The sequence below is a fragment of the Pseudomonas sp. GLN_2 genome (assembly GCF_043106005.1).
GTDB classification, from domain to species: domain Bacteria; phylum Pseudomonadota; class Gammaproteobacteria; order Pseudomonadales; family Pseudomonadaceae; genus Aquipseudomonas; species Aquipseudomonas alloputida.
Map to the genome: position 1 here is coordinate 1 of NZ_JBICMC010000077.1, position 115343 is coordinate 115343.

Genomic DNA, 115343 nt, shown 5'->3' on the forward strand with positions numbered 1-115343 from the left:
GGGGTTTGTGGGCATGCCCGCGCCCACAGAGGTCGTCTACTGGTCCAGCTTGTGCTCGCCTACACCATCGCCAACCGCTGCTTGCGCGTCGGTGCAGGGAACGCCCGATCGATCGCCCGCAGGTCTTCACCGGTCAAGGTCAGCGCTCCCGCCGCCGCATTGAGCCGCACGTGCTCGGGCGCCACTGCCTTGGGGATGGCGATCACGCCGTCATCGCGGGTCACCCAGGCCAGGCAGACCTGGGCCGGTGTGGCGCCATGGCGCTCGGCAATTTCCGCCAGTACCGGGTGCTGCAACAAGCGCCCGGCCTGAGCCAGCGGGCAGTAGGCCATGGTTGGCAAACCACGTTTTTCGCACCACGGTAGCAAGTCGAATTCGATGCCGCGCTGGGCCGGGTTATACAACACCTGGTTGGTGGCACAATCAGGGTTGTGCAGTTCGCGCAGGTCGTCGACGTCAAAGTTGGACACGCCCCAACACTTGATCTTGCCCTGCTCGCGCAAGCGCTCGAAGCCTTCGACGGTTTCCTCCAGCGGGTGCTGACCCCGCCAGTGCAGCAGGTACAAGTCGATGCAATCAGTGCCCAGCCGGGTGAGGCTGCGTTCGCAGGCAGCCGCCATGCCGCGCAGGCCGGCATTGTGCGGGTAGACCTTGCTGACCAGAAATACCCGGTCGCGGCGCCCGGCAATGGCTTGGCCAACGACCTCTTCTGCCCCCCCTTCGGCATACATCTCGGCGGTGTCGATCAGGTTCAGGCCCAGCTCGATGCCCTGTTGCAGCGCCGCGACTTCGGCAGCCTTGCGACCTGGGTCTTCGCCCATGTACCAGGTGCCTTGGCCGATGGCTGGAACGCTCGTGCCTGCCAGATTTACGTAACGCATGTCACCTCCGGGATCCGGGTATTGGAAAGAAGCACCTCAAGCAGTGCCTGCGCTGCGGTGGAAAGCTTGTGCTCGCTGAGGGCAATCACGCCGATGCGCCGCTCGACAGTGGGCTCGACCAAGGTTACGCAGCGGGCACCCAGCTCCTGCATCTGGTTGATGCACAGTGCCGGCACGGCACTGACCCCCAGGCCGCTGGCCACCATGCGGCCGATGGTCGTCAGCTGGTGACTTTCGAACGCGACTGCCAGCTTGCCGTGGCGGGCCGCCACATTTTGCTCCATCAGCAGGCGCACCGCCGAAGGGCGCTGCAGGGCCACGAAATCTTCGGCCATCAGCTGTGCCCAGCTGACCTGGGGCAGCAGCGCCAAGGGCGAGTCGGCGGCCACTACCGCAACGAAGCGGTCCATGTACAACGGGTGGAAGTCCAGCCCATCGATGTTATCCGGCTCGAAGCCGATGCCCAGTTCGACGCGGCGATGGCGTACCAGTTCCTGTACCTGTTCGTTGATCACGTCGTGCACCGTGACGTTGACCTTGGGGTAGCGCTGGCGAAACACCTTGAGCGCGTGGGGCAACAGGTTGCCGGCAAAAGCCGGCATGGCCGCCACCGACACACGGCCCAATTGCAGGGTAAAGCGCTGGCGCAGCATCTCTTCGGTGTCGTCCCAGTCGGCCAGCAGGCGGCGTGCCAGTGGCAGCAGCACTTCGCCTTCGGCAGTCAGGCTGACGCTGCGCGTGGTGCGGCTGAGCAGGGCGCCGCCGAGGTTTTCTTCCAGCGCCTTGATGGTCAGGCTCAGTGCCGGTTGCGAAACGTGCAGGTGTTCACCGGCCTGGGCGAAGCTCTGGTACTTGGCCACGGCGACAAAGGCGCGCAGTTGTTTGACGTTCATGTCGGGCCTATCGTTTGTTTTGTAAAAATTATCAATCGATGACGAAAACAAAATTAACAAATCAGTCGCTTGCGGTGAAGATGTCTGCACACGCTCACCGACAGCCTCGTCGGTTAAACAACTACAAAAGGCGGATCAGCATGGCCGGACTGGACAAGCGCGTTGCAACCTATGAACAGGCCCTCGAAGGCCTGACCGACAACATGACGGTACTGGCCGGTGGTTTCGGCCTGTGCGGCATCCCGGAAAACCTTATCAGCGAAATCAAGCGGCGTGGCGTCAAGGGCCTGACCGTGGTTTCCAACAACTGCGGTGTCGACGGTTTTGGTCTGGGCGTGCTGCTGGAAGACCGGCAGATTCGCAAGATGATCGCCTCCTACGTGGGCGAAAACGCCGAGTTCGAACGCCAGTTGCTCAGTGGCGAGCTGGAAGTGGAACTGACCCCACAGGGCACCCTCGCCGAAAAAATGCGCGCAGGTGGTGCCGGCATTCCGGCGTTCTACACCGCCACCGGCTATGGCACCCCGGTTGCCGACGGCAAGGAAGTCCGCGAGTTCAAGGGCCGCAAGTACATCCTGGAAGAGTCCATCACCGGTGACTTCGCCATCGTCAAGGGCTGGAAGGCCGACCACTACGGCAACGTGGTGTACCGCAACACTGCGCAAAACTTCAACCCGCTGGCGGCCACCGCCGGCAAGATCACCGTGGTCGAAGTGGAAGAAATCGTCGAACCCGGTGTGTTGCTGCCAAGCGAAATCCACACCCCGGGCATCTACGTGGACCGTGTCATCGTCGGCACCTTCGAAAAACGTATCGAAAAGCGCACCGTCAAGGCCTGAGCGCCATCCACCCGAACAATAAAGAGATCCTGACCATGGCACTGACCCGCGAACAGATGGCGCAACGCGTTGCCCGTGAACTGAAGGACGGTTACTACGTCAATCTGGGCATCGGCATCCCCACCTTGGTGGCCAACTATGTACCCGCCGACATGGATGTGATGCTGCAATCGGAAAACGGCCTGCTCGGCATGGGGGAATTCCCCACCGAAAGCACCCTCGATGCCGACATGATCAACGCCGGCAAGCAAACGGTCACCGCCCGCCGCGGCGCCTCGATTTTCGATTCGGCACAATCGTTCGCCATGATCCGTGGCGGCCACGTCGACCTGACCGTACTGGGGGCTTTCGAGGTGGACGTGCAGGGCAACATCGCCTCGTGGATGATTCCGGGCAAGCTGGTCAAGGGCATGGGCGGGGCCATGGACCTGGTGGCCGGCGCCGACAACATCATCGTTACCATGACCCACGCCTCCAAGGACGGCGAGTCCAAGTTGCTGCCACAGTGCAGCCTGCCGTTGACCGGTGCAGGCTGCATCCGCAAGGTGCTGACCGACCTGGCCTACCTGGAAATCGAAGACGGCGCCTTCATCCTGCGCGAGACCGCGCCAGGGGTCAGCGTCGAGGAAATCATCGAGAAAACCGCCGGCAAACTGATCGTGCCGGATGATGTGAAGGAAATGACCTTCTAAGGCATGACGTGATCTCACCCTGTAGGCGCGGGTTGACCCGCGAATGCGTCGGTACATTGACCGCCGCATTCGCGGGTAAGCCCGTTCCCACAGGTTTTTTGCGTTGCCTGGCAGTACCGCTTCATCCCATAAAACCAATAAAAGGAATTCACCGTGGCCGCTGAAATTCAAGACAGCCGCTCCGCGCGCTTTGCCTTGCGCTGCTCCAACTGGGCTGAACGCTGGTTCCCCGACTCCTGGGTGTTCGCCGCGCTGGCGGTGCTGCTGGTGTGTATCGGCGCACTGGCCATGGGCGCCAAACCGACCGACACCGCCAAGGCGTTTGGCGACGGCTTCTGGAGCCTGATACCGTTCACCATGCAGATGGCCTTCGTGGTCATCGGCGGTTATGTGGTGGCCAGCTCGCCGCCCGCCGCGAGGCTGATCGATCGCCTGGCGCGCATCCCCGGCAATGGGCGCTCGGCAGTGTGCTGGGTAGCACTGATCTCGATGCTGGCCTCCTTGCTCAACTGGGGGCTGTCGCTGGTGTTTGGAGGTTTGCTGGTGCGCGCCCTGGCAAGGCGCACCGACCTGAAGATGGACTACCGCGCTGCGGGTGCGGCCGCTTACCTGGGCCTGGGTGCGGTGTGGGCGTTGGGCCTGTCATCCTCGGCGGCGCAGCTGCAGGCCAACCCGGCCAGCCTGCCACCTTCAATCCTGTCGATAACCGGGGTGATCCCGTTTACCGAAACCATCTTTCTCTGGCAGTCCGGCGTGATGTTGGCGGCACTGGTGGTGGTCTCGCTGGTGATCGCCTATGCCACCGCTCCGGGCCCGAACAGCGCACGTAGCGCAGAAGACTGCGGTGTCGACCCCAGCTTCACAGCGCCACCCGCGCCGCAACGCACGCGCCCGGGGGAGTGGCTGGAACACAGCCCGATCCTGATCCTGCTGTTGGTGGCCTTGGCTGCTGGCTGGCTGTATCAGGAGTTTGCGACAAAACCTGCGATTACCGCCATCTCAGGGCTCAACACCTACAACCTGTTGTTCATCATGCTCGGTGCTTTGCTGCACTGGCGCCCACGCAGCTTCCTTGACGCGGTGGCACGCGCGGTACCGACCACCACCGGTGTGCTCATCCAGTTCCCGCTGTATGGTTCGATCGCCGCTATCCTCACCCAGGTGAAGGGCGTCGATGAACAGACGCTGGCCCACCATATTTCACTGTTCTTCACCCAGATTGCCACCCATGACACGTATGCCGTGCTGATGGGCGTGTATTCGGCGGTGCTGGGCTTCTTCATCCCTTCAGGCGGCGGCAAGTGGATCATCGAGGCCCCTTACGTGATGCTGGTGGCCAACGACCTGCAGTACCACCTGGGGTGGGCCGTGCAGATCTACAACGCGGCCGAAGCCTTGCCGAACCTGATCAACCCGTTCTACATGCTGCCGCTGCTGGGCGTGCTGGGGCTCAAGGCGCGCGACCTGATCGGTTTCTCGTTCGTGCAATTGCTGGTGCATGTGCCATTGGTGCTGGTGTTGTTGTGGGCGCTGGGTACAACGCTGCAGTACGTGCCGCCCGTGATGCCTTGATTCAAGGCCCCTGGAGACTTGGCGTCAGCTTTCAGACGCGTATCATGGCTGCCTCAGCCTGGGAAACCCGCGTCACATGTCTATCCGATTGAAACTGCTGCGTAAGAAACTGGGGATGACCCTGGAAATGCTGGCCGAAAAGACTGGCATGACCAAAAGCTACCTGTCCAAGGTCGAGCGCGGCCTCAACACGCCCTCGATCGCTGCGGCGCTGAAACTGGCGAGGGCACTGAATGTCAATGTCGAAGAGCTGTTCGCCGAAGAACAGACCGGGCAGAGCCGCTACAGCCTGGTGCGCCGTACCGAGCGCCAGGCCTTGGTAGGCGATGGGCAAGGGCCGGGGTACGCGGCCCTCACCAGTCAGGTTGGCCAGCGCAGCCTGCTGCCGTTTCTGATTCAGCCGCCGTCCGAGTTCAGCGACCCCACGTTCAAGGAACACCAGGGCGAAGAGTTCCTGTTTGTTCACGCAGGCCAGGTGGAAGTGGATTTCATGAGTGAGCGGGTGTTGCTGGAGCAGGGCGACGCCCTGCATTTCAATGCCCAGACGCCGCACCGCCTGCGCTCGGTAGGTGCGACACCGGCGCAGTTACTGGTTGTGGTTCACCACGCAGACGAATGAAACCGCAGGGGGCAATCATGCCCCCCACGTGTTCTCAGCTGTGAAACGCCATGTTCATCGCATCATCCCTCCCTTGCATAATCTGTATGCCGTTTTTTTGACGAATGCGCCCATCGCTCATTGAATTTTATTATGGTGTCGGATCATTGACGTAGTGTCATTGTGCCCATAAGCTCAAGTCAACAACGAAACAACTCCCGCAGCACAGCGCCAATAACTAATTGATTTTCCTGTTTTTAGGAGGGGAGTATGCGCACGACTCTGATAATCAAATCGATGTTCTTGCTGGTGATGCTAAGTGGTGCTGCCCGCGCAGCGGATTCGTATATAAATCAGAACAGTATCATTCCTGTTTCAACTGCAGGCTGGTTCTTTGCCTTTGCTGTGGTCGGTTTTGTTGCCGTTGCCAACCGCAGAAAGATCTGAGCCGTATACCGGGTACCTAAAGTGACCCATTGCTGCGAGGCCACAAGCATGGCTTGTGAATTCTCCAACCGTTGCTATATTCCCAGTAGCCCGTAGGACCAACATTTACAAGGCGTTGCAGCCACGTCTGCAGCGTCAAGGCAAGGGCCTCCAGGAAGGTCGAGGCCATCGCGGCAGCCGTGCGCCGTGAAGCGGAGCGAGAGTTGGTGTGTTGTTCTCATTCAGTGCTCTTTGTCGGGCCATTTGGCCGGAGGGACCCTCATGGTGCGTTCAATGTTTGCCGCTTTCTTCATGCTGACGGTGTGGTCCGGCGCCGGTAACGCCGACCAGGGCAGTGCTGCCTACCTGCTCAGCCCCGGCGATGTGGTGATGGTTTCGGTATGGCAGGAAGACAGCTTGCGTCAAGAAGCCACCGTACTTCCCGATGGCAGTATCACCTTCCCCCTGGCCGGGCGCATCAATGTTGCCGGGCTGGATGTGACGGCAGTCGAAAAGCAGGTCGCTGCCAAACTCGAAAAATTCCTCCCCGACCCTAACGTCAGCGTTGTCGTCAAGAGCATTGCCGGCAACATGGTCTATGTCCAAGGCAAAGTAATCAAACCCGGGCCTGTGCAAATGGCAGGCCCCACGGCGGTATTGCAGGCGCTGAGCATGTCGGGTGGCCTGGACAAGTTTGCGGATGAAAGCGAAATCAAGGTGGTCCGCGGTACCGGTGCTTCCCAAAAGATCCTGCCCGTGCGATATAAGGACCTGGTGTCTGGGCGGGACATGTCCACCAACATCCAACTTCAGGCTGGCGATACGCTGGTCGTTCCTTGATCTTGCCTTTAATAAGAACATTTAATGCCTCTTCTTAGAACAACTCGCATTGCAACGGCAATCTTGGTCTTGCCGTTCACGGACGCGGTACTGGCGGCAAATTGGCAGTCTACGGTGGTGGTACCGACATCCGTCGAATACGACAGCAACCCATTGCTGTTGACCTCGGGGGAAAAGGGCATAACGCGCACGATCATCGCGCCGGCTTACACCCTGATCGGCACTTTTGACCGTGACGAATTGAGGTTGGGGCTTGGCATGAGTCTGCTGCGCTCGTCCGATACGGATATCGTCGATGACCGTGAAGACCCTGATATCAGCCTGGGTTGGCAGCGCACCACCGAGCGGGGGCGGTTCGGCCTGGTGGGGCGCTACAACGAAAGCTCGACGTTGTCGGGGACAGTACTGGATACCGGGGTGATTACCACCGACGGTACGCAGAAGCTTTACACCTTGACTGGCAACTGGAGCCAGGCGGTGACCGAGCGCAGTACCTTGAGCAACGAAACCACCTACAGCCGTGCCCGTTACGACATCAGCACGCTGACGGGCTACGACGAACTGGCGAACGTCTTTACCTGGACTTACGCCTGGAGTGAGCGGGCTGACCTGTATACCCGTTTTGGTGCCCGGCGCTATGAGCCCGAAGAGGACCTTACCGCGACCGCTTCCAACAGCTACAGCCCGGCAGTCGGCATCAAATACCAACTTGCCGAAGGCTTGAGCGCCGACGCCCATGTTGGCGTCAACCAAGTGTCAGGTGACGACGGCGGCCGGCGCGGGGAGGGTGGGGTTGCGTTGCTGTACACCGGCCCGCGTGCCGACGCCAGCCTCACCGCCGAGCGCAGCACGGTGGCAAGTGCCGAAGGCGGCTTCGCCGAACTGGACCAGGTGCGTGGTGTGTGGAGCTATGCGGTGACCGAGTTGTCCCGGGTCGGCGCAGACGCCGCGTGGCAAGACAGCAAAGGGCAGTCGCCCAACACGCTGCAGACGTACAGCGTATGGGCCAGCCGCCAGTTTTCGCCTTACTGGGACCTGCGCCTGTCGCTGATGTACAAGGAAAGGCAGCAGGACCATGTACCGGATGCGACCGCTACGATCGTTGGTTTGACGTTGACGTACAGGTACCCCGACATCTGAACTGCAGGCAGGTGGCCCTATGAAGTCTGACTACGAGCTCTCCCTCAGAGATTACATCGCCATTATCAAGGACAGGGCCCTGGTGTTAGGGGTGAGTGCCGTAGTCATCCTCGCCGCGACCGTGGCCGTCGCGTTGATGGTGCCGCCGATCTACCAGTCGACCGGCACCATTCTGGTGGAGTCGCAGCAGATTTCGCCTGAGCTGGTGTCGACCAACAACACCAGCTTTGCCGATGAGCGCATCGAGGTGATTCGCCAGCGGGTGATGACCCGCGACAACCTGCTGCGCATCATCGGCAAGTACGACCTCTTCGCCGACAAGCGCTTCAGCGAAAGCGACAAGATCGACCAGATGCGCAACGCGATCGTGGTCGAAACCCTGACCACCTTCGTGCGCGGTCGTGGTGAAGCGACCGTGGCGTTCAATGTGTCGTTCGAGCACAAACAGCCACAAGTAGCCAAGGAAGTCGCCGATGAACTGGTGACGCTGTTCCTCAACGAAAACCTCAAGCAGCGCACCGAACGGGCCAACGAAACCACCGAATTCCTCACCCAGGAAGCCAACAAGCTGGGTGCCGAGCTGGCCAGCCTGGAGAACCAGCTGGCCGATTTCAAGCAGGCCCATGCCAATGCCTTGCCCGAGCACCAGACCCTGCGCATGAACATGCTGTCGCGGGCGGAGCTGGAATTCCGTGAGGTCGACCGTGACTACAAGGCTGCCCAGGAAGAGCTGCGCTACCTGGAACTGGAGCTGTCTGCGGCCAATGCCGGCCTAGCCACCAAGGTTGTCGAGGGCGCCCGGCCAACCCGTGCCGACCTGCCCGAAGACCTGCCAAGCCTGAAAGCCGAATACGCGCAGCTGCTGACCCGCTACAAGGACGCCCACCCGGATGTCGTGGCGGTCAAGCGCAAGATCCAGGCGCTCGAAGCCAGTGGTGGTCGCACTGCGGCAGCGTCCACGGTCAGCCTCGACGCGGCCCGTGTCCGCGCCAAGATGAGTGCAGCGCAGGTGCGTATTGCCTCGCTGGCAGAGCAAAAGCGTGAGTTGACCCGGAAAATGGAAGGCTATGAAGCCGAGATCCTAGAGGCGCCGCAAGTCGAGCGTGGCCTGGTGACCTTGATGCGTGACCACGACAACGCGCGCAAGAAATACGAAGAGATTCGTGCCAAGGAAATGGGCGCAAAGATTACCGAAAGCCTCGAGCAGGAAAACAAGGCTGAACGCTTTGTGCTGCTGGAGCCTCCTCTGTTGCCTGAGAAGCCGATCAAGCCTAACCGCAAGAAAATCGCTGCGCTGGGCCTGGTACTGGCACCGGCCGGTGGCGGTGCGCTGGTGATGCTGCTGGAAATGCTCAATCAGCGCGTGCGTGGCGTTGGCGCCCTGGAAAACCTGCTGGGCAAACGGGTGCTGGTGGCACTGCCCTATATCGATACCCGGGCCGACGTGGCCCGCCGCAAGCGCTGGCGCAATCGCCTGATCCTGGCGGCACTGGCGCTGGCAGCTATCATGATAGGGCTGGTGCACGTGTTCTACATGCCACTGGATGTGCTGTTGTACAAAGTCATGTCTCGGTTTGTATAGGGAAAGCAGTGATGGACAGGATCAAGCCGGCTGTTGGCAACAATATTCATCAGGTTACCCCGGGTACTCCCCAGGCACTGTCTCCCGCCCCCGGTACGGCGCTGACCGAAGTGCCGGGTCAGTTCGATTACGTGAACACCAAGGTGGTGCCGCTGCGTGCAGACCACCTGGAGCGTAACCGCATCGTGGCGTACAACAAGAACTCCAACATGAACGGGCCGATCGACCTGTTGCGTACGCAGGTGCTCAGGGCCATGGAGGAGAACGGCTGGCGTACCTTGGCCATCACCTCGCCAACGCCGGAAGCGGGCAAGACAATGCTGGCGATCAACCTGGCCATGAGTATTGCCCACCACACCACCAAGACTGCGTTACTGGTGGACTTCGACCTGCGCCGGCCCAAGGTCGGCAGTTACCTGGGGCTGCCCATGGAGCAGGCACTGAACGAGTTTCTGACGGACAAGGCCGAGTTGCAGGACTGCCTGGTCAACCCCACCTTGCCGCGCTTCGTGGTGCTGCCAACGCGGGTACCCGTGCCCCTGTCGACCGAGATGCTGTCCTCGCCCAAGGTGAACAACCTGATTGGTGATTTGCGCAACCGCTACGAATCGCGCATCTGCATTTTCGATTTGCCACCGTTGCTCAGCTCGGACGATGCGATCACCGTGTTACCCAAGTTCGACTGCGTGTTGCTGGTGGTGGCCAACGGAATGAACAACAAGAAGGAAATCGAGGATTGCCTGCATCACCTGGGCACGGTGAACCTGATCGGGACAGTGTTGAACAAGGCCGACGAACAGCCACGCACCTATTACTGAGCCTTCTGGCAATACGCTTTTAGGCGCAGCCTTGTGTTGCGCCTGAAGGCTATGAGGCCAACTCAGCGCCTCCAGGGATACTGCAACTCCCACTGCCACGCATGCCGAACAATCTGCTCCAGCGAGGCGAATGCCGGGCGCCAGCCCAGCACCTGCATGGCTTTGCTCGCATCCGCCACCAGCCGTGGCGGGTCGCCGGCGCGACGCGGTGCGTCAAGGGCATTGATCTGTCGCCCGGTCACTGCCCGGGCCGTATCGATCACCTGCTGCACCGAAAAGCCCAGGCCATTGCCCAGGTTGAACGCGGCACGCTCGCCACCGTCCAGTAAATAATCCACTGCCAGTGCATGGGCCGCCGCCAGGTCTGCCACATGCACGTAGTCGCGTATGCAGGTGCCATCCGGTGTGTCGTAGTCGCGACCAAACACTGTCACCGCCTCGCGCCGGCCAGATGCAGCCTGCAGGATCAACGGGATCAGATGGGTTTCCGGTTCATGACGCTCGCCTAGCTGGCCTTCCGGGTCAGCACCCGCTGCATTGAAATAGCGCAGGCATACCGACTTCAAACCATAGGCCCGGTCGAAGTCCTCAAGAATCTGCTCGACCATCCATTTGCTCAACCCGTACGGGTTGATCGGCCCCTTGGTGTGTGCTTCATCGATCGGCACGTACTGCGGGTTGCCGTATACGGCGGCACTCGAAGAAAACACCAGGTGCCTGATGCCGGCATTGACCATGGCCTGCAGCAGGGAAAGGGTGGCTGCGACGTTGTTCTGGTAGTACTTGCCAGGCGCGCTGACCGACTCGCCCACTTGAATGAACGAGGCGAAGTGGAACACCGCATCGAAGCGGCACACGCCAAACAGCACATCCAGTGCGGCTTCGTCGGCGATGTCGAGCTTGGCCCACTGGATACCGGGGCCAGGTGAGACCAGGTCCGCCACCAGCACTTCATGGCCGGCGGCGAGCAGGTGCTTGACCATGTGCGAGCCAATGTAGCCTGCACCACCCACAACCAGATATTTCATCCCCACCTCCTGGAATCTGCTGTTTACAGACGCAGTGAACACTCCCTGACACGTGCAGGTGGGATGATCAGCTACAGGTGACCTGAGCGTAGATGGCCATATGCTCTATTTCAAGAATAGCCAATTGGACATGTAGGTTCCGTCGAAGGTAATGGTGTATTGCCCATCCTTGTAGGCCACTGGCAGCGGCTTCAGCTGTTCCCGTGCATCGCGGGCGAACAGTTTCAGGCCGGCGGGTGCCTTGATGTCCAGGCGGCCTTCAAGGGGCTCGACATTGAACGGCGTCTTGTCATCGGCCTTGGGCATGGCACGGGTGCCCAGAGACAGCAGAAGCTCGCGCGACTGGCCCAGTGGCTTGCCGTCCAGGCTCTGGACCACGACGCTGGCGTAAGGCGTTTTCGCTTGTACCTGAATGGCACCCAGGTTGACCGGGCGGCCGCCCAGCCAGCCGCTGGCGGCCTGGGTCAGTGGCGTGTCGATGGTGTAGATGCCTTGTTGCCAGTTGCGCCTGAGCTCGCCTGTATCGGTCACCGACTCGGTGGCATCGGCGGCCAGCAGCGATTGCCCCGGGTCATGCAGCACTTGCGCGCCTGCCGGGATGGGCGCGGGTTTTAGCCAGGGCAATTGCGGCGTGTGTGGCAGGGCGATCTGCAACTGGCCCTTTTCCATGGCCGTGCGCAGCAGCGGTGAGTTACGCGGGGTGATTTCCTGGTTGTACAGGGTGTCAGGTGTCGGTGCGAACACGTAGCGAGTGGTGGCGGGTTTTACGTCCGCACGGCGATAGAGCAGGGCAGCGGCGGGCAGGGTGGCGATCATCGCCGGGTCGTTGTACGCGTGCCAGTTGTCCGCCGTGCGCCAACCTGGGTTGAATGCTTGTTGGCTGTAGGCGTATTGCAGCATGGCGTCCCAGCCTTGGTGGCTGGCGGTGCCGGCGATGTAAATGGGGAGCGAGTGACGGTCCGGCAGCGGGAAGGGCTCGGCGTTCCACTCGGTGACGGTCAGCGGTTTGCCGACGACCTGGGCGGCAGCAATCCAGTCGATCATGCCGTCGCTGGTCAGCGGGTTCTTCTCCAGTTGGCCTGCGTCGCCGTAGCTGTGGGCGTCGATGACATCGCCAACACTCAGTGCCGGCAGTGCGCTAAGCCCATTACCGCCCCAGGTGCTGGTGGTCGCAATGGGGACTTTCACGCCCACGCTGCGCAAGTGGGCGATCATGTCGGCATTGAAGCGTTGTTCCAGCTCGTTGAGCAACAGCTTCGACGGCCCATGCTCCCAGGCACGCCAGGTCAGGTCGGCGGGCAGGTCAAACTGTTTGGCAAAGGCCTTGGCCGCCGTCATGTAGCGCGCGCTGTGGCGCGGTACATCCTTGTTCGGCATCAGGGCGTTGCCGTAATGCTGGGTCAGGTCATTCTCGTTGGTGATCAGCACGGCGGCGATGGCCGGGTCGTCCTTGTAGGCCAGGCCCGTGTATTCGTTCACATGGGTCAGGTACTGCTCGGCGAAGCGTTTCATCGCTTGCTGGATACTGTCGTTCACGTAGGCGTAACCCTTCAGGTCGACGCGACCGTCCTGCTCGGGCAGCTCCTTGAAGTCTTCGATATTGTCGTTGGCGGTAAACGCACGCTGCACATGCATGTCCAGCCAGATGTAGATGCCTTCGTCCTTGAGTGACTTGATCCACAGGTCGAGCTTGCGCAGCGATTCGGCACTGAGCTGCTGGGTATCGCGCACCAAGGTGCCGTCGCCAAAGACGTTGGGGCTGACCCAGGGCGAATCGTGGTGATGCAGGCGCACCAGGTTGAAGCCCAGTGCCGAGAGGCGTTTGGCCTGTTGGCGTATTTCGTCGTCGGGGCTTTTGAACAGCGAGTAGGCCGACAGGTTGGTGCCCCAGAAGCGTATCGGGGTGTTGTCGGCGAACATCAACTGGTCGCCGACCGCCTTGACGAAGCCACGCTTGCCGGCGGGTCTTTCCGCTGCGTTGAGGAACGACAGGTCCACCGGCGAGGTGCGCCAGTCCAGTTGGTCATCAGGCCACTTGGCGGGGTCTGCCAGGCCGAAGCGCTCGGTGGGCGTCGGGCCGAGTTCGATGTCGCCGGTCACGTTGAGCACAGCCTTGAGCTGCTGGCGGCCGGCGCTGATCGGGTCCTTGTAGAGGAATGCGCGCAGCTCGGACGGGTTGCCGCGCTCGAAATAGACCTTGGCCAGTGGCGGGTCGAAGCGCATTTCGATGCGGCGATCCTGGTCGGCCTTGCCCCACGTCCAGCCGCGGTTGTCGGGCAGCAACTGCGGGGCCCCCATGTCGCCGGCGATTTGTGCCGGGTCGAACTGGAACACCAGGCCGCCACCCATGACACCGCTCTGGCGGCTGTGGGCGTCGAGGTCGAAGGCCCAGCTCAGGGTTTGCGCCTGTTCCTTGCGGATGTCAGCCTGCAGGTCGAAGTCCAGTTCCTTGTTCTTCCCCCGCAGCGTGTAGTGATAAGGGCCATTGACCTTGAAGTCGGTATAGAAACCGGTCCAGCTCCAGTTGGCAGCCCAGAAATCGAATTTGGCCTTCATGACCGGGCCACCGCCGTGTGTCACGGTAGGCAAGCCATTTTGCTCATCGACACTGACCTGCCAGTCTGAAGCCCAGCCGGCCAGCGGCAGCAGGGACAGGCCGGCAATGGCCGAAAGGCGCACGTAATGACGCAGGGACAGCCTATTCATGAACATTACCTGGGTTGTAGGTCGGGTTCTGCCAGCTCCACGGCCGGGCTGTTGTGCAGGCGGCGAACCATCTGGATGTAGGCCACGCCCAGCCCTGCGATAGACCAGTACACCACCGGGATGAAGGTGATGCTGCTGACGGTGAAGATGATGACCAGAATGCCGGTCAGCGTTGCCAGCAACACCCGGCCGAGCTGTCGTCGTTCGTCATCCTTGTCGGCAAAACTGAGCATGGCTCTGCGGATACCCAGCAGTAGCACGGCAAAGAACGCCACGAACAGGCCTAGCCCGACCAGGCCGGCCCGCAGCGCCAGGTTGATGTAGGTGTTGACGATATCGATGATGCCTTCGCCCTGGATCATCGCCTGCATTTCGGGTGTGTTACGGAAATCGAAGGAGCCGAACAGCGGGTTGCGCTGAATGACGATCCAGGCGTTGTCCATCAGCCGCTCGCGGTAGGTGATGTTCTCCTTCTCGAGGTTGCCGATGAACGGCAGCAGGTCCAGCACCTTGTCGCTGCCAGGCACGACGGTCAGCAAGGGCAACGCCAGCATGCCGGCCGCCCCCAGCAGCGCCAGGCGCTTGACGGCGCCTTTGCCCAGGGCAATGAATACCACGACGATGACCACGGCGCCGATCCACGGGCCACGCGACAATGGCGCGAACAGCCCGGCGGCCAGCAGCAGGGCGCCCATGGCCCTGTGCAGCGGGCGTTGCACATAGCCTTGGACGAACAGGAACAGGCCGATGGCCACGCTCATCACGTAACCCAGTACGATCGCCTGGCCGGTGGTGACGCTCGCCCGCAGCGCACCGCCGCGGCTCAGGTAACCGGACATGCTCCATGGCACGCCCATGGCGTCGACCAGCGCGCTGTACAGTAACCAGTGGCGCACATACTCGGCCACAGCGATCAGCGCCATGACGAAAGAGACGAGTACGAAGGCCAGCAAGGTGTCCTTGAAGTCGCTGATCTGACGCAGGCCACGGCTGGCCACGTAATACGGCAGGAGTACGTCGACATACAGATACAGCGCCTGGCGCAGCGTGTCGGTAGGGGTGGTTTCGCGCAAATAGAGCACGCTCAGCAGCAGCAGGCCGGCCGCCAGCAACTTATCAGTCCAGGTGCGACCAAAGCGCAGGGTGTCACCTTGGCGGCGCAAGTGCAGCGCGGCCGGCAGCAGCACGCACAGGCTCAGCAGGCGAATATGGTTAAGGTCAACGAGGTAATTGACCACGCCAAACCCGGGCACCTGCACCGACGCTGGCGGGATCAGGAACAGCAGCATGTAGAACAGCGCCATGGGGTTGTGCTCGCGGCGCCCGGCCAGCAACAGGACGACCGCGCCCACGCCCAGGTACAGCCAGAAGCTGTGCGAGAAAAAAGCCAGCAGGGTCAGCAGGAACCACAGATTACGCCGGCGCTTGTAGTCACTGAGCGGAATCAGGTCGGTGGCAGGCCGCCGGGCCATCAGGAAGACCACGCTCGCCAAAAACAGGATGACGATCAACGCACGAAAATGTTCAGGCATCGGCTATGTACACCTTTCCCTTGGTGGGCAACGGCTAGCATCGTGGCTAATTGAAACTATAGTGACTTTTAGCCAATCAGTCAGAGATTGAAGTCATGCCGTCGATTGATGTGTCAGCCGCCGCGAGCCTGCGCAAGCGGGCCCTGAGGGCCGGGTCATGGAACCTGGTCTCGCAGGTGGCTTCACAGGTGATGCGCCTGGGCGGCAATCTGATCATGGCCCGCTTGCTGCTGCCGGAAATGTTCGGCGTGATGGTCATTGCCACCACTGTTTCGATACTGCTGCATTTGCTTTCCGATGTGGGCCTGCGCCAGAACATCATCCAGAGCCACCGTGGTGACGATCCAGATTTTCTCAATACCGCCTGGACCGTGCAGATCATCCGCGGTTTCCTGCTGTTTGCCCTTACCCTGCTGCTGGCCCTGGGGGCTTGGTTGGCGCAACTGGCTGAGCTGTGGCCGGCAGACTCTACCTATGCCGCGCCGGTACTGCCGGTGGTACTGGCGGTCACCGGCCTGTCGGCGGTCATCTGGGGGTTCCAGTCCACCAAGATAGATGTGGCGGTACGAACTTTCCAACAAAAGCGCGTGGTGTTGGTCGACCTTGCCTCGCAGGTGGCTGGCCTGGTGGTGATGCTGGTACTGGGCCTGCTGACCCATTCGATCTGGGCGCTGGTGTTATCAGGCCTGGTTTCGGCGGTCGTCTGGACCGTGCTGGGGCATACCGCCCTGGAGGGGCCCAACAACCACCTGCGCTGGGACCGTTCGGCGCTGACCGAGCTGATTGTGTTTGGCCGCTGGATCCTGTTGTCGTCGATGGTCGGCGTGCTGGCGATGTACGGCGACCGCATATGGTTTGGCGCCAGCATGTCGGCGGCGCAACTGGGTGTGTATTCGATCGCCGTGCTGATCCTGGGTGCGGTGCAGACCGCGCTCATGAAAATTGTCGGCGCGGTGGCGCTGCCTGCTTTCAGCGAGGCAGCCAGGGCCGACGACAGGCCGCGCCTGAAAGCGCTGTATTTCCGCTTTCGGCTGCTGGTCGACCTGCTGGTGCTGTTCATCTGTGGCGGTTTCCTGACCGCCAGCCCGCTGCTGATCGGCTGGATGTATGACGATCGCTACCGCGAAGCCGGGCCGATGCTGGCGATTCTCTCGCTATCGTTCATCGTATTGCGCTATACCTTGGCTCATCAGGTGTGGATTGCCTTGGGCCTGACCAAGTACCAGGCCATGGACAACATTATCCGCCTGGTCTCGTTATGGGGGCTGTTGCCGCTGTTACTGGCGATTGGCGGGGTGGAGTGGGCTATCTGGGGGGTTGCCCTGCATGCTGTGCCAACGCTGGTGCTGGTTGTGTATGTGAACTGCAAACTGGATATCTTCAGCCTCAAACGTGAGCTGGTGGTACTGCCGATGTTGCTGGTCGGGGCGCTGTGTGGGGCACTGTTGACGGCCTTTTTCAACTGGCTGTAGCGCAGTTTGCCGGGTGTAACTTTCATGGCTACAGGTCACGGGAACATGGGGAAGCTCACTTTTTGTACTGCGCAGCTGGGTCGTAGAGGTTTTCTCCAGAGTTGTGTCTTGCTTAGTGTGGGGGGCGCGGTATTCGGCGCCTCGGCGGCCGTTGCCTGCAAGACGGTCGAAAAGCCTGGGTTTGTGGTAATCAACGGTTGGGTATTGCCGTCCCGTTACTTCCGGAACGCGTCAGCATGATCAAGGACTTTGAGCAGCAGAAGGCGCTGCGCGACCACTATGATTTCTGCATCATCGGCGCCGGCCCGGCGGGTATAACCCTGGGCTTGCGCCTGGCAGCCGCCGGCTGGAGCGTCATGATCGCCGAAGGCGGGGGGCGCGAATTTGCGCCGTATTCGCAAGACTTGTACGCGTGCTCATCCACCGGCCTGGAACTGTATGCCGAGGAGACCCGCCTGCGTTACCTGGGTGGCACCTCCAATCACTGGGCTGGCCGTTGCCGTCCATTCACCTCCTCGGATTTTGCCGTCGCCCCGCCAGGCGACTTGCCGGGTTGGCCAATTCCCTACTCGGAGATCGAAGGCTTCCTGCCGGCAGCGATGGAGATCGTCGACCTGGCGCCTGGCTCGGATTTTCGCGCGATAAATGCCGGCCTCAATGGTGGGGACTTCGAGGCGGACTGTTTTCTGCTGAGCACGCCGACACGCTTTGCGCAAAAGTACGCTTCAGCACTGGAGCAGACGCCAGGCCTGGACGTATTCATCCACTGTAATTGCGTTGACCTGGAGTTCGACAAGGCTTCCGGCCACCTGGCTGCGGTGGTTTTGTCCGACTATCAACGCAATCGTCAGCGGCTGGTGGCAAGCAACTTCATTCTGGCCACAGGTGCCATCGAGAATGCCCGGCAGTTGCTCAACAGCGAGACCCTGGTGGCCGCAGGCGTGGTGGGCAAGGAAGGGCTGGTCGGCGGGTGTTTCATGGAACATCTGAACATCGAAATGGGCACTTTCATCCTCAAGTCCGGACAGGACCCAGAGCCGCGCCAGTACTACACCACCGATGCTTTCGTCGACGAGTACAAGGCCGGTAAAGGCAATGTCACTGCTGTTTTGCTGGCCGATGTGCAGACCTATGGCCGCACTGCCGAGGTGAAGTATTTTCTCGAGAGCCTGGCCTGCGACATGGGGTTTGCCAACAAGGTCGCCTTCGTCGCCAAGTTCAGTTGCCCTGGTGACGGCGTGATCAGCACCATGATCGAGCAGTTCCCCAACCTGCACAGCCGTATTTCGCTGCTGGACGAGAAGGATGCGCTGGGCGTGGCCAAGGTCAATGTCAATTGGGTGCTGAGCGCCGAAGATCGGCACACCATCAAGTGCATTGGCAGCGAACTGGCCAAGCAGTTCGCCGACATGGATCTGGGGTTCGTCAAACTCAACGATTTCGTCTACGACACCTCGATTCCACTGAAAATGGCGCCCCATGCCCATCACATGGGCACCACGCGTATGGCCGCCTCGCCACAGTTCGGTGTAGTCGATGCCAATTGCAAGGTGTTCGGTACCGAAAACCTGTATGTCGCCGGCAGCAGCATTTTTGCCAAGGGCGGCGCCTCCAACCCGACCATGCCGCTGTTGCAATTTGCCTTGCGGCTGGCCGACCACCTCGATAACAAGATGAAAGCGGCCAGCAGCGCCGCTGCGTGATGCAGGTTGTACACGGGTGAGTGCGATGCGGTCAGCACCTAGAAGAACGAGACCGGAACGCCTCAGGATACTCCAGATTGTTCAGATCGCGAGGCCAGGCAGTATGAAGGGATGGATACGCAAGGCAGTGGCGCACTACGCCCATGCAACCGGGCGAGGGGGCAAATTCTACAGGAGGTTCTGTAACCCTTCTGGTCTCGAATGGGGGGCCTATCTGGCCCGTTGGGGCAACTTTCATTCGGTCGGCAGCAATTTCTACGTCAATACAGGCTGCAAGTTTCTCGACCCGTCGCTGGTCCGTATCGGTAACAGCGTGGGCTTGTCCGACTGCACGTTGATCGGTCATGACGGGGTGGTATTGCTGATCGAGCATCGCTTTGGCAAGCACCTGGATTCGGTCGGTTTCATCGACATCAAGGACAATTGCTTCATCGGCCATGGTGCGATCGTGATGCCTCGCGTGACCATCGGGCCCGAATCCATCGTGGCCGCAGGGGCGGTCGTGACCAAGGACGTGCCGCCAGGCACCGTCTATGGTGGCAACCCTGCGGAATTCATTTGTACCACCGAGCAGTTGATCAAACGGGTCGAGGCACGTTGCGAAGCCTACCCATGGATCGATCTGGTGAAGCAGCGCAACGGTGCCTACGACCCGGAAGTGGAGCCGTTACTGATGGCGCAAAGACGCCAGTATTTCTTCGGGGACAGCTGAAATGACTAGCAAACCTGTGGATGTCATGGTGGTCAACTTCAACACCGCTGGACTGCTGCAGCCGATGTTCGATGCACTGCGCCGGGCCGACAGCGAGCGGCTGGCCAGTTACCTGGTGGTCGACAATGCCTCGCGCGATGACTCGGTGCAGCGCATGGCCCAGGTGTGCCCCGAGGCACTGCTGCTGAGCAACAAGCAGAACGTGGGGTTCGGCCGGGCCAACAACCAGTTGTTGGCGCACCTCAAGGGCAAGTACGCCTTGCTGCTCAATACCGATGCCTTCGTTGCCGCCGACTCGCTGCAAAAAACGCTGGACTACATGGACGCCCACCCGGAGTGCGGCGTACTGGGGGTGCGCCTGGAAGGTCGCGATGGCGACCTGCAGCCCAGTTGTCGCTACTTCCCCACGCCGCTCAATGTGTTCGTTGGGCGTACCGGGTTGGGGCGGTTCTTCCCAGGGGTAAAGATGGTCGACGACATGAACTGGGACCACGCCTCGGTGCGCGAGTGTGACTGGTTGCCCGGCTGCTTCTACCTGGTGCGCCGTGAAGTGCTCGACAGGGTGGGGCTGTTCGACCCGCGCTACTTTCTTTATTACGAAGAGGTGGATCACTGCAAGCGGGTGAAGGAGGCTGGCTGGAAAGTGGTGTTCTACCCCCATACCACGGTGGTGCATATCGGTGGTGAAAGCTCCAAGTCTGTGGCGGAGCTGGAGGCCGCCAGCCGGCAGATCTCGTCCTATCAGATCGAAAGCGAGTTGCTGTACTTTCGCAAGCATCACGGGGTGGCGGGGCTTGCCCTGCACATGCTGCTGGTGACGCTGGGCGACTTGTTGCTGGCACTCAAGGCGCTGTTGAAACGACGCGGCTGGGGCGCCATACAGGCCTGCTGGCGTCATTGCCGGGCAACCTGGTCTTTGCTGTTCAAGACCCGGTACGCCAGCCAACCGACAAGGTAGGTGGAGCCATGTTCGAGAATATTCGCGCCGACCTGCAGGCCCATGGCGGGGACTGGGGCGCCCAGGGCTTCTGGGCATTGCTGGTGTATCGCTTTGGCCGCTGGCGTTATACGCTGCGCCCGGCACTGCTGCGCAAACTGTGCTCGCTCATCTACAAGGTGCTGTTCAAATTCGTCCAGATCATCACCGGTATCGAACTGCCGTGCGAGGTGGTGATCGGGCGCAACTTCGTCATCGATCATTTTGGCGGCATCGTTGTCAGCGGCTATGCCCGCTTTGGTGATGACTGCCGTATCCGCAACGGCGTGGTGGTGGGCCTGAAGAATGTCGACGAGCCGATTGCCCCGGTGTTCGGCAACAACGTCGACATTGGCACCGGGGCCAAGGTGCTGGGCAGTATTCGCATCGGCAACAACGTGATCATCGGCGCCAATGCCGTCGTGCTGGTAGATGTGCCTGACAATTCTCTGGCAGTGGGGGTGCCGGCCATCATCAAGGCCCGGCAACCGGCCGCCACGGCGTCGGTCGAGTGAGGCCTATGGCAACGGTGATCGGGGTGGTGGTTATCGGCCGCAATGAAGGCCAGCGTCTCGAGCGCTGCCTTGTTTCGCTGGCGCACGGGGCGGACAAGGTCATGTACGTCGACTCGGGTTCCACCGATGGTTCGCTGCAGCTGGCCGCCAACCTTGGCGTGGCGGTGCTGGCGCTGGACATGAGTATCCCGTTCACCGCCGCACGCGCCCGCAATGAAGGCTTTGCCGCCTTGCAGCGCCTGTTGCCATCGATGCAACTGGTGCAGTTCGTCGATGGCGACTGCGAGGTGAATGCCACCTGGCTGGCCACGGCGCAGGCTTTTCTTGAGCAGCACCCCGCCGTGGCAGTGGTGTGTGGTCGCCGGCGCGAGCGCTTCCCGCAGCGTTCGGTGTACAACTTGCTGTGCGACCTGGAGTGGGATACCCCGGTCGGTGAGGCCAAAGCCTGTGGCGGCGATGCGCTGATGCGGGCAGACGCCTTTGCTGCGGTGGGTGGCTTCCGGCCTGACCTGATTGCCGGGGAAGAGCCTGAACTGTGCGTGCGTTTGCGGGCCAACGGCTGGAAAGTCTGGCGACTGGCTGCCGAGATGACCCTGCACGATGCCGGCATGACCCGTTTCAGCCAGTGGTGGCGGCGTAGCCTGCGTGCTGGGCACGCCTATGCCGAGGGCGCCTACCTGCATGGCCAGCCACCCGAGCGGCATTGGCTGCGTGAGTCACGTCGGGCCTGGTTGTGGGGCCTGGGCATACCCTTGGTGATCGCGCTGGCCTGCCTGCTGCTGGGCGGCTGGGGCCTGCTCTTGCTGTTGATCTACCCCCTGCAGGCCGTGCGCCTGGCCCGCCGCGGCGGCAAGTCGACGCGCGAGAACTGGCTGCAGGCTGTGTTTCTGGTGTTGGGCAAATTCCCGGAAATGCTCGGCCAGCTGAAGTTCCTGCGCCACCGCCTTACGGCTGGCAAATCGGCTTTGATCGAGTACAAGTGAGAGAAACCCATGATACTCGGCACCCTCGTGAAAAGCGTGTTTACCTTGCAACCGGGTTACTCGTTGCGGGCGATGCACAACAAGTACAAGTTGGCACGGCAGATCGCCAGGCAGTGGCCTGAGCTGAACGGGTTCATGCAGCGCATGACGGCGGCGCTGGGCCCACATGGTTTGCAGCGCCTGGGTGTGGATTGTATCGGTGTCGTGCAATGGCCTTACATCAGTCGATGCTGGGAGGCGCCACAGCGTCTGGAGGTGGTGGCTTCGCACTTTGAACAGGTAGCTGGGCAGTTCCCGGCGTTGCTGTTGCTGGGGCGCGACGAAAACCTGAAGTTGTGTGACCTGTCCAGCCACTCGCCGGGCTGTTGCCTGGTACTGGACCGGCCAATCTGGTTCAAGCGCGAAGGCGAGCTGGTGCTGAACCTGTTCCAGGCCGACCTGCGTGTGGCATCCCTGGCCTTCTCCCTGGGCCGCAGCCAAGGTGAGACCAGCCTGTTCATCGGTGCGGTGCAGGGTATTCACAAAGGTATCGACAGCGAAACCTCACTGGCTATCTACCGTGACCTGACCAAGGACTTCGAAGGGTTGCGGCCACGCAGCCTGCTGCTCGAAGCGTTGAAATGCCTGGGCAGGACCCTGGGTGTGACGCAGCTGTATGCCGTCAGTGACGCCTGCCGGCACCATCGCCATCCCTATTTTGGCAGCGACAAGGGCCAGGACCTGGCGGCCAACTACGACGTGATCTGGCAGGAACATGGCGCTACAGCGTCTGACCGTGAGGACTTTTTTACCCTGCCTCTAGCGCCGGCTCAACGGGCGGAAGCTGACATTCCGGCCAAGAAACGGGCGATGTACCGCCGCCGCCAGGCATTGCTTGACGATGTTTTCACCCGCTTGCAGGCAGCATTGCCAAGCAGCAACCACAACCTTGGACTACAAGGAAAACAGGGGGATGCATTTGCTGTGAGTGCATCGGCAGTAGACAGGCCGCCCGTAGTCGACAGCCTGAAGTGAAGGTTGCCAGGGAAGGTTGGTCATCAAGCGGGTTTGGATCTGGATTCGTATGCATATTGCTTACTTCATCAATCAGTACCCGAAAGTCAGCCACAGTTTCATCCGTCGCGAAATTCTGGCGCTGGAGCGCCAGGGGGTTGAGGTGCAACGTATAGCCCTGCGTGGATGGGACGCCGAGGTGCAGGATGCCGAGGACGCAGCCGAACGGGGCAAGACCCGCTACGTATTGCAAGGTGGGCTCAAGGGGTTGTTGGCACCGACGTGGCAGGTACTGCGTACGCAGCCGCGGCGTTTTTTCCAGGCGCTGGGGCTGGCCATGCGCCTTGGCCTGCGGGCCGACCGTGCCTGGCCCTACCACCTGGTCTACCTGGCCGAGGCCTGCCTGGTGCTGCAATGGTTGCAGGCCGGGGAGGCCACACATGTGCACGCGCATTTCGGCACCAACTCTACTGAAGTGGTCATGCTGGCCAACGTCCTAGGCGGGCCGGCATACAGCTTTACCGTGCACGGGCCGGAAGAATTCGACAAACCACAGTTCTTGCACATGGGTGAGAAGGTGCAGCGCGCCGCCTTTGTCGCGGCGGTGAGCTCGTACGGGCGCAGCCAGCTGTACCGTTGGGTGGCGCACGAGCACTGGGGCAAGGTGAAGGTGGTGCATTGCGGACTGGAGCGTGGTTTTCATGAGGTGGCGCCAGTCGATGTGCCATCGGCGCCACGGCTGGTGTGTGTTGGGCGCCTGTGCGAACAGAAGGGCCAGCTGCTGTTGCTCGAAGCGGCGCGCTGTCTCGCTGCCCGGTCGATCACCTTCGAGCTGGTGCTGGCGGGTGACGGTGAAATGCGCGAGCAGATCGAGGCCTTGATTGCCCGGCACGGCTTGCAGCAGCAAGTGCGTATCACTGGCTGGATCAGCAGTGCGCAGGTACGTGAGGAAATCCTGGCCGCCCGTGCGCTGGTGCTACCCAGTTTCGCCGAGGGTTTGCCCGTGGTCATCATGGAGGCCATGGCCTTGCGCCGGCCCGTGCTCACCACCTATGTAGCGGGTATCCCCGAGCTGGTGCGGCCTGGCGAGAACGGCTGGCTGTTCCCTGCCGGCGCCGTGGACGAGCTGGCAACAGCCATGGCCGACTGCCTGGCGCAACCGGCCGAGGTACTGCAGCGCATGGGCGAGGTGGCCTACCAGCGTGTGGTGCAACGGCATGACATCGACACCGAGGCGGCCAGGCTGGCCGGCTATTTCAAGGCATACGCATGATAAGTGTATTGGGTTGGTTACTGGGCCTGTTGGCGATCATCGTCCTGGTACCGGTGTTGGTGCTGGTGCTGCAAGTGTTGCTGGCTTGCCTGCCGGCGCGGTCGAGGCCCAAGGGCATTGGCGAGCGCCCGCGAGTGGCGGTGTTGGTGCCCGCCCACGATGAGGCGTTGGTCATTCGTGCGATGCTGGCCAGCGTTACGCCGCAACTGCTGGACGGCGACCGCTTGCTGGTCGTGGCGGACAACTGTTCGGATGACACGGCCCAATTGGCACGTGAGGCCGGCGCCGAAGTGGTAGAGCGCCACGATACGCGGTTGCGCGGCAAAGGTTACGCATTGGATTTCGGCGTGCGCCACCTGGCTCAGCGGCCACCCGAGGTGGTTATCGTGGTGGATGCCGACTGCCAGGTGGGCGAGGGGGCGATCGATTGCCTGGCGCGCCGCTGCCACGCACTTGCCCGCCCGGTACAGTCGCTGTACCTGATGCGTGCACCGGCAGGTGCCGGGTTGCGGGTGCAAGTTGCCGAGTTTGCCTGGCGGGTCAAGAACCTGGTGCGGCCACGCGGCTGGGCGCGCCTGGGCCTGCCATGTCAGCTGATGGGCGCGGGCATGGCGTTCGGCTGGCACGATCTGAGCCTGATCAACCTGGCCAATGGTCATCTGGTCGAGGATGTGAAGCTGGGCCTGGACCTTTGCCAGCAGGGTAAACCGCCTGCTTTCTGCCCCGAGGCACTGGTCACTAGCCAGTTCCCGCTTAGCCAGCAAGGCCTCAACAGCCAACGCACCCGCTGGGAGCATGGCCATCTGGGCTTGATGCTTGCCGACGCACCCAAACGGGCGATGGCTGCAATCACCCAGCGCAACGCTAGCCTGGCGGCCTTGACCCTGGACCTGCTGGTGCCGCCCCTGGCGTTGCTGGTACTGACCTTGCTCGGGCTTAACCTGGTGACCTGGCTGGCGTACCTGCTGTTCGGCCTGGCGGCGCCCGCGTGGCTCGCCTTTGCCGGTTTGGCCTTGCTGGCCTTCGCTGTGACGTTGGCCTGGGCGCGCTTCTGCCGTGAAGTGATACCGTTCTCGGTGTTGTTGTACGCGCCGTTTTACGCGGCCAGGAAAATGCCCTTGTACCTGAGTTTCCTGATCAAGCGCCAGGTTGAATGGGTGCGTTCAAAACGGGATGACGACTGATGGATCAGTGGCAGAGTCGCTGGAAGCGTGTGATCGACCAGCTGGAAGTGATCGCTGATGGCGCCGCTGTGCAGCGCCTTCTCGACCGCCTGGCTACGCCGGATACGGGCACCGTGCTGGGCTTCGTCAACGCCCATGCGATGAACCTGGTGGTGCGCGATGGTGGCTACAGCCAGGCACTGTCGGCCGCAGATGTGCTGCTGCGCGATGGCGCCGGCATGGCGATTCTGTATCGCCGCCTGGGCCTGGAACCCGGGCTGAACATGAACGGCACTGACTTCATTCCCAGGCTCATGGCTGCTTACCGAGGGCGCAAGGTCGCCTTCTGGGGCACCCGGCAACCCTACCTGGACCAGGCCGTGCGGCGCTGTGAAGCCGAGTTTGGCATCGTGCCGGTGTCGGTTCACGATGGCTTCGCCAGCCTTGAAACCTATTTGCAGCTGGCCCGCGAGCAGCAACCCGAGCTGATCGTGCTGGGCATGGGCATGCCCAAGCAAGAAGCGGTGGCAGCGGAGTTGGCAGTCACTGGCGGGCCATGCCTGATCGTGTGCGGTGGGGCGATCCTGGACTTCCTCGGCGGCAAGGTCAGCCGTGCCCCTGAATGGCTGCGGCGTTTGGGGGGCGAGTGGCTGTACCGCCTGCTGCGCGAACCCACGCGCCTGTTTATGCGATACGTGGTGGGCAATCCGCTATTCCTGTTGCGCACCCTGCTGTACCGGCGGGCGGCGGTTTCGGCCAGGCGGGCCCCATGAATCGGTCAACGATCGCACAAGCGGTGATTCCGGGTACGCCAGCAGCGGGTGGCTGCTACAGTGATATCAATCGCTTGAGGGCGCCACGCGCCTGCTGCACGGGCTTTGCGTAACCTGTTTTCAAGACTTGCTGTTTGATGGAAGGCACTTGCTACGCTCATTTTGATGAGGTCTGAAATGGTTTTCGAACCCAGAAGCAGTCGTTCCTTACTCCAGAGAAGAAGCAGTGTCAGTAACGCCATTCAGGCCGGTCTCGATGGTATTGCGGTCACCGGTATTGCCTGGTACCTGATCTACGACCAGTTCGGCTATATCACATCCGATTACGTGATCATGCTGCTGTTGCTGATTGGCGCACTGGCCGTCATTTATGATTATTACGCCATCTACCGCACCAACGTCGGGCTTTCGATCAAGGCGTTCCGCCTGTTCAAGGCCTGGTCGGCAACGTTTTGCTTCCTGGTCGTCATGGCGTTCCTGACCAAACAGAGCGAAACCTATTCACGGCTATTGGTGGTGCAACTGTTCGTCATAGGTTATGTCGCCCAGCTATTCTTGCATTTTGCCGTGCGCGAACTGCAAAAGCGCTTTAGCGCGCATGCGCGCCTGGACAATGCCCTGATCATCGGCAACGGTGACCTGGCCAACTTCCTGTATCAGAAAATCAGCAACAACCCGTGGTTTGGCGAGCGGGTGCTGGGCTGCGTGCTGCTCGACAAAGGCGATGGGCAGGGGTTGGAGAGTGCCGAGGGCAAGCAGCGCCTGCCAGTGCTGGGGCATATTGGCGACCTCGACGAGCTGGTGGCCCAACACGGCATTCGTACGGTGTACCTGGTGACGCCACTGGGTGGCTCCGAGGTCATCAACGACGTGTATTTCAAGTTGCTCGACAAGTGCATTGCGGTGAACTGGGTGCCGGATATCTTCTCGTTGCGCCTGATCAACCACAGCGTGCGGGAAATTGCCGGCATTCCGGTGCTGACCTTGTCGGAGACACCCTTGACGGGCATGAGCCTGTTCTTGAAAAACCTTGAGGACCGGGTGCTGGCCGCGTTGATTTTGCTGTTTGCATCACCCGTATTGCTGGCTGTTGCGCTGGCCATCAAGATCGACAGCCGCGGGCCGGTGTTCTTCCGCCAGGAACGTACCGGCTGGACAGGAGAATCGTTCCGTATCTGGAAGTTTCGCAGCATGCATGTTCATCAACCGGAAGCAGGTGTGGTCAAGCAGGCGCAGAAGAATGACCCACGGTTGACCCGGGTCGGCGCCTTTATCCGGCGTACAAGCCTTGATGAACTGCCACAATTGTTCAATGTGCTGACCGGGGAAATGTCCCTGGTAGGGCCGCGGCCGCATGCCTTGCAACATGACACCTTGTATTCGCAGGATATCGTTGACTACTTTGCCCGCCACAATATCAAGCCCGGCATGACAGGTTTGGCGCAGGTGCGCGGGTTCAGGGGGGAGACCAAGGATATCGAGCAAATGATCCAGCGAGTCGACTCGGACATCGAGTACATCAACAACTGGTCGTTGTGGCTGGACTTCGTGATCCTGGTGCGCACGCTCAATGCCTTCACCGGTAAGCAGGCCTATTGAGCGAAGCGCTCCTGCTCAGGCGCGCCCAGGTGGCTATTCCTTGTTCAACGGATGCAACGCCCTGAACCCCCGCGCTTCTTCCACCAGCCAGTCATGCACCGCCCGCGCACCTGGCTGGTTCAAGCCGCCTGGCGGGTAATGCACCACATAACGCTTGTGGTTGGCGATCGGTACACCAAAGGGCACGATCAGTGCGCCGCGCTCCAGTTCGTCATTGAGCAGCGTGCGGCGGGCAATCGCCACGCCGATACCGGCAATCGCCGCCTCGATGGTCAGGTGGTTGCGGTTGAAGGTGTGCCCGCGCCGCACATCCAGGCCGGCGGCGCCGATGCCTTCCAGGTAGAACTCCCACTCGGCATATTCCGAACTGCCACGCCAGGCGGTGATGTCATGCAGCAGTGGGTAGTGCGCCAGGTCAGAGGGGCCGTGCAGCGGTGGTCGCCCGCGCAGCAGGGCAGGTGAGCACACCGGGAAGATCTGCTCGTCCAGCAGCGGCGTCGAGAGCATGCCTGGGTAGCTACCATCGTTCAGGTCAATGGCCAAATCGAAATCACCCGGGGTCAGCGCCTGGGCACTGTCTTCGGCGACCAGGCGCAGTTCGATATCCGGGTAGCGTTGTTGAAAACGCGGCAAGCGCGGCGTGAGCCATTTGGCCAGAAACGAGGGGATCGAACGCACACGCAATGTGCCGCGGATTTCCCCCGCGTCCAGCCGCAGCAGCTCGGCTTCGATACTGCCGTAGGCCTCCGCCACCGTCTGGGCCAGGCGTTGCCCCTCGGCGCTCAGCTCCACGCCGCGCGCCCGTCGCAGGAACAGCCGGTAGCCCAGGCGCTCTTCCAGCTGGCGCATCTGCTGGCTGACCGCGCCCGGGGTGATGTGCAGCTCTTCGGCACAGCGGGTGAAGGACAAGTGCCGGGCTGCGCAGGCAAAAACATGCAGCCAGACGAACATCTGACCGTTGAGTTGTCGTCGCATCGTTTAGTACCACTAAAGGCTTGCTTAGGAAGTTTCGTTGGTCATCCGTGAGCCACCGCGGCAGTATCGCGCAAAATCGCAATAACGCTCAATTTCTTCAGACAACCGTACCCTGGATGCATGTCAGGGTAGGGTCAGGCATTAGCATGGCTATCAGTGTTTTCGACCTTTTCAAAATTGGCATCGGGCCGTCCAGTTCCCATACCGTGGGCCCGATGCGGGCGGCGGCCACCTTTGCCCAGGCCTTGCGTGCGCAGGGGCTGCTGGCCCAGGTAACGCGCGTGCAAGTGCGGCTGTATGGCTCGCTGTCGGCTACCGGGGTTGGCCATGCCACCGACCGCGCGTGCCTACTAGGCTTGATGGGGCAGTGGCCGGACCGCATCGACCCGGCCACGATCGAGTCGCGCATCGGCCAGGTCCTGCAAGAGCACTGCCTGATGCTCGACGGTAGCCATCCGCTGGCCTTCGACTATGGCCGTGACATGCTGCTGCTCGACGAGAGCCTGCCTTATCACCCCAATGCCATGAGCCTGGAAGCCATGGACGGGCAGCACAGCCTGTTGAGGCAGACCTATTTTTCGGTGGGTGGCGGCTTCATCGTCGAGCAAGCCGAAATCGATGCGCCGGCAAGCGACACGAATGCCGTGATGCTGCCTTATGAGTTCGACAGTGGTGCCCAACTGCTGGCTTTGTGCAAGGCCCACAACCTGAGTGTGGCGCAACTGATGATGGCCAACGAATGCGCCTGGCGCCCGGAGGCCGAGGTGCGCGAAGGCTTGCTGCGCATCTGGGCGGCCATGCGTGAGTGCGTGGCGAACGGCTTGCGCAACGAGGGCGTCCTGCCGGGCGGCTTGCACGTCAAGCGCCGCGCCGCGCGGTTGCATCGCAGCCTGCAGGAGTTGGGCAAGCCCAACGTGATCGGCTCGACCCTTGGCGCCATGGAGTGGGTCAACCTGTTCGCCTTGGCGGTCAATGAAGAGAATGCTGCCGGTGGGCGTATGGTTACCGCGCCCACCAACGGGGCAGCCGGCATTATCCCGGCGGTGCTGCACTATTACATGAAGTTCAACCCCGGTGCCTGCGATGCTGATGTGGTGGACTTCCTGCTTGGCGCAGCGGCGGTTGGCATCCTGTGCAAAAAGAACGCCTCGATTTCCGGTGCCGAGGTGGGTTGTCAGGGGGAGGTGGGCTCAGCCTGTTCGATGGCTGCTGCCGGCCTGGCGCAGGTACTGGGCGCTACGCCGCCCCAGCTTGAAAACGCCGCCGAAATTGCCCTGGAGCACAATCTTGGGCTGACCTGCGACCCGGTGGGTGGCCTGGTGCAGGTGCCGTGCATCGAGCGCAATGCGATTGCTGCGGTCAAGGCGATCAATGCTGTGCAGATGGCGCTGCGGGGGGATGGCGAGCACTTCATCTCGCTCGATCGGGTGATCCGCACCCTGCGTGATACCGGGGCGGACATGCATGCCAATTACAAGGAAACCTCGCGCGGCGGTTTGGCGGTCGCTTTTGTCGAGTGCTGAGTTTTAACGCGGTCAACTGGAGCGGCCTTGTGTCACGATGGGCCGCTCCTGAACCAGGTTGCGACGGACTCAGCGGCCTTTCTGCTTGGCTGCCACGAAGCTCGCACGCATGTCCTTGGCCCAGCCATCGAGCACCGGCTTGACGTCATTCAAGGTCAGCTTCTGGGTATCGTTCTCCAGTTCCTGGCCCGCGCCCTTGCGGACCACCTGGGCCAGTACCTTCTGGCTGGCGCCGTCCAGGAACGCTGCCTCCACACCGACATCCACGTCCTGGTCACGGCCACCCATGGCGGTATTCACACCTGCCGCGATAAGCGCGATAGGGATCACCTCGTAAGGCCTGAGGCCCTCGTTACTGGTGGACACTGCCGTGATCGCCGGGCGTACCACGATCACGCCCGGGCCAGGCCCCTTGGCCAAAGGCATCACGCTGCCCATTTCGCGGCGCAGGGCCTCGTTGAAGTAGCGGGTGATTTCCTGCAGCGTTTGCTGCGAGATAACCGTTGTGGGCTGCGGCTTGGGGTAGAACTGGCTTGGCTCGACGAACACCTGGCTGTACTGATTGATATTGACCTTGGGGTCGATCCAGCGCATGACCGGGTCACCCGACGGGCTCTTGGCCTCTTGCAGCCGGCTGTAGTCTTTGAGGAAGCCGGAGTAATCCTTGGGGTCCACGCGGTTGCTGGAGCAGGCGGCCACGGCAAGCAGCGCGGCGCACAACAGGGTAATGCGAGGCAATGATTTCATGATGAAAAGGCATCCATGAGAGGTCGGCCTCAACAACGCTAGCAGGTGCGAGGCAGTTGGCCAGTGGACGGGGCAATCCTCGTTGAAAAGAACACAGTGCATGGCTCGCCCTTGGGGGCGCTGCAAACGTTGCTGCCCACTCAACCCAAGGCCTCACGCAAGCGGTACCACAACATGCCCAATGCCAGCAGAGGTGAGCGCAGAGCCTTGCCGCCGGGGAAGGTCAGGTGCGGCACGGCGCTGAACACATCCAGGCCGTGGCTGTGGCCGAGCGCGATGCTTTCGGCCAGCAGTTTCGCCGTCCAGTGCGTCACGTTCAGCCCGTGGCCTGAATAGCCCTGGGCGTAATACACGTTGGGGTGCTGGTTCAGGCGCCCGACCTGGGGGAAACGGTTGGCGGTGATACCGATCATGCCACCCCACTGGTAGTCGATGCGCACGTTGGCCAGTTGCGGGAACACCTTCAATACCTTCGGCCGCATGTACGCGCCGATGTCTTTAGGGTCGCGCCCGGAATAGTGGCAGGCGCCACCGAACAGCAAGCGGCGGTCTGCGGTGAGGCGATAGTAGTCCAGGCCGACTTTCTGGTCGCACAGCGCCATGTTCTGCGGGATCAGGCTGCTGGCCAGCGCTTCGGGCAAGGGTTCGGTGGCCACCACATAGCTGCCGGCCGGCAGTACCTTGCCGCTCAGGCGCGGTTCCAGTTCATCGAGGTGGGCGTTGCAGCCCAGCACCAGGCTGCTTGCGCGCACCTTGCCGCGCGCCGTGTGCAGCGTCAACCTGGGCCCGTGCTCAATGCGCAGCACCGGGCTTTGCTCGAAAATGCGCACGCCCAGGCTGTGGGCCGCGCGGGCTTCGCCCTGGACCAGGTCAAGTGGGTGCAGGTGGCCCGAGCCCATGTCGACCAGCCCGCCAGCGTACTGGTCGCTGGCGACGATCTCGTTCAGTTGCCCGGCGCTGACCAGGCGTGTTTCATGGCGATAGCCCAGGGCGGCCAGGTCGTCCTGTTCCTCCTTGAAGGCGGCGAACTGCGCCGCGGTGTTGGCCAGTTCGCAGAAGCCCCAGCGCAGATCGCAGGCAATGCCGTAGCGGGCGATGCGCTCGGCCACCAGTTCCACTGAGTCGATGCCGGCCTGCTTCAGGTAGCGCACACCGTCCTGGCCGACATGCCGGGCAAAGCCGCTGACATCATGGCCGATACCGCGAATCAGCTGGCCGCCATTGCGCCCACTGGCGCCCCAGCCGATGCGTCGGGCTTCCAGCAGTACCACCGAGAGGCCGCGCTCGGCCAGCTCCAGGGCTGTATTGACCCCGGTCAGTCCGCCGCCGATCACGCATACGTCGGCCGTCAGTTCGCTGTCCAGGCTGGGGTAGGGTGCCGCGTCGCGCGCTGTGGCGGCGTAGTACGAGGCGGTGTGTTGGGTATTGAAAGACATGAGCGTTCTCGACTCAGCGGTTGGACTTGATCTTGCTCCAGGAGCGGGTCATGACGCGCATGATTTTCGGGCTCGGGGTGCTGGAGATGTACAGCTTGTCCAGCACCTCCTGGGATGGGTAGATCTCGGGGTTGTTCACCAGCGATGCATCCATGTAGGCCTTGGCGTCCGGGTTGGCGTTGGCATAGCCGACCGTGGCGCTGACCTTGGCAATCACTTTGGGGTCGAGTAGGTAGTTGATGAACGCCAGGGCCTGCTCGGGGTTGTTGGCGTCCTTGGGGATGGCCAGCAGGTCGAACCACAGGTTGCTGCCTTCCTTGGGAATGCTGTAGGCGACCTTCACGCCGTTTTTCGCCTCTACGGCGCGGTTGGCAGCCTGGAACACGTCGCCGGAGTAGCCGAACGCGATGCAGACATCACCGTTCGCCAGGTCAGAGACGTACTTGGAGGAGTGGAAGTAGGTGATATAGGGGCGCAGTTCGAGCAGGCGGGCCTCGGCCTTGGCGTAGTCGCCCGGTTTTTCGCTGCGCGGGTCCATGCCCAGGTAGTTGAGCACGGCCGGGAACAGCTCGTCGGGCGAGTCCATGAATGCCACGCCGCACTGCTTGAGCTTTTTCAGGTTTTCGGGCTCGAACAGCACCGCCCACGAGTCGATATGGTCCACACCCAGTGCCGCTTTGACCTTGTCGACGTTGTAGCCGATGCCATTGGTGCCCCACAGGTAAGGCACGGCGTACTGGTTGCCGGGGTCGTTCTGTTCAAGTTGCTTGAGCAGTTTGGGGTCCAGGTGCTGCCAGTTCGGCAGCTTGCTGCGGTCCAGCGGCAGGAAGGCGCCGGCCTGGGCCTGGCGTGCGAGGAAGTGGTTGGACGGTACCACCACGTCATAACCCGTGCGCCCGGCCAACAGCTTGCCTTCAAGGGTTTCGTTGGAGTCGAACACGTCATAGACCACCTTGATTCCGCTGCTGGCCTGGAAGTCGGCCAGGGTGGTGTCACCGATGTAGTCGGTCCAGTTGTACACACTGACCGTGGGCGCGGCCTGGGTGGTGGTGGCGAACAGCAGGGTGAATGCAGCGGGGATCAGGGCTTGCAGATGACGCATGGGAACACCTCGTTGGTCTTGTTCTTCGAGTTCGGAGCAGGCTTGCCTTTGCATGGGGTGCAGAGCACCCCCGCGGTGGATCAGACACTCAGCATCAGGAATTCACGCTCCCACGAGCTGATGACGCGCTTGTAGTTCTCGTGCTCGGCGCGCTTGACCGCCACGTAGCCCTGGACGAACTGCTTGCCCAGGTACTGCTGCACGGTTTCGCAGTCTTCCATGTGCTGCAGCGCATCCTCGATGGTGATCGGCAGGCGCAGGTTGCGGCGTTCATAGGCGCGGCCCTGCACCGGTGCGCTAGGGTCGATCTGCTCGACCATGCCCAGGTAGCCGCACAGCAGGCTGGCAGCGATGGCCAGGTACGGGTTGGCATCGGCGCCCGGCAGGCGGTTTTCCACCCGCATCGCCTCAGGGCTGGAGGTGGGCACGCGCAGGCCGGCCGTGCGGTTTTCTTCGCCCCACTCGACGTTGACCGGTGCCGAGGTATCCGGCAGGAAGCGGCGGAACGAGTTGACGTTGGGCGCGAACATCGGCAGCAGCTTGGGGATGTACTTCTGCAAGCCGCCGATGTGATGCAGGAACAGCGGGCTCATGCTGCCGTCTTCGTTGGCAAAGATCGGTTTGCCAGTGGCGATGTCGACCACGCTCTGGTGCAGGTGCATGGCACTGCCGGGTTCATCGGTGATCGGCTTGGCCATGAACGTGGCGGCCACGTTGTGCTTGAGCGCGGCCTCGCGCATGGTGCGCTTGAACACGGTGATCTGGTCGGCCAGGTCAAGCGCGTCGCCGTGACGGAAGTTGATTTCCATCTGCGCGGGGCCGTCTTCGTGAATCAGCGTGTCCAGGTCCAGGCCCTGGATCTCGCACCAGTCGTAGACGTCCTCGAACAGGGGGTCGAATTCGTTGGCGGCGTCGATCGAGAACGACTGACGGCCACTTTCAGCACGGCCGGAACGCCCCAGTGGTACCTGCAGTGGCAAATCCGGGTCTTCGCAGCGCTTGGTCAGGTAGAACTCCATCTCGGGCGCGACGATCGGCTGCCAGCCCTTGTCGGCGTACAGCTTGAGCACCTTCTTCAGCACGTTGCGTGGCGAAAGCTCGATAGGGTTGCCTTGCTTGTCGAAGGTGTCATGGATCACGATCGCGGTTGGCTCGATCGCCCACGGGATCTGGTAAACGGCGGTGGGATCGGGGCGGCAGACCATGTCGATGTCGGCAGCGTCGAGCAGGTTGTAATAGATGTCATCGTCGACGTAGTCGCCGGTGACCGTCTGCAGCAGCACGCTTTCTGGCAGGCGCATGCCTCGCTCATGGAGGAACTTGGCGGTGGGCGCAATCTTGCCGCGGGCGATGCCGGTCAAGTCGCTGATCACGCATTCGACTTCGGTGATCCGGTGTTCTTTCAGCCAGGTGGACAGCTGATCGAAGGGGGCGTTCATACAGACCTCTTGGTTGGGTTTTAGTGGGGGAGCGTGGGCGCTTGCGAAAACCGTTGAACAGTTGCGAAGGCGTTACGCTTCCCAGGTGACGCGCTGCAGACTATCTTGGTCGCAGTCCCCCGGGGCAATCTATCCACTTTCTTCAGTATCGAATGCACCAAAAGAGTGCATACAGGACGATGTGTGACAACCGCCAATGCGTTGAAGGTTCAGGCTTTCCACACCACTGATGTCACCGAGCAAGTGCGCGCCACCCCTGGCTGGCAGCAGCAGTACCGGCAGATGTCGCCCGGGTACTTCAGCGGTGAGCTGCGGTGTCTGGGGCTGGAGGGTGTGGAGGTGTACGAAGAGCGCCTGAACACCCGGGTGGAGCAGTTCTTTCGCGCGCCAAGCGGCTCACTGGCGTTTTGCTTCGACCGCAGCGAGAACAGCCTGTACCTGCTGAACGAACAAAGCCGCAATATCTGGATCACGCCGGAGAACTACCACGAAGTGGCGGTCGTGTTCGACCAGGCGTTCCTGGCCCGCCATGGGCTGGACCCGCAGCGTCTGGAAGGGTTGTTCATGGTGCCATTGGGGAGCGGCCAGAATGCGCTGTTCGGCAGCTGGCTCAGCGCCACCTTGACCCGGCTGGGCGAGGAGGGTTGCCCGTCGCAAGGGCAGGCCCTGGCTGAGCAGTTGCTGGAGGACTGCCTGTTCATTCTCGACAACGCCAGCCAGCGTTTACAGGGCGTGGCCTTGGGGCGGCGGGACGAGGAAAGGGCGATCATGCACCGGGTCAGCGAATGGGCGGCCGACTGCCCGGAAGAGACGCTGAACCTGCTTGAGCTGGCAGATGTGGCTGGCGTTTCCCTGCGCCAGTTGCAGCAGGCGTTCAAGGCGTTTACCGGCATGCCGCCGGCGCACTGGCTGCGCCTGCGCCGGCTCAACGGTGCGCGGCGTGATTTGTTGCGCGGTGGCGGCGTGACCGTGGCCGAGGTGGCGATGCGTTGGTCGTTCTGGCATTTAGGAAGGTTTTCAGAGAGTTACCGGCAGTTGTTCAAGGAGTTTCCCAGTGAAACATTGAAGCGCTGCAGGGGTTGAGGTGGAGGCGGGGCTGCCGGCCTCTTCGCGGGCTCGCCCGCTCCCACAGCGCCAGCATGGTTTCGTGAATCGCACGTTGCCTGGGGGGCGGGCAAGTCCGCGAAGAAGCCAGCCCAGGCAACACTGAGCCCAGCATTCCACGCCGAAAGTTGCTATCGTGCCGCCCTGATTTCACCCGAGGTGCCGATGTTCTACCTGCCTTTGCCCAGCGACCAGGCCGACCGCCTCGCCAGCGCAGCCGTTACCGAGTTCTTCACCACCGCCAGTGTGCTCGATGCCGCTGCCGTGCTGTTCGTGCAAAACCTGCCACGCCAGCCTGCCACCGCGTCGGCCGACGCGCAGGAGCGTCGGTTCGCCGAAATCGTGCGCATCGCAAACGAAGTCGAAGGTGTCGCTCCCGGGCGCTTCCAGGCCCAGGTAGCGCAGCACTTCGATCGCGAAGCGTTCGCCATGGGCCTGGGCATGCTGGGTGAAAACGGCATTGCACTGCTGTCGGCCGAAGTGGAGTACCAGACGGACGAGTTGCTGGATGACGAAGGCCAGTGGAACTTCCAGTTCGCCGACCGCTACCGCCAACGGGCCACGCCGCTGCACCCGGTGTACCTGCCGTCGCTGGCCAGTGACTTGATGCTCAGCGACCAGCAGAACCGCCTGCTGCGCGAATTCCTCAGTGGCGTCGACGAGTCGGTGGCTGTGCAAGGTTTCGCCGGCACCGGCAAGACCTTCCTGATTCACCAGTTCGCCCGGCTGCTGGAGCCACAGCGCACCTTGCTGCTGGCCCTGACCGAAGGGCAGTTGCGCGCGCTGCAGGCGCGGGTCAAGGACGCTGCCGCCTACACCGCGCTGACCTTCGGCCAACTGGCTGACGAGCTGCTCAATCGCGACCTCACCAGCAACGGCTGGCGATTGCGCGATCCATACCGCACCAAGCTGTCCTGGCGGCCCCAGGAAGCGCAAGTGGTGCGCTGGCTGGCCATCCCTGATATCGGCCCGCTCGCAGCGCGTGACGTGGTTGCCTTGTGCATCCGCGCCGTGCGCACGTTCTGCCACAGTGCCGATACCCAGCTTCAGCTGCACCACTTGCCCTGGGCCGGGCCGGGCACCTCGCCGCTGGATCAGGAGGTGCTGCTGGAAAAGGCGCGTCTGTACTGGCAAGAGCTGATTCGCCCGTCGGCGCGGGACATTCAGCTACCGGTGCGTGACTACCACCGGGTCAAGCTGCTGTCGCTGACCGAGCATGTGATCGACAGCCGTTACACCCATGTCATCGTCGACGAGGCCCACGAGCTGTCGGCACCGATGCTGGCGGTACTCGATCGCAGTCCGCAGTCGATCATTACCCTGGGTGACGAACTGCAAAACCTCAATGGCCTGAGCCCGCACCATGGCAGCTTCATCCGGCAACGCTGCATTGACCATTCACTGCGCGCCGGGCCGGCAATGGACAATGTGCTCAACCCGCTAATCCAGGCGCACCCGGCCACGATCCAGGCGGCCTTCAGTGGCAATGCCGAGCACTACACCCGGGTCAGTTTCTTCGATACGGTGGTGGTGCCGGAACAGCCCACGGCGCTTATCGTCGATGATGAATGGGGCCTGTTTGGCTGGTTCCAGCGCCTGACGCATCAGGGGGTGCCGTTCTTGTTGCTGAAAAGCGCTCGCAAGGACTTTGAACTGTTCGTCGAGGACTGCATCGAGCTGTACCGCTACGGCACCCGGCCGCGCCACCCGATGCTGTTCCGCTATGCCAGCTGGCAGGCGCTGGAACAGGACAAGGGCGATGACAAAGCGTTCGTCGCCGTGGCCAATATGCTGCGCAAGGGCTACACGACGGAGCACTTTGCCAAGGCCAAGAGCCGTTACCGCTGGGACAAGGCGCCGAAGCTGTTCCTGGGGCGAGTACGGGATGTGAAGAACATGGAGTTTGCCCGGGTGATGGTGTCGCCGGAGCTGATGGTGGCGCCACAGGTGGCGGGTAACCGCAATGAACGGGCGCGTATGCTGGCGGGGTTGTATACCGCCTGTTCGCGGGCGCGGCATGAACTGATCGTGCCGGGGGGGATGCTGGACTGGGTCAAGGACCAGGTTCGGGATTGACGCAGCTGGGGCTGCAAAGCAGCCCCAGGGTCATGAATCAGTTACGGTCCAGCCACACCGTCTGGGCATTGGTGAACTCGCGCACACCAAAGTGCGACAGCTCACGGCCGAAACCACTCTTCTTCACGCCACCAAACGCCACGCGGGGGTCGGAAGCGCAGTAGCCGTTGATGAACACGCCACCGGTGTCCAGCGCGGCGGTCATGCGTTCGGCCAGCGCATAGTCGGCTGTGTAGATGGTCGAGGCCAGGCCAAACTCGCTGTCGTTGGCCAGTTCTACGGCATGGTCGGCATCGCGTGCAGTGATGATCGCCGCTACCGGGCCGAACAGCTCCTGCTTGAACGCGGTCATGTCCGGGGTGACATTGGCGAACACGGTCGGCGCGTAGAAGTTGGCCACGCCTTCGACCTTGTTGCCGCCCAGCAGCAACGTGGCGCCTTCGGCCAACGTCGCCTGAACCTGGCCGTCCAACTCGTCGCGCAGGTCATAGCGGGCCATCGGGCCGATGTAGGTGTCGTCCTCCAGCGGGTTGCCGACTTTCAACTGACGAGTGGCTTCAACGAACTTGTGGGTGAACGCGTCGACGATGCTGGCTTCCACGATCAGGCGCTTGGCAGCGGCGCACACCTGGCCGGTGTTCTGGTAGCGCCCTATCACCGCGGCCTGGACGGCAGCATCCAGGTCGGCATCGGCCAGCACGATGAAGGGATCGGAGCCACCCAGCTCCAACACGCACTTCTTCAGCGCGGCGCCGGCCTGTGCACCAATCGCCATGCCGGCACGCACGCTGCCGGTCAGGGTCACGGCGGCGATGCGCGGATCGTTGATGGCGCGGGTGACACCATCCGGGGTCACGTTCAGCACCTCGAACACGCCTTCCGGCAGGCCGGCATCCTTGAACAGCTCACCCATCAGGTAGGCGCTGCCCATTACGTTCGGTGCGTGCTTGAGCACGTAGGTGTTACCCGCCAGAATCGCCGGCACGGCGCCGCGCAGCACCTGCCAGACCGGGAAGTTCCACGGCATCACGGCCAGGATCGGGCCCAGCGGGCGGTATTCGATACGGGCTTTTTCGACCTGGGTCGGCTCGGCGGCGAGCATGGCCGGGCCGTGCTCGGCGTACCAGCGGCACAGGCCAACGCATTTGGCGACTTCACCACGGGCCTGGGCGATCGGCTTGCCAATTTCGCGGCTGATCATGTGCGCGAAAGCTTCAGCCTTGGCTTCGAGGGTGTCGGCCAGGGCCAGCAGGTACTCGCTGCGCTGACCCAGCGACACCTGGCGCCACTGGCGGTAGCCAACCTTGGCGCGTTGCAGCGCCGCTTCCAGTGCGGCGTCGGTGTCGAACGGGTAGGCGCCGATCTGCTCGCCGCTGTACGGGTCGAGGGAGATGGCGTGGGTCAGGCTGCTGATCGCGCTCATGGCGGGACACTCTCGATGTTGTTAATCAGTGAGGCCAGACTAGTGGGCTATGGCTTTAATGAAAACTGAATAATAATGAGTGAAACATTCACGTTTGGAGAATGCCTGTGGACTTGGTGCAACTGGAGATCTTCAAGGCCGTGGCAGAGCAGGGCAGCATCAGCGCCGCCGCGCAGCACATCCATCGGGTGCCGTCGAACCTGACCACGCGCATCAAGCAACTGGAGGAGGACCTGGGTGTAGAACTGTTCATTCGGGAGAAGAGTCGCCTGCGCCTGTCGCCTGCGGGTTGGAACTTCCTCGAATACACCCGGCGCATCCTCGACCTGGTCCATGAGGCGCGGCTGACCGTGGCGGGTGAAGACCCGCAGGGCACCTTTGCCCTCGGATCGCTGGAAAGCACGGCGGCGGTGCGCATCCCGGCGTTGCTGGCCGTCTACAACCAACGCTACCCCAAGGTAGACCTTGACCTGTCCACCGGGCCCTCCGGGACCATGCTCGAAGGCGTGTTGTCTGGCCGCCTGGTGGCTGCGTTCGTCGACGGCCCGGTGCTGCACCCGACGCTGGAGGGCATTCCGGTGTTCGAGGAAGAGATGATGGTCATTGCGCCGCTCAACCATACACCGGTGACCCGCGCCCAGGACGTGAACGGTGAAAGCATCTACGCCTTCCGTGCCAACTGTTCATACCGCCATCACTTCGAAAACTGGTTCGTGCAGGACCAGGCGGTACCGGGCAAGATCCACGAAATGGAGTCGTACCACGGCATGTTGGCCTGCGTCAGTGCGGGTGCCGGCCTGGCCATGCTGCCGCGTAGCATGCTCGACAATATGCCCGGGTGCAGCACCGTCAGCGCCTGGCCAATGTCGGAGGACTTCCGCTATCTGAAAACCTGGCTGGTATGGCGACGGGGAACGGTCTCGCGCAGCTTGAGCATGTTCGTGAAGTTGCTTGAAGAAGGCCGCGCAAGCTGATGTTTTCGCAAGATAACCTGATTATCTGAAGTGAATTTCATCTCCATGACCAGGCATCAGCACGAACACCCCTTCGCTGGGAGGATCAGATAATAGGTAAGCCATCCTTGAAAGGAGGGTCGTACCATGCGTAACCATCACTATGCGCTCGGCGCTGCCTTGCTGATCACCCTGGCCCTGCCATGGACCCTGGCCGCCGCTGCCGACCTCAATGCCCCCATCGACATGCAGGCCGTGCAGTTGCAACCGCAGGAGCAGAATGGCGTGCGCTACCTGCAGGGCGGTATCGGCCAGGACGAGGCCAATGCCCTGCGCAAGACCACGGGTTATGACCTGCACGTAGAGCTTTCGACCGGCCCGGAAGGCAAGTTCCAGAGCGGGGCCACCGTCGATATCCAGAATGCCCAGGGCCAGCCCGTACTCAGTGTCAGCGATGCCGGGCCGCTGCTGTATGTGCAATTGCCTCCCGGTAAATACAAGGTCATTGGCAATGCCCAAGGTCAGTCGGTGCAGCAGTGGGCGGCCGTGACGGGCAAGGCCCCCACGACCGTTAACCTTAATTGGCGTTGATGAAAAGACGGGCAGGAGTACACCTGTACTCCTGCCTGGGTCAGGTCACGCCTCGCGAATGCCTGTGCCCGGCAGGCACATCTTTACCGAGTGTTTTAGCCAATAGTGGCAATACACTTCCAACTTTCTGATTATCTGGACAATAATCAGAAAAGTATTACTTCGTATGACCGGTCTGGATGCACCGGTCTGCGCAAAACATCGAGGGGCCCAAGCCCCCGCTTGCCGTGTAGACCATCAGGAGAGTCGTTGATGAAAAACCGTCTAGCCGCTTCGCTGGCCGTTGCAGTGCTGGCCTTTGCCGGGGCCGATCTGGTCCAGGCAGCGCAGATATCAGGCGCCGTGGGCGCCACTGGCCAAGGTGACATGACGTACCGTATTGGCCTGTCGTTCGACTGGGACAAGACATGGCTGGAAAGCAGCACCGGCCATGTGAGCGGTTACTGGGATGCGGCCTACACCTATTGGGAAGGTGGCGATGCCAGTGGTGCGCATTCGCTGTCGTTCAGCCCGGTGTTCACGTATGAGTTCAGCGGCTTTACCTATACGCCTTACATCGAGGCAGGCATTGGCCTGGCAGCGTTTTCAAAGACCGACGTGGGCGACCAGCGACTGGGGTCGGCGGTCAACTTTGAAGACCGTATCGGCTTTGGCCTGAAGTTGCCGGGAGAACAGAAGGTAGGCATCCGTGCCATGCACTACTCCAACGCCGGGATAAAGCAGCCAAACGACGGCATCGAGTCGTACTCGCTGTTCTATAGCACAGCGTTCTGACATTACGGGGCCGCGGCGCGGCCCCGGCAATTCAGAAGGTATAGGAAACGCCGGCCTGCACCGTGCGCGGTGCGCCGGGGTATACGTAGCTGTTGAACGCGCCCTCGTCATACCCCTTGTTGAACACGTTTTTCACGTCCAGATTCAATCGCACGTGTTCGTTGACCTTGTAGAAGCTCAACAGGTCGACCACGCTGTAGCGTTCCATCGTGTAGGTGGCTGCCGATGTCTGCCCGGCACGGTCGTCTACGTACTTCACGCCTACGCCCAGGCCAAGGCCTTTGACCAGGCCATCCTGGAACTCGTAAGTGTTCAGCAGGCTGAAGGTGTTGCGCGGGATATTGGCCAGGCGCGTTCCCTTGGGCAGGGTGGTGTCCTTGGTGACTTCGGCATCCACGTAGGCATAGCCGCCGATCATGCGCCATTCGGGTGTGAGGTTGCCGGCGACGTTGATGTCCAGGCCACGGCTGCGCACTTCGCCGGCCGCGATCTTGTAAGTACCAGTAAGGTCGCTTGGGTCGTTGGTCAATACGTTTTCCTTGACGATGTGGTAGATCGCCGCGTCGACACTCAACTGGCGGTCGAGTGACTCCCATTTCACACCCAGCTCATAGGACTTGCCCTTTTCCGGGTCGAAACCACCGCCACTGGCCGGCGTGCCCGTATTGGGTTTGAACGAGCGTGCGGTGTTGGCGTAGACCGCCAGGGTATCGGTCAGGTCGTAGATCAAGCCAAGGCGGGGTGTGACGCCGTTTTCGCCCTTGCTGAAATCGCCGGCATTGTTCAGCTTGTTGTCATAGTCATGCTCGAAACGCTCGAAGCGCACGCCTGCCAATGCCTTCAACCGCTCGGTCAGGGCTACTTGGTCCTGAATGAAGAACGCCCAGGTCTGCAGGTTTTCCTTGTCCCAGGTGGTGGTGCGGTTCAGGGCCGGACGCGGCTGGCCCAGTACCGGGTTGTAGATGTCGATCGGGTAGGCTGCCGAGGAACGCTGGATGATCGAGTTGTAGTCGTAGTTCTCGTATTCGACCCCGGTCAACAAGGTATGGCTGAAATTGCCGGTGTCAAAATGCCCGGTCAGGTTCAGCTGCCAGTCGCGGTCGGTCCACTCCAGCTTGCGGTAGTTGAAGTTGCGCTGCAGCGTGCGTCCATCTGCCGGTGCGCCGTCGGCTTCGACAGCGTTGCCCTTGAGCGAGCCATCGAGGAACTGGAACCCGCCAGCCAGCGACCAGTTGTCATTGAGCAGGTGCTCGAAACGCACCTGCGCCATGTTGTTGTCATTGTGCAGCAGGTTGTCGCTGCCTTTTTCCCAGATATAGGTATCGCGCGAGGCGCTGCCGGTCTGGGTGGGGTAGCGGGTCAGGCCGCGATCGAGGGGGTGGTTGTTGCGCATGAAATCGCCTTCGAAGGTGATCTTCGTGGCGTCATTGACCTGCCAGCTGATGACCGGGGCGACATCGTAGCGTTCGCTTTCGACATCGTCGCGGAAGCTGTCGCCGCCTTCACCCAGTACGTTCAGGCGGTAGGCGAGCGAGCCGTCCTGGCTCAGCGGCCCGGTGGCATCGAGGGTGGCACGGTGCATGCCCTGGTCATCGAACTGGCTGCCAAGGGTGACCTTGGACTCCGGCAACGGCTGCTTGCTGACCACGTTGAACGTACCGCCGGGGTCGCCACGGCCGTACAGGCTGCTGGCCGGGCCACGGATGACCTCCAGTCGTTCGACGGTGTTGGCATCCGGGGCGTTGGGGTAGCCGCGGTTGATCGGAAAGCCGTTGCGATAGAACTCCCCGGTCGTGAAGCCACGCACGGTGAAGGTTGTCAGGCCCTGGCCACCGAAGTTGTTGGCGCGGCCGACACCACCGGCGTAGTCCAGGCCGTCCTGCAGGCGCGTGGCGCCCGTGTCTACCAGCACATCCTTGGGCACCACGCTGACCGATTGCGGGGTTTCGTGCAGCGCCGTGTCGGTGCGGGTGGCACTGGCCGAGCGGGTGGCCTTGTAGCCTTCGACCGGGCCGTCGGCGCGTTCGCTGTCGGCAGTACTGGTGATGCTCAGGGCCTGGAGTTCGACCTGGTTAGGGTCGCTGAGCGTTTCAGGCTCGGCAAAGGCCAGCGGGGAGACAGCATGAAGCACACAAAGCGAAACGAACGTGCGGCGCATCGACGGTACGGTCCTTGAATAGGGCGCTAAGGGCTGGGTCGGGAAATGCCGCGAACATACTACGAATCATTATCAAATGCATTAATTTTGAGTGGCACTGGTGTACCAGAAACCAAGGAAGATCAAGCGTCAGTGACAACAGTGCCTGCAGGCACCTGCGAAGGGGCCGACAGGTTAGAAACTGCTCTGTGGCTGGAAGTGCCTCTTCGCAGTACAAGGTTATTCCTGCCTGGCCCCTGGGCAGGCTGCTGAAGCTCAGCGAACAGCCTTGATCGCCAGCACATTGCACAGCGGGTGTTCCAGCACATGCGCCGTTGTCCCGCCCAGGAATGTCTGCATGGCGTCATGCCGGTGGCTGCCCATGACGATCACGTCCACCCGGTTGTGGCCGACGAACTGGGCAATGGCCCTGATCGCGGCCCCTTCGAGGAAGTGCCGACGCTCCAGCGGGATCTGGTGATGGTCGCCCAGGCGGTTGAACGCCGCCCGCTGCGCGGTTCGCACACTGCTGTCGAAGCCGGGCATGGTGACCGTACCGGCGCCGAAGTCGGCGATGTGGGTCTTGGCCGCGTCGCACACATGCAGCAGGTGCAGCTCGGCGTTGCACTGCAGGGCCAGGTCATGGGCGCAGTGGATGACCTGCTCGTCCAGGTGCTCGCCAGCGCCATGGCTGTTCAGGTCCACCGCGGCAGCGATCTGCCGTGGCAGGGGCAGGCGAATGTCGCTGACCAGATGCACGGCGACCGGGCTGTCCTTGAGCAACTGCCAGTCCAGCGGCGTGACCAGCAGGCGTTTGAGTACGGGCTCGTGCTGCACGTCCTTGACCAACAGATCGCAGCCCAGCCGTTCGACCCGTTCCAGTACGCTGCCCAGCGGGTCGCGGGTCAACAACAGCTCGGTGGACACGTCCACACCGGCATCGCTCAGCTGTTCGGCCTCATCCGCCAGCCATTGGCGGTTGTCGCTGAGCAGCCGCTCACGCTCACGACCATCGCTCATCAAGCCAAAGGTGTCGACGTCGTCGACGAACACATTGATATCCAGCAGGGCACCGCTGGACTCTGCCAACGCCGCTGCGCGTTGCAGCGCAGGCGTATGACGCATTTGCGGGCCGAGCATGACGAACAGACGTTTGAACTGGCTCATCGCACACCTCCACGTGTGGCAGCCCCCCGGTAACCTGATCATGTTCAGTCTAGACTGCCGCAGCGTACACCGGGGCGATGTGTCGGGTATGATGCGTGCCCCATCATTGTCACGAGGCCCGTCCCATGTCCCTGAGTGCTGAACAGATCGTTGCGTATCGCGCCTTTGCCGAGCAATTGGCCGATGCTGCCGCTGCAGCGATCGCGCCGTACTTCCGCGCCAGCCTGGATGTCGAGGACAAGGGCGGGCGTCTGTATGACCCGGTGACCGTGGCCGACAAGGCCGCTGAAGACGCCATGCGTGAGTTGATCCAGGCACGTTACCCCGAACATGGCATTCTTGGCGAAGAGGCCGGTGTTGCAGTGGGCAGCAGCCCGTTGACGTGGGTGCTGGACCCGATCGATGGCACCCGCGCCTTCATTACCGGCTTGCCGCTGTGGGGCACCTTGATCGCCCTGAACGACGGCACACAGCCGGTGGTGGGGGTTATGAACCAGCCGTTCACCGGCGAACGTTTCGTGGGTACCCCGGCAGGTGCCTGGCGCAGTGGCACGCCCCTGAAGACACGTGCCTGCGCCGACCTGTCTGCCGCCACGCTGATGTGCACCACGCCGGACATGTTCGACACCGCCGAGCGCAAGGCGGCATTCGAAGCGGTCGCCGGCAAGGCGCGGTTGATGCGTTATGGCGGTGATTGCTATGCCTACTGCATGCTGGCCTCGGGATTTGTCGACGTGATTGTAGAAGCGAGCCTTCAGCCGTATGACGTTCAGGCGCTGATGCCGATCATCGAAGGTGCGGGTGGCGTGATCACGGCATGGGATGGCAGTTCGGCGCAGGATGGCGGGTGCGTGGTGGCCTGTGGTGACCCTGCGCTGCATGCGCAGGTGCTGGAGATGCTGCGCCACGCCATGTGATCCGGGCTCGTCGGCCCTGGCCTCTTCGCGGGCGAGTCCCTTTTTGGGGGAGCGGGTTCACCCGCGAAGAGGCCGCCACAGGTTTGCATTCTCTCCAGCCACCGCACTTTTTCCCATTTTCGGGCTCTATGCTTGGCCAGGCCGCGCTGACTCCCAGCGCAGCCGCCGAATATCGACCCGGTGCCGATGGTTGCAAGCTACCCGAATTTCCTCCCCCGCCTGCTACTGACAGGTGCCCTGGCATGCCTGTGCGCCTGTACGCAGCAGCAGGGCCGTGACATGGTCAACCAGCTCGGCAACGGCAAACCCAGCGAGCTGTTCCAGACCAGCGTCGACCGCCTGGCCACGCTGTCGATGCGCGACAACCTGCAAAGTCTGTACCTGCTGATGAACAAGCTGTACCTGCGCAACCCCAGCCAGTGGAAGATGTCTGGCTACGTGGACGCCGCCACCGCCGAGCGACAGATCCGCATTGCCATCGAACAGCGCCGGCCGCTGCCACAACTGGGCAACCGCCGTGACCTGGCGGCATTGAGCTACGCCCTGAGCCCGGAGTTTCGTGGGGACCGGGTCGGCGCCTTCATCTACGCCATCGGCAGCATGCTGATCACCGCGCATGGCGGGCGTACCGAGTTCTACATGACCGATACCATCGACCCCCTGTTCGTCAACAACGCCGCGCGCAATATCGAGAAGGCAACATGGATGCTCAGCCAGCGACAAGATGCCAATGGGGTGTTGCTGCTGTTCTCGAACGAGATCTCGGAGGAGGGCAGCAACCTGAGTTTTGCCGTTGAGTTCGGCAAGATCGTCGCGCGGCTGGACTTGCTGGCCGAGTTGCTGGATGAGCGTTATCGGCGCATAGGCTTGAACTACGCGCAGAGCCTGTTGCTGATGAACTTCCTGCCGGTGCAGTGAATGACGGTCGTTGCAGGAGCGCTTGGTCCGCTGTCATGTGCAGGCCATGCGAGCACCGGAAGATAGCGTTCGATAAACGAACACTCATGGCGCCGCACCTGTCCGCTATCCGCCCAGCCAATCCCATCGTTGCATTGCCCAACCCCCGCCTTTTTGCTGTAGTGTCCCCTATCCGCCGGCTGTCGCCTGCCCCTGCGACGCGCTGCCAGCCCGATAGAATGACCGTGATGACCGCAACCACAGCCCACAAGGCGGTAGGGCGCGGCGACCAGAACAATAACGATACCGAGTGCCTTGCCTATGGAAAGCCGCCTGCTGAGCGAGCGCAGTAGCGTGTTTCACCACGCCGACCCTTACGCTGTGTCCGATTATGTGAACCAGCATGTAGGCCAGCATTGCATCGGTCTGTCCCGCACCACCCACCCCCAGGCTAGCCTCAGCCATCGCAAGTTCGCCGAACTCGACCTGTGCCGTATCAGCTATGGCGGCAGTGTTCGCGTGACGTCGCCCGCGCTGGAAACCATCTACCACCTGCAAGTCTTGCTCAATGGCAACTGCCTGTGGCGCGGACACAAGCGCGAGCAGCACCTGGTGCCGGGCGAATTGCTGCTGATCAACCCGGACGACCCGGTTGACCTGACTTACTCGGAAGACTGCGAGAAGTTCATCCTCAAGGTGCCAACCCGGCTGCTGGACTCGATCTGCGATGAACAGCGCTGGCAGCGGCCTGATGGGGGCGTGCGGTTCTTGCGCAATCATTACCGGCTGGATGAACTGGATGGCTTCGTCAACCTGCTGGCCATGGTTTGCCACGAGGCGGAAGTGAGCGATTCGCTGCCAAGAGTGCAGGGCCATTACAGCCAGATTGTCGCCAGCAAGCTGCTGACCCTGATGAGCACCAATATCCGCCGGGAGAGCCTCAGCTCACCGGGTGCAAGCCTGGAGCGGATCATCGACTACATCGACCGCAACCTTAAGTTCGAGCTGACAGCGGAGGCGCTGGCGGAGCAGGCGTGCATGAGCCTGCGCTCGTTGTATGCGCTGTTCGACCGGCACCTGCAGACCACACCCAAGCAGTACGTGCGACAACGCAAGCTGGAACAGGTGCGTGCCTGCCTGGGTGATGCCAGTTGCTCGGTACGTAGCGTGACCGAACTGGCCATGGATTATGGTTTTCTGCACCTCGGGCGTTTTTCCGAGGTGTATCGACAGCAGTTTGGCGAGTTGCCGTCCGAAACCTTGCGCAACCGGCGTTAAACCGTACCGGTCTCTCGCGGGTACGCCCGCGAAGAGACGCTTGAACCTGTCACCTCAACCTGCACAAAACGGATAGCACCCCGCACAAACCGGATATTGCGACCCAATCCCAGCCTCTAACCTGACCAGGTCTAAACAATAACAAGGGAGACCCTGGCCATGTCCCTGGGATTCGACTACCTCAATGCCATGCTCGAGGACGACCGTGAAAAGGGTATCTACCGCTGCAAGCGGGAGATGTTCACCGACCCACGGCTGTTCGACCTGGAGATGAAACACATCTTCGAGGGCAACTGGATCTACCTGGCCCACGAAAGCCAGATCCCCGAGAAGAATGACTTCCTCACCCTGACCATGGGGCGCCAGCCGATTTTTATCGCGCGCAACAAGGACGGTGAGCTCAATGCCTTCCTCAACGCCTGCAGCCACCGCGGTGCCATGCTGTGCCGGCACAAGCGCGGCAACCGTTCCAGCTACACCTGCCCGTTCCACGGCTGGACGTTCAACAACAGCGGCAAACTGCTGAAGGTGAAAGACCCCAGCAACGCCGGCTACCCCGACAGCTTCAACTGCGACGGCTCCCACGACCTGACCAAGGTGGCACGCTTCGAGTCGTACCGGGGCTTTTTGTTCGGCAGCCTGAACGCCAACGTGAAACCGCTGGTCGAGCACCTGGGCGAGTCAGCGAAGATCATCGACATGATCGTCGATCAGTCGCCTGAAGGCCTGGAAGTGCTGCGCGGTGCCAGCTCGTACATCTACGAAGGCAACTGGAAGCTCACCGCCGAAAACGGCGCTGACGGCTACCACGTAAGCTCCGTGCACTGGAACTACGCCGCCACCCAGAACCAGCGCAAGCAGCGCGAGGCGGGTGACGAGATCAAGACCATGAGTGCTGGCGCCTGGGCCAAGCAGGGCGGCGGTTTCTATTCCTTCGACCACGGCCACCTGCTGCTGTGGACCCGCTGGGCCAACCCGGAAGACCGCCCGGCCTATGAGCGCCGCGACCAACTGGCCGCCGACTTCGGCCAGGCGCGCGCCGACTGGATGATCGAAAACTCGCGCAACCTGTGCCTGTACCCCAACGTGTACCTGATGGACCAGTTCAGCTCGCAGATCCGCGTTGCCCGGCCGATTTCGGTGAACAAGACCGAAATCACCATCTACTGCATCGCGCCGAAAGGCGAGAGCGCCGATGCCCGCGCCAAGCGTATCCGCCAGTACGAAGACTTCTTCAACGTCAGCGGCATGGCCACCCCGGACGACCTGGAAGAATTCCGCTCGTGCCAGACCGGCTATGGCGGCGGCACCGGCTGGAACGACATGTCCCGCGGCGCGAAACACTGGGTCGAAGGCGCCGATGAGGCAGCCAAGGAGATTGAACTCGAACCCCTGCTGTCGGGCGTGCGCACCGAGGACGAAGGCCTGTTCGTGCTGCAGCACAAGTACTGGCAGGACACCATGATCCAGGCCCTCAAGGACGAACAGCAGCTGATCCCCGTGGAGGCCGTGCAATGAGCCTGTATGACACCGTGCGCGACTTTCTCTACCGCGAAGCGCGCTACCTGGACGATGCCCAGTGGGACCAGTGGCTGGAACTGTACGCCAGCGATGCCAGCTTCTGGATGCCGAGCTGGGACGATGACGACACCCTCACCGAAGACCCACAAAGCGAGATCTCGCTGATCTGGTACGGCAACCGTGGCGGCCTGGAAGACCGCGTGTTCCGCATCAAGACCGAGCGCTCCAGTGCGACCGTGCCCGACACCCGCACCTCGCACAACATCAGCAACATCGAGATCGTCGAGCAGGGCGAGGGCAGCTGCCAGGTGCGCTTCAACTGGCACACCCTGAGCTTCCGCTACAAGACCACCGACAGTTACTTCGGCACCAGCTTCTACACCCTCGACCTGCGCGGCGAGCAGCCGCTGATCAAGGCCAAGAAGGTGGTGCTGAAGAACGACTACGTCCGCCAGGTCATCGACATCTACCACATCTGATACAGGGTTTTGCGAGCATTGCCCGGTGCGTCTTGTGACGCGCCGTGGCTCGGCTCGCCCGCGAGGTGCAACATGAGCTACCAGATCGCACTGAATTTCGAAGACGGAGTTACCCGTTTCATTGAAGCCACCGGCCAAGAAACCGTGGCCGACGCCGCTTACCGCCAAGGCATGAACATTCCGCTGGACTGCCGTGACGGCGCTTGCGGGACCTGCAAGTGCAAGGCTGAGTCCGGTCGTTATGACCTTGGCGACAACTTCATCGAAGACGCCTTGAGCGAAGACGAAATCGCCGAAGGCTACGTGCTGACGTGCCAGATGCGCGCCGAAAGCGACTGCGTCATCCGCATCCCGGCTTCGTCGCAGCTGTGCAAGACCGAGCAGGCCACTTTCGAGGCCGCCATCAGCGATGTGCGCCAACTGTCGGTCAGCACCATTGCCCTGTCGATCAAGGGTGAGGCCCTGAGCCGTCTGGCCTTCCTGCCGGGGCAGTACGTCAACCTGAAGGTGCCGGGCAGCGAGCAGAGCCGGGCCTACTCGTTCAGCTCGCTGCAGAAGGACGGCGAAGTCAGCTTCCTGATCCGCAACGTACCGGGTGGGCTGATGAGCAGCTTCCTGACCAACCTTGCCAAAGCCGGCGACAGCCTGAGCCTGGCCGGGCCGTTGGGCAGCTTCTACCTGCGGCCGATCCAGCGCCCGCTGTTGCTGCTGGCCGGTGGTACCGGGCTGGCTCCGTTCACCGCGATGCTGGAGAAGATCGCCGAGCAGGGCAGCGAGCACCCGTTGCACCTGATCTACGGCGTGACCAACGACTTTGATCTGGTCGAACTCGACCGCCTGCAAGCGCTGGCGGCACGTATCCCCAACTTCACCTACAGCGCCTGCGTCGCCAACCCGGACAGCCAGTACCCGCAGAAGGGCTATGTCACCCAGCACATCGAGCCACGCCACCTCAATGACGGCGATGTGGATGTGTACCTGTGCGGCCCGCCACCCATGGTGGAAGCGGTCAGCCAGTACGTGCGTGAGCAGGGCATTACCCCAGCCAACTTCTACTACGAGAAGTTTGCGGCTGCGGCCTGACGCCTCCTGATTCAAAGCAATACGCCGACCCTGTGGGAGCGGGCGAGCCCGCGAAGCAGGCAGCGCGGTGGATGGCACGGGTTTCGCCCGTGTTCGCGGGCATGCCCGCTCCCACAGTGATCGCGCAGCCTTTCCGGCTTTGAGCAAGACAATTGCTGCCACAGGGTCTCTCGCGAACTGGAGATTTGCATATGAACAACAGATTCCAAGGCAAGGTTGCCCTGGTCACCGGTGCCGCCCAAGGCATCGGCCGGGGCGTGTGCTGGCGGCTCAAGGCCGAAGGTGCGCAAGTGGTGGCCGTAGACCGTTCCGAACTGGTCCACGAGCTGGCCGGCGAAGGCATGCTCACCCTCACCGCCGACCTGGAGCAACACATCGATTGCGCCCGAGTCATGGCCAGTGCGGTGGAAACCTTCGGCCGCCTCGACATCTTGGTCAACAACGTCGGCGGCACCATCTGGGCCAAGCCTTTCGAGCACTACGATGTCGAGCAGATCGAGGCCGAAGTGCGCCGTTCGCTATTCCCGACACTGTGGTGCTGCCATGCCGCGCTGCCCTACATGCTTGAGCGTGGCAGCGGCGTCATCGTCAACGTTTCGTCCATCGCCACCCGTGGCGTCAACCGTGTGCCCTATGGCGCGGCCAAAGGCGGCGTCAATGCGCTCACCGCCTGCCTGGCCTTCGAAACGGCTGGCCGTGGGATCCGTGTCAACGCCACCTCGCCGGGTGGCACCGAAGCGCCGCCCCGGCGGGTACCGCGCAACAGTGCAGCGCAAACCGAGCAGGAAAAGCACTGGTACCAGCAGATCGTCGACCAGACCCTCGACAGCAGCCTGATGCACCGCTACGGCAGCATCGACGAGCAGGTGGGGGCCATTCTGTTCCTCGCGTCCGACGAAGCCTCGTACATCACCGGCGTGACCCTGCCGGTTGGGGGCGGCGACCTCGGCTGAATTGCAACCTCAAGGCAAAAGTTTTCTTCCAAAACAAAAACAAGAGCGACAGATGCCATGCGAACCCTTGACGTACACCCGATCATCGACAATGCGCGCTTTACCCCGTTTCACTGGATGGTCATGGCCTGGTGCGGCCTGCTGCTGATTTTCGACGGCTATGACCTGTTCATCTACGGTGTGGTACTGCCGGTCATCATGAAAGAGTGGGGCCTGACCCCGTTGCAGGCCGGTGCACTGGGCAGCTATGCGCTGTTCGGCATGATGTTCGGCGCCCTGGCCTTCGGCAGCCTGGCCGACCGCATCGGGCGCAAGAAGGGTATTGCCATCTGTTTCGCCTTGTTCTCGGGGGCGACTATCCTCAACGGCTTTGCCAGCAGCCCGAGCGAGTTTGGCATCTACCGCTTCGTTGCCGGCCTGGGCTGTGGCGGCCTGATGCCCAACGCCGTGGCACTGATGAACGAATACGCGCCCAAGCGCCTGCGCAGCACGCTGGTGGCGATCATGTTCAGTGGCTATTCGCTGGGCGGCATGCTGTCGGCAGGTGTCGGCATCTTCATGCTGCCGCGTTTTGGCTGGGAGTCGATGTTTTTCGCCGCAGCGGTGCCTCTGCTGCTGTTACCGGTGATTCTTTACTACCTGCCTGAATCCATCGGCTTCCTGGTGCGCCAAGGCCGTATCGAGGAAGCACGCTCACTGCTCAAACGGCTGGACCCGGACTGCGATGTCCAGGCCGATGATGTGCTTCAGGCGGCCGACCGTAAAGGCAGCGGCGCTTCGGTGCTGGAGCTGTTCCGCAATGGCCTGGCGATTCGCACCCTGGCACTGTGGGTTGCGTTCTTCTGCTGCCTGCTGATGGTCTACGCCCTGAGTTCCTGGCTGCCAAAGCTGATGGCCAACGCCGGCTACAGCCTGGGCTCAAGCCTGTCATTCCTGCTGGCACTGAACTTTGGCGGCATGGCGGGGGCAATCCTCGGCGGCTGGCTGGGCGACCGCTACAACCTGGTCAAGGTGAAGGTGGCGTTCTTCATTGCCGCCGCACTGTCGATCAGCCTGCTGGGGGTGAACAGCCCGATGCCGGTGCTGTACCTGCTGATCTTCATTGCCGGCGCCACCACCATTGGTACGCAGATTCTGCTGTATGCCGGCGCTGCGCAGATGTACGGCCTGTCAGTGCGCTCTACCGGCCTGGGCTGGGCCTCGGGCATCGGCCGTAATGGCGCCATCGTCGGCCCGCTGCTGGGCGGTGCGCTGATGGGCATCAACCTGCCACTTCAACTCAATTTCATCGCCTTCGCCATTCCTGGCGCCATCGCCGCGCTGGCCATGGCCGTGCACCTGGCCAGTGGTCGGCGCCACGCCCAGGCCCTGGCGGCGCAGGCCTGAACCGAACAGAACAAGACGAGGTAACCCCTATGACCGTGAACATTTCCCATACTGCCGAGGTACAGCAGTTCTTCGAGGAGGCCGCAGGCTTTGGTAATGCGGCCGGCAATCCACGCCTCAAACGCATCGTGCGGCGCCTGCTGCAGGATACCGCGCGGCTGATCGAAGACCTGGACATCAGCGAAGACGAGTTCTGGCACGCCGTCGACTACCTCAACCGCCTGGGCGGTCGCGGCGAGGCCGGGCTGCTGGTGGCAGGGCTGGGCATCGAACACTTCCTCGACCTGCTGCAGGATGCCAAGGACCAGGAGGCAGGGCGCGTTGGCGGTACCCCACGCACCATCGAAGGCCCGTTGTACGTGGCTGGCGCACCGATTGCCCAAGGTGAAGTGCGCATGGACGACGGCAGCGAGGAGGGCGTGGCCACGGTGATGTTCCTGGAAGGCCAGGTGCTGGACCCGCACGGACACCCGCTGCCGGGTGCCACGGTCGACCTGTGGCATGCCAATACCCGTGGTACCTATTCGTTCTTCGACCCAAGCCAGTCGGCGTACAACCTGCGTCGGCGCATCGTTACCGATGCTCAAGGGCGTTACCGCGCGCGCTCCATCGTGCCATCGGGCTATGGCTGCGACCCGCAGGGGCCAACCCAGGAATGCCTGGACCTGCTCGGCCGTCATGGTCAGCGCCCGGCCCATGTGCACTTCTTTATCTCGGCGCCAGGGTACCGGCACCTGACCACGCAGATAAACCTGTCGGGGGACAAGTACCTGTGGGATGACTTTGCCTATGCCACACGGGACGGGCTGGTCGGGGAGGTGATGTTCGTCGAAGGGCCGGAGGGTCGGCATGCCAAGTTGAAGTTCGACTTCCAGTTGCAGCAGGCCCAGGGCGGTGCCGATGAGCAACGCAGCGGGCGGCCGCGGGCTTTGCAGGAGGCCTGATCCACCGAGTGGGCTGTTTCGCGGGCATGCCCGCTCCCCCAGGTGAAGCCTGTGCAGTCGTTGTGGGAGCGGGCAAGCCCGCGAAGCAGCCAACACCCAAACAAGAGCCCGCCACAAAGGCCGGCCGCTGCCTTGCGAGAAGCTTCATGAAAACGCTGATCAAGGACTGCTCTGTGTCGGCCATCGTCGCCGGCAGCATTGCCACGACGATCTCCTACGCCGGCCCGTTGGTGATCATTTTCCACGCCGCCGAAGCGGCCGGCCTGTCGCACCAGCAGTTGTCGTCCTGGGTTTGGGCCGTGTCCATGGGCAGTGCCGTACTCGGTGCGCTGCTCAGCCTGCGCTACCGCGTGCCGGTAGTGATCGCCTGGTCGATCCCGGGGTCGGCCCTGTTGGTCACCGCCTTGCCGCAACTGGGCCTGGAGCAGGCCGTGGGTGCCTACCTGGTGGCCAACCTGGTCCTGCTGCTGATCGGCATCAGCGGGGCCTTCGACCGCATCATCGCGCGCCTTCCGGGCTCTATCGCTGCCGGTATGCAGGCCGGGATCCTGTTCAGCTTTGGCATCGAGGTGTTCCGCGCCTTGCCGGTGCAACCGCTGCTGGTACTGGCGATGTTCGTCACCTACGTGCTGATGCGTCGGGTGCAGCCGCGCTATGCCGTGGCTGCGGTGCTGGGCGTGGGCATGCTGGTGACCGTGGCCAGCGGTACGTTGCGCACCGAGGCACTGGTGCTGGAACTGGCCTCACCCCAGTGGGTCACCCCCCAGTTCAGCCTGTCGGCGGTATTCAGCCTGGCGCTGCCGATGGTGCTGGTGGCGCTGACCGGGCAATTCATGCCGGGTATGGCGGTACTGCGCAACGCTGGCTATGCCACGCCGGCCAGCCCGCTGATCAGCGCCAGTGCCCTGGCTGGGGCGCTACTGGCGCCGTTCGGTTGCCACGGGCTGAACCTGGCGGCGGTTACCGCCAGCCTGTGCACCGGCCATGAAGCCCATGAAAACCCGCAACGGCGCTATGTGGCCGCGGTGGCTGGCAGTGCGTTGTACCTGCTACTGGGCATTGCCGGGGCGACCTTGATGTCGCTGTTCGCCGCCTTTCCCGCCGTCCTGATCGCGGCCCTGGCCGGTTTGGCCCTGTATGGCGCCATCAGCGAAGCCCTGGTCCGCAGCCTGGCAGAACCGGCCGAGCGCGACGCCGGGCTGTTCACCTTTCTGGTCACCGCTTCGGGGGTGGCTTTCCTGGGCCTGTCGGCGGCGTTCTGGGGGCTGCTGTTCGGCCTGCTGGCGCACGCGCTGCTGAGGCTGCGCCAGCCGAGTGCCCGGGAGGTGCTGCGCCGTACCCCATGAACTGCCGTGTTTCCAACGCTTTACCCATAAAAACAAGATCAAGAGAGCTTCGGAATGAACCACACCCCTTGCGTTGCCCTGGGCCTGACATTGCTCAGCCAGCCACTGCTGGCTGCCGAAGGCGGCTTCTTCGAGGACTCGAAGGCCACCCTGAGTGCCCGTAACTACTACTTCAGCCGCGATTTTTCCGACATTGTCGGGGCCAACAAACAGTCCAAGGTCGAGGAGTGGGCCCAGGGTTTCATCCTCGACTTCAAAAGTGGCTACACCCCGGGCCCGGTCGGTTTTGGCGTGGACGCCCTGGGCTTGCTGGGCATCAAGCTGGACAGCAGTCCAGACCGCACCAACACCGGCCTGTTGCCGGTGCATGGCGACGGCCGTGCTGCCGATGAGTACAGCCGCCTGGCGCCGACCTTCAAGGCCCGGATATCAAAAACCGAACTGCGTGCAGGTGAACTGCAACCGAACCTGCCGGTGCTGACCTTTAGTGATATTCGCCTGTTGCCACCCACCTATCAGGGCCTGAGTTTGAGTTCGTCGGAAATCGACGGGCTGGCTATGCAGGCCGGGCACTTGAAAAGTACCCACCTGCGCAACGAAGGTGGCGACGGCAAGATGAACGCGATGCTTGGCCATGTGCCGATGCGACAGGCCGAAAGCGACGCGTTCAACTATGTGGGTGGGGACTATGCGTTCAATGCCAACCAGAGCAGCGTCAGCCTTTGGTACGGTCAGCTGGAGGACATCTACCAACAAGGCTTTGTTGGCCTGAAGCACAGCAAACCCGTCGGGGACTGGGTACTCAGCGCCAACCTGGGGTATTTCACCGCGCGTGAGCAAGGCGATGCGCTGCTGGGCAACATCGACAACCAGGCGTTCTTCTCGCTGTTCACTGCCCGGCACGGCGGGCACAGCTTCCATGCCGGCTACCAGGGCATTTATGGCGATAGCCCGTTCCCACGGGTATTCGCCAACATCTCGCCGTTGGGCAACGAGGTGCCGACCTATGAGTTTGCCTACACCGACGAACGCTCGTACCAGGTGCGTTACGACTACAACTTCGCCGCCATGGGCGTGCCGGGCCTGACAGCGACCGTGCGCTACATAACCGGTAACAATGTCGATACCGGGCTGGGTTACGAGGGGCGTGATCGCGAGCGTGATCTGGATATCGGCTATGCGGTGCAGAGCGGGGCACTGAAAGGGTTGGGGATTCGGGTGAGGAATGCCATGGCGCGCTCCAACTACCGCAGTGATATCGACGAGAACCGCCTGACGCTGGTGTACACCTGGCAGCTGTTCTGAGCCATTCAGGAGAATTGCGCATCAGGGGTGTATGGGGGTAGCGTGCGGAAACGACTCTTTCAGGAATCCCCACCTTGGACTCCATCACCCAAGCCGTACTTGGCGCGGCGCTGCAAGGGACCGTGCTCGGGCGCATCCAGGGCCGACGCTCGCTGCTGTACGGTGCAGCACTGGGCACGCTGCCGGACCTGGATGTGATCATTCGCTATGCCGACCCGGTGTCGCAGATGACTTATCATCGCGGCTTCTCCCACTCGTTGTTCGTGCTCACCGGCCTGGCCTTGCTGTTGGCCTGGCTGGTCAACAAGCGCTGGCCCGGAAAGGGGTATACCTTGCCCAGGCTTTTTTTGGCGTTCTGGCTGGTATTGGTAACCCATCCGGTGCTCGACGCCTTCACGGTTTACGGCACGCAGTTGTTCTGGCCTTTGCACACCACCCCTGAAAGCTGGGCGGCGGTGTTCATTATCGACCCGGTCTACACCGTGCCGCTGCTGGCTGCGGTGGTCTTCACCCTCATGAAGGGCGTGACCCGCAGGGCTACCCGCCTGCTGACCATGGCCCTGGTGTTCAGTACCTGCTACCTGGGTTTCGGCCTGGCGGGGCGCATGGCTGCCGAGCAGCGTTTCCAGTCGGCACTGGACCAGCAAGGTATCGTCGTGAGCGAGGTGCGTGCCGTGCCGATGGCATTCAACAGCCTGGTCTGGCGGGTGTTGGCCAAGACCCCGGATGGCGATTATTACGAAGGCATCAGCAGCGTGCTCGACCAGCAACCCCCCGAAATGCAACGCTTGTCGCGCAATCTGGAACTGGCGCAAGCACTGAACAATGACCCTTTGCACCAGCGCTTGCGCTGGTTCACCGATGACTGGCTGCGTTATGACCAGATTGGCGACGCACTGGTGGTCACCGACCTGCGCATGGGTATCCCGGGGAATTACACCTTCCGTTTCAACATGGCTCAGCGCGATCATCAAGGGCAGTGGAGGGTCGGTGTACCTTCGCCGTGGCGAGGCAGCGGGCCTGGCTCGCTGTTCAACGCTCAAGAGCTGATGCTTATCTGGCAACGCATTGTCGACCAGCAGCCGCCACTGCCGCTGGCTAACTGGACCGATCGCTACCTCGGGCAGACGGAAGCTGCAAGGCAGCCCCACTAGATCAGGAACCTTGCATTGCCTGAAATCGCACCCATCTATGGCGGTTCGATCAGCGTCAGGAAAACACCATGGAACCCAACCGCTTCGGCGACATCGCCGCTTTCGTCAGCGCCGCGAAGGCCGGCAGCTTCACCGCTGCGGCTGCCAGCCTGGGCCTGACGCGTTCAGCGGTGGGCAAGAGCATCGCCCGCCTGGAAGCCCGCATGGCGGTGCGCCTGCTCAACCGCACTACGCGCAAGCTGAGCCTGACCGATGAAGGCCTGGTGGCGTTCGAGCGCTGGCGGCAGATTCTGGATGACCTGGACGAGGTCGAAAGCACCATGGCCCTGCGCCGCGGCAAGCCCACTGGCACCCTGCGCCTGACCGCACCGCTGTCGCTCGGGCAGCGCCATGTATTGCCTATCCTCGACCAGTACCTCAAGCAATGGCCCGAACTGCGGGCGGATATCCGCTTCACCGACCGTTTCGTTGATCTGGTCGAAGAGGGCGTGGACGTCGCCGTGCGCATCGGTGCACCTAAGGAAGACTCGCAATTGCTGACGCGCACCGTCGCCTGGCAGCAGTTCGTGACCTGTGCATCGCCTGCGTATCTGGAGAAGCGCGGTGTGCCGCAGATGCCCGGCGACCTCTATGGTCATGACAAGATTGCCTTCCTGGCGGGCGAGAAGGCCATGCCCTGGCGCTTTCACACAGAAGCGGGGCTGCACCTGTGCGAAGATCCCGGGCGGCTGAACATCGACAGTTCCGAGGCCATGCTTGACGGCGCCCGGGCCGGTTTCGGTCTGATTCACCTGCCTACCTATATCACCGGTGACGACCTGCGCGCTGGCAATCTGGTGGAGGTACTGCACGCCTACCGCCCCCCGGCAGACCCCATTCGCATCGTCTACCCAAGCAAGCGCCACCTGTCCCCTCGGGTACGCGGCTTCATCGACTTGTTGGTGGCCAGCTGGGAGCCGGGCGTGCCTTGGGAATACTGATTGGGGAATGCCAGGCCCCTATGCCGGGCCTGAAACTGGGTTTATCGCTGGCGGCGCAGCATGGAAACTGGCAGCCATTGATAATCCCTCTGGAGACCCCATGACTGCACTGTCCGTACTGGATCTGGTCATGATCGGCGAAGGCAAGACCTTCGCCGATGCGATCGAAGAATCCCGCCAGCTGGCGCGGCATGTCGAGCAACAGCACTACAGCCGCTACTGGATCGCCGAGCACCATGACATGCCGGGCATTGGCTCGGCTGCCACTTCGCTGGTGATCAACGAAATCGCCAATGCCACCCGACACATTCGTGTTGGGGCTGGCGGCATCATGCTGCCCAACCATGCGCCGTTGGTGGTGGCCGAACAGTTTGGCACCCTCGATACATTGCACCCGGGCCGTATCGACCTGGGCCTGGGCCGTGCGCCAGGCACGTCCGGGCCGACCGTGCGTGCATTGCGCGGCGCCGCGCCAGAGCGAGATTTCAGCCAGGACATCGCCGAGCTGCGTGATTACCTGGCGGACAACGGCAAACGCCGGGTGCGCGGCGTACCGGGTGCGCACGATGTGCCGGTGTGGATCCTCGGTTCCAGCCTGTTCGGTGCTGACCTGGCGGCGAAGCTGGGCCTGCCTTATGCCTTCGCCTCGCACTTTGCCCCGCGTTACCTGCTGCAGGCCATTGCCCATTACCGCGCCAACTTCCAGCCTTCCGCGCAACTGGCCAAACCGTATGTGATGGTTGGCATGAACCTGTTCGCCGCTGCCAGCGATGCTGAGGCGGACTACCTGGCCAGCTCCCACCGCAAGTGGATGCTGGACCTGCATGTCGGGCGCTTTGGCTTGCTGCCCAAGCCGCAAGAGGGTTACATCGAACGCTTGCCGGAACACGAGCGCGCCGTGCTCGAGCAGGTGATGGCCTGCACCGTAGCCGGAGGGCCTGAACGGGTGAGGGAAGGGCTGCGCTCGCTGATTGAGCAGACCGGGGCGGACGAGCTGATGATCGACTGCCGCATCCATGACCCGCTGGCGCGGCAGCGGTCACATGCCTATGCAGCGCAGGCGTTGGCTGAACTGGGCTGACACGAAAAAAAAAAGGGCGCCCGCAAGAGCGCCCGTTTTTGCATCAAGCCTGCTTCAGGAACGGATAATCCGTATACCCCTCAGGCCCATTGGCATAATCGAACTTCGCCCGGTGCTCATTCAACGGCGCTTGCAGCCGCAGACGCTCCACCAGGTCGGGGTTGGCAATGTAGGCGCGCCCGAACGCCACGGCATCGATCAAACCCCGCCCGATGAGGTCTTCGCCTTTCTCGGCGGTATAGGCACCGGCCGCGATGATCACCCCGGGGTAGGCGGCGCGAATGGCCTGGCGGAACTCGTCACGCAGTGGCTTGCCGCCGGCCCAGTCCGGCTCGGACAGGTGCAGGTAGGCGAGGTTGCGCTTGGCCAGTTCGCGGATCAGGTACAGGCCGGCGGCTTCCTGGTCTTCGCCATTGTCCACACCATTGAAACCACCCAGCGGGAACACGCGAATACCGACCCGGTCGGCGCTCCAGTTGGCAATGGCCGCATCCACCGCCTCCAGCACAATGCGCGCACGGTTTTCAACGCTGCCGCCGTAGCGGTCTTCGCGCTGGTTGGCACTGGGGGTGAGGAACTGGTGCAGCAGGTAACCGTGGGCGGCGTGCAACTCGATGAAGTCGAAGCCGGCTTCACAGGCGTTGATCGCGGCCTGGCCAAAGTCGGCGACGATGCCAGCGATCTCCGCTTCGCTGAGTGCCCGGGGTGCGGAGGTTTCCACGCGCGTCAGGTTGCCTTGCGCATCACGCAGGGTGGTGCGTGCGTCCGCCGGCAGCGCCGAAGGGGCCACGGGGGCCTCGCCGCCAGGTTGCAGCGAGGTATGCGACACCCGCCCGGTGTGCCACACCTGCACGGCGCTGTGGCCACCATCGGCATGGATGCCTTGGTTGATGTGCTTCCAGGCAGCGATCTGCTCGGTGCTGTGAATGCCGGGCGAGCCAGAATAGCCCTTGGCCTGGAAGGAGATTTGCGTGGCTTCAGTGATGATCAGGCCAGCACTGGCGCGCTGACGGTAGTACTCGGCCATCAGCGCGGTGGGTACATCACCCGGCTCCAGGCTGCGCAGGCGGGTGAGGGGGGCCATGAATACACGGTTGGGCAGGGTGAGGGGGCCGATTTGCAGCGGTTGCAAGAGTTTCATTGCAGCTCCAGAGGTGGAAAACCAATGGTGCGCACGATACCGAGGTGATTGGGGAAAGGGGGGACCGGGAGCCCGGCTCAGGGCTCCCCAATGCGTCAGCTGCGCGTCAGCCGCCCACTCACATAATGCGCCACGTCATTGAAGCCCGGCGTGGACGCATGCCCTGGCGTCACCAACGAATCGATGAACGCCTCATCCTCCGCGGTAATCTTCACCGCCAATGCGCCGCCATAGGTATCCCACTGTTCCTCGGTCCGCGGCCCGACAATCGCCGAACTGACCCATTGGTTATTCAACACCCAGGCAATGGCGAATTCGACAATACCCACCCCCTTGGCCTCTGCGTACGTCTGAATCTGCCGGGCAATAGTCAGCGACTCCTGGCGCCACTCCACTTCCATGATGCGTTTGTCCTGTCGCCCTGCGCGGCTGCCGGCGTCCGGCACCGCGCCCGGCGCATACTTGCCGCTGAGCACGCCCCGGGCCAGCGGGCTGAAGGGTACGACGCCCAGACCATGGGCGGCGGCGGCCGTGAGCTGTTCGGGCTCGGCCTGGCGGTTGACGATGTTGTACAGCGGCTGGCTGACTACCGGCCTGGGCACACCAAGGCGCTCGGCAACATGGCAGACCTCGGCAATGCGCCAGCCACGGAAATTGGACACCCCCCAGTAGCGGATCTTGCCCTGGCGCAACAAGTCGCCAATGGCCTGCACGGTCTCTTCCAGCGGTACCTTGTGGTCTTCGCGGTGCAGGTAGTAGATGTCCAGGTAGTCCATACCCATGCGGGTCAGCGTGGCATCCACGGCATTGAAGATGTGCTTGCGCGACAACCCGCTGCGGTTAGGCAGGCCGTCGGCCGGGCCGAAGCCGACCTTGCTGGCGACGACCCAGTCATGGCGATGGCGCGCCACGGCTTCACCGACGATTTCTTCCGAGCGCCCGGCGTTGTAAACGTCGGCGGTGTCGATGAAGTTGATGCCTTGGTCCCAGGCCTTGTCGATAATGCGCAGGGCATCCTCGGTACGGGTCTGCTCGCCGAACATCATGCTGCCCAGGGTAAGGGCGGAAACCTGCAGGCCACTGTGGCCGAGGGGGCGGTAGATCATGCGCGTGGGTCCTTATGCAGTCGGCTGACCTGCCTGTTTTACACACAACCGGGATGCATTGAAAGGCACCCCTCAGCCAATGAGCGCCAAAGCCTCCTGCAGGCTCAAGGGGCGCTTCAGGCGTTGCGACAGCGTCGCCATGGCATCGGAGTGACCCTTGGCGATAACGGCCTCGACGCGTTCATCCATACACTGCAGGGCAACAAAATCGCCGTTTTCCGGCTCACCGACGAATTCGATCCGGTTCCAGTCCCTGGCATGGCCTAGCACTTCATAGGTACGGCCATGCTGGTAGGTCCAGAAAAACGGTACATCGGCATAACGGCGTTGTTCGCCAAGCATGTTGGCGGCGGCGATAACCCCGTGTTGCTGGGCCAGACGCCAGTGCTCGATGCGCACCGGGCGCCCCGTGAGCGGGAAGGTGGCAATGTCACCTGCGGCCCACAAACCGTCAGCTGCGCGCATTTCGGCGTCGACCCTCACCGATTTGTCTTCGCCAAGCGGCACCCCTTGAAGGAAAGCGGTGGCGGGTTTTACCCCGGTGCCGAACAGCACCAAGGGGGTCTGCAGCCGTTCACCATTGGCCAGTTGCACCACTTCGACCTTGTCCAGGCCTTCGATCCGCTCGACCTCGGTGGGGCCGTGGAAGGTAATGCCTTTTCGTTCATGCAGCGCGCGAATGCAGCGCCCGATACGCTCGCCCAACTGTCGGATCAGAGGGACTTCGTGGCGCGAGACCACGTGCACCTGCACGCCATACTTGCGCAATGCCGAGGCTGCCTCCAGGCCGATGAAGCCGTCACCGACGATGACCACCGGTTGGCCAGGCTCGGCTGCGTCGAGCAACTGTGCAGCATCTTCCAGTGAGCGGAGGGTGAACACCCCGGGCAGGTCGGCACCGGGAATGTCTGGGCGCAGTGCTTTACCGCCGGTTGCCAGCAGGCAGGCGTCGTAATCGATCTGCTGACCATCGGCGAGGGTGACCTGGCGCTTCTGGCTGTTCAGGGTGCGCACCTTGCCGTGCTTGCGCTGCAGTTGGCCCTTGCGCAGGGCGTCGGCTTCGAGCAGCGCGGGGACCTCATCGGGTGGCATCTGCCCGGCAATCACGAATTTGCTCAGTGCTGTGCGATCGTAGGCCGGCTGGCGCTCCTGATCGATCCATACCAGCCTGCCCGCGAAGCCATGCGCCAGCAGGGTGGCGACGGCGGCGCTGCCGGCGGCACCGGCGCCGACCACCACGAAACAGCGGGCATCGCTGTGCCTGGGCGGTTCGCTGGCCGGTAGGGGCTGGTCATCGACCCAGACTTCATCGCCCTTGATCCACGCCTTGTAGCGGCGCAGGTCGGCGAGTGCAGGCGGCTCACAAACCACGCCATCGTCAACGGCGAACGCAGCTTTGTGCCAAGGGCAGACCAGCAAACCCCCGCACACCACGCCTTCATCAAGGGGGGCGCCTGCGTGGGGGCAGTTGCCCTGGTAGGCGTGTACCTGATCGCCCTGGCGGATGAGGATGAGTTCTTCGTTGCCGGCCTGGACGCGCAGGGGGCGGTGCTCGTCGAGCTGGGCCAAGCGGGCCACGGCGTACTGGGTCATGGGGCTTCTCCAAAGGGGCCTTTGGAACCATTTGACGCCTGGGGCGGGAAGGGGATGCGTTGAGCTGACGATCGGTGGCGGGTGTGGATTTGGTGCGGCTTGGGTGGGCCTCATTGCAGGCTTGCCCGCGCCCACAGGCTTGAAACCTGTGGGCGTGGGCAAGCCTGCGAATGCCTCAACTCACCCGTGCAGTACTCAGCGAACCCGCTCGCGTTACACGCAAGGCCACCAGGCTACCCAATACGATCAACGCCGCGAGCGAATACAGTGCGGCATCGGTTGAACCGGTCTGGTCCTTGATGAACCCTACCAGGTACGGGCTGAGAAACCCCGCCATCTGGCCTACCGAGTTGATGATCGCCAGACCTGCCACGGCGGCTCCGGCACTGAGCAGCGCAGTCGGCATTGGCCAGAACATCGGCAAACCGGTAAGCGCGCCCATGGTGGCGATCGACAAGCCAAGAATGGCAATGCTCGGGTTGCCGGCGAAGTTCACCGCAATCAGCAGGCCGACGGCGCCCATCAGCATTGGCACCACCAGGTGCCAGCGGCGCTCGTTGCGCAGGTCGGCTGAGCGCCCGCAAAGGATCATGAACACACCTGCCAGCAGGTACGGGATGGCGCTGAGCCAGCCGATCAGCAGCGGGTTGTCGAAGCCCATGCTCTTGATGATCGAGGGTAGCCAGAAGTTGATCGCGTACACGCCGCTCTGGATGCAGAAGTAGACGAAGCCGAAGGTCCAGATCAGCGGGTTGGTCAACACGGCCAGCACGCTGTCGCTGGTGGTGCTCGGTTTGCTTGCAGCATCGGCCTGCAGGTCGGCAGCGATCAGCTGACGTTCAGCCGGGCTCAGCCAGGCGGCTTTCTGGTAGCCGTCACTGAGCAGGAACACCGCCAGTACGCCCAAGGCCACGGTCGGCAGGCCCTGGATCAGGAACATCCACTGCCAGCCGGCCAGGCCGTGCTGGCCGGCGGCGAAATGTTCGAGGATCCAGCCGGAGAACGGCCCGCCAAGCAGGCCCGATACCGGGATCGCCGACATGAAAAGGGCCATGATGCGGCCGCGCCGGGCCGCCGGGAACCAGCGCGAGAGGTACAGCACCACACCCGGGAAGAAGCCGGCTTCGGCAGCGCCGGTGAGCAGGCGCAGGGTGTAGAACTCGGTAGGGGTGGTGACGAACAGCAGGCAGGTGGACAGGCTGCCCCAGGCGATCATCATCAGCGCGATCCAGCGCCGTGGGCCGAAGCGATTGAGGGCCAGGTTGCTTGGCAGGCCACACAGTACATAGCCGATGAAGAAGATGCCGGCGCCAAGGCCGTACACCGTTTCGCTGAATTTAAGGGCGTCGAGCATCTGCAGCTTGGCAAAGCCGACGTTGACGCGGTCCAGGTAGTTGAACAGGTAGCAGATGAAAATGAACGGAATCAGCCGCAAGGTGATGCGCCGGTACAGCGCGTTGCGGGTGGTGTCCGTGCCTTGGTCAGGGGCGGGGCTGTGTGCCATGATCGGGTTCTCTGTTGTTATGGTTTTCGCCGCGTCGCCTGTTCCGGCGCTCGCCCTGACGAGTCTCGGGGACTGCGGCTAGCCTGTCTTTGTGCTTTTGCACAGCGCTTGGCCCAGGCTGCTGTGCCCGAGCCCAAAAGCCAAACACCTAAAGGACCCCGCAATGTTCGAACTCGACCATGACCTGGCGCAGGATATCGTTGACCGGGCAATGGCCATCTTGCCTTGCAACGTCAATGTCATGGACAGCCAAGGGTTGATCCTGGGCAGTGGTGAGCCTGAGCGCATCAACACCCGTCACGAGGGGGCGCAGCTGGTCTTGGCCAATGGCCGGATCGTCGAGCTGGATACTGACGCGGCCAAGTGCCTGAAGGGCGTGCAGCCCGGTGTGAACCTGCCATTGATGCTCGATGGGCGGCTGATGGGCGTGTTGGGCCTGACCGGCGACCCGCAGCAGGTGCGCACCTATGGCGAGCTGGTGCGCATGACCGCCGAAATGCTGCTGGCCCAACGCAATTTACAGGCTGACCAGCAATGGCGAAGGCAGCGCTGTGACGACCTGCTGGCGCTATTGCTCGGCGGCAGCGGTAACTCGCCGCGCTTGCTGGACGAAGCCCGTCAGTTGGGCCTGAAACCTCAACTACCGCGGATACCGTGCCTGTTCGAGATTACGTCGGGGCCACCTGCCGAGGCGCTGGCCGCATGGTTGATGAGCCGTTATCCGGATAGCTGGTGCGTCAGCCCGGCCCGCCAGTCGTTGCTGTGGTGCCGCCCGGCAGGCGTGGCACTGGATGAACTGCGCCTGCTGGAACGCCTGCAACGCCAAGGCTGGAACATTGAGCGACTGGCCCTGGGCAGTGCAGCGCAGAGCCTGGAGCAGTTACGCCGTGGTTACCGCCGGGTGCGTGACTTGCTGGCCTATGGCCGCGAAGTGTTGCCCAGCGAACGATTGCTCAGCCTGCAGCGCTACCGGCTGCCGGCGCTGCTGTGGCGCCACCGTAACGACGATGCGCTGGACGAGCTGCTGGAGCCTTTGCAGCGCATCCGCGCCAAGGACAGCAGTGGCCAGTTACTCACCACCCTGCGCGCCTGGTGTGCACATGACGGCCAGAGCCAGTCCTGTGCCGATGCCCTGGGCATCCACCGCAACAGCCTGCGCTATCGACTGGAGCGAATAGCCGAGCTGGGTGAGGTCGACCCGCTGCGCCTGGAAGGGATGCTTAGCTTGTATCTGGGGTTGCAGCTGTTGCCAGCTGACTGAGGTATTCACTTGCCGGCGATTGGGCCAGAACAGGCAAAAAGGCATCTGCCCAAACAACCCGGCCGGCGTTTTGTGCATTTGACCGAGGCCACCTGGGCAGCCACCTGTCAGCATGCCGCTCATCAGGACAGGAGAAACCCCATGAAAATCGTCATTGCCCCCGACTCGTTCAAGGACAGCCTCGACGCTGCCGGTGTCGCCCGCGCCATCGCTGCGGGCCTGAGCGAAGTGTGGCCCGAGGCTGAACTGGTCGAGTGCCCAATGGCCGACGGTGGCGAAGGCACCATGGAGGCGATCCTGGCCGCCAGCCAGGGTGAACTGCGCCGCCAGGCCGTGCGCGGGCCATTGGGGCAGCACGTCGAGGCCGGCTGGGGCTGGTTGCCGCAAAGTCGCACCGCAATCATCGAAATGGCCCAGGCCAGTGGCTTGCAACGGGTGCCAACCGGCCAGCGCGATGCCTGCCGCAGCAGCACCTGGGGGACCGGTGAGCTGATTGCCGCAGCCCTCGACGCCGGCGCTCAGCGTGTGGTGCTGGCCATCGGTGGCAGCGCCACCAACGATGCCGGCAGTGGCATGTTGCGAGCGCTTGGCCTGCGCCTGCTGGATGCTGACGGGCAAGCGCTGGAAGAGGGCGGCCTGGCCTTGGCCAAGCTGGCCCGTATCGACGCCAGCGGTCTCGACCCGCGCCTGGCCGGGGTGCAGTTTGAAGTCGCGGCGGATGTCGACAACCCATTGTGTGGCGCCAACGGCGCATCGGCGATCTTCGGCCCGCAGAAAGGTGCCAACCCGCAGCAAGTGGAGGCGCTGGACCACGCGCTGAATCATTTTGCCGACCATTGTGCGCTGCTGTTGGGCGCGGATGTGCGCGATTACCCTGGTTGTGGTGCGGCCGGTGGCATGGGCTTCGCTGCCCGGGCATTCATGGACGCGCAGTTCCGCCCTGGGGTGGAAGTCGTGGCTGAGCTGGCTGGCCTTGACGCCCTGGCACAAGGGGCAGATCTGGTGGTGACGGGCGAGGGGCGTTTCGATGCCCAGACACTGCGCGGCAAGACGCCGATGGGGGTGGCGCGGGTTGCCAAGCGCCATGGCGTGCCGGTGGTGGTACTGGCCGGGACCTTGGGGGAGGGGTATCAGCAGTTGTATGCCCATGGGGTCGACGCTGCATTTGCACTGGCCAGTGGACCGATGAGCCTGGAGCAGGCGTGTGCAGATGCAGCCGAGCTGTTGCAGGCCAGGGCTTGTGATATCGGTCGGCTGTGGCGCTGCGCGAAACGAGGCTGAACACCCTGTAGAAATGGCCTTATTGCTGTGTCTCGAACATGGCAATGAAGTTGGCCAGCGCTGGCGAAGCATTCTGGGCGTTCCATTTCATGTACAGCCCAAGCCCTGGGGCGGGCTGGCCATCGATAGGGCGGATGGGGCAAAACTGCACGCGTTCGCGCGGGGTTGAGTGGACGAACGACGCCGGCACCAGGGCCACGCCAAAGCCGCAGGCCACCAGGCCCAGCAGGGTGTGGATCTGCGCCGCCTCCTGCACGACCTTGGGGTAGAACCCGGCCGCTTCGCACAACGCAACCAACTGCGCGTGGTAGCCCCCGCCCAGCGCTTGTGGGGTGAACACGAAATCCTCATCGGCAAACTCGCGCAGGTCGACGGCCTCGTGCCGCGCCTTTGGATGGCTGGCGGGCAGCGCCATGACGATCTGCTCATCAAGCAGCAAGCGTGCCTCCAGGGTGCCGGCCGGCAGCGGTAGCCTGCGCATGAAGCCGATATCCGCCTCACCGGCCAGCAAGGCCTTGGCCTGGGAGGCGGATGGCATCTCGCGGATGGTCAGTTGCACGTTCGGATAAGTCTCCCGAAAGCGGCGCAAGCGGTTGAGCAGCGAGTCGTAATAAGCGATGGAAATGGCTGTGATGGTCAATTTGCCGCTGACGCCCGCCGAAACGTTGCGCGCGTACTCGATCCCTTGTTCAAGTTCAGCAAGCGTGCGGTAGGCGGTGTCGAGAAACGCTGCACCCGCTGCGGTCAGGCGCACCCCGCGCTTGTTGCGCAGAAGCAGGCCAAAGCCGAGCTTTTCCTCGAGCCGGTTGATCGCCTGGCTCAGCGGCGGTTGCGCCATGTGCAAACGCTGGGCGGCCTTGTGAAAGTGCAGCTCTTCGGCCACGGCGATGAACTGCCTGAGCAAACGTGTTTCGATCATCCAGCATTCCTGCAGCGCGGCGACTCGTTGGTGATATCCAAGGGATATCAAAGTTGCATGCTTTTAATATTAAGTCATTGATTTTTTTGTTGATATCGTAAAAAGGAGAACTGAAGGTAATCAGAAATGCCCGTTACAGACCCTTTTCACACTAAAGTTGCGGTCATCACCGGTGCCGCACAGGGCCTGGGCTTGGCCTATGCCATGGCGTTGGCCGAACGCGGCGCGCGGGTAGTCATCAGCGACCTGGGCACTGACCGTTCGGGGCAAGGGCAAGATGGCTCGCCGCTTGAGCACGCACTGGCGGCCATGCGTGCCAAAGGCTTCGCAGTGGTTGGGCACGCCGGCCAACTGGAAAGCGAGGAAGGCTGCAAGCAGCTGGTCGAGTTGGCCATCGAGCATTTCGGTGCGCTGGATATCCTGATCCACAATGCCGGCTGGGTCGATTACCAACGCATCGAGGTCCAGGATGATGCCTTCCTGCAACGTGCCCTGGGCATCAATGTGCAGGCCCCCGTATGGCTGGCCAAGCATGCCTGGCCACATCTCAAGCGCTCCGCAGCGCCACGGGTGGTATTGACCACCTCGGACCGCGCCATGTACCAGCGCTATGCGCAACCCGGCCTGGTGGCCTATGCCGCGGGCAAGATGGCCCAGGTCGGCATCATGAACGCCCTGAGCATGGAGGGCCAGGAGCACGGTATTCTGGTCAATGCCATTTCGCCGGTGGCCAAAACCCGCATGTGGGGCATCAGCCAACCACCTGAAGAGCTGAAGCCCGAGTGGGTGACGCCCGGCGTGCTTTACCTGGCCAGTGCGCTGTGCCATGACACGGGTTACATCTTGCGCGCCAGCAACGGCCAGTTCACCGCCACACGCTTCAACGAAAACAGCGGCGTCAGCTACCCTCGTGACCTTGGCCGCGTGCAGGCCAGCGACCTGGCGCAGGTGGCCGAGCGCTGGAACCGCATCAAGGAATGCAATTACGTGCCAGTCAAAGTTGCCAACACGCGCGCGGATCTTGGTGAAAGCCTGGTCTGGGATGAGCGCAGCGGCGTATTGTATTTTGTCGATATCTCTGGCGGGCGCATCAACAGCCTGACACCCGATGGCGAAGTCGAGTGCCTTTACGAGTCGGCCGCGCGCATTGGCGCCTTGGCGCTGACCGACCGGGGTAACCTGATTTTCACCGAGGATGCCAGCGTGGCCATCTTCGATGTGCCAGCACGCAAGGTCAGCCAGCATTCGGCATCAGTGCATCCGCGCTCGACTTACCGCTTCAACGACGGCGCCTGCGACCCGCAGGGACGCTTCGTCACCGGCCTGATGGACGAGGCCCTCAGCGGCAATACCGGGGCGCTCTTTCGTTTTGACTGGCAATTGAGCGACCAGGTGATCCACGATGACATGGCTTTGCCCACCGGCCTTGCCTGGTCTCAGGACGGCCACACGGTGTACTTCGTCGACTCGGCGGCGCGTGCGATCTACCGCGCAGAGTACCTCATCGAAGGCCGGCTGGGCGCTGTTACGCTGTTTGCCGAAACCCCCGCCGAACTGGGCCGGCCGGATGGCCTGGCGCTGGACCGCGACGGCGGGCTGTGGGTGTGCCAGTACCATGGCAGCTGCCTGCTGCGCTACGACCGCCACGGGCACCTGACCGACCAGGTGTTGATGCCAGTACCGTGCCCCACCAGCTGCTGCTTTGGCGGGCCCGGGATGAACACCTTGTACATCAGTACCGCGCGTTACGACATGACGCCAGAAGACCTGCACCATTATCCGGACGCTGGCGACCTGTATGCCATTCGCCCGGAAATTGGCGGCGTCGCCAGGTACAGCTTCAAGGAATAAGCGGTTGCACCTGACTGGCCGGTAGCACGGCCAGTTCGCCAAAACGCTGCGCCGAGTCGATGTAGCGCAGCGCCGACTTGGCGTCTTTCCAGCCCACATAGCTCATCAGCGACTTCAGCTCCCAACCATTGGCCGTGGCCCAGGTGGCGAAGCCACGCCGTAGTGAGTGGCCGGTATACAGTGCCGCCGGCACCCCGGCGCGTTCCAGCATGCGCCGCAGCAGGCCCACCAGGCTGTTGCTGTTGAGCGCGTTGTCGCCAAGGTTGCCCCAGCGGTCGAGTTTGCGGAACACCGGCCCATGGGCAATACCGGCGACTTCAAGCCATTGCAGGTAGGCAGTGACAGGGCACAAGGCCTTGAGGGCAGGGGTGCGGTGCTGTACGCCCAAGGCTTCGCGGTCGCCCTTGCTGCGCGGCAGGAAAAGCGTAATGCCGACACCGGCTTGCGCCTGGATGTGTTCGATGCGCAGGCGTGCCAGCTCATCGCCGCGAAAACCACGCCAGAAACCCAGCAACAGCAAGGCGCTGTCACGGCGAGCCCGGCGCAGGGCTGCCAAATCATGGTGCTCGCGGGCTTGTCGGGCTTCTTCTTCAAAACACGTCACAGCGGTTTGCAGGTGTTGCAGCAACAGCGGGGCGGCCTGTTTGGGTGGCGTCGGGTGCAGGGTGCGGATGCCGCGTAGCACCTGACGCACCAACGGCGCCTTGGTCGGATCGGGGAAGCCTTGGGCGACGTGCCATTGGCTGAGCGCGGCCAGGCGTTGACGCAGGGTGCTGACTGCATGCTGGTCGGCATGATCGGCCAGGTAGCGGGCAATACTTTCGGCGGTGGCCGGGAGAAAGCCGCCCCAGTGGCTTTCGAAGTGCTCGATGGCGGCCTGGTAGCTGCGCCGGGTGTTGTCACGGGTGGCGGCGCGAAGGTAGCGCTCGATATCGGTCATGGTGCGGGTGTCGGTGTGAGATCGGTACACGATAAACCGTAATGCGTTGTCTGTCCTTGCCCAACGCGATCGGCAAGCCTGCCGTTGCGCTCAATACACGCATGCCTTGTCCTCGACACCGTTGAAGGGCGGGTAAGCCCACAGCTGCGGCAGCGACAGTGGCCGGCTGAAGTGGTAGCCCTGGGCGATATCGCAGCCGGCAAGCTTCAGGTACACCACCTGCTCACGGGTTTCCACCCCCTCGGCCACCACTTCCAGGCCCAGGCGCTTGGCCAGGATGATGGTGGAGGACACGATAGGGCTGTCGTCATGGCTGTTGGACAGCGCCGCGATCAGCGAACGATCGATCTTCAGCTTGCTCAGGGGCAGTGAATGCAGGTGGGCAAAGCCGGCGTAGCCACGGCCAAAATCGTCCAGACTGATACCCAAACCTGCGCCGCGCAACGTATGCAAGTGAGTCACCGCCGTGCCTTCAGGGTCGAGGATGGTGGTTTCGGTAATTTCCAGCTCCAGCTGCTGGGGCGCGATGCCATGATGCTGCAATTTGCTCAACAGCCGGTCAGCGAAGTCGGCTTGACGCAGCTGCAGGGCGGAGACATTGACGGCCAGCCGTGTCTTGCGGCCTTGGGCATTCCAGCTCGACAAGGCTTCACAGGCCAGCCGCAGCACCTCCCAACCCAGTTCGACAATGAAACCACTGCGCTCGGCCAGGCCGATGAAGCGGTCCGGGTACAGCAGACCGAAATCAGGGTGGTCCCAGCGCACCAGCGCCTCGTAGCCCAACACCTGGTGGGTGTCCAGGCGCATCTGTGGCTGGTAGTGCAGCACGAACTGACGTTCGGCCAAGGCACTGCCGAACGCTTGCTCAAGGGTGAAAGCCTGGACATCGGCCAGGTTCAGCGAGGGGTCGAAAAAGCGATACTGCGCGCGTCCTGCCTGCTTGGCCGAGTACATTGCAGCATCGGCACTGCGTATCAGGCTGTCGATGTCCTGGCCATCACGCGGGCAGATGCTCACCCCTACGCTGGGGCTGGTGTTGACCTCTTGGCCATCCAGGGCGTACGCGGCCGACAGTTTCTGCACCAGTTCGTGGACCCAGGCGTTGATCTGCTCCTCGCTGCGCTCGCCGGCCAGCAGCACCACGAATTCGTCGCCGCCAAAGCGCGAAGCCTCGTCGCCGGGCTCCAGCAGGCGCTGGATACGCCCGGCCACAGCCTGTAGCAGCAGGTCGCCAATCTTGTGTCCGAGCGAGTCGTTGATCGACTTGAAGCGGTCCATGTCGATGAACAGGATCGCCATCAGTCGGCGCTTGCCACGTTGCCGAGTCAGCGCCTGGCTGGCCATTTCGACGAACTGGCGGCGGTTGTGCAGGCCGCTGAGGTGGTCGGTGGCGGCGGCGTGGCTGCTGCGCCGGTGTTCGTCCTCCAGGCGCACGATCAGTTGCTGATTGACCTGCTGGGCATGTTCCAGCGCGTCGAAGGCCTCCTGGCGCTTGCGCAGCAGGCGCAAGGTCCATAGCAGGCTGGCCAGGATCATCAGGGTCATGCTCAGGTTCAACCAGAACTGCCGGGAATAGGCCAGCGTCGAGGGTGCGAGGATTTCTGCCTGGCGCTGGCTGACCACCACGCTGAAACCGTGCTCGGGTACATGGCGGTACAAGCTTTGGTAGGCATCACCCGCTACGTATTGGGTCAGCATGCCCGCTTCGGTGTTTAGTGCCGGCAGCGGTGGCTGCAATAGGTCGCCCGCAGTCACCACGCCGCTGTTGTCGATGCGCAGCCGCTCCAGGCCGTCATCCTGCAGCAGACGCACCAGGCCACTGTTGCCCAGGTCGATAGGCTGGAACAGCACCGCCAGGTAGCCGACGTCCAATTGCACCACCAAAAGGTTGTCGATTTCCCGGCCGGTCGAATTGGTCAACGGCAGCAGGAAGGGCAGGCGCCCAGTGGGCGGGGCAGCGTTTTGGCTGACAGGCTGAATGCTCGGCAGGAAAGGTTTGAAACCGTAGCGGTCAATGTGCCTCTGCAGTTGGTGCAACCAGTCTGCCGGCAACTCGGCGGCCTCATCGGTGTGGCTGGCCGCTAGCAGCCGGCCTTGTCGGTCGTACAGGCTCAAGCGCTTGAACACTGGGTCTGCGGCCAGGCTGGGTACCAGGCTGAAATTGCCTTGGCGCAGCGTTTTCACGTCGTCCTGGGTAACACGACCCACCGCCTGGGCGCGGTCGACAAGCTGTCGCAGGTTTTCGCCCACGATGCTGGCCAGGTTCAGGTGCTCGATGGCCTTGGCCGACAGTGCACCCTGTCGGGCGGTGGCTTTCTGCGTGACGTGCAGCCCCCAGAGAAAGGCCAGGGTCGCTGCACAGAGCATCAGGATCAGCAGTCGCAGAAGGCTGGAGGAGGAAAGCGAACGGCGAATCACTGCTGATAGTTCCCGACCCTGGGTAATGCTCGGAAAATACGACAATAAGATGACAGCCTGATGACTGGTGGCCAATAGCCTTTAGGGGATTTCCCTATTAGCCATGGGTGTTTGCAGGCGAGCTGTTTCCTCTTCGAGGTAACTCATCAATGCGCTGACTTCGGCATCGCCCAAGCGCATGTTGGGCATGGCCAGGCGGTTGTATTGTTCGAACAGCAGCATGGCCAAGGGGTCTTTTTCGGCCAGCATCTGGTCGGGCACCTTGAGCCAGCGGGCCAGCCAGTTGGCGTCACGCTGACGGGTCACGCCCAGCAGGTCGGGGCCGATGCCTGGCTGGCCTGGCTCGGTGTTGCCCACGGTATGGCAGGATGAGCAGCGGGTACGGAATATCTGCTCGCCGCTGCTGGGTGAGCGGATTTGCGGAGCCTGAGCGTAGTCATTGCTCATGGCGCTGGCCTGCTTCCAGTTGTGCAGGCTGTTGCCCAGGCGGTCGGCGAGGATGTAAGGGCTTTCGAAAGGCGAGGCTTTCATCCAGCGGCCGGTGGCCTGGTTGCCGATGATGAGGCTCAGGTTGTGGTCTTTGGAGCGGCCGTTTTCCAGGCCATCGATCCACAGCCCCAGGCTGCGGCGTAGTTGCTCGATGTCGTCGGGTTCGCCGGTCAGCAAGGTCCAGCCTGGGCCGATGCCGAACTTTTCGGCATAGCGCTTGAGGGTGGCGGGGGTGTCGTTATAGGGGTCGATGCTGATGGAGTAGAGGAAGATGTCTTTGCCGACCCGGTCACCGAGGATTTTCTGTACCTGGCGCAGGCGAGCGGTTTCTACTGGGCAGGAGTCGGAGCAGCCGGTAAAGATGAAGTTGATGGCGACCACCTTGTCCTTGATCAGGTCGTCGAAGAAATGCACTTTTTCGCCGTCCTGAGTGAGCAAGGGGATGTTGGGGAAATAGCTGGCCCCCCAGGGAGAGGCCGCTGCTTCGGCCACCGTTCGTTGGGGTTGCAGCGGCCAGAACGGAATGCTGGCGGCGAACAACGCGAGTACCAGCAGGAAACGCCATGAGCCGGGCATGATGCGGTCCTCGTGGGTTGGCTGATGGGGGCCGCATGGCGGCCCCGCTTTGCACTCACTTGTAGGTGACTGGCGCTGTTACCGTCTGGCCCAGCGTCGATTTCACCGTGACCGTCGCTGGCGTGGCCGGGCCAAAGCCGGTGGTGGTCACCGCTACCCGCCAACGGGCCCCCGTAGTCGTGGCAGTCAGCGTCGCGTTCCCCAGGCTTACCGGACCACCGGTGGTTGCTGCAGTCACGCTGATGCTGTTGCCCGTGGCGACCGTGGTAGTCCCCTGCACATCCCAGGTGAAACGGTTGCCGCTGCGCAGTTGCACCGTGGCACTGGTGACCTTGAGCTCGTCGGCCGCCGCTGCTGCGGTTACGGCGATGCTGACCGTGGCCGGGGTCACCGACTCGGCCCCCTTGGTATCACGCGCCGTGTAATTGAAGCTGGCCGTGAACGGCGTGGCGACCGTAGCGGGTGGGTTGTACGTCACGGTGGTGCCGTCTGTGCTGACGGCTCCCTGGCCGGAGTCTGGCTGGCTGAGGCCTGTGACCGTGAGCGGTACGTTGCCGTCCGGGTCGCTGTCGTTGGCCAGCACGTTCAGGGTGATCGCCTTGCCTGCAGTCGTTGCGGCACTGTCGTTGGCCGCGACAGGTGGTTTGTTGGCCGGGTCGTCATTGTCGTCATCGGTTTTGGTGCGGAACGTTGGCAGGCCTACCGAGGCCATGTAACGCACGCCATCCCATCCTGGCAGCGGGGTGGGCATCACCTGGAACTGCCCCGGGTGTTCAAGGTCCCAGCGCAGCAGCATCGAAGAGTCCTCGTGCTGGGTGTTGTGGCAGTGCTCCATGTAGGTGCCGGCGAACTCGCGGAAGCGGATGGCCATTTCCACCTCTTCGGACGAATCAGGTTCCGACCCGATACGGTACACATCCTTGCGCGCCCATTTTTCCCATTCTGGCGGGGCCTTGCCGTCGCGGCTAAGAATCACGCCTTCCTCGAAGTGCACGTGTACCGGGTGGCTCCAGCCATTGCCGCCGTTGACGATCTTCCACACTTCCAGGGTGCCGTCGCCGCTAAAACCACCGTCGGTGGATTGGTTGGCCAATTGCGGCGCGGCACTGATGCGGCGCGGGTCCATGCTGTAGCCAAAGCCGCCGTCGGTCTTGATGGTCCACGGGGTGGTGTCCGTACCGTCAGAGCGGCCAAAGATGAACTCGCGGTGGCGGGCATCCTTGAGTTTGGCCTGGTCGGCTGCGGCGTCGCGGTCAATGGGCAGGGGCAGCATTTTCAGGCCAGCAGCCTTGCCTGGCTTGGCCGGCTCGTAGGCTACCGGGTCCATGCTCAGGTCCTGGCCGGTGTACGGTTGCACCCACAGTTGCAGAAACTTGCCGACAGCCGGGTCGCCGTTGTCCCACTGCGGGCCTTTGCTGGTCTGCTTGATTACCGCCTTGTATTTTTCCGACAGCACGTCGGCCAACGGGATAGCTTGATTCGGACCTTTGCCGGAGTCGTGCTCCATCAGGTTGACGAAGTACAGCTTGTCGCCGGCCTTGATGCCGTTCTTGGCGAAGTTGATGATGATGTCGTAGCGCTCGGCAATGGCCTGCAACGGCAAGACGCCGTTGTTGTCTTGCAGGTTGCCGTCACCATTGAGGTCCATCGTGCCGTCGAATGGCACCGCGTGTTCCATGATGTTGCCGTCGTTGGCAATCATGTGGAACGGCACCCGCACATACGACAGGTTGGAGCCGGACGGGCCTTTGAACTCACCACTGGTACCGGCAATTTCCCGCACCACGGCGAACTTGAAGTAGCGCGACACCGAGCCGTTGAGGAGACGGAAGCGGTAACTGCGCGCACGCACCTTGAGCCTGGGCTTGTACTGCCAGTTGACCAGAATCTGGTCGGCAAGGAAGCCGTCCGTGTTGAACGGGTTGAACCACAGCTGGCCATTGGCATCCCAGGCTTTGTCGGCAATCACCAGGTTGACGTCATAGTCACGGTTACCCCAAGGCATGGCTGACCCGCTTGGGAAGCGCAGGTTGACACCGTCCTGCAGGGTCTCGTTGCCGCGGTCCAGGGCGCTGTAGTAGTTCATCATCACGGCATTGCCCTTGTAGACGTTCTGCGCCGTGAAATCCATCATGTGGTCGTGGAACCAGTGGGTACTCATGGTTTCGCGCCAGTCGCCACGAATCTTGATACTGCCGTTCTCGCAGGTTTTCAGGCCCGGTGAACCATCGTTGACGAACAAGGTTTCACCCGGCGAGCAGGGGAACGCTGCACGCGGGTCCTGGGCACGGGTGTTGATGGTGTCGTAGCCGGCCAGCTGCACCGGCCAGCGGTAGTCGTAGTACTGGCCGGGGAAGAAGTACGCGTTGGCAAAGCCGTCGCTTTCGGCCGGCGAGTGGCCGTTGTGCTCGTGGGTCGAAATGGTATGCAGGCCGAAGCCACCGTTGGCCGACGGGTCAATCGGCAGGGCGTTGTAATGGCGCATCAGAATTGGCTGACCGTAGCGCACCATCAGCAGCTTGGGCGGGAAAGTGCCGTCGAAGGTCCAGAGCGATTTGTGGTTTTGCAGCGGCATGCTCGGGTGGAAGCGTGTGTCGATGCCCTTGGTGGTGCCCAGCGTGGTCGGAATGTCGGAGGTCTGGTAGTACAGGCCTCCCGGGGCAAATTCGCCGACGGCATAGTTGTGCAGTTGCTTGCGGTCGCGCAGACCGAGGTTGATGCGCGCACCGGCCTGGGCGGTCTTGAACGCTGCCTGCGGGTAGAACTCGTTCCAGCGCTGGTGCGACCAGCCTTTCCCTGGTGGCCGGCCTTCAGCGGGCGATCCGACCGGCTGGCGGTTGAGGAACATCTCGATCTGCGCCTTCCATGGATTGCGGTCCAGCACGTTGGCGTACTGGGTCGGGAACGGGTACAGGCCGGGCTGTTTGAGGAACGCTTCCAGAGCGCTGCCACTGGGCCCGCTGCGTGCCACCACGTTGGGGTCTTGCGCGGGGGCCGCGCCGAGGGTCGGTACCGGGAAGGTCAGATCGGGCGCCGGCGTGGTCGGGTCGAGCTTCTCTGCCCCGAATTCTTCGAACAGCAACAGTTGCTGGGTGAAAGGTTGTGCACCGAACAACGGGCTGGGTTTGCCGTTGGTAGGGTACTTGTCCGATGTTTGCAGGGCCGGCGGCAGCACGTTGTCGGTGCCTACCGTGTTGCGGTCGCCATACGCGCCATCGGTCAGCTCCAGCGAGCCTTCGTTGGCCTCCGGCATGGTGTTCAGCTCAAGCAAGGCAGCGGTCGGGTCGTCGGGCTGGTCGGTGTAGGCCGACGGGTCGGTCGGCGGTGGCATGCTGTTGTCGTCGAGGGGGGCTGCCATGGCCGTGATCAACCCGAGGCTGATCATCAGCGCCGTGACGGAGGCCAGATGGAACATGCGTCTGGACGCGTGACTCGCAGCAGGTGTTTTCATTGGCTTAAGCCTCTTTTGCGGCCTTAGGGCCTTAAGCCATCAATGGCGTTTTGCCCGTTAAATGGCCATCAGCAACAGCTATGCCAACAGATATTTCAGTAATGCTCTGACATACATAACCTTGCAGCGACTGGCGTGCACTCAAAGATGGCGCGTCAAGAATGGGGACAGATACCCATTAGCGGGTCACCATTGCCCACAGTTTGGGGCGTGACAGCCGCGGCGCCCTCGGGTATACCTGAGCGCTACCAAGGGGAGCCCGGCAATGGGCTGAGAAACCGCTGAACGCTGCAGCGCGGTGACCCTTCGAACCTGATCCGGATCATGCCGGCGAAGGGATGGGGCTTGTAACCTGCCTTTTTGCCGGCCTCACTGCGAGGCCAGTCCATGCCAACTTTCAAGGTCTCGCTGTCACCCTCATCAAGGACAGCAACATGACCGAACGTTTCAGCCAGTCCCTGCGCCGCCAGAGCGAGCCGACCTGGTCGGCGGCCGTTGGCCACCGTTTCGTGACCCGATTGTGCGACGGCAGCCTGCCGGACCCGATCATGGTCGACTACCTGGTCCAGGACCACCGTTTCCTCGACAGCTTCGTGACCCTGCTAGGCGCGGCCATCGCCACCGCTGACACGTTTGAAGCCCGCCTGCGCTTCGGCCGCTTTGCCGGGATGATCTGCAGTGACGAGAACACCTACTTCCTGCGTGCCTTCGAGGCCTTGGGTGTCAGCCCGGCGCAACGCAGTGAACCGGCCGATACCGCGCCTACCGCAGGTTTCAAGGCGATCATGCGCGAAGCGGCAGCCACCCGTTCCTACGCAGCAGCACTGGCGGTGCTGAACGTTGCCGAAGGCCTGTATCTGGACTGGGCGCTCAAGGCGCCGAAACCGATGCCGGACAACTTCGTCCATGCCGAGTGGATTACCCTGCATGACAACCCGGCATTCCAGGCATTCGTCGCTTTCCTGCAGGCCGAACTGGACCGCGTCGGCCCGCAGGAGGCCGCAATGGCAAGTGACTTCTACCAGCGCACCGTGGCGCTGGAGCTGGCTTTCTTCGATGCCGTGTACCCGGAGGGCAAATGAGCATGGATATCTTCGAGCGCCTCAAGGCCGCTGCCTCGCCACAATGGAACCGCTACGTAGACCATGACTTCGTGCGTCAGATGGGCGAGGGCACGCTAAGCGAGGAAGCGTTCCGGACCTACCTTGTGCAGGATTACCTGTTCCTGATCCAGTTCGCCCGCGCCTGGGCGTTGGCCGCTTACAAAAGCCGCCGTCCGGCCGACATTCGCGCGGCGCAGGCCGGGCTGGCGGCGATCCTGGATGAAACCGAGCTGCACTTGCGCCTGTGCGCGCGCTGGGGCTTGACCCAGGCAGACATCGAGGCCGCGCCAGAGCATCAGGCCACGGTGGCATACACCCGTTATGTGCTGGACTGCGGCGCAGCCGGCGACCTGCTGGAGCTGCACGTGGCACTGGCACCTTGCGTGATCGGCTATGCCGAAATCGGCCGGACCCTGGCCGAGCGTATTGGCGACTTGAGTAATCACCCCTACCGCGAGTGGATTGGCGAGTATGCCGGGGAGGGCTACCAAGGGGTGGCCGCAGCAGCGCGCAAGCACCTGGATGAACTGGCGGCGCGCAGCATGACCGAGCAGCGGTTCGCCGAACTGGCAGGGATTTTTGGCCAGGCCTCCAGCCTGGAGGCTGATTTCTGGCAGATGGGGTTGGACGGGGCCGTGTAAACCGCCGCGGGCTGGGTGATTACTACCCAGCCCAGGCCCGCTTTGGTGCATGAGCGCCTCAAAATAAGTCGTCACGCACACTCCAGATCGTCAAATCGCAGCTTTAATGTGCACAGTGCATAGGGAATTCTGGGCGAGCAGCCCGATTTCTTCCGGGTGGCGGCGCAGGAAAAAGCGGCCCGCATATTGCTCTTTCCGCTCCCAACTACTCACCCGGAGCCCCGTGCAATGAGCTCACCCAGCGAATTTCCCCTCAGCGAAGCCCCCCAGTCCGCCCGCAAGGGCCTGCTGCCGATCGCGATGGTCTTGTTCAGCTTCACCTTCTTTACCGGCACGATGTTCGCCGGCGGCAAGCTGGGCATGGCATTCAGTTTTGTCGACATGCTGTGGGTGGCTACCCTCGGCAACAGTTTGCTTGCCTTGTATGCCGCAGTGCTGGCCTTCATCGCCTCACGCAGCGGGCTGAATACCGTGTTGATGGGACGCTTCTGTTTCGGTGAAGCGGGGAGCCGGCTCTCGGACTTTCTGTTGGGTTTTGCCGAACTGGGCTGGTATGCCTGGGGTACGGCCACGGTGGCCATCGTGCTGGTCAAGCTCCTGGGGCTGGCGGATGGCTTCGGCATGCCGTTGATGGTGCTGTTCGGGCTGGGTTTCAGCATTACGGCCATCATCGGGTTCAAGGGGCTGGACCTGTTGTCGCGGGTGTCGGTGCCATTGATGTTCGTGCTGCTGTTGGTGTCGATGTACATCGCCACCCGCGATGCCGGTGGCTTTGCCGGCCTGGCTGCAGTCGTCCCGCATGAAACCATGACCTTTTCGGCGGCAGTGACCATGGTCTTCGGCACCTTCGCCAGTGGCGCCACCCAAGCCACCAACTGGACACGGCTGGCACGCAGTGGCCGGGTAGCGGTGATCGCCAGCGGGGTGGCATTCCTCCTTGGCAACGGCCTGATGGTGGTGGCCGGGGCGTGGTGCGCGATGGTTTACCAGCAGGCCGATATCGTCGACGTGATGATGCTGCAGGGCCTGTCGTTCGCGGCCGTGGTGATGCTGTGCCTGAACCTGTGGACCATTCAGGGTCCGACCATCTACAACGTGTCGGCCGCCGCCTGCCACTTGTTGCGCAGCGAGCGCCGGCGCACGGCAACGCTGGTGGCGGCCGGGGTTGGCATTGTGCTGGCGATGGGTGGCATGTACGAAATGCTGATCCCGTTCCTGGTGCTGCTGGGGTCGATCATTCCGCCGGTGGGTGGGGTGATCATGGCTGATTTCTGGTACCGCCACCGCGGCAAATACCCGGCACTGGGTACGGCAAACCTGCCACGCTACAACCTCACCGGGCTGTTTGCCTATGCCGTGGGCGCAGTACTGGCCTATGCCTCACCGTGGGTCGCGCCGCTGGTGGGCATCGCCGCCTCGGCAGTGTGCTACATCGTCATTCTAGAGCTGGGCGCACGCCGCCGGGCGCCCGGCCAGGCGGGCGTCGAGCCATGAGCCTGGCGCTGGACGAGCTCCTGCATTTGCCCGGTCTGCACGAAATGCAGGTGCGGGCCGGCGCGCGCAACCTGCAGCGGCGGGTACGCTGGCCTTACGTGGCGGAGAACGAGGGTATCGCCGAATGGGTGATGGGCGGTGAACTGGTATTCGTCACCGGCATCAATCACCCGCGCGGCGAAGCCAACCTGCTGAGCCTGGTGGAGGATGGCGACGCCGTGGGCATTGCCGGCATGGTGATTCTCACCGGCGGCAGTTTTATCCAGAGCATCCCGGCGCCCGTTATCGCGCGCGCCGAGCAACTGGGCTTGCCGCTGATCGAACAGCCCTACGCGCTGAAGATGGTGGTGGTCACCCACCTGATCGGCACTGCACTGGTACAGATGAGCCAGGCGCGCCGCTCGCGTAACGACATCCTTGGGCAACTGCTCACAGGCGACTACCCGAGCCTGGCGATTGCCCGGCAGCGGGCAGCACACCTGCAACTGGCCCTGGATAAACCGCGACGCCTGCTGGCGTTGCGCCTGACGGGCGTGGACGCCTTGTTCGAGCGCCAAGGGCTGGCCCACGGCGAGCGTACCTGGCAAGCCACCCGGCAGGCCCTGGAAGACCAGCTCGAAGCCTGGTGCCGTCAGCGGCCCGGCAGTGTGACGGCGCAGTTGCCGGGCGACCTGTTCGTGGTGCTGCTGGCCGATACACAGGACTTACCCGAGACGTTGGGCGCACTGTACCGGCAGTTGCAAGCCGCGACTGATGAACTGAGCCTTTACATGGGCCTGTCGAGCCTCGCTGACGATTGCGCGCACTATCGCCAGGCCCTCAACGAGGCACGCCAGGCGCTGGATGTGGCGCAGCACCTGCGCCCGGCCAACGGCTATTGCAACTTCAGCGAGCTCGGCGTATTGCGCCTGCTGCAAGGTATTGTCGACCGCTCGCTGGTTGACGATTTCGTCAGCCGCACCCTCGGCCCGCTGATCGCCCCTGGGCGCAAACACGCCCATGCTTTGGTGCATACCCTCGACGCCTTGCTCATGGAAAATGGCAACGGGCTCAAGGCCGCACAGCGTCTGGGGCTGCACCGCAACACGATCAATCAGCGCATCCAGCGCATCGAACAACTGAGCGGGCAGTCGCTGGACGACCCGCTTTTTCGCATGAATGCTTCGGTCGCCATGCTGGTATGGCGCATGAGCGAAGCCTACGGCAAGGAGTAACAGCATGAACATCATCAACGCACGCCTGCGCGGCAAGCCTGGCCTGTTCCGCGTCGAACTGAACGGCGAGCGCATTGCCGCCATCGTGCCCCAGACCGACGTCGTGGCGCCCGCTACGGTCAATGACCTGGACGCCGGGCAAAACCTGGTGGTCGCGCCCTTTGTCGAGCCGCACATTCATCTTGATGCCACGCTGACCGCGGGTGAGCCGAAGTGGAACATGAGCGGCACGTTGTTCGAAGGCATTGAGCGCTGGTCGGAGCGCAAGGAGATCACCACCCACGACGACATCAAGACCCGTGCGAAAAAAACCATCGGCATGCTGGTGGACCACGGTATCCAGCATGTGCGCACCCATGTCGATGTGACCGACCCCAAACTCACCGCGCTCAAGGCCATGGTCGAGGTACGTGACGAAGTGCGTGAGCTGATCGACCTGCAGATTGTCGCCTTCCCGCAGGAGGGCATCGAGTCGTACGCCAACGGCCGGGCGCTGATGACTGAAGCCGTGGCGATTGGCGCTGACGTCGTCGGCGGCATTCCGCATTTCGAAAATACCCGCGACCAGGGTGTATCGTCGGTGAAGTTTCTGATGGACCTGGCCGAGCGTACCGGCTGCCTGGTGGACGTGCACTGCGACGAGACCGACGACCCGCAATCACGTTTCCTCGAAGTGTTGGCCGAAGAAGCGCGGGTACGCGGCATGGGGGCCCGGGTCACGGCCAGCCACACTGTGGCCATGGGCTCGTATGACAATGCGTATTGCTACAAGCTGTTCCGCCTGCTCAAGCTGTCGGGCATCAACTTCGTGTCGTGCCCGACCGAGAGCATTCACCTGCAAGGGCGCTTCGACAACTACCCGAAACGTCGTGGCGTGACCCGCGTGGCCGAGATCGACCGCGCCGGCATGAACGTGTGCTTCGGCCAGGACTCCATCGTCGACCCGTGGTACCCACTGGGCAATGGCAATATCCTGCGCATTCTCGAAGCCGGCCTGCACATCTGTCACATGCTCGGCTATGAAGACCTGCAGCGCTGCCTGGACCTGATTACCGACAACAGCGCCCGCACCCTGAACCTGGGCGAGCGCTATGGCATCGAGGTGGGTCGGCCGGCGAACCTGTTGCTGCTGTCGGCGCCGGATGATTATGAGATGGTGCGCAGCCAGGGGCACGCGTTGGTGTCGGTACGCAATGGCAAGGTGCTGATGCAGCGTACGCCAGCGCAGGTGCAACGTTTGCGCTGACGCTGTTGTCGCCTCAGGTGCACAGGGCGGCCAGGGCGTGGCTTGCGACTTGTGCATCCTGCACTGCCACACCGGTCAGGTCCGCCAAGGTAATCTGGCTGTCGTGCTCACGCCCCTTGGCACGGCCAGCCAGCAGTGTACCGAGCTCGATCAGCTGGTTAGCGTCGATCTGGCCACTGCCGAGGGCATGGGCCACTTCGCCGTACTGGCTGCACTGCGCGATGGCGTCGACGATGATACGGTCTGCCCTGGCCACCAGTGCCGGGTCCAGTTCCTGCTTGCCGGGCGCATCGGCACCGACGGCGGTGATATGCGTACCCGGCTGGACCCAATCACTGTGCAACAGCGCCTGGCGAGAAGGCGTGGTGCAGACGATCAGGTTTGCAGTGCCCGCAACCTCGGCAGCATCCTGCGTGCTGTGCACCCCGAAGCCCAGTTCGCGGGCAAATGCGGTATAGGCCGCAAGCCCGCGTTCATGCCGGCCCCAGACAATGACCTGGCGGCAATCGGTCACCGCGCGAAGCTGCTCAAGCTGCATCTGCGCCTGCATGCCGGTGCCGAGGATGCCAATGGCCTTGACCTGGGCCGGCGCCAGCAGCCGGGCGGCGATACGCCCGGCCAACGCGGTGCGCATGGCAGTCAGCCAGCCTTGGTCCTGCAGCAGTGCCAGCGGCTGACCGGTGTGTGCAGACAACACAAGCATCAGGCCGTCATTGCTCGGCAGGCCCTTGGACGGGTTGTCGTAGAAGCCTGTCGAAAGCTTGACGGTGAAGGTCGGGCTGCCTTCGATGTAGGCCGACTTCACGCAACAGTCACCGTTCGCGCCCTTGAATGCGAAGCCCTGCACGGGCGGTACCTGCACCTTGCCTTCGGAGTAGGCGATGAAGCCTTCCTCCAGTTGGCTGACCGCGAGCTCCGGGTTGAAATGGGCGACGATCTGCGCCTTGCTGAAGACCCTCATTGAACGGCCTCGAGGAACTTTTCCAGCAGGATGTTACGGCCACACAGGATCACCGCGACACGCTTGCCCTGATAGCGTTCGGCGAGCTTCTGCATGCCGGCGACCGCAACCGCTGCAGCGCCTTCGATGATCCAGCGCTCACTGCTGGCGATATCGCGCATGGCGCAGCGGATTTCGTCCTCGCTGACCAGCACGGTATCGGTGAGCAGCGCCTGGCAAAGCGGGAAGGTGATGGAGCCTGGCTCGACGCCGCCAGCCGTGCCGTCCGACAGCGTTTCGCAGGCATCCAATTCGATGATTTCACCAGCCTTGAGTGATTGCTGCAGCGTTGGGTCATTTGCCGGCCAGCAGCCGATGATCTCAGTGCCCGGCTTGAGGACGCGCAGGGCGGCGCCGATACCGGAAATCATCCCGCCACCGCCCACGGCAACGAACACCGCGTCCAGGTCTGGCGCCTGCTCGAACAACTCCATGCCTATGGTGCCCTGGCCGGCAATGACTTGCAGGTCGTTGTAGGGGGACACGAAGGGTACGCCGTGGGCCTTGGCTTGCCTGGCGGCTTCCAGCTCTGCACTCAGCGGGTCGGTGGGCAGGCAGACCACTTCGGCGCCCAGCGCGCGCATTGCCTCTGTTTTGTATGCCGATGCGCCGGTGGTGGTGTAGACCTTCACGGGCACGCCAGCCATCTTGCCGGCCAGGGCCAGTGCCTGCCCATGGTTACCGGAAGAGGCAGCTATCACCCCCTGCTTGCGCGCCTCGGCCGGCAGCAGGCGCATCTTGTTGCTGGCACCGCGAAACTTGAACGAACCGGTGTGCTGCAGGTGTTCGCATTTGAGCAGCACTTCACAGCCGGTCAGCGCCGACAAACGAGGGCTGTGCAAGAGCGGGGTAATGCTGACAGCCGGGCGGAGCGCCGCATGGGCGTCCTGAATGTTTTGGTGCAATGTATCAAGGAACTGGGCATCAACGGACGGGGTGGCTGGCATGACGGGTCCTTGCAGGCATATGGATAATTTGTCCACAATAGAATTATATTCCACCAATAGCAAGAGCGTATGCCTACAGCCAGGCAATACCGCCTAGGCCCTGACTTCCTTCAGGTATTTGTACACGGTGGCCCGCCCCATGCTGAGGACGTTGGCAACGTAATCGGCGCCGCTGCGCCCCTCGAATGCACCCTCGGCGTGTAAGGCCAGTACGAGGTTGCGCTTGTCTTTCATCTTCAAGGTCTGCAGCGACAGGTTATGCGCTTGCAGCCAGGCTTGCAGGAAGGTGTTGATGCGCTCCTGCCAATCGTTGCGGAACAACGCATCCGGTTGCGGCTCCAGCCGACTCATCTGGAAGAACGCATCCAATGCCACACGCGCCTGTTCCAGCACCGACACGTTCAGATTGATGCACATCAGATACTCGGCTTCGCCTTGCGGATTGTGCAGCACAGTGCTGATCGAGCGGACCTTCTGACCGTTCCAGTTGAGCTTCTCGTAGGGACCAAGGTTGGTCCCCTTCAAAAGGTCACCCAGTTCTGAACCGAGTGCCGAATCATCGCCGAGCTTGCGATGTGAGAAATTATTGGCGATATGAACGATTGTCTGGCCGCGTATGTCATGAATGACGACTTCCGCGTGGGGGTACAGCAGCAGGGCAATGCTTTCAGCGATTGCCTGGTAGTTTTCCAGTGTCATGCATTAGCCAATGGTCTGTTGAAGAATGCCTATGGTGGCCCTGGAGAATACTGGGCACAAGACGGATCTTTGCCGAGTCGGGATCATGTCCTGGCTGCGCGCCGTTCGCCTCGGCCATTACTGCGTCAGCAGCATCCCAGGTCCTCCAGTGGCATCCGCAGCAGCGGAGCGACCTCCCCTTGGCCTGGCTCCGCCAATTGCTGGTGGAACAGGCCAAGGCGTTGGCTCAGGGCTGAAGATCGCCGCTGTCGCCGATCAGCCCGAGCGCTTCGATGGCCAGCAGCGCGCACCGCTCATCGTTGTCCGAGGTATCGCCACTGACGCCAATGGCGCCCAGTAGGCGGCCTTCTGCATCGCGCAGAAGAACGCCGCCGGCGACCGGGATCACCTCGCCACCGGTGAGGCTGTTGATGGCATCGAAGAACGCCGGCATGGTCTGGGCGCGGCGCGCCAGTTCGCGGCCGCCGAAGCCCAGGCCCAGGCAGCCCCGGGCCTTGCCGGTGGCGATCTGCGGGCGCAGGTAGCTGGCCTGTTCATCGCGCAGCACCGCCAACGGGTGGCCGGCGCTGTCGAGCACCGCTGCGGCCATAGGCTTCAGGTTCAAAGTGCGTGCCTGGTGCAGGGTCGCGACGGCCAGTTGCACTGCCAGTTCGAAGTTGAGCGTTGTCATGCTCACAGCCTCCATTTGCCGAGTTCGGACACGCGGTCGCGGGTGTAGAGGTCGGTCCATTTCAGCGAATTGAAGTCCGACACCTGCTTGGGGTTGTAGGCGGTGCGTTGCAGCCGTACCGGCTCGCCGGCCTTGTACACCGCCTGCAGGCGATCGCGGTCTTGAAGGATGCGGATGTCGTCCAGGGGCGAACCGTCGAGCACCAGCAGGTCGGCCTGTTTGCCCGGTTCCAGAGTGCCGAGCGTCTCGCCGCGCGGCATCAAGCGTGCGCCGACATGGGTTGCGGCGAATAACGCTTCGGCCGGGGTGAAGTCCAGGTGCCGTACCAGCAGCTCCAGTTCGCGAGCGTGCCATTCGCCATAGGGTGTCACAGCAAAGCCGCTGTCGCTGCCGCAGGCGAAGGGTACGCCGGCGGCCTTGGCGCGCTTGAGTACCGGCGCACCGAGCTCGAGGGTCCGGGCGCAGTAGGCGGCGTAGCCGGTGCTGATCGCGGGGTCATGGGGCTGGCAGAAGTCCACGGTGTTCTGCGGGAAGGTCATGGTCGGAGCGAGCACGCTGCCAGCCTCGAGCAGCGCTTCGATGCAGGCGTCATCCATGTAGAAGGCGTGGAACACCAGGTCGACGCCGGCCTTGGCCGCGTACATCACCGCTTCTCGGTCATAGGCGTGGGTAGCCACCCGGCAGCCGAGGCGATGAGCTTCGTAGACCATCTCACGGGTCTCGTCGGCGGTGAAAGCGGCGATGATTTCGCCGTTGGGGCGACGGTGAGTGCCGTCCATGGCGATCTTGATCAGGTCCACGCCGTCCTTGGCCTGCTTGCGGATCTGGGCAATGGCATCGTCACGGCTGGTGACCAGCGCGGCGGTGAAGTACTCAGGGGCGCCGACGCGGCTGGGGAACCAGTCGTTCAGGCTCTGTCGATTGGTGATCACTCGGCTGCTTGCAGCGATACGCGGGCCTTCGAACAGTCCGGCGTTGACCGAATTGCGCACGGCAATGCTGAGTTGGCCACTGTCGCCAGGGCAGACCATGGACGTCACGCCGGCAGCCAGAACGTGCTGGGCGAAGAACAGCCCCCGCAGGGCGCGAAACTCGTCGCTGGTCCAGATGTCGATGTCTTCCTCGCTCTGGGCATTGCCAAACGCCAGGTGGGTGTGCACGTCCACCAGCCCGGGCATGACGAACTGGCCGTGGGCTTCACGGTCGCCGGGTTGCGGACGGGGTGCATCGGCGGATGGCCCGACATGGCGGATCACGCCGCCTTCGATGATCAATGTCTGTCGTTGGCGGATGTGCAGGCCAGTGCCGTCGAACAGGGTGGAGCAGTGCAGGTGCAGGGCACTCATGGGTGAGCTCTCTCATCTTGGCGGTGGTGCAAGGCTAGACTGTGGCGACTGCCCGGCACCAACAGATGCTATTGATGGCCAGGTATGGATGGCATCGATACCTGGCGCTCTCTGGCGCAGAAACGAGAACTGCGCCAATTGGCGCCGTCGAAGCCAGGGCCGGCAGCGCCGATCAGGCCGTGTGGCCGCCAAGGGTTTCGGCGATCCAGTCGGCGATGTAGTGCCCGGCATTGATGCTGTTGTCGAAGCTCGAGTGCTGCACGCCGCCTTCACGGTCAGTGAAAATCTTCAGTTCGCGTTTCGGGCTGTTGACCAGTTGCTCGTAGGTGCGGTGTGCCCATTTGAGCGGGATCTGCGAGTCTTTCTCGCCGTGGGTGACCAGGAACGGTACGTGGATACGGTCGAGTACACCGTCGAGGTGTACGTTTTCGGCGATGCGCATGAAGTCGTCCAGGTCCTTCGCCCCCCAGACCCATTGCACGTGCGCCCAATAGTGTGGCACCGGGAAGTTGCCTTCCTTCTCCAGGCGACGCTTCTGCACGTCGCGCCAGTCGTGGTTGGCGCCCCACACCACGCCGCAAGCAAAGCGCGGTTCGAACGCCACTGCGCGCGGACAGTAGTAGCCGCCCAGGGAAACGCCTTCCAGGCCGATGCGCTTGGCATCGACATCAGCACGGGTTTCCAGCCAGTCCACTATGCGGCTGGCCCAGTGTTCGCTGTCATGGCGTGCCGTCATGCCGTGGAGGCGAAGCGCTTCGCCGGTGCCGGGCTGGTCGACAATCAACGAAGACACGCCTCGCCTGGCCAGCCAAGCAGGCAGGCCAACGCGGTATTTCATTTCCTTGGTCGAATCCAGCCCGTTGACTTGCACCAGCAGCGGTGCCGGGCCACTCACGCCTTCTGCGCGCACCAGCAGTCCCGAGAGGTGCTTGCCCTCATACGGGATCTCTACGCGCTCACAGTTCTCCTTGGCCAAATCGATGCCGCGGGCGAAGGTGTCGAGGAAGCGCTGATACAAGGCTGCACGACCCGGCGCACCGTGGGCCTGCAAGCGTTCGCAGGTGAGGTAGTAGGTGGCCGCGCGGTTGTATTTTTCGCCGGCGGACAAGCGTCGGCCGGCGGTGTCGTCTTCTTCGGCCAAGCCGCACAGCTTGTCGGCCATGGTCGACCATATTTCCCGGAAGGCCTGGGTGCCGGCGGCGTCGGGCTGTTTGGCGGCCTCCTGCAGCGGTGCACACATTTCCTCGATTTCACCCATGCGGGCACCCATTTCGATGGCCAGATCCACCGAGAGGTTCCAGACGTAATTGGTGGGGAAGTAACGGAACATTCTTGTTGTCCTTCTGCGGTCGTGGAGTCCGGCGCCCACTTGAGCGACAGGCAGGGCGCGGTTTGAAGGCAAGGTACGCAGGCAGGGCAGGGTGGGGCCAATCGTGATCAGGGATGCGAGGTATCGCGAAACGCGATGCCCCAGCACCGTCGCGGTGTCTGGGGCGATGGCCGCCGCTCAGGCGGTGGCGCGCAGAGCATCTGGCTGCGTGCTGGCGCACTGGATGACATCGCTGATGCGCTCGCGCAGCCATCTGTGCATGGGGTCGCCGTCCATGCTGCGGTGCCACAGCATGAATTCACGCATAACCGGGATCTTCACTGGCGGTGGCAACAGGCGCAACGGCAGGTAGCCGGCATAGAGTTCGGCCAGTCGGCGGTGCATGGTGGCGATCCGCACGGTACCCACCAACAACTGGGGCAGGGTGTTGAAGTCATTGGTGATGACTTCCAGCCGCCGATTGAAACCGTACTGGTTCATGAACCAGTCCTCGATGCTCAAGTGGCGGTTGCGGCCAAAGCCCACCGAGATGTGGCCCATCTGCATGTACTGCTCAAGTGTCAGATGCTCGCCCACCTCGGGGTTGTCGCGCCACACCACGCAGACATGATCTTCCTCGAACAGCAACTGCGCCGGATGGCCCTCGATGAGGTAGCGCTCGGGCACGATCATCATGTCGACCTCACCTCGCATCAGCAATTCGGCGCTACTGTCGCCTGGGCCGATCATCTCGAAGGTGATGTGCGGCGCCTCCTGATGGATTTTCTGGATGACCTGAGCGAATACCACACTGATCAGGTAGTCCGAGGTCACCAGGCGGAAGTGTCGCTTGCTGGCGGCCGGATCGAACACCGGCTTGGCCGTTATCGAGGCGCGAATGGTCAGTAGCACCTCGCGTACCGGTTTGGCCAGTTCCAGAGCATAGGGGGTTGGCTGCATCTTGCGGCCGACCTGCACCAGCAACTCATCCTCGAAAAACGTTCGCAAACGCCCCAGCACCCCACTGGTGGCCGATTGAGTCATGTGCAGGCGCTCGGCGGCGCGTGTGATGTTTTGCTCCTCGAGCAGGATGTCCAGGGCAACCAGCAGGTTCAAGTCCAGGTGGTGAAAGCGCATGGTGATAGCTCTCGGTTCTTGTAGTTATTTTCGCGATACCTTCCCGCTGCATTGCCGCTACGTCAAGACCTGCAAGCCACGATACCGAGCCAACGCCACAGCACATGGGCTGTGGCCCAGGTATCGCGATTGCCGATGCCTCGCATTATGACTCGCGATTGGTCACGCCACCCCGCCACCGAGCAACCTGCACGCCAGTCGTACGGCCGACGTGCCGACGCGACCCATTACCGGTGACCTGCCTCGCCGAATAACAATTTCAATGGAGTGGTAGCCATGAATATTCTTGGTCTCGACGCGCTGGTGTTTGGCGTCGACGATATCCAGGCCTGTGCCGATTGCCTGCGTGACTATGGCCTCGATGCCGTTCAGCTGGACGGCGACGGTGGCCGTTTCGAGGCGCTGGACGGCACCTCGATCATTATCCGCCGCGGCGACGACCCTGGCTTGCCGCCGGCGCTCGGGCCGACCCCATCGCTGCGCGAGACCGTTTACGGCGTCGCTTCGAGCACCGATCTAGCGGCCATCGCCGACGAACTGGGCCGTGATCGCGAAGTACGGCGCGACGCCAGCGGCGCGTTGCACACCTTCGACGACCTGGGCTTTGCCATTGCCTTCCAGGTGACCTGCCGTCGCCCCTTCGACGCGCCGGCCGACCTTACCAACGCCCCCGGTAGCGCACCGCAGCGCCCGATCAACCAGCTGGGCATTGCCCCGGACATGCCGGCGTTGCCGCGCACCTTGTCCCACGTGGTGTACTTCGTACCCGATGCGGCCAAGGGTGAAGCGTTCTACCGCGATCGCCTGGGCTTCGTCACCACTGACAGCTTCATCGGCGTCGGCCCGTTCATGCGCACCGCCGCCATGGACGATCACCACTGCCTGTTCATGATCCAGACCCCACCGCACATGCAGGGTTGCGAGCACTTCACCTTTCATATGGGCAGCGGCACCGAGGTCCTGCTGGCCGGAACGCGTTTCCAGCAGCAGGGCTGGACCAGCTTCTGGGGCCCTGGCCGACACCTGCTGGGTTCCAACTGGTTCTGGTACTTCAACAGCCCGCTGGGCTGCCACATCGAATACGACGCCGACATGGACAAGCACGATGACGCATGGGCGGCGCGTCAGGCGCCGATGTCGGCCGACAACTCGCAGCTGTTCCTGTTCGCCTCGCGGGAGAAATGGGCACCCAGCGGCCCACCTGCGAAGCAGGGTTGAAACATGGCGTGGGTGGAGCTGTGCAGGCTCGATGAGCTGGGCGAGGGGCACGCGCGCGGTTTCGACCCACAGGGCAGGGGCGCGGACAGCCTGTTCGCCCTGCGGTACCTGGGCCAGGTACGCGTCTACCGCAACCTGTGCCCGCATTTGATGGTGCCCCTGGAGTACCGCAAGAACCGCTTTTTGAGCGCCGATGGCCAATGGATCGTCTGCTACGCCCACGGTGCGCGCTTCATGCCCGAAGACGGCACTTGCGTTCACGGCCCCTGCCGAGGCGAAGCCTTGGAGGCACTCGATCACAAGGAAGCGGACGGCTGGCTGCTATTGCCGCTGGAGCAGCTCGATCGCTGACCTATCGCGCCGCGCGATAGGTCGCATCCCGCGACGCGATTGGTCATGGACCGGCGCAGGCGGGAAGCTGTGCATAGGCACAGGAAACGGCCGCCCCGCATGGCGGGGCGCACAACAAGAACAAAACGTGAGACATGCCATGGATACTGTGAACAACGTGTTGATCGTGGGCGGCGGAATCGGCGGGCTGTGTGCCGCCATCGCCTTACGCCGCAAGGGCGTCGCCGTCGATCTGGTCGAGCTGAAAACCGAGTGGACCGTCTACGGCGTCGGCATCATTCAACAGAGCAATGTGGTGCGCGAGATGCACCGGCTGGGCCTGCTCGAAGCCTACCTTGATGCGGCCTACGCCTTCGAGGACGTGGCCATCTATACCACCGAAGGGCAGCAACTGGCGCGCATCCCTGGCCAGCGTCTGGCCGGTCCGCAGTATCCGGCCAATGTGGGTATCTCGCGCCGCGCCCTGCACAAGGTGTTGAGCGAGACTGCCATCGAACTGGGCACCCAGGTGCGCCTGGGCACCTCGGTGGAAAGCTTCGAGCAAGACGACAGCGCAGTGGACGTGCTGTTCACCGATGGGAGCCAGGGGCGCTACGGTCTCATGGTCGGCGCCGACGGGTTGTTCTCGAAAGTCCGCAGCCTGCTGTTCGGTGATCGTTATCAGCCGCGTTTCACCGGGCAGTCGGTGTGGCGCTACAACTTCCCGCGTGCGGCAGGTATCGATCACCTTGCCAACTACCAAGGGCCCTCTGGCAACGCGGGTCTGGTGCCGCTGGCCGATGACCTGATGTACCTCTTCACCACTTCCCACGAGCCGGGCAACCCCTGGATGGAACCGGCTGCTTTGGCTGATGGCCTTCGCCAGCGACTGGCCGGTTTCGGCGGGCTGATCGGCGAATTGCGTGAGCAGATCGTCGACAACGCCGGGGTCGTTTACAAGCCGCTTGAAGCGGTGTTTGTCGACGAACCCTGGTACTGCGGTCGAGTGCTGCTGATCGGGGATGCCGCCCACGCCACCACGCCACACCTGGGGCAGGGCGCAGGCATGGCCATTGAGGACGCCGTGGTGCTCGCCGAGGAGCTCACCGCGGGTGGCAGCCTGGACGCGCAATTGCAGCGTTTCATGGACCGGCGTTTCGAGCGATGCAAGTTCATCAGCGAAATGTCCCTGCTGGCAGGTGTGAAGGAGATCCAGCGCGATCCTTCCTTCGACCGCATCGGCCTGGTCAAGCGCATGCTGGAGGTCACTGCGCAGCCGATCTGACTCCCCGTACCCGGCACGCCCTGCCTTGTCGGCGCGCCGGCCCTATGCCAACACCGACGCACAATAAAAAGAAAGAGGAAACCCCGATGTTGACTCGCAAAGGTGCATTCACACGGCCGTTACCGGCGCTCAAGCCCCTCAGCCTGGCGCTTGTCGCGCTGGCCGCAAGCCAGGCGCAGGCCTTCGAATTCGATACCGGCAACCCCGACCTGCGGGTGCGCTGGGACAATACCCTGAAATACAGCGCCGCCTGGCGTACACAGGACGCGAGCAGCAAGCTCACCGAAGGGCAGACCGCGCTGAACCTGGACGACGGTGACCGCAACTTCGACAAGGGCCTGATCTCCAACCGCCTCGACCTGCTATCGGAACTGGACATCACTTACAACAACGTCGGCGCACGGGTCAGCGGCGCGGCCTGGTACGACGATGTCTACAACCAAGGGACTGACAACAACGACCCTGGCCGTGCCAACAGTTATTCGGTCGACTACGACGCGTTCACCGACGACACGCGCAAGCTGCATGGACGCAAGGGCGAGCTGCTCGACGCCTTTATCTTCGGCAAGACCGAGATCGGCGACATGCCGCTGTCCGGCCGTTTGGGTCAATACGCCCTGCAGTGGGGCGAGAGCCTGTTCTTTGGCATGAACGGCATTGCTGGCGGCATGGCTCCGGTGGACGTGGTCAAGGGGCTGTCGGTACCCAACACGCAGTTCAAGGAACTGATCCGTCCGGTACAGCAGATTTCCGGACAACTCCAACTGACGCCGGATGTGTCGGTGGGGGCCTACTACCAGTTCGAGTGGGAGGCCAACCGCCTGCCGGCAGCGGGTAGCTATTTCTCCACAGACGACTTCTTCGGTGATGGCGCCGAGCGCATGTTCGTCGGCGCGCCGGTGTTCCCCGGTGGCCAACCTCTGGCGTTCTTCAACGGCAACGACAAGCAAGCCAAGGACTCAGGGCAGGGCGGCGTGCAGGTGCGCTGGCGCACCGAGACTGTCGACTGGGGCCTGTACGCCATCCGCTTCCACGACAAGTCGCCGCAACTCAACGTACGCCCGGACTTCGCCAACCTCGACCCGGTCAGCGGCAAGGCCGGCGAGTTCTACTGGGTGTATCCCGAGGGTATCGAGGCGTTCGGTGCGAGCTTCTCCACCACCGTTGGCAACTTCAACCTCGCCGGTGAGTTGTCAACCCGCTGGAACCAGCCGTTGGCCTCGACCAACCAGCATGCGTTGGCCGTGGGCGAGGCGATCGACAATGACGATAACCCGGTTTACGCCACCGGCCGCACGCTGCACGCCAACGTCTCCTGGCTTGCCAGCCTGGAGCCGAACTTCATCGCTGCCGAGTCGAGCTTCCTCGGCGAAATCGCCTGGAACCGGGTGATGAGCGTGAGCAAGAACGCCGATGCCGTTGACCCTAACGCCGACCGTGACGCCACCAGCCTGCGCCTGGTGTTCGAACCGATGTACCGGCAGATCTTACCGGGTCTCGACCTGTCGGTGCCGATCGGCGCGAGCTACACCAACGGCGCGTCCATGGCGCTGGGCACCGGTTTTGGTACCGATCATGGCGGTGACCTGAACATCGGCCTGAAAGGCAACTACCTCAACACCTGGAGTTTGGGTCTGACCTACACGCACTACTACGGCCCGGAGAACACCTTCCTCGACGCCGATAACCACTACACCTTCGAACAGTCGCTCAAAGACCGCGACTTCATCGCCTTCACTGTCAGCCGCACCTTCTGACCGAGGACCACCCGATGAAACACAATAATAAAGTCGTTTCCCTGCTCACTGCCCTGAGTGCCTCGCTGCTATTGGCCCACGGCGCCGTTGCCGCAGTGCCCGCCGAGCAGGCGGCCATGCTCAAGACCAGCCTGACCCCGCTCGGTGGCGAGCGGGCCGGCAATGCCGATGGCAGCATTCCTGCCTGGACCGGTGGCTACATCCAGGCCGACCCGGCCTATAAGGAAGGCGGCAAGCGTGGCGATCCGTTCGCCAGCGACAAGCGGCTGTTGAGCATCACCGCGCAGAACATGGCGCAGTATGCCGACAAGCTGACGCCGGGCATCCAGGCGATGCTGAAGAAGTACCCGGACAGCTATCGTCTCGACGTCTACCCGACGCGCCGCAGCGCTGCCGCTCCGCAGTCGGTGTACGACGCCACCCTCGCCAACGCCACCAGTGGCAAGCTGGTGGACGGACCCGCCGGCCCCATGCCCGAAGGCGCATCCGGCGGCATCCCGTTCCCGATCCCGGCCAATGGCGTGGAAGCCATGTGGAACCACCTGCTGCGTTGGCGGGGTGCGTCCTGGCACGCCAGCTTCAATCAGTACCTGACCACCGCCGACGGCAAGCACGTGCTCACCAATGACTCGCGGGCCGATTTGCAGATGCCCTGGTACCTGCCCGGTGGCAGTGGCGACAAGGGTGTGTTCTGGTCCATCCGCATGACCAACGACGGCCCGCCCCTGCGTGCCGGGGAGGCCATTACCGGCCTTGAGAACCTCAACGCCGACAAAGCTGCGGTCTGGACCTACCTGCCTGGTCAGCGCCGTGTGCGTCGCCTGCCCAACGCCTGCTGCGACACGCCGACCCCGGCCACCGCCGGCGTCATGAGCTTCGATGAGCTGTACGTGTTCAACGGTCGTCTCGACCGCTTCGACTGGAAGCTGGTGGGCAAGAAGGAGATGTACATCCCCTACAACGCCAACAAGGTGTTCACCGCCAGCAACGCCGAGGCGCTGCTGGCCCCCCATCACCTGAACCCCGACGCCATCCGCTGGGAGCTGCACCGTGTGTGGGTGGTGGAGGCGACGCTGAAGAATGGCCAGCGCCATGTGATGCCGCGTAGCACCTACTACCTCGACGAAGACACCTGGGCTGCCGTGCTGGGCGAGCGCTATGACGCCCGCAACCAGTTGGCCAAGGTGGTCTGGACCTCGCCGGTGGTGCTGCCTGACCTGCCGGGCGTGGTGACCTTGACCAACGGCTTCTACGACCTGCTCTCCGGTGCCTGGTTCGCCGGTGACCTGTTCGCAGGCAAGAACGAACAGTACCGCATCGTACCGCCCTACAAGGACTCGGTGTTCACCGCCGACGCCATGGCCGGCGAGGGTGTGCGCTGAGCAGGCGCGCTGCGCAGGTGCTGTACCGACTCTAAGAACAAAAGGTTGCGTGCGATGAACAAGATGCTCTACGGCTGGCTGCTGGCAGCCTGTTGCGGGCTGCCGCCGGCGTTCGCCGGTGACAGCGTGGATGTGCTCGCGCAGCCCGCGCTGCACGGCCCCCAGGCCCTGCGTGCGGTGTTGCAGGATGTGGCCCGGGCCGATGCACGCCTGGTCGCGGTGGGTGAACGTGGCGTGGTACTGCTGTCCGATGACAATGGTGCCACCTGGCGCCAGGCCACTGCCGTGCCGGTGAGTGTCAGCCTGACCGCCGTCCAGTTCATCGACGCCCGCAACGGCTGGGCCGTCGGCCATGCCGGCGTGGTCTTGCACAGCCAGGACGGTGGTGAGCACTGGAGCGTGCAGCTCGACGGCAAGCGCGCCGCCGCCCTGCAGGTGCAGGCAGCCGAGGCTGCCGCAGACGAGCGTCGCCTGGCGGCGGCGCAACGGCTGCTGGCCGACGGCGCGGACAAGCCGTTGTTGGCCCTGAATTTCACCGATGCCCGCAACGGCCTGGTCGTGGGTGCCTACGGGGTGGCCATGCGCACCGCCGACGGCGGGCGCAGCTGGCAGTCGGAGATCGGCCGACTGCCGAACGGGCGTGGACTGCACCTGTATGCCCTGGCGCGCCAAGGCAACCAGGTGTACATCGCCGGCGAGCAGGGCCTGCTGCTTCGCTCGCGTGATGGCGGTGCGCATTTCGAGGCGCTGCACGGGCCCTACGATGGCAGCTACTTCGCCGCCACCGTGTTGCCCGATGGCCGTCTGCTGCTCGGCGGCCTGCGCGGTTCGCTGTTTGCCTCTGACGACGGTGGCGACAGTTTCCAGGCGCTAGCCAACCCGATTCCGGCATCGATCAACGGCCTGCGTGTCGCCGGTGGCCAGTTGTTGCTCGCCAACCAGGCAGGGATGCTCCTGCGCAGCGGCCTCGGCGCCTTTGCCGCCCAGCCCGTGGCGGTCTCCGATGGCCTGCCACTGACCGCCGCTACCACCGCCGCCGATGGCTCCATCGTCGCCGTCGGCATGGCCGGTGCGCGCCGCCTGGAACCTTCCTCTCTTTCCACCACGACGGACTGAACCATGCACGTCATGAATTCATCTGCGCCTTCCAGCGGCCCGCTCGACGACTTCGACAGCGCGTCCGGCTCGCTGCTGGAACGTGCGCTATTCAACCACCGTGTGCTGGTGTTGCTGCTGTGCCTGGCGGCGACCTTGCTGCTCGGCTGGCAGGCCTCGCGCCTGACCCTCAATGCCAGCTTCGAGAAGATGATCCCGCGCGATCATCCGTTCATCCACAACTACCTGGAGCACCGCCAGGAACTCGCCGGCCTGGGCAACGCGGTGCGCATCGCCGTGGCCAATCCGCGCGGCAGCATCTACGACAAGGACTACCTGCACAGCCTGCAGCAGCTCAACGATGCGGTATACCTGCTGCCTGGCGTCGACCGTGCGGCGATGAAGTCGCTGTGGACGCCGTCCACCCGCTGGACCGGAGTCACCGAGGAGGGCTTGGAAGGAGGCCCGGTGGTGCCCGACAGCTACGATGGCGCTGCCGCTAGCCTGGAAGCGCTCAAGCGCAACGTGGAACGCTCCAACGAGATTGGTCAACTGGTGGCTTTCGACCAGCGTTCGAGCATTGTCTACGTGCCGCTGCTGGAGAAGACCCCGGACGGCCAGGCCCTCGACTACACGGCCTTCGCCCATGAGCTGGAAACCCTGCGCGAGCGCTTCCAGGCGCAGGGGGTGGAGATCCACATCACCGGTTTCGCCAAGGTCGTCGGCGACCTCATGGACGGCCTGCGGCAGATCCTGCTGTTCTTTGCCGCCGCCATTGCCATCACCGCCGCTGTGCTGTACTGGTACACCCGCTGTGTGCGCAGCACCGCGCTGGTGGTGGTGTGTTCGCTGGTGGCAGTGATCTGGCAGCTCGGCCTGCTGCCACTGCTGGGTTACGCGCTCGACCCGTATTCGGTGCTGGTACCGTTCCTGGTGTTCGCCATTGGCATGAGCCATGGCGCCCAGAAGATGAACGGCATCATGCAGGACATCGGCCGCGGTATGCATCGGCTTGTGGCAGCGCGGTTCACCTTCCGCCGGTTATTTCTGGCCGGGCTCACCGCGCTGCTATGCGATGCGGTCGGTTTTGCCGTGCTCATGATCATTCAGATACAGGTGATCCAGGACCTGGCCGTCATCGCCAGCCTGGGCGTGGCGGTGCTGATCTTCACCAACCTGATTCTGCTGCCGGTGCTGCTCTCCTACGTGGGCGTCAGTGCCCGTGCGGCGCGGCGCAGCCTGCGCGCCGAAGAAGCCGAGGCCAGCGGGGCGGGCAAGCATGCGGTGTGGCGCTTCCTCGACCTGTTCACCCGCCGGCGCTGGGCGGCGGCGTGCATCGCCGTCGCTGCGCTGATGGCTGCCGGGGGCTACGCCGTGAGCCTGCACCTGAAGGTCGGCGACCTCGACGCCGGCGCTCCCGAGCTGCGCGCCGATTCGCGCTACAACCGCGACAATGCCTTCGTCACCCGGCACTACGGCGCCAGCAGCGATGTCTTCGCGGTGATGGTGCGCACCGCCCCCGGTGGCTGTTCGGCCTACGGCACCTTGAAACACGTGGATGACCTCGACTGGCAACTGCGTGGCCTGCAGGGCGTGGACTCGACAAACTCGTTGGCGTTGCTCAACCGCCGGGTGCTGGTCGGCCTCTCCGAAGGCAGCCCGAAGTGGTATGACCTGGTCAACAACCAGGCGACCCTGAACATGGTCACCGCCGGTGCCCCGCGCGGGCTGTACAACGACGACTGCAGCCTGCTGACGCTCTATGCCTACCTGACCGATCACAAGGCCGACACCCTGGCACGGGTGGTCGACAGCGTCCAGGCGTTTGCCCAGGCCAACGACAGCGAGCAGGCCAGCTTCCTCATGGCTGCTGGCAGTGCAGGCATCGAGGCTGCCACCAACCAGGTGGTCAAGCAGGCCAACCGCGACATGCTCTGGTGGGTCTACGGCGCGGTGATCGTGCTCTGCCTGTTGACCTTCCGCTCCTGGCGCGCGGTGCTCTGCGCGGTGCTGCCGCTGATACTCACCTCGATCCTCTGCGAAGCGCTGATGGTGGCGCTGGGCATTGGCGTGAAGGTGGCGACCCTGCCGGTGATCGCCCTTGGGGTCGGCATCGGCGTGGACTACGCGCTGTATGTGATGAGCATCGTGCTGGCCCAGCTGCGCCAAGGCGCGAGCCTGTCCCAGGCGTATTACCGCGCGCTGCTGTTCACCGGCAAGGTGGTCATGCTCACCGGTATCACCCTGGCCATCGGCGTTGGTACCTGGATCTTCTCGCCGATCAAGTTCCAGGCCGACATGGGCGTGCTGCTGGCATTCATGTTCGTCTGGAACATGGTCGGTGCATTGATCCTGCTGCCGGCGTTGGCCTACTTCCTGTTGCCGCACCGCAAGGCCTGTACCGAGCAGCTGGCATTGCCGGCGCATGAGCACACAAGGCGCGAGCGCAGTAGCGGGATGCTGGAGCAGGGCGCCAGTTTTCGCCCGCTGGAGGAGGTGAGCCATGGCCGCTGAACGCACCGCCGGAAGCGCCCAGGCTGCCTTGCTGCTGTTCGGCAGTTGCCTGCCCGTCCTGGGGGCGGTGCTCATCGCACCGGTGCTACCCCGCATGCACGCGCATTTTGCCGAGACGCCGGGCGTGGCCGTGCTGGTGCCGGTGGCCCTGACGTTGCCGGCACTGGTCATCGCCTTGTTGGCGCCGCTGGCCGGGGTGTTGGCAGACCGAGTGGGGCGGCGAGCACTGCTGCTGGCGAGCATGTTGCTCTACAGCCTGTGCGGTTTGTTGCCGTTGTGGCTGGACTCGCTGGTGCTGATTGTCGCCAGCCGCGCCGGCATCGGCTTGGCCGAAGCCGGCATCATGACCTGTTGCACCACGCTGATGGGTGACTACTTCGACGGCCAGCGCCGGGCGCGGTTGTTCGCTTTGCAGATGGTGGTCACCTCATTGGCGGCGGCATTGTTCATGGGCGTGGGCGGTGCGCTGGGGGAAAGCGACTGGCGGACACCGTTCACCCTCTATGCGGTGGGTGCGCTGTGCCTGCCCTTGATGGCCCTGCTGTTGTGGGAGCCGCGTGCCTGCCAGACCGCCAGCGAAGCCACCGTCGATTCGCGTTTTCCATGGGCGGCCCTGACGCCGTTATACCTGCTCACCGTGCTGGCTGGCGTCAGCCTGTTCATCGTCCCGGTACAGGCCGGTTACGTGCTGCAGTTACTGCACATAGATGCGCCCCGTCAGGTCGGCCTGGCCATGGGCGCCAACCAGCTCGGCGTGTTGGCCGGCGCACTGGCTTTTCGCTTACTGGCGCGCTTGCCGGCTGGGCGGTTGCTGGCCTTGGGCTTTGCCACGGCGGGGCTCGGTGGCGGCCTGATGGCGCTGGCGAGCAGCCACGCGCCAGTGGTGCTGGCGGTGCTGATCAACGGCCTGGGTGTTGGGCTGTTGCTGCCGACGCTGATCACCCTGGTGATGCAGCAGGTTGGCTTAGATCAGCGCGGCCGTGCCACGGGTGGGTTCACTTCGGCGATTTTCGCGGGTGAGTTCGTCAGTCCATTGATCGTCCTGGCATTGACCGCTGGTGTGGCTACGCAACTGCCGCATGCACTGCTGCTGGTCGCCATCGGACAACTGCTACTGGCGCCTGTGTGCCTGTCCTTGATGCGCCACCGGCGTGCGGTGACGGTGGCAGGTGCACGATGAACGAAATTTTCCTTGGCGGGCGAGCCGGTGCCAGTCGCTCTCTGCGCAGCGCCATGTGGCTGACCAGCATGCGGCTACCGGCCATGGCTAAAGGCGCAGCGTTCATCAGCGGACAGAATCTTATTGTCGACGGTGGCTCGACCATCGGCGACGGCAATTGAAAGGAGACAGCATGCAATCGCTTCCTGCATTCAAACGTGTAGTCACCGGCCACGATGCCGAGGGCCAGGCGGTCGTCGCCAGTTGCGGCCCGACACCGAACAACTTCCCACTCAAGGCGGTGCCTGGCACCCTGTTCTATGAAGTCTGGAACAGTGTCGGCAGCCCGGCGACACTGGACAACGGCAATGATCCGACAGCGCAGCCGCTGCAATTGAGCCCTGGCCCGCTGGGCAGCGTGATTCGCGTGGTGGACATACCGCCCGACAGCGTGCAGAACCAGGTCAGTGCCGAAGACGCAGCCGCTGCCTTCGCCGAGATCGGCGAGGCGAGTGCCGGCACGGGCAAAGCCGATTCGAAGCACAAGCTGATGCACCGCACCGAAACCCTGGACTACGGCATCGTTACCGAGGGCGAGGTCTGGCTGGTGCTGGACGATGGCGAAGTCCACCTCAAACGGGGCGATATCGTGGTCCAGCGCGGTACCAACCACGCCTGGAGCAACCGCAGCGAACAGATGGCCCGGATGGTCTTCATCCTGCTCGATGGGCGTTATGCCGAGACGCTCAAGGAGCTGCTGCCATGAAGCTCGCCACGTTCGACGACGGCAGCCGCGATGGTCGCTTGCTGGTGGTGGCCCGTGACCTCGGGCATGCGGTCGATGCCAGCGACATCGCCACCAGCTTGCAGGTCGCGCTGGAAAACTGGCCCCAGGTCGAAGCCCGCTTGCAGGCGCTGTATCAGCAGCTCAATGACGATGCGGTTGCGGGTGCCTTCGCGCTCGACCTCGCTCGACTGGCTGCGCCCCTGCCGCGTGCCAGCCAGTGGCTGGATGGCTCGTGCTTCCTCAGCCATGGCGCGTTGATGCAGAAGGCCTTCAACCTGGACCCGATCGAAGGCGTCGAGCACACACCACTGATTTACCAGGGAGCCAGCGACGACTTTCTCGGGCCACTCGCGGACATTCCCTTGCCCAGCGAGGCCCACGGCATCGACTTCGAGGGCGAGTTCGCGGTGTTGCTCGACGACGTACCCATGGGCTGCCCGGCGGAGCAGGCCTTGCGGCATGTTCGCCTGATCCTGCAACTCAACGATGTCAGCCTGCGGGCCCTGGCACCGCGGGAAATGAAGACCGGCTTCGGCTTTCTCCAGGCCAAGCCCGCCAGCAGTTTTGCGCCCGTCGCGGTCACCCCGGACGAACTCGGCGAGGCCTGGCGCGACGGCCGGGTGCACTTGCCGCTGCACGTGCACTGGAACGGCGAGTGGTTCGGCCATCCCCATGGCGGCGCCATGCACTTCGGTTTCCACCAGTTGATTGCCCATGCGGCGCTGACCCGACGCTTGCGTGCGGGCACGCTACTCGGCTCCGGCACCGTGTCCAACGCTGACCGCAGCGTGGGCTCGGCGTGCATCGCCGAGCGCCGCGCCATCGAAACCATCGCCTGCGGTGCGCCGCGCACGGCCTTCATGCGCTTTGGCGACCGGGTGCGCATGGAGGCTCGCGGGCCCGAGGGCGAGGTGCTGTTCGGGGCCATTGACCAGCGCGTGGTGCGGGGAGGCTGGCCATGCGAGTGATGGTCACCGGGGCAAATGGCTTCGTCGGGCGCCAGTTAGTGCAGCGCCTGCTGGACCTGGGCGAGCTGCGCGGGCGGCGAATCGAGGCACTGCTGGTGCTGGATCAGGCACTGGCCGGCCTGCCCGAAGACGCGCGCCTGCGTCGTCATCACGGTAGCGTCACCGACGCGGCCTTGCTGCGTCGGGTGCTGGCTGACGGTGTCGACGTGGTCTTCCATCTCGTCAGCGTGCCTGGCGGCGCTGCCGAGGCGCAGTACGAAAGGGGTTACCAGGTGAACCTGCAAGCAAGCCTGGAGCTGCTCGACCAACTGCGTAATCCCCTCTGTCCACCGGTGCTGGTGTACGCCAGCAGCGTCGCGGTGTACGGCGGCAAGTTGCCGACGCGCATGGACGAAGGCCAGCCAGCGTCGCCGCAGCTGTCCTATGCGGCGCACAAACGCATGGTGGAGATCGCGTTGCAGGACCTTGCCCGCCGTGGCGAGGTTGACGGCCGCGCCTTGCGTTTGCCCGGTATCGTTGCTCGCCCGCGCGAGCCGAATGGTCTGCGCTCGGCGTTCATGAGCGACCTGTTGCACGCCTATGTGGCCGGGGAGGCCTACACCTGCCCGGTGTCACCCGAAGCGAGCGCCTGGTGGATGTCGGCCCGCTGTTGCGTGGACAACCTGCTGCGCGCCGCCGAGCTGGAAGACCCGGGCAGCCAGCGGGTTTGGCAACTGCCCGTGCTGCATTTGACCATCGCCCAGGTGCTGACCGGGCTGGCGGCTGTTGTTGGCGAGGCCAACCGTGAGCGCATCGCCTTCGCCCCCGATCCCCAGCTCGAAAGCCTGTTTGGCCGCTACCCACCGTTGCGCACCTCGTTCGCCCGCGAACTGGGCTTCTGCCACGACGGTTCAGTGGCCGGGCTGCTGCGTAATGCCCTCGACTTGCCGCCGCGCCACACCCGTCGCGCGGCCATCCGCAAAGGAATCCTCGTATGACCTTGAACACACGTCGCTTGCTGGACCTGTCTGTCACCCTGGACAACAACCCTTACACTGATCCGCCACCTTTGCTACCGAAAATCGATTATATGGATCATCAGCAGGGTTGGCCGGAAATGGCCGCGATGTTTCCCGGGCTGCGCAAGGAGGACCTGCCGGGCGACGAGTCCTGGGCGGCGGAGCGCCTGCAGATCACCACTCACAGTGGTACGCACATGGACGCGCCCTGGCACTACGCATCCACCACCGACGGTGGCAAGCCGGCCTTCGGCATCGACGAACTGCCGCTGGAGTGGTGCCTGCAGCCGGGGGTGAAGCTGGATTTTCGTCATTTGCCGGATGGCCACGTGGTCACTGCGGCGCAGGTCGAGGCGGAGCTTGCGCGCATTGGTCATGCGCTGCAGCCGCTGGACATCGTGCTTGTGAACACCCGCGCGGGCAGCGTGTTCGGCCAGCCTGGCTATCTCGACGCCGGAGTGGGGATGGGCCGCGAGGCGACCTTGTACCTGCTGGAGCGCGGGGTGAGGGTGGTGGGTACCGATGCCTGGAGTTGGGATGCGCCATTCACGTTCACCCGCGAACGTTTCAGTGAAACGGGCGACGCCTCGATCATTTGGGAGGGCCATAAGGCCGGGCGTGATATCGGCTATGGGCAGATGGAGAAGCTGGCCAATCTGGAGCGGCTACCGGCGGATGGGTTTCTGGTAAGTTGCTTCCCTTACAAGATCCGGCATGCCTCAGCCGGCTTCGTCCGGGCGGTAGCGATCTTCGATTAGGGACAAAGCCATGGGCCGAAAGGCGCGGGCGTGCGCAGCTGCCGTCAGCCGTTGGCCGTCGGGCAGCTGCGGGCGATGGTCAAACGTCCAGCACCAACCGGGCGCTGTGGCAGCCCGATACGCAGGGCGTTATCCATTCTCCGCTGTTGCGCTGGGCATCGCTGAGGTACTCGTCGCGGTGATCAGGCGCCCCCTCGATGACCCGGCTGACACAGGCGCCGCAGATACCCATTCCACATGACACGGGTAGCTCCACGCCCGCCCGCGATGCCGCCTGTACCAAACTTTCGCCCGGTTGCACCTCGACCTGAAGACGACTGCGCTGTAGCACCAGTGTGCAGTGACGCTCGACGTGCAAGGTGGGCTCTGTGGCCTGGAAATGTTCGCGGTGAAGCGCCGTGGTTGGCCAGCCGCTTGCCAGCGCGACGCGTTCGACACACGCCATGAAACCGGCAGGACCACAGCAATAGAGGCTTGCGCTGCCGTCCCAGGCCGGCAAGTGTTCCTCCAGGTACCCGGTGATCATCGGGGCGCGCAAACCTGCATGAACCTCGGTATTCGCATCGAGGTACTGGATAAAAGGCACCTGTTTGGCATCGCGGGTGAAAAACAGCAAGCGCACCGACCGACCTTGCGCTTGGCATTGCCGGTACATGGCGAGCAGTGGCGTGATTCCTATGCCTGCGGCCACCAAGACGACCTGTCCTGTGCCAGGTTGCAGGCTAAAGAGGTTGCGCGGCAGGCCCACCTCCACCCGGGCACCCAGCCGCAGGTGCTCATGCAGCCATTGCGAGCCGCCCCGGGAGGCTTTTTCGCGCTTGATGCCCAGGTATACATGACCATCCTCGGGCAGGCTGACCACTGAGTATTGGCGTACCGCGCCATTGCCCAGGCGCAGGTCCACATGAGCACCGGGTGCCCAGTCGAAGGGCAGGGGAGCAGGACTCGGCGGGGCCAGTTCGACACCCAGCACGTCGTCGGCTTCGAGGCGCAGGGCCCGCACCTGCAGAGGCGTCCAGCTCATGCGCGTACCCCCGCGGCCTGTTGCAGGCGAAGTACAGCCTGCCGCGCCTGGCTGCCCAGTTCGGCGAGGTCCAAGCCAGGAAGCGTATCGTTTTCCACGCTCAGGCGGCCGCCCACCAGCAATGCCCGCAGCGTCGGACGGCCACCGCCTACCACTGGCGCGATACCCAGATCATGCAGACCGAAGTAGCGGGGTTGATCGAGGCGGTAGATCGCCAAGTCTGCTGCCATGCCGACCTGCAGCGTGCCGATGGCGTCCAGGCCCAGCACCTGGGCGCCACCTGCCGTGCCCCAGCGCACGACGTCCTCCACGGTGGCGACATGCGCACCGCCCTCCAGATCGCCGCCAGCATGGCGGGCCCTGGCGCGTTCGCCGGCCTTGGCCCTTTGCATCAGCCAGGCGGCGTGGGTTTCGCTGATCATGTCGCAGGCTTCGTTGGAGGCAGCGCCATCCACGCCGATCGAAACCGACATGCCTGCAGCCTCCATGGCAACGATATCTGCGATACCACTGCCAAGCCGGCCATTGCTTTGGGGGCAGTGGGCGATGCCGGTGCCGGTGGCGCCCAGCAGCTGGATTTCTTCGGCGCTCAGCTTGACCAGGTGCGCGAACCACACGTCCGGCCCGAGCCATTCCTGCTCCGCGCAGAACACCACGGGCGAGAGGCCGTGGCGATCATGGACTTCGTTCTGGTACTCCACGGTTTCGCTCAGATGGCTGTGCAGGCGGATGCCCAGGCGGCGTGCGGTGCGGGCGGTCTCGCGCAGGTGCTCGGGCGGCATGGAGTAGGGCGGGCTGGTCGGCGCCATTACCACACGGCGCCAGGCATCATCGGCGGAATCATGGTAGACCTGCACCAAGCGCTGAACATCGTCCAGGTACTGTTTGAGGGTCTCAGGTCCGGCTGTCGCGGGGCCTTCCGCCTGACGTACCTGGGTTGCGCCGCCCCGGCAAAGGACGAAACGTAGCCCCAGGCGCTCGGCTTCTTCGAAGAGGATCTGTGCGCTGTCGAAGGCCATGCCCGGCAAGTACAGGTAATGATGGTCGGCCACCGTGCTGCAGCCGGAACGGGCCAGCTCCACCAGCCCGACCCGTGCGGCCAAGCGAAAACTGTGCTCATCGAACAACCCGCGGTAGCGATAGGGCACGGCCCCCAACCAGGCACCGAGGCTCTGGTCGATGCCAGCGGGAATGCCCTTGAGCAAGGACTGGAACAGATGATGATGGGTGTTCACCCAGCCTGGATACACCACGCAATCGGTGGCATCGAGCACTTGCTCACCTGGTAACGGTTGCAGCGAGCCCAGGGCAGCGATACGCCCTTGGGTGATGCGGATATCCGGCCCCACATGGCGCGCGGCGCCGCCACGCAGGCCAGTGAGGATGGCGCTGGCGTTACGGATCAGCCAGCTGTTGGTGTGATTCATGTTCGTCTCCATAGCCAGTACAGCGTTTCGCAGGGAAGTCAGCCCAGTTCGCTTTCGTGCCAGTGGCGCAGGCTCAAGCGCGCCAGCAACGCCATCAGGCTGAACAGCGCCACGCCGGTCAGGGCGATCAACACCAGGGCGGCGAATAGGCGGGGGATGTTGAGCTGGAATCCCGCCTGCAGGATCTGATAGGCCAGGCCCGCACCCGTGCCGCCCGTACCGGCGACGAACTCGGCCACCACCGCGCCGATCAATGCCAAGCCGCTGGCGATGCGCAGGCCAGCGAAAAAGCACGGTAAGGCGCTGGGAATGCGCAGGCGCAACAGCACTTGCCAGCGGCTGGCGCGGTTCAGGCGGAACAGGTTGAGCAGGCCAGGGTTGACGCTGCGCAGGCCCAGGACGGTGTTGGCGATGATCGGGAAGATCGCCACCAGCGTGGCGCAGATCACCAACGCCAAGGTCGTGTCGCTGCACCAGATGATGATCAGCGGTGCGATGGCCACCACCGGCGTGACCTGCAGCAGAATCGCGTAGGGAAACAGACTGGCCTCCACGACGCGGCTCTGCACGAACACGAACGCCGCCAGCGTGCCGATGACCACGGCGAGGGCGAATGACAGGAAGGTGATCTTCAGGGTCATCCACAGAGCCCCCAGCAGCATCGGGCCATCGGCGAGCAGGGTGCGGCCGATATCAGCCGGTGACGGTACCAGGTACACCGGGACTTTCCAGGCGATGCATGCCAGTTGCCAGACGCCGAGCAGCAAGGCGCCAACCAGTAGTGGTGAAACGATGCGTAGTACAGAAGGGTGGCGTAGCCAGGGAGTAGAGGGTCGGCTCATGATGATGCTCTCAGGAAGGGTCGCCATTGGCCTGGGCCAGGAGTCGGGACAGGTGCGCGCATTGCTCGATGAACGCCGGTGAAGTGCGGTATGCCTCGTCGCGCTCCCGTGGGCCGTCGATGATTACATCGGCGATCACTCGACCGGGACGCGCGCCCATCACGATCACCCGCGAAGACAGGTACACCGCCTCGAAGATGCTGTGGGTCACGAATACCACCGTCAGGTCGCGCTGGAGCCAGAGGTGGCGCAGGTCGCTATCGAGCTTGTTGCGGGTGAACTCGTCCAGGGCGCCGAAGGGTTCGTCCATCAGCAGCAGATTGGGCTCGGTGGCCAATGCCCTGGCAATGGAGGCGCGCATCTGCATACCGCCGGAGAGCTCCCGCGGGTAAACGTCGCCGAACTTGCCCAGCCCCACCAGTTCCAGGGCGGCTTGCACCTTGGACTGGCTCTGGGCCTTGGGGGCGCCAGCCAAGTCCAGGGGCAAGCGCACGTTGTCGTGCACCTTGGCCCATGGCATCAGGGTGGCTTCCTGGAACACCATGGCCAGGCTGCGCCCCGGTGTGCCTGCGTGGTGGTCCGTACCCGGGGCATCCTTGCCCCACCAGCGCACATGGCCGGCGGAGGGCTGTTCGAGCCCAGCGAACATTTTCAGCAGGGTGCTTTTGCCACACCCCGACGGGCCCAAGAGCGAGACGAACTCGCCGCGTTCGATCGCCAGTTTCACGCGGCTCAAGGCATGGGTGCCATTGCTGTAGGTTTTTTCCACCTGATCGGCGAACAAAGGGGTATCCACACCGATGGTGTTCGGCAGGGCCTGCGGCTGGACGCCGGCCTTGGATAGGGTCTGCATCAACATAGCGCTCTCCCCGTGGGTCATGAGCGGTGGTGAATGCCCCGGCGCACCGGGGCGTTGGGCAAGTGTCAGTGGCTGAGGAACACTTCGCTCTCGCCATGGGCTTCAAGCAGACCCAGTAGTTGCCGACGGATAACCAACCCAGGCTTGTCCGATGGCATGTGCAGTTCCACCCTGCGGCGGGTGTCGACACAGGCGTCAGGATCGGTAGCCTCCAGGATGTCGCGGTCTTCGGCTGTGATCGCTGCGTCCCAGTCGATCAGTTCCTGGGTCGAGCATTGCTCTTCGCTGTCGTTGCGATACAACCACTGCACGAGCATCAGTCGGTTGTCGTCGATGGGCGTGGCGCAGTTGTAGATGATGTGATGGATGCCGCTGTCCGGATACATGCAGCCAAAACGCCGAGAGAAGGGCAGGTAATAGCGGTTGAGCAGGTGCCGTTGGGTGATCGGCTCGGTCGTACCGGTGATACGGAAGCTTGCCTCGGGGTTGCGGATCGGCACGCGGGTCTCGGCTTCGAAGCCATAATCGGTTTCGCGGAATTCGTAACTGGCCGGTTGCGGCTGGTCGAACAAGCCGAAGTTGGCCTTGTGCACGAAGGAAAAGTGCGAGTTGTCGAAGGAATTCTCCATGACCCGCAGCGGGCTGGTCTTCCACTCTTCGTAGAACTGGAAAATGCGTCGGTAACCGGGGGCGCCGTCTTCCGGGAACTCAGGGATCGGTTGTAGCGGGTCGTCCAGGCTGACCCAGGCATAGCCGTACTTCTCCTGGCAGTGATAAGCCTTCACCGCGGCACCCGGAGGAATAGCGCCGGTGGGATTCTGCGGGATCTTCACGCAGGCGCCGGTGCAGTCGTATTCCCAGCCGTGATACCCGCAGGCGATATTGCCCTCAGCACTGACGAAGCCTTTGGACAGTTTGGCGGTGCGGTGGCAGCAGCGGTCCCGCATTGCCACCGGGGTACCATCGGGACGCTTCCACAACACCAGCGCTTCACCCAGCAGGGTGAATGGCTTGGGGCCGTCTTCGAGGGCTGTCATAGGGAGCAGGGCATACCAGAAACGGCGCAATACAGGTTGTTTGGTAACCAACATAGTCAGGATTCCTCACAGCGTTGAGCTTGTTAGGGTGTTCAGCGGCTGCCGACCTGTTCGGCCTCAGGGAGTACCTTCAGGTCTTGCACAAAGCGCGTGGTGTACGCGTTGCGCCAAGGTGCGTCGGGACCGAGCAGACCCGCCTCGACCATGAAGTTGCGGGTCGCTTGCCAGCGGCTGTCAGTCATGGTGCCGATCCCTTTGGTTGCAGCCTCTCCACCGGTGACCAGGCGGTACTGCTTGAGGGTCGAGACGCCCCAGGCCAGCAGTTCATCGGTCATGTTGGGGTTGTCGCGCTTGATCAGTGCATTGCCGGCGCTGGGGTCATCCAGATAGCGCTTCCAACCCTCCATGGATGCGCGCACGAAACCTGCTACCCGCTCCGGGTGCTGAGCGATGATGTCTTGACGGGTGACCACGGTGGATCCGTAGGGTGGATAACCGGCATCTGCGAAGAGGAAAAAGTTCGGCGTCACGCCTGCCTTTATCGCCTGGAACAGTTCCGAGCTGGCATACGCCTGTTGTGTGGTTTGCGGGTCGGCTAGAAAGGGTTGCAGGTTGAAGGTGTAAGGCCGCGCCTGGTTGTCAGCCAATTGATACTTACCCTTCAGCCAAGGCCACCAGGTTTGCTGGCCCGAGGTGGACACCAGCACAGGCTTGCCGCCAAGCCCATCAAGTCCGCTGACGTCTGCGTGGGTCATCAACCCTTGCGGGTCTCCCTGGAAGGGCGCAGCCACTGCGACCACTGGCAGGCCTTGCTCGACACTTTTTAGAATCTGCAGGTCATAGTTGACGATGAAATCAGCTTGCTTGCTGACCAGCAGTTGCATGCCATTGACCTGTGGTCCACCCATGCGGATGGACACATCCAGGCCTTCCTTTTCGTACAACCCATCGGCCAGTGCCTGGTAGAAGCCGCCCTGTTCGGCCTGAGCATACCAGGAGGTCAGCAACACGACTTTGTCGCCAGCGATCGCCAGCGGAGCGATCGTCAGCGTGGTGGGGAGCAACGCTGCTGCCAACAGCGAGCGTAACGGGCGAGCCAAGGCAAAACGCGTTTTCATCATGTGTTCTTCACCCCGATTCAAAAAACCACCGTGCGCCGGATAGCGCGACAGCGAAGGAGCCGGGCGGAGAGAACGTGGGAAGAGAATGGCGTCGCGAAGCAAAAGGGCGTGAACTGGAAACTGACATTGCTCTCTTGCCCGGGGCTGCCATAGCCTCGTTCAAACATCCGCTCGGATGTACGCCCCGAAGGACGCAAGAGCAATGCCCCATGCCATGCCTGGCACTGACCGCTTCTACTCGCTGATACAAGAAGCCAGAAGCATGCCAATTTCATGAAGCCGCTGACTTTGCGGTGTAGCGACCCGCACCCGTGGGGGCCGGCACTGACGCGTGAGTTGAGAAGGTGCAGAACGTACCGATTGAGCACTAATAAAGTGCGCAATGTTCCGATGCGATGGTGTTCATTGATGCTTGGGATTGCTCACAATAAGCAATTTACGTGTATCCGATTAGTTGGCACGCGCCCTGCTTTGCGCTAACTCGAGTAGAAGCGGTCAGTGCCTAAGATGGCATGGGACATTGCTCTGGCGGCCTTGCGCCGCTCCCCCGGCAAGGGTGGCGCCTCGGCATGAGCCGGGGCCAGAGGAGAGGTCGTCCGCTGCTGCATACCCTTGCTGGCGAAAACCAACAATCACGACCCAAGGGATGCAAATGAAACCGAACGCTCTTTCCTGGCTGCTTCACAGCGTCGTCCCACTCTGCGCGCTGGCCACTGGCAGTGCCCAGGCGAATCCGCTGATGTGGAGCAACAACAGCCTCAGCTACCTCTACGGGCACGGTTATAAAGTCGATGGCACCGGCAACGATATCCAGCAAACCATCACCTTTGAGCACGCCAGTGGCTGGACCTGGGGCGACATGTTCTTGTTCGTCGATAACAAGTGGTCCAACGGCTTGTCCGGCAACGATGGCTATACCTATTACGGCGAGTTTTCACCGCGACTGTCGCTGGGCAAAATCAGTGGCCACCGTCTTAGCTATGGCATCGTCAAGGATGTGTTGATCGCTGCCACCTATGAGCGCGGAGAAGGGCGCAATCGAAAGTACCTGCTTGGGCCCGCTGTTGACCTGAACCTGCCTGGATTTGATCGTTTTTCACTCAACACTTACTACCGCAAGCCCGATGGGATCACCGGTAAAGCGTCTGGACAGTGGCAGATCAACCCGACCTGGGCCATGACGATACCGCTCGGCCGCTCAGACATTTTGTTCGACGGTTATCTGGAGTGGTACGTCAATGATGTGGGGACGAAGGGTACCTCGAACTATGTAGCCAAGAGTTTCCACTTCAACCCCCAGATCAAGTACGACGTCGGTAAGGCGATGGGGCAAGCGCCGGCGCGTTTCTATGCGGGGATCGAGTGGGACTATTGGTCCGACAAATATGGCATCGAAGACAGCCACGGCTTTCCGACCGATCAGAACGCGTTGAGTGCATTGATCAAGGTGCATTTCTAGGCTCTGTACGAATGCAGATGTCGCAAACACCGCATGGACACGCCAGCGAGACAACTGCGGCATAGCTTTTCGTAAGCCTGTCGAAGGGTGTCACGACCCGGCGGTTCCCTTCAGTCAGCCAGACATGCGCTCGATGATGTTGTGCTGTTGGTACTTGGGCCGATCAAACAGTCTGGGTAAACCACGCGTTGGATTGCACTTCATTGAGCGCATGCGGGTGCCCATGTAGCGGCTCATTATCACCAACACGTCCGCTCGCCTGTATCAGAGCCTTCAGTTCGCGATTGTTCACAGATTCAGTCATGAGCGCTGCTGCGCCAGCTGAATCCAAGCGATTTTACCGCTCACATACGATAAGCCGTGATTATTCCACCTGAGGAAATGTTTGCAGGCGGGGTTTTCTATCGCCATAATTGGTACGTAATTACATGTTACATAACACAGTACAAAATCGTAGGAGCAAGCATGGCCCGTGGCGGCATCAACAAGGTGGTAGTGCAGCAGGCACGTCAGGCACTGATCGCCCGGGGTGAGAACCCCAGCATCGATGCCATACGTATCGAGTTGGGCAATACCGGCTCCAAAACCACGATTCACCGCTACCTGAAGGAACTGAACGGCCAGCAGCCGGTGGCTTCCGAAGGCGGGGTCGCGCTGAGCGATGTGCTGAGCCGCCTGGTTGGGCAACTGGCAACCCAGCTGCAGGACGAGGCCGACCTGAAGATCGAGCAGGCCGAAAGCACCTTCACACAACAGCGCGAGACGCTTGAAGCGCAGCTGGAAATCGCCCAGCAGGCACTGGCCGCAGCGCACCAGCAACACAAGATCGATGCAGCGGCACTGGCTGCAGAGACAGAAAAACTGTTGTCCACGCAAAGCACGCTGCAAGCCGAACAGCTGCGCAGTGCCAGCCTCAACCAGTCGCTGGGTGAGTTGCAGGTGCGCCTGGCTGACAAGGACGAGCAGGTCAAATCGTTGGAAGACAAGCACCGCCATGCCCGCGACGCCCTGGAGCACTACCGCAATGCCAGCCGTGAACAGCGTGAGCAGGAACAGCGCCGCCACGAAGCGCAGTTGCAGCAGATGCAGGTGGAATTACGTCAGATGCAGCAGGGCATGATCGTCAAGCAGGACGAACTTACCCGCTTGCACCGTGACAATGAGCGGTTGCTGGGAGAGCATCGTCAGGCGGCCAGTGAATGCCGGGCGCAGGATGAGTTGCTGGAACAACGCGATGCGCAGATCCAAGGCCTGCGCACGATCCTGGCCCAGGCACAAGGCGCCAGCGAAGAGATGCGCCGGCAGCTGGATGTGCAAGCCCAGAGCCTTGAAGCCAGGCGCGACGTGTGCGCCGAGCAGGCGCGGCAGTTGCAGTGGCTTGAGGAACAGTTGAAGGCACGCGACGAGGCGCTGGCGCAGTGTCGAGCGCAATTGGCCTCGGTTGCAGATTAATCAAACTTTTCCTGGCGGGTGGTTTCTTCCCTAGACACTCACCGGAGATAACGCC

98 protein-coding genes, 1 pseudogene and 1 riboswitch are annotated in these 115343 nt (G+C 62.8%); of the genes and pseudogenes, 64 read left to right on the top strand and 35 right to left on the bottom strand.

What is annotated here, in order from left to right:
* Positions 1-59: 59 nt before the first annotated feature.
* Positions 60-881 carry an aldo/keto reductase gene (locus ACF8Q6_RS16945; RefSeq protein ID WP_392493112.1) on the bottom strand — a complete coding sequence of 274 codons (822 nt, stop codon included), beginning with the start codon at positions 879-881 and terminating at the stop codon, positions 60-62.
* The gene (locus ACF8Q6_RS16950; RefSeq protein ID WP_004374224.1) at positions 869-1774 is read right to left on the bottom strand and encodes a LysR family transcriptional regulator; all 906 of its coding nucleotides are present in this window, start codon (positions 1772-1774) and stop codon (positions 869-871) included. Before ACF8Q6_RS16950 ends, ACF8Q6_RS16945 begins: the two co-directional genes overlap by 13 nt.
* Before the next feature lie 140 nt (positions 1775-1914).
* Here ACF8Q6_RS16950 and ACF8Q6_RS16955 point away from each other — a divergent pair, with 140 nt between their 5' ends.
* From ACF8Q6_RS16955 to ACF8Q6_RS16995, 9 genes are all read left to right on the top strand, one after another.
* On the top strand, positions 1915-2613 hold the full coding sequence (locus ACF8Q6_RS16955; RefSeq protein WP_004374230.1) for a CoA transferase subunit A: 699 nt from the start codon (positions 1915-1917) through the stop codon (positions 2611-2613).
* A 35-nt stretch (positions 2614-2648) separates the two neighbouring features.
* Positions 2649-3305 carry a CoA transferase subunit B gene (locus ACF8Q6_RS16960; protein ID WP_004576290.1) on the top strand — a complete coding sequence of 219 codons (657 nt, stop codon included), beginning with the start codon at positions 2649-2651 and terminating at the stop codon, positions 3303-3305.
* A gap of 153 nt (positions 3306-3458) precedes the next feature.
* Positions 3459-4877, top strand: coding sequence for a short-chain fatty acid transporter (locus tag ACF8Q6_RS16965; protein WP_004576289.1), 1419 nt, complete (start codon positions 3459-3461; stop codon positions 4875-4877).
* Positions 4878-4953: 76 nt separating this feature from the next.
* A complete protein-coding gene (locus ACF8Q6_RS16970; protein ID WP_012052388.1) occupies positions 4954-5496 on the top strand; it encodes a helix-turn-helix domain-containing protein in 543 nt (180 codons plus the stop codon).
* A gap of 249 nt (positions 5497-5745) precedes the next feature.
* Positions 5746-5922: an EPS-associated small membrane protein EppA gene (eppA, locus tag ACF8Q6_RS16975; protein ID WP_004374238.1), complete on the top strand. Its 177-nt coding sequence runs from the start codon at positions 5746-5748 to the stop codon at positions 5920-5922.
* A gap of 261 nt (positions 5923-6183) precedes the next feature.
* The gene (locus ACF8Q6_RS16980) at positions 6184-6741 is read left to right on the top strand and encodes a polysaccharide biosynthesis/export family protein (RefSeq protein WP_392491745.1); all 558 of its coding nucleotides are present in this window, start codon (positions 6184-6186) and stop codon (positions 6739-6741) included.
* A 24-nt stretch (positions 6742-6765) separates the two neighbouring features.
* Positions 6766-7881 carry a hypothetical protein gene (locus tag ACF8Q6_RS16985; RefSeq protein WP_392491746.1) on the top strand — a complete coding sequence of 372 codons (1116 nt, stop codon included), beginning with the start codon at positions 6766-6768 and terminating at the stop codon, positions 7879-7881.
* A 19-nt stretch (positions 7882-7900) separates the two neighbouring features.
* On the top strand, positions 7901-9463 hold the full coding sequence (locus ACF8Q6_RS16990; protein WP_392491747.1) for a GumC family protein: 1563 nt from the start codon (positions 7901-7903) through the stop codon (positions 9461-9463).
* 11 nt (positions 9464-9474) lie between these two features.
* Complete coding sequence (locus ACF8Q6_RS16995) at positions 9475-10281, top strand: CpsD/CapB family tyrosine-protein kinase (protein ID WP_392491749.1); 807 nt, start codon at positions 9475-9477, stop codon at positions 10279-10281.
* A 62-nt stretch (positions 10282-10343) separates the two neighbouring features.
* On the opposite strand, the gene galE is transcribed toward ACF8Q6_RS16995, so the two are convergent.
* From galE to ACF8Q6_RS17010, 3 genes are all read right to left on the bottom strand, one after another.
* A complete protein-coding gene (gene galE, locus ACF8Q6_RS17000; protein ID WP_014591040.1) occupies positions 10344-11309 on the bottom strand; it encodes a UDP-glucose 4-epimerase GalE in 966 nt (321 codons plus the stop codon).
* Between the two features lie 105 nt (positions 11310-11414).
* Complete coding sequence (locus ACF8Q6_RS17005; protein WP_392491750.1) at positions 11415-14015, bottom strand: glycosyl hydrolase family 5; 2601 nt, start codon at positions 14013-14015, stop codon at positions 11415-11417.
* A 5-nt stretch (positions 14016-14020) separates the two neighbouring features.
* Positions 14021-15547, bottom strand: coding sequence for an O-antigen ligase family protein (locus tag ACF8Q6_RS17010; protein ID WP_392491751.1), 1527 nt, complete (start codon positions 15545-15547; stop codon positions 14021-14023).
* Between the two features lie 95 nt (positions 15548-15642).
* On the opposite strand from ACF8Q6_RS17010, the gene ACF8Q6_RS17015 reads away from it, so the two are divergent.
* From ACF8Q6_RS17015 to ACF8Q6_RS17065, 11 genes are all read left to right on the top strand, one after another.
* Positions 15643-17019 carry an oligosaccharide flippase family protein gene (locus ACF8Q6_RS17015; RefSeq protein WP_392491753.1) on the top strand — a complete coding sequence of 459 codons (1377 nt, stop codon included), beginning with the start codon at positions 15643-15645 and terminating at the stop codon, positions 17017-17019.
* 236 nt (positions 17020-17255) lie between these two features.
* Positions 17256-18722: a GMC oxidoreductase gene (locus ACF8Q6_RS17020; protein WP_392491754.1), complete on the top strand. Its 1467-nt coding sequence runs from the start codon at positions 17256-17258 to the stop codon at positions 18720-18722.
* A 103-nt stretch (positions 18723-18825) separates the two neighbouring features.
* The gene (locus ACF8Q6_RS17025; RefSeq protein WP_014756650.1) at positions 18826-19434 is read left to right on the top strand and encodes an acyltransferase; all 609 of its coding nucleotides are present in this window, start codon (positions 18826-18828) and stop codon (positions 19432-19434) included.
* 1 nt (position 19435) lies between these two features.
* Positions 19436-20392 carry a glycosyltransferase family 2 protein gene (locus tag ACF8Q6_RS17030; RefSeq protein WP_392491755.1) on the top strand — a complete coding sequence of 319 codons (957 nt, stop codon included), beginning with the start codon at positions 19436-19438 and terminating at the stop codon, positions 20390-20392.
* Positions 20393-20400: 8 nt separating this feature from the next.
* Positions 20401-20925, top strand: coding sequence for a serine O-acetyltransferase (locus ACF8Q6_RS17035; RefSeq protein WP_392491756.1), 525 nt, complete (start codon positions 20401-20403; stop codon positions 20923-20925).
* Positions 20926-20930: 5 nt separating this feature from the next.
* On the top strand, positions 20931-21908 hold the full coding sequence (locus tag ACF8Q6_RS17040) for a glycosyltransferase family 2 protein (RefSeq protein ID WP_392491757.1): 978 nt from the start codon (positions 20931-20933) through the stop codon (positions 21906-21908).
* Between the two features lie 9 nt (positions 21909-21917).
* Complete coding sequence (locus ACF8Q6_RS17045) at positions 21918-22922, top strand: VirK/YbjX family protein (protein WP_392491758.1); 1005 nt, start codon at positions 21918-21920, stop codon at positions 22920-22922.
* A gap of 49 nt (positions 22923-22971) precedes the next feature.
* Positions 22972-24174 carry a glycosyltransferase gene (locus tag ACF8Q6_RS17050; RefSeq protein ID WP_392491759.1) on the top strand — a complete coding sequence of 401 codons (1203 nt, stop codon included), beginning with the start codon at positions 22972-22974 and terminating at the stop codon, positions 24172-24174.
* On the top strand, positions 24171-25358 hold the full coding sequence (locus tag ACF8Q6_RS17055) for a glycosyltransferase family 2 protein (RefSeq protein ID WP_392491760.1): 1188 nt from the start codon (positions 24171-24173) through the stop codon (positions 25356-25358). The genes ACF8Q6_RS17050 and ACF8Q6_RS17055 overlap by 4 nt, the downstream gene beginning before the upstream one ends.
* Entirely contained in the window at positions 25358-26110 is a 753-nt protein-coding gene (locus ACF8Q6_RS17060) for a WecB/TagA/CpsF family glycosyltransferase (protein WP_392491761.1), read from the top strand. Before ACF8Q6_RS17055 ends, ACF8Q6_RS17060 begins: the two co-directional genes overlap by 1 nt.
* A gap of 177 nt (positions 26111-26287) precedes the next feature.
* Complete coding sequence (locus ACF8Q6_RS17065; RefSeq protein WP_256819087.1) at positions 26288-27709, top strand: undecaprenyl-phosphate glucose phosphotransferase; 1422 nt, start codon at positions 26288-26290, stop codon at positions 27707-27709.
* Between the two features lie 33 nt (positions 27710-27742).
* Here ACF8Q6_RS17065 and ACF8Q6_RS17070 read toward each other — a convergent pair whose 3' ends face one another.
* Positions 27743-28684 (bottom strand): LysR substrate-binding domain-containing protein, encoded by a 942-nt coding sequence (locus ACF8Q6_RS17070; protein WP_392491762.1) that lies wholly within the window; start codon positions 28682-28684, stop codon positions 27743-27745.
* A gap of 146 nt (positions 28685-28830) precedes the next feature.
* Between ACF8Q6_RS17070 and ACF8Q6_RS17075 the strand changes: the two genes are divergently transcribed.
* Entirely contained in the window at positions 28831-30207 is a 1377-nt protein-coding gene (locus tag ACF8Q6_RS17075; RefSeq protein ID WP_392491763.1) for an L-serine ammonia-lyase, read from the top strand.
* Positions 30208-30276: 69 nt separating this feature from the next.
* Here ACF8Q6_RS17075 and ACF8Q6_RS17080 read toward each other — a convergent pair whose 3' ends face one another.
* The 4 genes from ACF8Q6_RS17080 to ACF8Q6_RS17095 form a co-directional block, all read right to left on the bottom strand.
* Entirely contained in the window at positions 30277-30954 is a 678-nt protein-coding gene (locus ACF8Q6_RS17080; RefSeq protein ID WP_392491765.1) for a DUF3313 domain-containing protein, read from the bottom strand.
* 140 nt (positions 30955-31094) lie between these two features.
* Positions 31095-32390 (bottom strand): NAD(P)/FAD-dependent oxidoreductase, encoded by a 1296-nt coding sequence (locus ACF8Q6_RS17085; protein ID WP_392491767.1) that lies wholly within the window; start codon positions 32388-32390, stop codon positions 31095-31097.
* Positions 32391-32403: 13 nt separating this feature from the next.
* The gene (locus tag ACF8Q6_RS17090) at positions 32404-33492 is read right to left on the bottom strand and encodes a polyamine ABC transporter substrate-binding protein (RefSeq protein WP_392491768.1); all 1089 of its coding nucleotides are present in this window, start codon (positions 33490-33492) and stop codon (positions 32404-32406) included.
* An 80-nt stretch (positions 33493-33572) separates the two neighbouring features.
* Complete coding sequence (locus ACF8Q6_RS17095) at positions 33573-34931, bottom strand: glutamine synthetase family protein (protein WP_004374294.1); 1359 nt, start codon at positions 34929-34931, stop codon at positions 33573-33575.
* Between the two features lie 183 nt (positions 34932-35114).
* Here ACF8Q6_RS17095 and ACF8Q6_RS17100 point away from each other — a divergent pair, with 183 nt between their 5' ends.
* Both ACF8Q6_RS17100 and ACF8Q6_RS17105 read left to right on the top strand, forming a co-directional pair.
* Positions 35115-36014, top strand: a complete 900-nt coding sequence (locus ACF8Q6_RS17100; protein WP_392491769.1) for a helix-turn-helix domain-containing protein — start codon at positions 35115-35117, stop codon at positions 36012-36014.
* A gap of 186 nt (positions 36015-36200) precedes the next feature.
* Entirely contained in the window at positions 36201-38111 is a 1911-nt protein-coding gene (locus ACF8Q6_RS17105; RefSeq protein ID WP_392491770.1) for an AAA family ATPase, read from the top strand.
* 37 nt (positions 38112-38148) lie between these two features.
* On the opposite strand, the gene ACF8Q6_RS17110 is transcribed toward ACF8Q6_RS17105, so the two are convergent.
* Positions 38149-39534 (bottom strand): aldehyde dehydrogenase family protein, encoded by a 1386-nt coding sequence (locus ACF8Q6_RS17110; protein ID WP_392491771.1) that lies wholly within the window; start codon positions 39532-39534, stop codon positions 38149-38151.
* 107 nt (positions 39535-39641) lie between these two features.
* Here ACF8Q6_RS17110 and ACF8Q6_RS17115 point away from each other — a divergent pair, with 107 nt between their 5' ends.
* From ACF8Q6_RS17115 to ACF8Q6_RS17125, 3 genes are all read left to right on the top strand, one after another.
* Positions 39642-40508: a LysR family transcriptional regulator gene (locus tag ACF8Q6_RS17115; protein WP_392491921.1), complete on the top strand. Its 867-nt coding sequence runs from the start codon at positions 39642-39644 to the stop codon at positions 40506-40508.
* A gap of 126 nt (positions 40509-40634) precedes the next feature.
* Positions 40635-41078: a carboxypeptidase regulatory-like domain-containing protein gene (locus ACF8Q6_RS17120; RefSeq protein ID WP_392491772.1), complete on the top strand. Its 444-nt coding sequence runs from the start codon at positions 40635-40637 to the stop codon at positions 41076-41078.
* Between the two features lie 252 nt (positions 41079-41330).
* Complete coding sequence (locus tag ACF8Q6_RS17125) at positions 41331-41852, top strand: acyloxyacyl hydrolase (RefSeq protein ID WP_392491773.1); 522 nt, start codon at positions 41331-41333, stop codon at positions 41850-41852.
* A 31-nt stretch (positions 41853-41883) separates the two neighbouring features.
* On the opposite strand, the gene ACF8Q6_RS17130 is transcribed toward ACF8Q6_RS17125, so the two are convergent.
* The gene (locus tag ACF8Q6_RS17130) at positions 41884-44010 is read right to left on the bottom strand and encodes a TonB-dependent siderophore receptor (protein ID WP_392491775.1); all 2127 of its coding nucleotides are present in this window, start codon (positions 44008-44010) and stop codon (positions 41884-41886) included.
* A gap of 255 nt (positions 44011-44265) precedes the next feature.
* A complete protein-coding gene (locus ACF8Q6_RS17135; protein ID WP_014756665.1) occupies positions 44266-45156 on the bottom strand; it encodes a universal stress protein in 891 nt (296 codons plus the stop codon).
* A 125-nt stretch (positions 45157-45281) separates the two neighbouring features.
* Here ACF8Q6_RS17135 and hisN point away from each other — a divergent pair, with 125 nt between their 5' ends.
* From hisN to ACF8Q6_RS17205, 14 genes are all read left to right on the top strand, one after another.
* The gene (hisN, locus tag ACF8Q6_RS17140) at positions 45282-46073 is read left to right on the top strand and encodes a histidinol-phosphatase (RefSeq protein ID WP_392491776.1); all 792 of its coding nucleotides are present in this window, start codon (positions 45282-45284) and stop codon (positions 46071-46073) included.
* Between the two features lie 186 nt (positions 46074-46259).
* Positions 46260-46991, top strand: a complete 732-nt coding sequence (locus ACF8Q6_RS17145; RefSeq protein WP_392491777.1) for a hypothetical protein — start codon at positions 46260-46262, stop codon at positions 46989-46991.
* Between the two features lie 300 nt (positions 46992-47291).
* Positions 47292-48248, top strand: coding sequence for an AraC family transcriptional regulator (locus tag ACF8Q6_RS17150; protein WP_012052360.1), 957 nt, complete (start codon positions 47292-47294; stop codon positions 48246-48248).
* A gap of 159 nt (positions 48249-48407) precedes the next feature.
* Positions 48408-49766, top strand: a complete 1359-nt coding sequence (gene benA, locus ACF8Q6_RS17155) for a benzoate 1,2-dioxygenase large subunit (protein ID WP_392491779.1) — start codon at positions 48408-48410, stop codon at positions 49764-49766.
* Positions 49763-50248: a benzoate 1,2-dioxygenase small subunit gene (benB, locus tag ACF8Q6_RS17160; RefSeq protein WP_004576276.1), complete on the top strand. Its 486-nt coding sequence runs from the start codon at positions 49763-49765 to the stop codon at positions 50246-50248. The genes benA and benB overlap by 4 nt, the downstream gene beginning before the upstream one ends.
* Before the next feature lie 72 nt (positions 50249-50320).
* The gene (gene benC, locus ACF8Q6_RS17165) at positions 50321-51331 is read left to right on the top strand and encodes a benzoate 1,2-dioxygenase electron transfer component BenC (protein ID WP_010954050.1); all 1011 of its coding nucleotides are present in this window, start codon (positions 50321-50323) and stop codon (positions 51329-51331) included.
* A gap of 191 nt (positions 51332-51522) precedes the next feature.
* Positions 51523-52284, top strand: coding sequence for a 1,6-dihydroxycyclohexa-2,4-diene-1-carboxylate dehydrogenase (locus ACF8Q6_RS17170; protein ID WP_392491780.1), 762 nt, complete (start codon positions 51523-51525; stop codon positions 52282-52284).
* A 57-nt stretch (positions 52285-52341) separates the two neighbouring features.
* Positions 52342-53670 carry an MFS transporter gene (locus ACF8Q6_RS17175; protein WP_392491782.1) on the top strand — a complete coding sequence of 443 codons (1329 nt, stop codon included), beginning with the start codon at positions 52342-52344 and terminating at the stop codon, positions 53668-53670.
* A 29-nt stretch (positions 53671-53699) separates the two neighbouring features.
* Positions 53700-54614 (top strand): catechol 1,2-dioxygenase, encoded by a 915-nt coding sequence (gene catA, locus ACF8Q6_RS17180; protein WP_392491783.1) that lies wholly within the window; start codon positions 53700-53702, stop codon positions 54612-54614.
* Between the two features lie 146 nt (positions 54615-54760).
* A complete protein-coding gene (locus ACF8Q6_RS17185) occupies positions 54761-55960 on the top strand; it encodes a benzoate/H(+) symporter BenE family transporter (RefSeq protein ID WP_392491784.1) in 1200 nt (399 codons plus the stop codon).
* A gap of 54 nt (positions 55961-56014) precedes the next feature.
* On the top strand, positions 56015-57265 hold the full coding sequence (locus ACF8Q6_RS17190) for an OprD family porin (protein ID WP_392491785.1): 1251 nt from the start codon (positions 56015-56017) through the stop codon (positions 57263-57265).
* A gap of 74 nt (positions 57266-57339) precedes the next feature.
* Complete coding sequence (locus tag ACF8Q6_RS17195; protein ID WP_392491786.1) at positions 57340-58419, top strand: metal-dependent hydrolase; 1080 nt, start codon at positions 57340-57342, stop codon at positions 58417-58419.
* A gap of 68 nt (positions 58420-58487) precedes the next feature.
* On the top strand, positions 58488-59399 hold the full coding sequence (locus ACF8Q6_RS17200) for a LysR family transcriptional regulator (protein ID WP_004374343.1): 912 nt from the start codon (positions 58488-58490) through the stop codon (positions 59397-59399).
* A gap of 100 nt (positions 59400-59499) precedes the next feature.
* Positions 59500-60480, top strand: coding sequence for an LLM class flavin-dependent oxidoreductase (locus ACF8Q6_RS17205; protein ID WP_392491788.1), 981 nt, complete (start codon positions 59500-59502; stop codon positions 60478-60480).
* 43 nt (positions 60481-60523) lie between these two features.
* Here the strand turns inward: ACF8Q6_RS17205 and ACF8Q6_RS17210 are convergent, their stop codons facing one another.
* From ACF8Q6_RS17210 to ACF8Q6_RS17225, 4 genes are all read right to left on the bottom strand, one after another.
* Complete coding sequence (locus tag ACF8Q6_RS17210; protein WP_014756675.1) at positions 60524-61621, bottom strand: alkene reductase; 1098 nt, start codon at positions 61619-61621, stop codon at positions 60524-60526.
* A 95-nt stretch (positions 61622-61716) separates the two neighbouring features.
* Positions 61717-62727, bottom strand: coding sequence for an aldo/keto reductase (locus ACF8Q6_RS17215; RefSeq protein WP_392491790.1), 1011 nt, complete (start codon positions 62725-62727; stop codon positions 61717-61719).
* 72 nt (positions 62728-62799) lie between these two features.
* Positions 62800-64320: an FAD-dependent oxidoreductase gene (locus tag ACF8Q6_RS17220; protein ID WP_392491792.1), complete on the bottom strand. Its 1521-nt coding sequence runs from the start codon at positions 64318-64320 to the stop codon at positions 62800-62802.
* A gap of 175 nt (positions 64321-64495) precedes the next feature.
* Positions 64496-65824 carry an MFS transporter gene (locus tag ACF8Q6_RS17225; protein WP_004374354.1) on the bottom strand — a complete coding sequence of 443 codons (1329 nt, stop codon included), beginning with the start codon at positions 65822-65824 and terminating at the stop codon, positions 64496-64498.
* A gap of 163 nt (positions 65825-65987) precedes the next feature.
* On the opposite strand from ACF8Q6_RS17225, the gene ACF8Q6_RS17230 reads away from it, so the two are divergent.
* Both ACF8Q6_RS17230 and ACF8Q6_RS17235 read left to right on the top strand, forming a co-directional pair.
* The gene (locus ACF8Q6_RS17230; protein WP_392491794.1) at positions 65988-67085 is read left to right on the top strand and encodes a sugar diacid recognition domain-containing protein; all 1098 of its coding nucleotides are present in this window, start codon (positions 65988-65990) and stop codon (positions 67083-67085) included.
* A gap of 141 nt (positions 67086-67226) precedes the next feature.
* Complete coding sequence (locus ACF8Q6_RS17235) at positions 67227-68366, top strand: glycerate kinase (protein WP_392491795.1); 1140 nt, start codon at positions 67227-67229, stop codon at positions 68364-68366.
* Between the two features lie 19 nt (positions 68367-68385).
* Here ACF8Q6_RS17235 and ACF8Q6_RS17240 read toward each other — a convergent pair whose 3' ends face one another.
* Positions 68386-69285, bottom strand: coding sequence for a LysR family transcriptional regulator (locus ACF8Q6_RS17240; RefSeq protein ID WP_392491797.1), 900 nt, complete (start codon positions 69283-69285; stop codon positions 68386-68388).
* 126 nt (positions 69286-69411) lie between these two features.
* Between ACF8Q6_RS17240 and ACF8Q6_RS17245 the strand changes: the two are divergent.
* Together ACF8Q6_RS17245 and ACF8Q6_RS17250 are read left to right on the top strand one after the other, a co-directional pair.
* Positions 69412-70020 (top strand): annotated as a pseudogene (locus tag ACF8Q6_RS17245) (SDR family NAD(P)-dependent oxidoreductase); the annotation flags it as partial.
* A gap of 6 nt (positions 70021-70026) precedes the next feature.
* Positions 70027-71136 carry an SMP-30/gluconolactonase/LRE family protein gene (locus ACF8Q6_RS17250; protein WP_392491922.1) on the top strand — a complete coding sequence of 370 codons (1110 nt, stop codon included), beginning with the start codon at positions 70027-70029 and terminating at the stop codon, positions 71134-71136.
* Here ACF8Q6_RS17250 and ACF8Q6_RS17255 read toward each other — a convergent pair.
* From ACF8Q6_RS17255 to ACF8Q6_RS17270, 4 genes are all read right to left on the bottom strand, one after another.
* Complete coding sequence (locus ACF8Q6_RS17255) at positions 71126-72106, bottom strand: site-specific integrase (RefSeq protein ID WP_082423740.1); 981 nt, start codon at positions 72104-72106, stop codon at positions 71126-71128. The genes ACF8Q6_RS17250 and ACF8Q6_RS17255 overlap by 11 nt on opposite strands.
* Before the next feature lie 60 nt (positions 72107-72166).
* The gene (locus ACF8Q6_RS17260) at positions 72167-74494 is read right to left on the bottom strand and encodes a putative bifunctional diguanylate cyclase/phosphodiesterase (RefSeq protein WP_392491798.1); all 2328 of its coding nucleotides are present in this window, start codon (positions 74492-74494) and stop codon (positions 72167-72169) included.
* A gap of 81 nt (positions 74495-74575) precedes the next feature.
* Complete coding sequence (locus tag ACF8Q6_RS17265) at positions 74576-75559, bottom strand: SCO family protein (RefSeq protein ID WP_121783519.1); 984 nt, start codon at positions 75557-75559, stop codon at positions 74576-74578.
* Positions 75560-75614: 55 nt separating this feature from the next.
* Positions 75615-79010, bottom strand: coding sequence for an Ig-like domain-containing protein (locus tag ACF8Q6_RS17270; protein ID WP_392499166.1), 3396 nt, complete (start codon positions 79008-79010; stop codon positions 75615-75617).
* Positions 79011-79251: 241 nt separating this feature from the next.
* Positions 79252-79366: riboswitch (TPP riboswitch) on the top strand.
* 78 nt (positions 79367-79444) lie between these two features.
* Here ACF8Q6_RS17270 and ACF8Q6_RS17275 point away from each other — a divergent pair.
* The 5 genes from ACF8Q6_RS17275 (at position 79445) to codA (ending at position 84708) form a co-directional block, all read left to right on the top strand.
* Complete coding sequence (locus tag ACF8Q6_RS17275) at positions 79445-80092, top strand: TenA family protein (RefSeq protein ID WP_392491801.1); 648 nt, start codon at positions 79445-79447, stop codon at positions 80090-80092.
* Positions 80089-80754 (top strand): thiaminase II, encoded by a 666-nt coding sequence (gene tenA / locus ACF8Q6_RS17280; RefSeq protein WP_392491802.1) that lies wholly within the window; start codon positions 80089-80091, stop codon positions 80752-80754. The genes ACF8Q6_RS17275 and tenA overlap by 4 nt, the downstream gene beginning before the upstream one ends.
* Before the next feature lie 228 nt (positions 80755-80982).
* Complete coding sequence (codB, locus tag ACF8Q6_RS17285; RefSeq protein WP_392491803.1) at positions 80983-82248, top strand: cytosine permease; 1266 nt, start codon at positions 80983-80985, stop codon at positions 82246-82248.
* Positions 82245-83462, top strand: a complete 1218-nt coding sequence (locus tag ACF8Q6_RS17290; protein ID WP_392491804.1) for a PucR family transcriptional regulator — start codon at positions 82245-82247, stop codon at positions 83460-83462. The genes codB and ACF8Q6_RS17290 overlap by 4 nt, the downstream gene beginning before the upstream one ends.
* Before the next feature lie 4 nt (positions 83463-83466).
* Entirely contained in the window at positions 83467-84708 is a 1242-nt protein-coding gene (codA, locus tag ACF8Q6_RS17295; protein WP_014590988.1) for a cytosine deaminase, read from the top strand.
* Between the two features lie 13 nt (positions 84709-84721).
* Here the strand turns inward: codA and ACF8Q6_RS17300 are convergent, their stop codons facing one another.
* The 7 genes from ACF8Q6_RS17300 to ACF8Q6_RS17330 form a co-directional block, all read right to left on the bottom strand.
* On the bottom strand, positions 84722-85669 hold the full coding sequence (locus tag ACF8Q6_RS17300; RefSeq protein ID WP_392491806.1) for an ornithine cyclodeaminase family protein: 948 nt from the start codon (positions 85667-85669) through the stop codon (positions 84722-84724).
* Complete coding sequence (locus ACF8Q6_RS17305) at positions 85666-86655, bottom strand: threonine/serine dehydratase (protein WP_274083513.1); 990 nt, start codon at positions 86653-86655, stop codon at positions 85666-85668. The genes ACF8Q6_RS17300 and ACF8Q6_RS17305 overlap by 4 nt, the downstream gene beginning before the upstream one ends.
* A 93-nt stretch (positions 86656-86748) precedes the next feature.
* Entirely contained in the window at positions 86749-87354 is a 606-nt protein-coding gene (locus ACF8Q6_RS17310; RefSeq protein WP_392491807.1) for a transcriptional regulator, read from the bottom strand.
* Between the two features lie 226 nt (positions 87355-87580).
* Positions 87581-88024: a heme-binding protein gene (locus tag ACF8Q6_RS17315; RefSeq protein ID WP_392461302.1), complete on the bottom strand. Its 444-nt coding sequence runs from the start codon at positions 88022-88024 to the stop codon at positions 87581-87583.
* 2 nt (positions 88025-88026) lie between these two features.
* Entirely contained in the window at positions 88027-89370 is a 1344-nt protein-coding gene (locus ACF8Q6_RS17320; protein ID WP_392491808.1) for an amidohydrolase family protein, read from the bottom strand.
* Positions 89371-89542: 172 nt separating this feature from the next.
* Positions 89543-90700 carry an alpha/beta hydrolase family protein gene (locus ACF8Q6_RS17325; RefSeq protein ID WP_392491809.1) on the bottom strand — a complete coding sequence of 386 codons (1158 nt, stop codon included), beginning with the start codon at positions 90698-90700 and terminating at the stop codon, positions 89543-89545.
* Positions 90701-90877: 177 nt separating this feature from the next.
* Complete coding sequence (locus ACF8Q6_RS17330; RefSeq protein WP_104887622.1) at positions 90878-91816, bottom strand: LysR family transcriptional regulator; 939 nt, start codon at positions 91814-91816, stop codon at positions 90878-90880.
* Between the two features lie 276 nt (positions 91817-92092).
* On the opposite strand from ACF8Q6_RS17330, the gene ACF8Q6_RS17335 reads away from it, so the two are divergent.
* From ACF8Q6_RS17335 to ACF8Q6_RS17395, 13 genes are all read left to right on the top strand, one after another.
* Positions 92093-93034 (top strand): VOC family protein, encoded by a 942-nt coding sequence (locus ACF8Q6_RS17335; protein WP_010954082.1) that lies wholly within the window; start codon positions 92093-92095, stop codon positions 93032-93034.
* Between the two features lie 3 nt (positions 93035-93037).
* A complete protein-coding gene (locus ACF8Q6_RS17340) occupies positions 93038-93385 on the top strand; it encodes a Rieske 2Fe-2S domain-containing protein (RefSeq protein ID WP_128573762.1) in 348 nt (115 codons plus the stop codon).
* Between the two features lie 139 nt (positions 93386-93524).
* On the top strand, positions 93525-94649 hold the full coding sequence (locus tag ACF8Q6_RS17345) for an FAD-dependent oxidoreductase (RefSeq protein ID WP_392491810.1): 1125 nt from the start codon (positions 93525-93527) through the stop codon (positions 94647-94649).
* Positions 94650-94735: 86 nt separating this feature from the next.
* On the top strand, positions 94736-96406 hold the full coding sequence (locus ACF8Q6_RS17350; protein ID WP_392491812.1) for a DUF1302 domain-containing protein: 1671 nt from the start codon (positions 94736-94738) through the stop codon (positions 96404-96406).
* Between the two features lie 14 nt (positions 96407-96420).
* Complete coding sequence (locus tag ACF8Q6_RS17355) at positions 96421-97788, top strand: DUF1329 domain-containing protein (RefSeq protein WP_239607661.1); 1368 nt, start codon at positions 96421-96423, stop codon at positions 97786-97788.
* A 54-nt stretch (positions 97789-97842) separates the two neighbouring features.
* Positions 97843-98904: a WD40/YVTN/BNR-like repeat-containing protein gene (locus tag ACF8Q6_RS17360; protein ID WP_392491813.1), complete on the top strand. Its 1062-nt coding sequence runs from the start codon at positions 97843-97845 to the stop codon at positions 98902-98904.
* Between the two features lie 3 nt (positions 98905-98907).
* On the top strand, positions 98908-101397 hold the full coding sequence (locus tag ACF8Q6_RS17365) for an RND family transporter (RefSeq protein ID WP_392491814.1): 2490 nt from the start codon (positions 98908-98910) through the stop codon (positions 101395-101397).
* Positions 101387-102577 (top strand): MFS transporter, encoded by a 1191-nt coding sequence (locus tag ACF8Q6_RS17370; RefSeq protein WP_392491815.1) that lies wholly within the window; start codon positions 101387-101389, stop codon positions 102575-102577. Before ACF8Q6_RS17365 ends, ACF8Q6_RS17370 begins: the two co-directional genes overlap by 11 nt.
* On the top strand, positions 102574-102738 hold the full coding sequence (locus ACF8Q6_RS17375) for a hypothetical protein (RefSeq protein ID WP_392491816.1): 165 nt from the start codon (positions 102574-102576) through the stop codon (positions 102736-102738). The genes ACF8Q6_RS17370 and ACF8Q6_RS17375 overlap by 4 nt, the downstream gene beginning before the upstream one ends.
* Before the next feature lie 11 nt (positions 102739-102749).
* Complete coding sequence (locus ACF8Q6_RS17380; protein WP_014862035.1) at positions 102750-103322, top strand: cupin domain-containing protein; 573 nt, start codon at positions 102750-102752, stop codon at positions 103320-103322.
* Positions 103319-104311, top strand: coding sequence for a fumarylacetoacetate hydrolase family protein (locus ACF8Q6_RS17385; RefSeq protein WP_392491818.1), 993 nt, complete (start codon positions 103319-103321; stop codon positions 104309-104311). Before ACF8Q6_RS17380 ends, ACF8Q6_RS17385 begins: the two co-directional genes overlap by 4 nt.
* Positions 104302-105288 carry an NAD-dependent epimerase/dehydratase family protein gene (locus ACF8Q6_RS17390; protein WP_392491820.1) on the top strand — a complete coding sequence of 329 codons (987 nt, stop codon included), beginning with the start codon at positions 104302-104304 and terminating at the stop codon, positions 105286-105288. Before ACF8Q6_RS17385 ends, ACF8Q6_RS17390 begins: the two co-directional genes overlap by 10 nt.
* Complete coding sequence (locus ACF8Q6_RS17395) at positions 105285-106067, top strand: cyclase family protein (protein ID WP_392491821.1); 783 nt, start codon at positions 105285-105287, stop codon at positions 106065-106067. Before ACF8Q6_RS17390 ends, ACF8Q6_RS17395 begins: the two co-directional genes overlap by 4 nt.
* Before the next feature lie 79 nt (positions 106068-106146).
* Here ACF8Q6_RS17395 and ACF8Q6_RS17400 read toward each other — a convergent pair whose 3' ends face one another.
* The 6 genes from ACF8Q6_RS17400 to ACF8Q6_RS17425 form a co-directional block, all read right to left on the bottom strand.
* A complete protein-coding gene (locus ACF8Q6_RS17400) occupies positions 106147-107091 on the bottom strand; it encodes a PDR/VanB family oxidoreductase (protein WP_392491822.1) in 945 nt (314 codons plus the stop codon).
* Positions 107088-108518 (bottom strand): amidohydrolase family protein, encoded by a 1431-nt coding sequence (locus tag ACF8Q6_RS17405; RefSeq protein ID WP_392491823.1) that lies wholly within the window; start codon positions 108516-108518, stop codon positions 107088-107090. Before ACF8Q6_RS17405 ends, ACF8Q6_RS17400 begins: the two co-directional genes overlap by 4 nt.
* A gap of 38 nt (positions 108519-108556) precedes the next feature.
* Positions 108557-109285 carry an ABC transporter permease gene (locus tag ACF8Q6_RS17410; RefSeq protein WP_392491923.1) on the bottom strand — a complete coding sequence of 243 codons (729 nt, stop codon included), beginning with the start codon at positions 109283-109285 and terminating at the stop codon, positions 108557-108559.
* Positions 109286-109370: 85 nt separating this feature from the next.
* Positions 109371-110219, bottom strand: coding sequence for an ABC transporter ATP-binding protein (locus ACF8Q6_RS17415; RefSeq protein WP_392491824.1), 849 nt, complete (start codon positions 110217-110219; stop codon positions 109371-109373).
* Positions 110220-110284: 65 nt separating this feature from the next.
* Positions 110285-111310 (bottom strand): Rieske 2Fe-2S domain-containing protein, encoded by a 1026-nt coding sequence (locus ACF8Q6_RS17420; RefSeq protein WP_392491825.1) that lies wholly within the window; start codon positions 111308-111310, stop codon positions 110285-110287.
* Positions 111311-111348: 38 nt separating this feature from the next.
* Positions 111349-112374 carry an ABC transporter substrate-binding protein gene (locus ACF8Q6_RS17425; protein WP_392491826.1) on the bottom strand — a complete coding sequence of 342 codons (1026 nt, stop codon included), beginning with the start codon at positions 112372-112374 and terminating at the stop codon, positions 111349-111351.
* A 655-nt stretch (positions 112375-113029) separates the two neighbouring features.
* On the opposite strand from ACF8Q6_RS17425, the gene ACF8Q6_RS17430 reads away from it, so the two are divergent.
* Together ACF8Q6_RS17430 and ACF8Q6_RS17435 are read left to right on the top strand one after the other, a co-directional pair.
* The gene (locus ACF8Q6_RS17430; protein ID WP_019751605.1) at positions 113030-113836 is read left to right on the top strand and encodes a membrane protein; all 807 of its coding nucleotides are present in this window, start codon (positions 113030-113032) and stop codon (positions 113834-113836) included.
* A gap of 465 nt (positions 113837-114301) precedes the next feature.
* Entirely contained in the window at positions 114302-115288 is a 987-nt protein-coding gene (locus ACF8Q6_RS17435; protein ID WP_161773739.1) for a DNA-binding protein, read from the top strand.
* Positions 115289-115343: the final 55 nt, after the last annotated feature.

What these genes read in the sequence shown, in the direction of transcription:
- ACF8Q6_RS16945 (WP_392493112.1), bottom strand. Translation starts at nt 881, where the DNA reads ATGCGTTACGTAAATCTGGCAGGCACGAGCGTTCCAGCCATCGGCCAA.
- ACF8Q6_RS16950 (WP_004374224.1), bottom strand. Translation starts at nt 1,774, where the DNA reads ATGAACGTCAAACAACTGCGCGCCTTTGTCGCCGTGGCCAAGTACCAG.
- ACF8Q6_RS16955 (WP_004374230.1), top strand. Translation starts at nt 1,915, where the DNA reads ATGGCCGGACTGGACAAGCGCGTTGCAACCTATGAACAGGCCCTCGAA.
- ACF8Q6_RS16960 (WP_004576290.1), top strand. Translation starts at nt 2,649, where the DNA reads ATGGCACTGACCCGCGAACAGATGGCGCAACGCGTTGCCCGTGAACTG.
- ACF8Q6_RS16970 (WP_012052388.1), top strand. Translation starts at nt 4,954, where the DNA reads ATGTCTATCCGATTGAAACTGCTGCGTAAGAAACTGGGGATGACCCTG.
- eppA (WP_004374238.1), top strand. Translation starts at nt 5,746, where the DNA reads ATGCGCACGACTCTGATAATCAAATCGATGTTCTTGCTGGTGATGCTA.
- ACF8Q6_RS16980 (WP_392491745.1), top strand. Translation starts at nt 6,184, where the DNA reads ATGGTGCGTTCAATGTTTGCCGCTTTCTTCATGCTGACGGTGTGGTCC.
- ACF8Q6_RS16985 (WP_392491746.1), top strand. Translation starts at nt 6,766, where the DNA reads ATGCCTCTTCTTAGAACAACTCGCATTGCAACGGCAATCTTGGTCTTG.
- ACF8Q6_RS16990 (WP_392491747.1), top strand. Translation starts at nt 7,901, where the DNA reads ATGAAGTCTGACTACGAGCTCTCCCTCAGAGATTACATCGCCATTATC.
- ACF8Q6_RS16995 (WP_392491749.1), top strand. Translation starts at nt 9,475, where the DNA reads ATGGACAGGATCAAGCCGGCTGTTGGCAACAATATTCATCAGGTTACC.
- galE (WP_014591040.1), bottom strand. Translation starts at nt 11,309, where the DNA reads ATGAAATATCTGGTTGTGGGTGGTGCAGGCTACATTGGCTCGCACATG.
- ACF8Q6_RS17005 (WP_392491750.1), bottom strand. Translation starts at nt 14,015, where the DNA reads ATGAATAGGCTGTCCCTGCGTCATTACGTGCGCCTTTCGGCCATTGCC.
- ACF8Q6_RS17010 (WP_392491751.1), bottom strand. Translation starts at nt 15,547, where the DNA reads ATGCCTGAACATTTTCGTGCGTTGATCGTCATCCTGTTTTTGGCGAGC.
- ACF8Q6_RS17015 (WP_392491753.1), top strand. Translation starts at nt 15,643, where the DNA reads ATGCCGTCGATTGATGTGTCAGCCGCCGCGAGCCTGCGCAAGCGGGCC.
- ACF8Q6_RS17020 (WP_392491754.1), top strand. Translation starts at nt 17,256, where the DNA reads ATGATCAAGGACTTTGAGCAGCAGAAGGCGCTGCGCGACCACTATGAT.
- ACF8Q6_RS17025 (WP_014756650.1), top strand. Translation starts at nt 18,826, where the DNA reads ATGAAGGGATGGATACGCAAGGCAGTGGCGCACTACGCCCATGCAACC.
- ACF8Q6_RS17030 (WP_392491755.1), top strand. Translation starts at nt 19,436, where the DNA reads ATGACTAGCAAACCTGTGGATGTCATGGTGGTCAACTTCAACACCGCT.
- ACF8Q6_RS17035 (WP_392491756.1), top strand. Translation starts at nt 20,401, where the DNA reads ATGTTCGAGAATATTCGCGCCGACCTGCAGGCCCATGGCGGGGACTGG.
- ACF8Q6_RS17040 (WP_392491757.1), top strand. Translation starts at nt 20,931, where the DNA reads ATGGCAACGGTGATCGGGGTGGTGGTTATCGGCCGCAATGAAGGCCAG.
- ACF8Q6_RS17045 (WP_392491758.1), top strand. Translation starts at nt 21,918, where the DNA reads ATGATACTCGGCACCCTCGTGAAAAGCGTGTTTACCTTGCAACCGGGT.
- ACF8Q6_RS17050 (WP_392491759.1), top strand. Translation starts at nt 22,972, where the DNA reads ATGCATATTGCTTACTTCATCAATCAGTACCCGAAAGTCAGCCACAGT.
- ACF8Q6_RS17055 (WP_392491760.1), top strand. Translation starts at nt 24,171, where the DNA reads ATGATAAGTGTATTGGGTTGGTTACTGGGCCTGTTGGCGATCATCGTC.
- ACF8Q6_RS17060 (WP_392491761.1), top strand. Translation starts at nt 25,358, where the DNA reads ATGGATCAGTGGCAGAGTCGCTGGAAGCGTGTGATCGACCAGCTGGAA.
- ACF8Q6_RS17065 (WP_256819087.1), top strand. Translation starts at nt 26,288, where the DNA reads ATGGTTTTCGAACCCAGAAGCAGTCGTTCCTTACTCCAGAGAAGAAGC.
- ACF8Q6_RS17070 (WP_392491762.1), bottom strand. Translation starts at nt 28,684, where the DNA reads ATGCGACGACAACTCAACGGTCAGATGTTCGTCTGGCTGCATGTTTTT.
- ACF8Q6_RS17075 (WP_392491763.1), top strand. Translation starts at nt 28,831, where the DNA reads ATGGCTATCAGTGTTTTCGACCTTTTCAAAATTGGCATCGGGCCGTCC.
- ACF8Q6_RS17080 (WP_392491765.1), bottom strand. Translation starts at nt 30,954, where the DNA reads ATGAAATCATTGCCTCGCATTACCCTGTTGTGCGCCGCGCTGCTTGCC.
- ACF8Q6_RS17085 (WP_392491767.1), bottom strand. Translation starts at nt 32,390, where the DNA reads ATGTCTTTCAATACCCAACACACCGCCTCGTACTACGCCGCCACAGCG.
- ACF8Q6_RS17090 (WP_392491768.1), bottom strand. Translation starts at nt 33,492, where the DNA reads ATGCGTCATCTGCAAGCCCTGATCCCCGCTGCATTCACCCTGCTGTTC.
- ACF8Q6_RS17095 (WP_004374294.1), bottom strand. Translation starts at nt 34,931, where the DNA reads ATGAACGCCCCCTTCGATCAGCTGTCCACCTGGCTGAAAGAACACCGG.
- ACF8Q6_RS17105 (WP_392491770.1), top strand. Translation starts at nt 36,201, where the DNA reads ATGTTCTACCTGCCTTTGCCCAGCGACCAGGCCGACCGCCTCGCCAGC.
- ACF8Q6_RS17110 (WP_392491771.1), bottom strand. Translation starts at nt 39,534, where the DNA reads ATGAGCGCGATCAGCAGCCTGACCCACGCCATCTCCCTCGACCCGTAC.
- ACF8Q6_RS17120 (WP_392491772.1), top strand. Translation starts at nt 40,635, where the DNA reads ATGCGTAACCATCACTATGCGCTCGGCGCTGCCTTGCTGATCACCCTG.
- ACF8Q6_RS17125 (WP_392491773.1), top strand. Translation starts at nt 41,331, where the DNA reads ATGAAAAACCGTCTAGCCGCTTCGCTGGCCGTTGCAGTGCTGGCCTTT.
- ACF8Q6_RS17130 (WP_392491775.1), bottom strand. Translation starts at nt 44,010, where the DNA reads ATGCGCCGCACGTTCGTTTCGCTTTGTGTGCTTCATGCTGTCTCCCCG.
- ACF8Q6_RS17135 (WP_014756665.1), bottom strand. Translation starts at nt 45,156, where the DNA reads ATGAGCCAGTTCAAACGTCTGTTCGTCATGCTCGGCCCGCAAATGCGT.
- hisN (WP_392491776.1), top strand. Translation starts at nt 45,282, where the DNA reads ATGTCCCTGAGTGCTGAACAGATCGTTGCGTATCGCGCCTTTGCCGAG.
- ACF8Q6_RS17145 (WP_392491777.1), top strand. Translation starts at nt 46,260, where the DNA reads ATGGTTGCAAGCTACCCGAATTTCCTCCCCCGCCTGCTACTGACAGGT.
- ACF8Q6_RS17150 (WP_012052360.1), top strand. Translation starts at nt 47,292, where the DNA reads ATGGAAAGCCGCCTGCTGAGCGAGCGCAGTAGCGTGTTTCACCACGCC.
- benA (WP_392491779.1), top strand. Translation starts at nt 48,408, where the DNA reads ATGTCCCTGGGATTCGACTACCTCAATGCCATGCTCGAGGACGACCGT.
- benB (WP_004576276.1), top strand. Translation starts at nt 49,763, where the DNA reads ATGAGCCTGTATGACACCGTGCGCGACTTTCTCTACCGCGAAGCGCGC.
- benC (WP_010954050.1), top strand. Translation starts at nt 50,321, where the DNA reads ATGAGCTACCAGATCGCACTGAATTTCGAAGACGGAGTTACCCGTTTC.
- ACF8Q6_RS17170 (WP_392491780.1), top strand. Translation starts at nt 51,523, where the DNA reads ATGAACAACAGATTCCAAGGCAAGGTTGCCCTGGTCACCGGTGCCGCC.
- ACF8Q6_RS17175 (WP_392491782.1), top strand. Translation starts at nt 52,342, where the DNA reads ATGCGAACCCTTGACGTACACCCGATCATCGACAATGCGCGCTTTACC.
- catA (WP_392491783.1), top strand. Translation starts at nt 53,700, where the DNA reads ATGACCGTGAACATTTCCCATACTGCCGAGGTACAGCAGTTCTTCGAG.
- ACF8Q6_RS17185 (WP_392491784.1), top strand. Translation starts at nt 54,761, where the DNA reads ATGAAAACGCTGATCAAGGACTGCTCTGTGTCGGCCATCGTCGCCGGC.
- ACF8Q6_RS17190 (WP_392491785.1), top strand. Translation starts at nt 56,015, where the DNA reads ATGAACCACACCCCTTGCGTTGCCCTGGGCCTGACATTGCTCAGCCAG.
- ACF8Q6_RS17200 (WP_004374343.1), top strand. Translation starts at nt 58,488, where the DNA reads ATGGAACCCAACCGCTTCGGCGACATCGCCGCTTTCGTCAGCGCCGCG.
- ACF8Q6_RS17205 (WP_392491788.1), top strand. Translation starts at nt 59,500, where the DNA reads ATGACTGCACTGTCCGTACTGGATCTGGTCATGATCGGCGAAGGCAAG.
- ACF8Q6_RS17210 (WP_014756675.1), bottom strand. Translation starts at nt 61,621, where the DNA reads ATGAAACTCTTGCAACCGCTGCAAATCGGCCCCCTCACCCTGCCCAAC.
- ACF8Q6_RS17215 (WP_392491790.1), bottom strand. Translation starts at nt 62,727, where the DNA reads ATGATCTACCGCCCCCTCGGCCACAGTGGCCTGCAGGTTTCCGCCCTT.
- ACF8Q6_RS17220 (WP_392491792.1), bottom strand. Translation starts at nt 64,320, where the DNA reads ATGACCCAGTACGCCGTGGCCCGCTTGGCCCAGCTCGACGAGCACCGC.
- ACF8Q6_RS17225 (WP_004374354.1), bottom strand. Translation starts at nt 65,824, where the DNA reads ATGGCACACAGCCCCGCCCCTGACCAAGGCACGGACACCACCCGCAAC.
- ACF8Q6_RS17230 (WP_392491794.1), top strand. Translation starts at nt 65,988, where the DNA reads ATGTTCGAACTCGACCATGACCTGGCGCAGGATATCGTTGACCGGGCA.
- ACF8Q6_RS17235 (WP_392491795.1), top strand. Translation starts at nt 67,227, where the DNA reads ATGAAAATCGTCATTGCCCCCGACTCGTTCAAGGACAGCCTCGACGCT.
- ACF8Q6_RS17240 (WP_392491797.1), bottom strand. Translation starts at nt 69,285, where the DNA reads ATGATCGAAACACGTTTGCTCAGGCAGTTCATCGCCGTGGCCGAAGAG.
- ACF8Q6_RS17250 (WP_392491922.1), top strand. Translation starts at nt 70,027, where the DNA reads ATGTGGGGCATCAGCCAACCACCTGAAGAGCTGAAGCCCGAGTGGGTG.
- ACF8Q6_RS17265 (WP_121783519.1), bottom strand. Translation starts at nt 75,559, where the DNA reads ATGCCCGGCTCATGGCGTTTCCTGCTGGTACTCGCGTTGTTCGCCGCC.
- ACF8Q6_RS17270 (WP_392499166.1), bottom strand. Translation starts at nt 79,010, where the DNA reads ATGAAAACACCTGCTGCGAGTCACGCGTCCAGACGCATGTTCCATCTG.
- ACF8Q6_RS17275 (WP_392491801.1), top strand. Translation starts at nt 79,445, where the DNA reads ATGACCGAACGTTTCAGCCAGTCCCTGCGCCGCCAGAGCGAGCCGACC.
- tenA (WP_392491802.1), top strand. Translation starts at nt 80,089, where the DNA reads ATGAGCATGGATATCTTCGAGCGCCTCAAGGCCGCTGCCTCGCCACAA.
- codB (WP_392491803.1), top strand. Translation starts at nt 80,983, where the DNA reads ATGAGCTCACCCAGCGAATTTCCCCTCAGCGAAGCCCCCCAGTCCGCC.
- ACF8Q6_RS17290 (WP_392491804.1), top strand. Translation starts at nt 82,245, where the DNA reads ATGAGCCTGGCGCTGGACGAGCTCCTGCATTTGCCCGGTCTGCACGAA.
- codA (WP_014590988.1), top strand. Translation starts at nt 83,467, where the DNA reads ATGAACATCATCAACGCACGCCTGCGCGGCAAGCCTGGCCTGTTCCGC.
- ACF8Q6_RS17300 (WP_392491806.1), bottom strand. Translation starts at nt 85,669, where the DNA reads ATGAGGGTCTTCAGCAAGGCGCAGATCGTCGCCCATTTCAACCCGGAG.
- ACF8Q6_RS17305 (WP_274083513.1), bottom strand. Translation starts at nt 86,655, where the DNA reads ATGCCAGCCACCCCGTCCGTTGATGCCCAGTTCCTTGATACATTGCAC.
- ACF8Q6_RS17310 (WP_392491807.1), bottom strand. Translation starts at nt 87,354, where the DNA reads ATGACACTGGAAAACTACCAGGCAATCGCTGAAAGCATTGCCCTGCTG.
- ACF8Q6_RS17315 (WP_392461302.1), bottom strand. Translation starts at nt 88,024, where the DNA reads ATGACAACGCTCAACTTCGAACTGGCAGTGCAACTGGCCGTCGCGACC.
- ACF8Q6_RS17320 (WP_392491808.1), bottom strand. Translation starts at nt 89,370, where the DNA reads ATGAGTGCCCTGCACCTGCACTGCTCCACCCTGTTCGACGGCACTGGC.
- ACF8Q6_RS17325 (WP_392491809.1), bottom strand. Translation starts at nt 90,700, where the DNA reads ATGTTCCGTTACTTCCCCACCAATTACGTCTGGAACCTCTCGGTGGAT.
- ACF8Q6_RS17330 (WP_104887622.1), bottom strand. Translation starts at nt 91,816, where the DNA reads ATGCGCTTTCACCACCTGGACTTGAACCTGCTGGTTGCCCTGGACATC.
- ACF8Q6_RS17335 (WP_010954082.1), top strand. Translation starts at nt 92,093, where the DNA reads ATGAATATTCTTGGTCTCGACGCGCTGGTGTTTGGCGTCGACGATATC.
- ACF8Q6_RS17340 (WP_128573762.1), top strand. Translation starts at nt 93,038, where the DNA reads ATGGCGTGGGTGGAGCTGTGCAGGCTCGATGAGCTGGGCGAGGGGCAC.
- ACF8Q6_RS17345 (WP_392491810.1), top strand. Translation starts at nt 93,525, where the DNA reads ATGGATACTGTGAACAACGTGTTGATCGTGGGCGGCGGAATCGGCGGG.
- ACF8Q6_RS17350 (WP_392491812.1), top strand. Translation starts at nt 94,736, where the DNA reads ATGTTGACTCGCAAAGGTGCATTCACACGGCCGTTACCGGCGCTCAAG.
- ACF8Q6_RS17355 (WP_239607661.1), top strand. Translation starts at nt 96,421, where the DNA reads ATGAAACACAATAATAAAGTCGTTTCCCTGCTCACTGCCCTGAGTGCC.
- ACF8Q6_RS17360 (WP_392491813.1), top strand. Translation starts at nt 97,843, where the DNA reads ATGAACAAGATGCTCTACGGCTGGCTGCTGGCAGCCTGTTGCGGGCTG.
- ACF8Q6_RS17365 (WP_392491814.1), top strand. Translation starts at nt 98,908, where the DNA reads ATGCACGTCATGAATTCATCTGCGCCTTCCAGCGGCCCGCTCGACGAC.
- ACF8Q6_RS17370 (WP_392491815.1), top strand. Translation starts at nt 101,387, where the DNA reads ATGGCCGCTGAACGCACCGCCGGAAGCGCCCAGGCTGCCTTGCTGCTG.
- ACF8Q6_RS17375 (WP_392491816.1), top strand. Translation starts at nt 102,574, where the DNA reads ATGAACGAAATTTTCCTTGGCGGGCGAGCCGGTGCCAGTCGCTCTCTG.
- ACF8Q6_RS17380 (WP_014862035.1), top strand. Translation starts at nt 102,750, where the DNA reads ATGCAATCGCTTCCTGCATTCAAACGTGTAGTCACCGGCCACGATGCC.
- ACF8Q6_RS17385 (WP_392491818.1), top strand. Translation starts at nt 103,319, where the DNA reads ATGAAGCTCGCCACGTTCGACGACGGCAGCCGCGATGGTCGCTTGCTG.
- ACF8Q6_RS17390 (WP_392491820.1), top strand. Translation starts at nt 104,302, where the DNA reads ATGCGAGTGATGGTCACCGGGGCAAATGGCTTCGTCGGGCGCCAGTTA.
- ACF8Q6_RS17395 (WP_392491821.1), top strand. Translation starts at nt 105,285, where the DNA reads ATGACCTTGAACACACGTCGCTTGCTGGACCTGTCTGTCACCCTGGAC.
- ACF8Q6_RS17400 (WP_392491822.1), bottom strand. Translation starts at nt 107,091, where the DNA reads ATGAGCTGGACGCCTCTGCAGGTGCGGGCCCTGCGCCTCGAAGCCGAC.
- ACF8Q6_RS17405 (WP_392491823.1), bottom strand. Translation starts at nt 108,518, where the DNA reads ATGAATCACACCAACAGCTGGCTGATCCGTAACGCCAGCGCCATCCTC.
- ACF8Q6_RS17415 (WP_392491824.1), bottom strand. Translation starts at nt 110,219, where the DNA reads ATGTTGATGCAGACCCTATCCAAGGCCGGCGTCCAGCCGCAGGCCCTG.
- ACF8Q6_RS17420 (WP_392491825.1), bottom strand. Translation starts at nt 111,310, where the DNA reads ATGTTGGTTACCAAACAACCTGTATTGCGCCGTTTCTGGTATGCCCTG.
- ACF8Q6_RS17425 (WP_392491826.1), bottom strand. Translation starts at nt 112,374, where the DNA reads ATGAAAACGCGTTTTGCCTTGGCTCGCCCGTTACGCTCGCTGTTGGCA.
- ACF8Q6_RS17430 (WP_019751605.1), top strand. Translation starts at nt 113,030, where the DNA reads ATGAAACCGAACGCTCTTTCCTGGCTGCTTCACAGCGTCGTCCCACTC.
- ACF8Q6_RS17435 (WP_161773739.1), top strand. Translation starts at nt 114,302, where the DNA reads ATGGCCCGTGGCGGCATCAACAAGGTGGTAGTGCAGCAGGCACGTCAG.